Here is a 114484-nt window from a genome sequence, read left to right on the forward strand (position 1 = left end):
GCGGGCGCCCGACAATGCCCGGTCTTTTTCCATCCCTGGAGCTGTCATGCAGGAAACCCTTCGCCCACGCCCGATCAATCCGTGGCTCTACCTGGGCATCCCTTTCGTCACCATCGTCGCGCTGATCCTGCTGGAATGGACATCGGTGGACATGGACCTGGCCAACCTGTTCTTCGACCGGGCTGCCGGGGAGTTCATCGGTCGCCACAGCTACGTGCTGGAAACCATCCTGCACGACCGGGTCAAGCAGGTGGTGATCGCCTTGAGCCTGGTGGCGGTAGCGGCCTTCGTCGCCAGCTTCTTCTGGCAACGCCTGTTCGGCTGGCGTCGTGAACTGGGCTGCCTGGTGCTGGCTCTGAGCCTGTCCACGGCCTTCGTAACCCCGCTCAAGCAACTGACCCAGGTACAGTGCCCATGGAGCCTGAGCCAGTTCGGCGGCAGCGAAACCTACAGCAAGCTCCTCGAGCCACGCCCGGCCACCGACAAGGCCGGCCTGTGCTGGCCGGGTGGCCATGCGGCGACCGGGTTCTGCCTGTTCGCGCTGTTCTTCGTGCTGCGTGATCGCCGGCCGCGCCTGGCCAAGGCGGCGCTGGGGCTGGCATTCGTGGCGGGCTCGGTGCTGTCGGTAGGCAGGATGATGCAGGGTGCGCACTTTCTCTCGCACAACATCTGGACGGCGGTGTTCTGCTGGCTGATCGGGCTGGGGTGTTACTACCTGGTGCTGTATCGCCGGGGGATGGCACAGGCGCCTGTCGTCGAGCCCAGCGTCGCCTGATTCGCGGGTAAACCCGCGAGGAGGCCAGATACAGGCAACGAAAAAGCCCCGGTTCTCGCGAACCGGGGCTTTTTCATTACAGCTGGGGGTAAGGCTGGCTTACATCATGCCGCCCATGCCACCCATGCCGCCCATATCAGGCATGCCAGCAGCTGGCTTGTCTTCCGGCAGGTCGGCAACCATGGCTTCGGTGGTGATCATCAGACCACCGATCGAAGCTGCAGCTTGCAGAGCCGAACGGGTGACCTTGGCTGGGTCCAGGATGCCCATCTCGATCATGTCGCCGTATTCGCCGGTAGCGGCGTTGTAGCCGTAGTTGCCCGAACCTTGCTTGACCTTGTCGGCCACGACGCTTGGCTCGTCGCCGGCGTTGGCAGTGATCTGGCGCAGCGGGGCTTCGACAGCGCGACGCAGCAGGGCGATACCGACGTTCTGGTCTTCGTTGTCGCCTTTGAGGTCAGCGATGGCCGACAGGGCACGCACCAGGGCAACACCACCGCCAGGCACCACGCCTTCTTCGACGGCTGCACGGGTAGCGTGCAGGGCGTCTTCAACGCGGGCTTTCTTCTCTTTCATTTCAACTTCGGTGCCAGCACCGACCTTGATCACGGCAACACCGCCAGCCAGTTTGGCCAGACGCTCTTGCAGCTTCTCACGGTCGTAGTCCGAAGAGGTTTCTTCGATCTGGGCACGGATCTGTTTGACGCGGGCTTCGATCTCGGTGTCGGCGCCAGCACCATCGATGATGGTGGTGTTTTCCTTGGACAGGATGACGCGCTTGGCGTTACCCAGGTGCTCCAGGGTGGCGGTTTCCAGGGACAGGCCGATTTCTTCGGAGATGACCTGGCCGCCGGTCAGGACGGCGATGTCCTGCAGCATGGCCTTGCGGCGGTCGCCGAAGCCCGGAGCCTTGACCGCAGCAACCTTGACGATGCCGCGCATGTTGTTGACCACCAGGGTAGCCAGCGCTTCGCCTTCGACGTCTTCGGCAACGATCAGCAGCGGACGGCCGGATTTGGCAACGGCTTCCAGTACTGGCAGCAGCTCGCGGATGTTGGAGATCTTCTTGTCGACCAGCAGCAGCAGCGGGCCTTCCAGCTCGGCAACCATGGTGTCCGGCTTGTTGACGAAGTAAGGCGACAGGTAGCCACGGTCGAACTGCATGCCTTCTACGACGGACAGTTCGTTTTCCAGGCCCGAGCCTTCTTCAACGGTGATCACGCCTTCTTTACCGACTTTTTCCATGGCTTCGGCGATGATTTCACCGATGGAGTTGTCGGAGTTGGCGGAGATGGTGCCAACCTGGGCGATGGCCTTGGAATCGGCGCATGGCTTGGACAGGTTCTTCAGCTCGGCGACAACGGCGGCGGTGGCCTTGTCGATGCCGCGCTTGAGGTCCATCGGGTTCATGCCGGCAGCGACGGCTTTCAGGCCTTCGTTGACGATGGCCTGAGCCAGGACGGTAGCGGTGGTGGTGCCATCACCGGCAGCGTCGTTGGCCTTGGAAGCAACTTCCTTGACCAGCTGGGCGCCCATGTTTTCGAAGGCGTCTTTGAGCTCGATTTCTTTGGCGACGGAAACGCCGTCCTTGGTGATGGTCGGCGCGCCGAAGCTCTTGGCCAGGACCACGTTGCGGCCTTTCGGGCCCAGGGTCGCTTTTACCGCGTCAGCCAGAACGTTGACACCAACCAGCATTTTCTTACGGGCGGAATCGCCGAATTTTACGTCTTTAGCAGCCATGATCGTTTAATCCTTGGAATTCTTTGGAGTAACGGGAAGTCGGAGAAATCAGCCTTCGACAACGGCCAGGATTTCGTTCTCGGCCATGACCAGCAGGTCTTCGCCATCGACTTTCACGGTGTTGCTGCCCGAGTAAGGGCCGAAAACCACTTTGTCACCCACTTTCACGGCCAGCGCGCGAACTTCGCCGTTGTCCAGGATGCGACCGGTGCCGACAGCGACGACTTCGCCGCGGTTCGGTTTTTCGGCGGCCGAACCCGGCAGGACGATACCGCCAGCGGTTTTCGATTCTTCTTCGCTGCGACGGATAACGACGCGGTCATGCAGAGGACGAAGCTTCATTGTCGATCTCTCCCAAATAGTGGTTTTCATCGGCCGGTGCCAGCACCGGCGGGTTGATGCGGTCCGGCGTTGCCGGGGGTGGCCCGCGAAGGGCGAACCACCTGAGTCATGTCTGGTGTCGCCACCAGAAACCTTGCGGTGACCACATACATGAGGCCGCCTTATTCGATTACAAGGCTTGATACGGAAAAATTTTCATTAGGCGCTCAAAACGATTCGTGGGGGTACCGGAGTGCCGCTCCCACGATCACTTGCCTAATTATTTGTCGCGGCGCTCGTACTCGCCTTCGATCACGTTGGGGCGGTGGCCGGGATCGCGTGGCTGGGCCTGGAACGGGTCGTCCTGGAACGCGCGCTGGCGCAGGGCCTGCTCTTCGGCACGGCGGCGCAGCTTGCCGGCCACCAGGCGACGGGTGAACGGCAGCAGGCACAGCAGGCCCAGCACGTCACTGATGAAGCCCGGCAGCAGCAACAGGCCACCACCCACCGCCATCATCAGCCCCTGGAACATTTCTTCGGCAGGCAGCTCGCCGCGTTGCAGGCTCTCGCGGGCACGCAGGGCAGTCGCCAGGCCGGCGACGCGCATTACCAGCACACCCAGTGCGGAGCCTGCGATGATCAGCAGCAGCGCCGGGAAGAAACCGATGGCGGCGCTGACCTTGACGAAGACGAACAGCTCCAGCACAGGGAAAAGGAGAAACAGCAGTAAAAAGGCACGCATCACGAATTCCTCGACGGAAGAACATCTTCCTGTAGGAGCATCAGATGGATGCGTGCAGGCGTTTTTTCAACCCTCTGCGCGCGCCACCGTCGGCCACTGTTCGGCGCGAGCCAGCAGCACCAGGGCTTCGCGGACTTGTGTCGGGGTATTACAAGTTGTCGGGAAGGCCAGCCAGTACACCGCCTGGCCGATGCGCAGGTGCATGCCTTCGCTGTCGATGCCGACCATTTCAGCCGCGGTCGCGCTCGGCAGGCCGGTTAGCGCGACATAGTGGGCAATCGCATTGGCATGATCGCTGTTCATGTGCTCGATCATGCTCGCTTCGGCAGCGCCAGCAAACGGGTTGGCCAGGGTGACCTGGTCGAGCCAGTGAATCGCACCGAAGCCGCCAATATAGCGGTGGCGCACCGGTAGCAGTACCCAAAAGTCGAAATCGTGGGCTTTGTGGTAGTTCGCCGACTCCGGGAAGTAGCGGTAGTAGCGCGCGGCGGCAGCTTCGATGGCCGCCTCGTCGCTGAGCTTGTGGGCCTCGGCCATCACCGTCAGGCGCCCTACTGCCTGCACGTCCTCGGCCTCACGCTCGCCCACCAGCAGCGAACACTTGGGGTCCTTCTGCAGGTTGTGGGTGTGCTGGGCGATACGGCTGATAAGAATGACGGGGTGCCCTTCGGCATCGAGGCAGTAGGGAACCACCGAACCGAACGGGAAACCCGGCATCGACTTGGAATGGGTGGAGAGCACGCCACGGTACTCCTTGAGCAGCAGTTCCCGGGCTGGGCGCAGGGCATTCGAACTCACAGCGAGATCCTCGGCGAATAATAATCAGCTGCAAGTTATAAGCTACATGCGCCAAGAAAAAGCAAGGACCACATTACGTTCGGACAGTGCGCCCATGCTTGAAGCTTGCCGCTTGAGACTTGCCGCTGCCCCTACCAGGTGACGCCGAAACCGGCGGTGTAGCGGGTCTTGTCCAGGTCACGATCATCAGTGCCCTTGATCAGGTCTTTTTCCGCCTTGAGGTTGAGCGAAGCCCATTCGGTGACCTTGTAGCGCAGCCCCATTTCCGCATCGAGGGCGTAGTCGGCGACACCACCAAACGGCTTGCCGACCTCGCCATTGGTGAAGAACTGCACTTTCTTGCCGATCAGGTAACGGGTGTAGTCCCACTTCACGGCCGCGGCGTAGAAGTTGTCCTTGCCGCCGTCACGGTACTGGTAATCGGTGCGGTTGATCAGCGAGCCCAACGAGAACGCCCCCAACTCGTCATCCCAGAACTGGTAGCCCGGGCCAGTACCGACGGTGCGCTGGCGCGCCAGTTCTTCGATCTGGTCGCGCTTGTATTCCAGGCGCCCCTGCCAGAACCATTTGTCGGTGATGAAACGGTCGAGCGCATATTCCGCGCTCCAGTTGTTGGCGGTGGTGACCTCGTCCTTGCTCTCGCGGTTGTATTCGCCTTCGGCGTTATGCCGCCAGCGACCGTGGCGCGCGGTGGTCTTGAAGCTGACGTCGTAGTCATCGGTGTCGTTCTCGGCGCGCTTGTAGTCCAGCGCCACGTCGACATTGCCTTTCCACAGGAAGTCCTCGACCAGCGGGCGGGGCTTCATGATCTGCTCGATGCTGGCCAGCTCCACGGTCTTGGGCTCATCACCGTTGGCCAAGGTCACCTTGCCCGGCTCGGCAGCCTTGAGTGACTTGGCCTTCTCGCCGCTGTAGGCGTCCTGCTTGACCAGCAACTCCTGGTCGCTCTCAAGGGTCTTTACCTGTTTCCAGTCCAGGGCGATGGAACCACCGTATGAGGTCTCCAGCAGCAACTTGCCGCCATCGAAAACGGTGATCTTGCCACTGAGTCGATCGCCGTTCTTCATCCACACGGTATCGGCCAACGCCGGGGCGCAAAGGGAAACAGCGAAGAAGCAGAGCAGGATTCTTGAGAGCATAAGTGGACTACGGATTCGATTTGCCGAAAAAAGCCGGGCATTATCCAGATGCCCACGCCATGAGCAAGGACAGACCCAGACCATGCCGATGAGTTCCACTCTTATTTGCCGTTGCCATCCGTCCGGTTTCATCCACAGGCCAAGGGGGCTCTGATGTCTGCCGCCTCTGCTGCCCCACCGGAAGATGCCGAAGCCCGACGAATGGCACTGTATTCGGTGCTCGGCCAGGTACCGCCAGGCAAGGTGGTCAGCTACGGCCAGCTCGCCGAGCTTGCTGGCCTTGGCCGCGCAGCCCGCTGGGTGGGCCGCACCCTCGGGCAGCTGCCCACGGACACCCGCCTGCCGTGGCACCGGGTGCTCGGTGCGGGCGGGCGCCTGAGCCTGGCGCTGGGCACCCCTTCTGGCGACGAACAGCGCGCCCGTCTGCGCGCAGAAGGCGTGAATGTAGCCAATAATCGTGTGGATATGGCGCGCCATGGCTGGCGCCCGATGGAGCACAGCGGTTAGAGTGCGCGCTTTGTTTTCGCAAACTTGAGGCAGATGTTGGCCCATGCCCCGTAAAACCTGGCGCGCTGCGCTCGCTGCCTATGCCAGCCCGTCAACCCTGGTACTTTTGCTGCTCGGATTCGCCGCCGGCCTGCCGTACATGCTGGTCTTCTCGACCCTTTCGGTGTGGCTGCGCGAAGCCGGCGTGGCGCGCGAAACCATCGGTTACGCCAGCCTGATCGGCTTGGCGTATGCCTTCAAGTGGGTGTGGTCTCCCCTGCTCGACCAATGGCGCTTGCCGCTGCTCGGCGGCATGGGCCGCCGTCGTTCGTGGTTGCTGCTGTCGCAAGTGCTGGTTGTGGTAGGCCTGGTCGGCATGGGCTTCTGCGACCCACAGAAGCACCTGTCGTGGCTGATCGCGCTGGCAGTGCTGGTGGCCTTTGCCTCGGCCACCCAGGACATCGCCGTCGACGCCTACCGCCTGGAAATCGCCGACGACCAGCGCCAGGCCGCACTGGCCGCCAGCTACATGGCCGGCTACCGGGTCGCGGCCCTGCTGGCCACGGCCGGCGCGCTGTTCTTCGCCGAGTGGTTCGGCTCTACCGGCTTCAGCTACCTGCATCAAGCCTGGACCGGCACCTACGTGCTGTTCGGTGTGCTGATGCTGCCGGCGGTGTTCACCACACTGATCATGCGTGAACCCCCGGTGCCGCTGCGCACCCAACTGTCGGCGGCACGCTACGGGCTGATGCACCAACTGGCGTCGGTGTTCGTGCTGATCATCCTGCTGGTTTCGGTACCCGCCAGTTTCACCCAGATGTTCAACACCGACTGGGCCAGCGTGCTGTTCGGCGATGCAACCCCGCTCGACCTGCTGCTCGAAGACCGCGCCTTCCTGCGCCTGCTGCTCTATGCACTGCTGAGCTGGGCGTGCCTGTCGTCCCTCGGCCGTCGTGGCCTGGCCCCGGTGCTCACCCCGGTCAACGACTTCATCGCCCGCTACCGCTGGCAGGCCCTGCTGCTGCTCGGGCTGATCGCCACCTACCGGATGTCCGACACGGTGATGGGCGTGATGGCCAACGTGTTCTACATCGACATGGGCTTCACCAAGGACCAGATCGCCAGCGTCAGCAAGATCTTCGGCCTGATCATGACCTTGGTCGGCGCCGGTGCCGGCGGCCTGCTGATCGTGCGTTTCGGCATCCTGCCGATCCTGTTCATCGGCGGCGCGGCCTCGGCGGCGACCAACATCCTGTTCCTGATGCTGGCCGACATGGGGCCGAACCTGGAAATGCTGGTGGTGACCATCTCGCTGGACAACTTCAGCTCGGGCCTGGCCACCTCGGCGTTCGTCGCCTACCTGTCGAGCCTGACCAACCTGAAGTTCTCGGCCACGCAATACGCGCTGCTCAGCTCGATCATGCTGCTGCTGCCGCGCTTGATCGGCGGCTATTCGGGGGTGATGGTGGAGAAGTTCGGCTACCACGACTTCTTCCTGATCACTGCCCTGCTGGGCGTGCCGACGTTGATCCTGATCGCCCTGCACTGGCGCCAGGAGGTCGGACGGGGAAAGCCGGTGCCGGTTCAGAGCCCGGCGGCTGAGCAGCAGCCCTGATCACCGAGGGGCGCTATGCGCCCCTTTTCGCGGCACAAGGCCGCTCCTACAGGGAATCCACGGTCTCCTGTAGGAGCGGCCTTGTGCCGCGAAAAGGGCTGCAAAGCAGCCCCAAGGATCTAAAGGTAACGCACACCAGCAAGGCTGGTAGCAATCACTGCGCCACAGCCCCTTCCCCCGGCCGCCGGCCCACCACGAACCACAACGGCCACAGCGCCAGCGCCCCTGCCATGCCAGCCGCCAGGGCAAAGTGCATCAGGCTCGCCCCTGCCCCCAGCATCGCCAGCAACGCGCCACCCAGCCCCAACAGGGCAATGGTGATCATCCCCAACATGGCCGATACCAGGCCCTTGCTCTGCTCGCTGGCGAACAAGGTCATGCGGTACAGCACCGCATTGGCCACGCCCAAGCCAAGGGCGTACAGGGACATGCCGGCGACCACGCTGGTCACCGTCGGCCAGTACCAGGTGGCCAGCACCATCAGGCTCAGGCCGGCCAGGTAGGGCCACAGCGCACCACGTACCAGTGCAGGCAGCGGGTAGCGGTCGGCGATGCGGTTGATGATCAGGTTGCCGAGGATCAACCCGGCGAACACCGGCAACTGCCACAGGGCGTATTCCATGGTGCTCAAGCCTTCGTCGTGGATCAGCAGCACCGGCGACAGGCCAATCCAGCCGATCAGCGGCAAACCGACCAGGCCCAGCGCCGCGCTGCCCGCGACAAACCGGCGGTTGGCCAGCAGCTGGCCATAGCCGGCCAACAGCGGCAGCAGGTGGATCGGCGTGAACGGCAGGCGCGAGCCGTCGCGGCGCTCCACCCCCAGGGTTTCCGGCATCAAGCGGTACAGCAGCCCCCAGCACAGCACCGCCCCGAGGGCGAACGCCACGAACAGCCAGCGCCAGTCCAGCCACTGCAGCATCAGGGTACCCACCAGCGGCCCGAGCAGCGGCGACAGTAATGCAATGTTGGCCAGCAAGGCCATCATGCGCACCGCGTCGGCCTCGCTGAACGCCTCGTTGAGGGCCGGGTAACTGACCGTGACCACGAAGCCCAGGCCGATGCCCTGCAGCAGGCGCAGCAGGTTGAACAAGCCGATGTCATGTACCCAGAACGTCGCCAGGCACGCCACGCCGAAGAACAGGCAACCCGTCAGCAGCAACGGGCGTCGGCCGTAACGGTCGGCCAACGGGCCGATCAGCCATTGCAGCACCACCCCACCCAGCAGGTACAGGTTGAGGGCGTGAGGGATGAATTCCGGGCTGGCGTCCAGATCGCCAACCACGACCGGCATGGCGGGCATGACGGCGTCGCTGGCCAGGTAGGTCAGCAGCTCGAACAGCGCCAGGGTCAGGCCGAACAGCAAGGCGCGCACGGGGGTGATGTACAGCAGTGGTTTCATGATCAGTATCAGGTGGGAACGGGTGGGGTCAGGCTATATGCCAGAAATGACGGCGGATTGCTGTGAGCAAGTGTAAGGGGCAGAAATAGCCGGGGCCGCTGTGCGCCCCTTCGCGGGTAAACCCGCTCCCACAGGGTTCACGCCTAACCTGTGGGAGCGGGTTTACCCGCGAAGGGGCGCGCAGCGGCCCCGGCTGTCGAAGCAGGTTTATTGCAGGGCAGTCTCCTGCACCACACGGATCACTCGCTGCGGAAAGGGAATGTCGATCCCTTCGGCCTTGAGTCGGTCACGGGCATGCTCGTTGAGCATGAACATCACGTCCCAGTAGTCGGCGGTCTTGGTCCAGATGCGCAGCGACACAGTGATCGAACTGTCACCGAGGGTCGACACCACCGCCTGCGGCGCCGGATCCTGCAGCACCCGCGGGTCCTGGGCCAGCTCCAGCAACACATTGCGCGCCTTCTGCAGGTCGGCCTCATAGTCGACACCCACGTCGAACACCACCTTGCGGGTGGGCTGACGGTTGGTGTTGGTGATGATGCCGTTGGACAGGCTGCCGTTGGGCATGATCACCGTCTTGTTGTCACCGGTGCGCAGCACGGTGTGGAAGATCTGGATGCTGTCCACGGTGCCCGCGACGCCCTGGGCTTCGATCCAGTCGCCGATGCGGAACGGGCGGAACATCAGGATCAGCACGCCGCCGGCGAAGTTCGCCAGGCTGCCCTGCAAGGCCAGACCGATGGCCAGGCCCGCGGCACCGATGGCGGCGACGAACGAGGTGGTCTCGATGCCGATCATCGACGCCACGCTGACCATCAACAGTACTTTCAGCACGATGTTGGCCAGGGTGCTGATGAAGCCCTGCAACGCCGCGTCGGCTTTCAGGCCAACCAGTTTGCCCAGCCGCTCGCTGACTCGGCTGATGATCCACCAGCCAATCGCCAGCGTCAGCAAGGCCAGCAGCAGGCGGCTGCCATATTCCATGATCAGCGGTACCCAAGTCTGCGACTGGCGGACCAGCTGGTCGACCTCTGCATTCAAATCCATCGTCTTGCTCTCCTGATGCCAAGCGGCAAAAAATCATTGAAACGGGCCGCACAGCATTCAGCGACCGCAGGAACCGATGGACATCATTGAGCCATCAAGGTTCCTGCCCTGCCCCGATCAGTCGCGGAAGTTGTTGAACTGCAGCGGCATGTCGAACTCTTTGGCGCGCAGTGCAGCGATCGCCTCTTGCAGGTCGTCACGCTTCTTGCCGGTGACACGTACCTGCTCGCCCTGGATCGAGGCCTGGACCTTGAGCTTGGCGTCCTTGATGTGGGCAACGATCTTTTTCGCCAGGTCCTTGTCGATGCCTTCGCGGAACTTGGCTTCCTGCTTCATCTCCTTGCCGGACGGATAGGCGTCCTTCACTTCCAGGCACTTGACGTCGATCTTGCGCTTGACCAGAGCCAGACGCAGGATTTCGACCATCGCCTCGAGCTGGAACTCGGCCTCGGCGGTCAGCAGCACGGTCTGCTCCTTGTCCTTGAACTCGATAGTGCCCTTGCCCTTGAGGTCATAGCGGCGGTCCAGTTCCTTCACCGCGTTGTCCACGGCGTTGGTGACTTCGTGCTTGTCCAGTTCCGATACCACGTCGAACGAAGGCATGGGGGTTCTCCATAAAAAAACAGCGCGCTCAGCTTGAAGATGGAGCGCGTCAGGGTTAGGGGGTTAAAATGCGGGCTCATTATAACGGGTTGCGAAACGCAGATGAGCAGCACCTGGCATATTCTCGGCGCCGGTAGCCTCGGCAGCCTCTGGGCCTGCCGCCTGGCCCGCGCCGGCAAGGCGGTCCGCATGATCCTGCGCGACGAGCAGCGCCTGGCGGCCTACCAGGCCGTCGGCGGGCTGACCCTGCACGAGCAGGACCACAGCAGCCTGTTCGCGATCCCCGGCGAAACCCACGATGCCCCCGGCCCGATCCACCGTTTGTTGGTGGCCTGCAAGGCCTATGACGCGGCCCCCGCCGTGGCACGCCTGGCCCCCCGGCTGGCCGAGGGTGCCGAGCTGGTGCTGCTGCAGAACGGCCTGGGTAGCCAGGATGAGGTGGCCGACCAGGTGCCCCATGCCCGTTGCATCTTCGCCTCCAGCACCGAGGGCGCGTTCCGTGAGGCAGACTGGCAGGTGCGCTTCGCCGGCCATGGCTTCAACTGGCTGGGCAACCCGCTCAACCCCGCCGTGCCGGAGTGGTTCGACGACCTGCACGATGCCGGCATCCCTGCCCAATGGAGCCTCGACATCCTTTCGCGGCTGTGGCGCAAACTGGCGCTCAACTGCGCCATCAACCCGTTGACCGTATTGCACGACTGCCAGAACGGCGGCCTGCTCGGCCACCTGGCCGAAGTCGATCAGCTGTGCGACGAGCTGGCCAACCTGCTGCTGCGCTGCGGCCAGCCCGAGGCCGCCAACGACCTGACCGAAGAAGTGCAACGGGTGATCCTCGCCACCGCCGCCAACTACTCTTCCATGTACCAGGACGTCCGTCACGGCCGGCGCACCGAGGTCCATTACCTGCTCGGCCACGCCTGCCGCGCCGCCGCCCGGCATGGGGCAAGCGTGCCGCAGCTGGAACACCTGCAACAGCGCCTGGTCGATAGCCTGAAGGCTCGCGGCCTGCCCAGCGACTGACTGACCCATCCACCGGACATGGATACCCCCTGACTCATGAGCCTGCGCCAACGCCTGGAAAACCTCCCGGTCGGGCAGAAACTGCTGGCGGCCCTGCTGGTGTTGCTGGTGACCATTCTGCTGGTCGCCAACCTGGCGTTCATCAGCGCCGCCTACTGGATCACCCAGGAAAGCATGGCGCCCCAGGCGCTGCAGACCATCGGCAAGCTGGTGTCCAACCCACAGCTGTCTTCCCGGGCCGGCGACTCCCCGGAAACCGCCAGCGCCCTGCTCAAGGAGCTCGACAGCTACTCCCCGTTGCGCGCGGCGGCCATCTACGGTGGCGACGGGCAGATGCTCGCCCAGCTGCAGCATGGCGATGCCCTTACCCTGCCCAAACGCTACCGCAACATCGATGGCTGGCGCCTGATGGAGTTTCGCAGCACCCAGCTGATCCGCCTGCCACGCAACGCCAACCCGCCTGCGCACCTGCTGCTGGTGGCCAGCAGCGAGCTGCCGATGGCGTTCTACACCGGTACCCTCTCCGCCAGCCTGGCGATCCTGGTGTTCAGCATCCTGCTGTGGCTGGTCATCGCCCGGCAGATCAAGCGCTTGATCACCCTGCCGATTAACAACCTCGAAGAGCTGTCGCGCCAGGTCACCCGGGAAGAGAGCTACGCCCTGCGGGCCCAGCGCGGCAACGATGACGAAATCGGCAGCCTGGCCGAGGCCTTCAACACCATGCTGACGCGCATCGAAGCCCGCGAGCAGCAGCTCAAGGGCGCCCGCGACGAGTTCCAGCAGGCCTACGACCAGGCCCAGGGGTTGGCGGAAGAAACCCGCCACACCAACCGCAAGCTGGAGCTGGAAGTCCAGGTGCGCAGCAAGATCGAAAAAAAGCTCACGGGCTTCCAGAACTACCTGAACAGCATCATCGACTCCATGCCCTCGGCACTCATCGCCCTCGACGAGCAGCTCTACGTCACCCAATGGAACCATGAAGCCACGGTACTTTCCGGCACGCCGCTGGACGAGGCGCTGAACCAGCCGATCTTCCTCGCCTTCGAACCGCTCAAGCCGTTCTTGCCGCAGCTCAAGGAGAGCGTCGAGAAGCACCGGGTGGCGAAGATCGAGCGGGTCACCTGGCCCAAGGGCGATGACCTGCGCCACTACGCCCTGACCTTCTACCCGCTGACCGGCGGCGGTGGCCGTGGCGTGGTGATCCGTATCGACGACATCACCCAGCGCCTGTCGCTGGAGGAGATGATGGTGCAGTCGGAGAAGATGCTCTCGGTCGGTGGCCTGGCTGCGGGCATGGCCCATGAGATCAACAACCCGCTGGGGGCGATCCTGCACAACGTGCAGAACATCCGCCGGCGCTTGTCGCCGGAGCTGCCACGCAACCAGGAACAGGCCAGCGAGCTGGGCCTGGACCTGCCGGCCGTAAACCGCTACCTGGACAGCCGCGAAGTGCCACAACTGCTCGATGGCATCCAGCAGGCCGGTGCCCGGGCGGCGAAGATCGTCACCCACATGCTCAGCTTCAGCCGCCTCAGCAATCGCCAACTGGCGCCCTGCGACCTGCCGGCGCTGATCGACCAGGCGGTGGAAATCGCCGGCAACGACTTCGACCTGGCCATCGGTTTCGACTTCAAGGGCCAGGCCATCGTCCGCCAGTTCGACCCGCAGCTCGGGGCAGTGCCCGGCACCGCCAACGAGCTGGAACAGGTACTGCTCAACCTGCTGAAAAACGCCGCCCAGGCCATCCACCAGCGCCCGCAGCCCAGTGAGCCTGGGCGCATTACCTTGCGCACCCGGCTCAACCCGCCCTGGGCGGAAATCCAGGTCGAGGACAACGGCGTGGGCATGCCCGAAACCGTGCGCAAACGCACCTTCGAGCCATTTTTCACCACCAAGGAGATCGGCCAGGGCACCGGCCTTGGGCTGTCGGTCTCGTACTTCATCATCACCAACAACCACAAAGGGCAGATGGAGGTGCACTCCACGCCCGGCCAGGGCACCTGCTTCACCCTGCGCCTGCCCCTCGGCCTGCCGGCCACCACCACAACGGAGACGTGACATGGGCTATCGCCTGTCGAAGATCTACACCCGCACCGGCGACAAGGGTGAAACCGGCCTGGGCGATGGCCGCCGGGTGCCCAAGGACCATCCGCGCATCGAGGCCATTGGTGAGGTGGACAGCCTCAACAGCCAGCTTGGGGTGCTGTTGGCCGGGCTGGCCGAGGCCGGGCTGCAAGAGCTGGTCGAGGTCTTGGCGCCGTGCCAGCACCGCTTGTTCGACCTGGGTGGGGAGCTGGCGATGCCCAGCTACCAGGCATTGAACGTGGCCGAGGTCGAGCGCCTCGAAGCGGCCATCGACCGCTGGAACGACGAGCTGGGGCCGTTGAAGAACTTCATCCTGCCGGGTGGTTCGGCGCTGGTGGCCCAGGCCCATGTGTGCCGTAGCCAGGCGCGGGCGGCGGAGCGGCGGTGTCAGCAGCTGAATGCCGTTGAGCCGCTGGAAGGGGTGGGGTTGGCGTATATCAACCGGTTGTCGGATCTGTTGTTCGTGGCGGCGCGGATTATCGGCCGGCGGCAGGGGGTAGACGAAGTGCTGTGGCAGCCTGCGGACAAGCCGTTGGGCTGAAATCGCGGGGGCGCTGTGCCGCGATAGGGCTGCAAAGCAGCCCCTCTAACAGGCGACTCAGGCCTCGGGCCAGAACGCCCGAATCCCCGCCACGCCCTGGGCACCGGCTTCCCACGCCTGCTCCCGCTCACCCGGCCCGACGCCACCCAACAGGAACACCGGGTGGTTGATCGTGCCGATCAAGCGTTGCGCATCATTCCAACCGAGCGGTGTGGCATCCGGGTGCGTCTGGGTCGCCTGCACCGGCGACAGGGTGACGAAGTCCACGCCCATCTGCTCGGCCAGCGCCAGCTCTTCGGCGCTGTGGCAGGAGGCCGCCAGCCAACGGTTCTCCGGGAACGGGCGGCCTTTGGCGGCATACTTGCGCAGCTGCGCCGCCGTCAGGTGCCAACCGGCCGACGGGAAGTCGCCCAGCCACTCCAACGGCCCCTTGAGCATCAATTGGGCCTTGCCGGCACACAGCCCGACCGCATCCACGGCAACGTCGCGGTACTTGGGGTCGTACATGTCCGGGGCGCGCAGCTGGATCAGCTTGATCCCACTGGCCACGGCTTTCTGGATGCCCTTGAGCAGCGCCGGCACCTCCAGCCCGTCCGGCGTGATCAGGTACTGATCCGGCAGGCGCGCAGCGGCGACGATCGGCTTGTTGGCCTCAGGGAAGTCGTACTGGCCCAGATCACGCGGCGCCACCCAGGCCAACGGCTGGCCTTCGGCGCCATGGGGTTCGCCGGTGAAGGCATCCACTTCGCGCACGTCCAGCAGCACCTGCTTGTCCGGGTAGTCGTGGCTGACCTTGATCAGCGGCCGCGAACGGCTGACCTCGATGCCCAGCTCTTCGCGCAGCTCACGGGCCAGCGCTGCCTCGACGCCCTCGCCCTCCTCCACCTTGCCGCCGGGGAACTCCCACAGGCCACCCTGGTGCTGGGTGTCGGCACGCCGGGCAATCAGGATGCGCCCGTCGGCGCCTCGGATAACGGCGGCAACCACATGAATCCGCTTCACCCTGCACGCTCCGCCAGGCCAGCCTGCTGCCAGGCCTGGAAGGCCGGCCACTGGTAAATGGTTTCAATGTAGGCCGCGGCTTCGGCGGGCACTTCGACGCGGTAGGTGCGCAGGCGCACGGCCACCGGGGCGAAGAAGGCATCAGCCAGGGTCGGCCGCCCGAACAGGAACGGGCCCTGATCCTTGGCCACCAGGCGGCATTCGGACCACAGGGCGACGATGCGGTCGATATCGACTTGCACGTCCAGCGGCACGTTCTCCAGCGCCTGGTCGCGGGACAGGTCGAACGGCATGGCACCGCGCAGGGCGAAGAAGCCGCTGTGCATCTGGGCGCAGGCCGAACGCGCCTGGGCGCGGGCGGCGACGTCTTCGGGCCAGAGCCCGGCGTCAGGATGCTGTTCGTTGAGGTATTCGGCGATGGCCAGGGAGTCGGCGATCACGCCGTGCTCGGTCTTGAGCAGCGGTACCTTGCCGGTGGCCGAGAACGCCAGCAGGCGTTGGCGGGTGTCGGGCTGGTTGAGTTTGACCAGGGTTTCTTCGTAGGGCGCGCCGGCCAGTTCGAGGGCCAGGGCGCCGCGCAGCGACCAGGAGGAATACAGCTTGTCGCCGATGATCAGGTGATAGCTCATGGGGCGGCTCCATCGATTCGGGATTTTTGGGGCTGCTACGCAGCCCTTTCGCGGCACAAGGCCGCTCCTACAGGAGAATCGCTATCCCTGTAGGAGCGGCCTTGTGCCGCGAAAGGGCCGCACAGCGGCCCCGACTTACATCAAGTACGGTATTCGGCGTTGATCTTCACGTACTCGTGGGACAGGTCGGTGGTCCAGATGGTTTCGCTGCACTGGCCACGGCCCAGTTCGATGCGGATGGTGATCTCTTCCTGGGCCATCACTGCCGAGCCCTGCGCCTCGGTGTAGCTCGGGCTGCGGCCGCCCTGGCTGGCGATGCACACGTTGTCGAGGTACACGTCGATCAGGCTGACATCCAGTGCTGGCACACCGGCACGGCCTACCGCGGCGAGGATGCGGCCCCAGTTCGGGTCGGAGGCGAACAGTGCGGTCTTGATCAGCGGCGAGTGGGCCACAGCGTAGCCGACGTCCAGGCACTCCTGGTGGTTGCCGCCGCCGTTGACCTGCACGGTGACGAACTTGGTGGCGCCTTCGCCATCACGCACGATGGCCTGGGCCACGTCCATGCACACTTCGAACACGGCCTTTTTCAGCGCCTCGAACAGCTCGCCGCGGGCTTCGGTCACTTCAGGCACGTCGGCCTTGCCGGTGGCGATCAGCATGCAGCAGTCGTTGGTCGAGGTGTCGCCGTCGATGGTGATGCGGTTGAACGACTTGTTGGCGCCGTCGAGCATCAGGTCCTTGAGTACCTGCGGTGCAACCTTGGCGTCGGTGGCAATGTAGCCGAGCATGGTGGCCATGTTCGGGCGGATCATGCCGGCGCCTTTGCTGATGCCGGTGACGGTGATGGTCTTGCCGTCGAACTGGAACTGGCGGCTGGCACCCTTGGGCAGGGTGTCGGTGGTCATGATGCCGGTGGCGGCTTCGGCCCAGTGGTTCTCGGACAGGTTGTCGAGGGCGGCTTGCAGCGCACCTTCGATCTTCTCGACCGGCAGCGGCTCACCGATCACGCCGGTGGAGAACGGCAGGACCGACTCGGCAGGCACGCCGGTCAGTTCGGCCAGCTTGGCGCAGGTGCGCTCGGCGGCGGCCAGGCCTGGGGCGCCGGTGCCAGCGTTGGCATTGCCGGTGTTGGTCAGCAGGTAGCGCACGGTGCCCTGCACGCGCTGCTTGGAGAGGATCACCGGTGCTGCGCAGAACGCGTTGAGGGTGAACACGCCGGCAACGCTGGAGCCTTCGGCACAGCGCATCACCACCACGTCCTTGCGCCCGGGGCGCTTGATGCCCGCCGAGGCGATGCCAAGTTCGAAACCGGGAACCGGGTGCAGGGTGGGCAAAGGACCAAGACCAACAGCCATTAGAGCGCTCCTAGAAAATACGTGGGGAATTGGGGCCGCTGTGCGGCCCTTTCGCGACACAAGGCCGCTCCTACAGGGTGATGCGATTCCTGTAGGAGCGGCCTTGTGTCGCGATGGGCTGCGAAGCAGCCCCGGGATCTCAAGCCAGTGGTGAATTCAGATCACTCGATCTGACCATGGCAGTGCTTGAACTTCTTGCCCGAACCACACCAGCACGGCTCGTTGCGGCCCAGCTTCAGGTCGTTGCGCACAGGCGCGGCGGCCACCGCGACTTCGGCGCCTTCTTCAGCCAGTTGCTCGCTTTCCAGGCCAGGGGCGGCAGCGTGCTGGAACTGCATGCGGCTGGCCAGCTCCTCGGCTTCGCGGCGCAGGCGGGCTTCTTCTTCGACCGGGTCTTCGCGGCGTACCTGAACGTGCGACAGCACGCGGATGGTGTCGCGCTTGATCGAATCCAGCAGTTCCTGGAACAGGGTGAACGACTCGCGCTTGTACTCCTGCTTCGGGTTCTTCTGGGCGTAGCCGCGCAGGTGGATACCGTGACGCAGGTGGTCCATGGTCGACAGGTGGTCTTTCCACAGGTCGTCCAGCACACGCAGCAGGATCTGTTTCTCGAAGGTACGCAGTGCGTCTTCGCCCGCCTGGTCTTCTTTCTCGTTGTAGGCGCTGGTGATCTCGGTGATCAGCTTCTCGCGAAGGGTTTCTTCGTAGAGGTGATCGTCCTCGTCGAGCCACTGCTGGATCGGCAGCTTGATGGCGAAATCGCTGGCCAGCGAAGCCTCGAGGCCGGCCACGTCCCACTGCTCAGGCAGCGACTGCGGCGGGATGTGCTGGCTGATGGTCGCATCGAGCACTTCCTGGCGGAACTCGGCGATGGTGTCGCCGATGTTCTCGGCGGCCAGCAGGCTGTTGCGCATGTGGTAGATCACCTTGCGCTGTTCGTTGGCCACGTCGTCGTATTCGAGCAGCTGCTTACGAATGTCGAAGTTGCGGCCTTCGACCTTGCGCTGGGCTTTTTCGATGGCGTTGGTGACCATGCGATGTTCGATGGCTTCACCGGACTGCATGCCCAGGGCCTTCATGAAGTTCTTCACCCGGTCGGAGGCGAAGATGCGCATCAGGCTGTCTTCCAGCGACAGGTAGAAGCGGCTGGAGCCGGCGTCACCCTGGCGGCCGGCACGGCCACGCAGCTGGTTGTCGATACGGCGCGACTCGTGGCGCTCGGAGGCGATCACGTGCAGGCCACCGGCTTCGAGGACCTGCTGGTGACGCTTCTGCCAGTCGGCCTTGATCTTGGCGATCTGCTCGGCGCTCGGGTTTTCCAGGGCGGCGACTTCGGCCTCCCAGTTACCGCCCAGCAGGATGTCGGTACCACGGCCAGCCATGTTGGTGGCGATGGTCAGCGCACCCGGGGCACCGGCCTGGGCAATGATCTCGGCTTCTTTTTCGTGGTACTTGGCGTTCAGGACCTTGTGATCGATGCCTTCCTTCTTGAGCAGGTTGGACATGTGCTCGGAGGTTTCGATGGTCGCGGTACCGACCAGAACAGGACGGCCCTGGGCCATGCTTTCCTTGATGTCGGCGATGATCGCGGCGTACTTCTCATCGGCGGTCAGGTACACCAGGTCGTTGAAGTCCTTACGGGCCAACGGCTTGTTCGGTGGGATGACCATCACGTTGAGGTTGTAGATCTGGGCGAACTCGAACGCTTCGGTGTCGGCGGTACCGGTCATGCCGGACAGCTTGGTGTAGAGGCGGAAGTAGTTCTGGAAGGTGGTCGACGCCAGGGTCTGGCTTTCGGCCTGGATGTTCAGGTTTTCCTTCGCCTCGATGGCCTGGTGCAGGCCTTCGGACAGGCGACGGCCCGGCATGGTACGGCCGGTGTGCTCGTCGATCAGGAGGATCTGGCCTTCCTGGACGATGTACTCGACGTTGCGGTGGAACAGCTTGTGCGCACGCAGGCCGGCGTAGACGTGGGTCAGCAGGCCCAGGTTGTGCGCGGAGTACAGGCTCTCGCCCTCGGCCAGCAGGCCGGACTGGGTGAGCATGTCCTCGATGAACTGGTGGCCAGCTTCGTTGAGTTCGACCTGGCGGCTCTTCTCGTCGATGCTGTAGTGGCCTTCTTGAGTGACCTGGCCTTCGACTTCCTCGATGTGCTGGGTGAGGCGCGGGATCAGGCGGTTGATCTCGATGTACAGCTTGGAGCTGTCTTCGGCCTGGCCGGAGATGATCAGCGGGGTACGCGCTTCGTCGATGAGGATGGAGTCGACTTCGTCGATCACGGCGAAGTTCAGCTCACGCTGGAACTTCTCGTCGACGCTGAACGCCATGTTGTCGCGCAGGTAGTCGAAGCCGAATTCGTTGTTGGTGCCGTAGGTGATGTCGGCGGCGTAGGCGGCGCGCTTTTCTTCCGGCGGCTGGAATGCCGAGACGATCCCCACGGTCAGGCCGAGGAATTCGTACAGCGGGCGCATCCAGTTGGCGTCACGGCGGGCCAGGTAGTCGTTGACCGTGACCACGTGCACGCCCTTGCCGGACAGTGCGTTGAGGTACACGGCCAGGGTACCGACCAAGGTCTTGCCTTCACCGGTACGCATTTCTGCGATCATGCCTTCGTGCAGGGTCATGCCGCCGATCAGCTGAACGTCGAAGTGACGCATGCCCATCACGCGCTTGCCGGCCTCACGGGCCACGGCGAAGGCTTCAGGCAACAACTGGTCGAGGGTTTCGCCTTTGGCCAGGCGCTCTTTGAACTCTGCGGTCTTGCCCCGCAGCTGTTCGTCGGAGAGGGCCACCATCTTCTCTTCGAAGGCATTGACGGTGCTCACCGTCTTGAGCAGGCGTTTGATCTCGCGCTCGTTCTTGCTTCCAAAAAGTTTCTTTAACAAAGGCGCAAACATATCGGCAGGATCTTCCACACGTAGGGATGGAGGGCGGCCCCATGAGTCGCCCGTGCAGCCCAGAGGCCGCATGCGAACGAGCATTCTACCCGGAAACGATGGTGAGGAAAGTGGTGGATTTCCACGATACTGGCACAGCGTATGTATGGGGCCTGCCTAACATAAGGGCTTTTTCGCCAAGTTCAAGGTGGCGGAAGATGAAACGTATCGAGAATGACTTGCATCAATAACAGGCGGTCACTGCCTGATCGAACGCTGTCGCGTGGGAGCGGGCTTGCCCCGCGATGAGGCGGCAACTGTTAGACTGGCAATCTTGTAACCCTTTGCGTAACTCCATGGCCTACAAACCCTCCCCCGCCCGCCCGCCTGCCGACCTGCTGCGCAAGGCCCGGCCGCTGCGCCTGTTGCTCAACCAGGCCGAGCGCCTGGAGCATCTGCAGCGCCTGCTGGAAAGCCAGCTGCAACCGGCTGCACGCGAGCATTGCCATGTGGCGTCGTGGAAGGAAGGCACCTTGCTGCTGGTGGTCACCGACGGCCACTGGGCCACCCGCCTGCGCTACCAGCAGAAGCGCCTGCAACGCCAGCTCCTGGCGCTGGAAGCCTTTGCCAACCTGACGCGGATCCTGTTCAAGGTGCAGCCGCCGCTGGTGTCGGCCAAACGCGAAGGACAGGGGCCGGAGTTGTCCGAACTGGCCGCCGAAAGTATCCGCGGCTCAGCCGAAGGTATCAGCGACCCTAAGCTCAAGGCCGCGCTGGAACGGTTGGCCGCGCACGCTCAAGGAAAGGACTTGAGCTGAAAGTGCTCGCCATGACTCTTGCAGTGGCGCTTAAATCGAGCGCCGCCCGCGCGGCGCATCGCTGGCAAGCCAGCTCCCACATCTGTTTCGGGCCAGTCACTCCTGGATGTTTATCACTGTCCGCCTTGTTGGCTCGACTCGATATTGAGGTGTGCACCTTTGGCGCCTCGCCCGACTCGAGACATGCGCCAAGGCGGGTAGCGGTACTTCCACAGACATAACTGGCCCGAAACAAATGTGGGAGCTGGCTTGCCAGCGATGCGCCGCGCGGGCGGCGCTCGATCTACGCACCACCTCGAATCCCCGGCCAGGCACCTGTGAGCCCTGACTCTGACCGCCCACAAGCACATCGCAACCATGCTCTCCCAGCATGCTGTTAAGCACCATAAAAAAGGCCACCCGAAGGTGGCCTTGATCAACAACTAGAGAGTGTTCGAACTTACACAGCTGCAACAGGGCGCATGTACGAGATCGGTGCCGTGCTGGCATCTTCGAAGAACACCACTTCCCAGGCGTCGGTTTCAGCAATCAGCTTGCGCAGCAGCTGGTTGTTCAACGAGTGGCCGGACTTGTAGCCCTTGAACTCGCCGATCAGGCTGTTGCCCAGCAGGTAAAGGTCGCCGATGGCATCGAGGATCTTGTGCTTGACGAATTCGTCTTCGGAGCGAAGGCCGTCTTCGTTGAGTACGCCGGTCTCATCGACCACGATGGCGTTCTCGACACTGCCGCCCAGCGCAAGGTTGTGCTTGCGCAGGTACTCGATGTCACGCATGAACCCGAAGGTCCGTGCGCGGCTGACTTCCTTCACGAACGAGGTGCTGGAGAAGTCTACAGAGGCGCTCTGGGTCTGGCCCTTGAGGACCGGGTGATCGAAGTCGATCTCGAAGCTCACCTTGAACCCGTCGAACGGCAGGAAAGTGGCGCGCTTGTCGCCCTCTTCCACTGTCACTTCGCGCAGGATGCGAATGAACTTCTTCGGTGCGTCCTGTTCTTCCAGGCCGGCCGATTGGATCAGGAATACGAAAGGTCCGGCGCTGCCATCCATGATCGGCACTTCCGAGGCGGAGAGCTCGACGTAGGCGTTATCGATGCCCAGGCCCGCCATGGCGGAGAGCAGGTGCTCGACCGTATCGACTTTGACGTCACCGTTGACCAGCGTCGTCGACATGGTGGTCTCGCCGACGTTGGCCGCGCGCGCCGGAATTTCGACCACAGGGTCGAGGTCGGCGCGGCGGAAGACGATGCCGGTGTCGACAGGCGCAGGCTTGAGGGTCAGGTAGACCTTCTCCCCGGAGTGCAGGCCGACGCCCGTGGCACGGATGGTATTCTTCAGGGTGCGTTGTCTAATCATGGCATTGGCCGCTTCAGCGCAAATAATGCGAACAGGTATCAACAAAGGCTGGGGATGATAACAGACCCGGCCTTTGCTGAACACCAATCACCCTTATACCCCTGATAAATTCCATCAATCGGCCTGACGACGCAGGAACGCCGGGATATCGAGGTAGTCCAGGTCATCCTGTGGGTTGAGTTTAGCGGCCGCCGCAGCACCTGCATGGGCCTGGTTGCGCATCACGGTCGGACGCTCCAGGTCGCGGTAGTTCACCGCTGGCTGCTCCTGGCGAACCGGGGCCGGGTTGGAGGACTCGTACACCTGCTGAGCGGTCTGCAGGGTGTTGTCGACCACCTTGACCGGCTTCTCGATGCGCGCGCCCAGGCCGGTGGCAACCACGGTCACGTGCAGTTCGTCGCGCATGTCCGGATCGATCACGGTACCGACCTTGACCATGGCGTGGTCGGAGGCGAAGGCTTCGATGATGCTACCCACGTCGGAGTATTCACCCAGCGACAGGTCCGGGCCTGCGGTGATGTTCACCAGGATGCCGCGGGCGCCCTGCAGGTTGACGTCTTCGAGCAGCGGGTTGCGGATCGCCGCCTCGGTGGCTTCGCGAGCGCGGTTCGGGCCGCTGGCGCAACCGGTACCCATCATGGCCATGCCCATTTCGCTCATCACGGTGCGCACGTCGGCAAAGTCGACGTTGATCATGCCAGGGCGCTTGATGATGTCGGAGATACCGCGCACGGCGCCGGCCAGCACGTCGTCGGCCTTGGCGAAGGCGGACAGCAGGCTGGCATCCTTGCCCAGGATGGTCAGCAGCTTCTCGTTGGGGATGGTGATCAGCGAGTCGACGCTGTCAGCCAGCATACGGATGCCTTCGTCGGCGATCTGCATGCGCTTGCGGCCTTCGAACGGGAACGGACGGGTCACCACGGCAACGGTGAGGATGCCCATTTCCTTGGCCACTTCGGCGATGATCGGCGCGGCACCGGTACCGGTACCACCGCCCATGCCGGTGGTGATGAACACCATGTTGGTGCCCTGCAGCACCTCGGCGATGCGCTCACGGTCTTCCAGCGCGGCCTGACGGCCGACTTCCGGGTTGGCACCCGCGCCCAGGCCCTTGGTCACACCGGTACCCAGTTGCAAAATGGTGCGCGCGCCGATGTTCTTCAGCGCCTGGGCATCGGTGTTGGCGCAGATGAACTCGACGCCTTCGATGTTGCTTTTGACCATGTGGTTGACAGCGTTGCCGCCGCCACCGCCGACACCGATCACCTTGATGACCGGGCTTTGCGGGACGTTGTCTACGAGCTCGAACATTTTCCCTCTCCTTACAGTTCTCTAGTTGTTGCGCCTACCACTACTGCTTTGAAACTTAGAAGTTGCCCTGGACCCAACGCTTGAGTCGTTCAAGCACCGGAGCCTTCGGTTCATCGCCATAGCTGTTGTTGCTGCTGTTGCTGATACCGGTCAGGGACAGGTCCTCGGACTGCTTCTGCAGGCCGTAGGTGAGCAGGCCCACGCCGGTGGAATAGATCGGGTTGCGCACCACGTCGCTCAGCCCCCGAACGCTGTGCGGCACGCCCAGGCGTACCGGCATGTGGAAGATTTCCTCGGCCAGTTCCACGGCGCCTTCCATCTTCGCGGTACCGCCGGTAAGGACGATGCCGGCGGGCACCAGGTCCTCGTAGCCGCTGCGACGCAGCTCGGCCTGGATCAGGGTGAAGAGCTCGTCGTAACGGGGCTCGACGACCTCGGCTAGGGCTTGGCGCGACAGCTCGCGCGGTGGGCGGTCGCCCACGCTCGGCACCTTGATGGTCTCGCCGGCGCCGGCCAGTTTGGCCAGGGCGCAGGCGTAGCGGATCTTGATTTCCTCGGCGTACTGCGTGGGTGTGCGCAGGGCCATGGCGATGTCGTTGGTGACCTGGTCGCCGGCGATCGGGATCACCGCGGTGTGGCGGATCGCGCCTTCGGTGAAGATGGCGATGTCGGTGGTGCCGCCGCCGATGTCCACCAGGCACACGCCCAGCTCTTTCTCGTCGTCGGTCAACACCGAGTAGGCCGAGGCCAGCTGCTCGAGGATGATGTCGTCGATTTCCAGGCCGCAGCGGCGTACGCACTTCTCGATGTTCTGTGCGGCATTGACCGCGCAGGTGACCACGTGGACCTTGGCCTCCAGGCGCACGCCAGACATGCCCAGTGGCTCGCGAACGCCTTCCTGGTTGTCGATCACGTAGTCCTGCGGCAGGGTGTGCAGCACGCGCTGGTCGGCCGGAATCGCCACGGCCTGGGCCGCGTCGAGGACGCGCTCGAGGTCGGCGGTGCTGACTTCACGATCGCGGATGGCGACGATGCCATGGGAGTTCAGGCTGCGAATGTGGTTGCCGGCCACGCCGACGAACGCCGAGTGGATGCGGCAACCGGCCATCAGCTGGGCCTCTTCCACGGCGCGCTGAATCGACTGCACGGTGGACTCGATGTTCACCACCACGCCCTTCTTCAGGCCGCGGGACGGGTGAGTACCGATACCGACGATTTCCAGGGTACCGTCTTCGCCGACTTCACCCACCAGCGCCACCACCTTGGAGGTGCCGATGTCCAGCCCGACGATCATTTTGCCGCTATGCGCGTTTGCCATGGTCCTGCCTCTCTCTAATTCTTCGCAACGGCGGGTTGGGCCGTCGTCGGTGCAATCGGTTCCCGCCAACCAACGGCCAGACCGTTGGCGTAACGCAGATCGATGCGGGCGATAGTGGTGATCTGGTCTTTAAGCGTTTTGTCGTAAATGGCAATGAAACGGCGCATCTTCTCCACCAGATGGTCGCGCCCCAACAGCAGTTCGATGCCTGGGCCGGCGCTGCCTGCACCGGTGGTCAGGAACCAGCTGCCTCGCTCGCGCAGCTCCAGGCGAGCGATGGAAAAGCCCATGGGGCGCAGCATCTGGCTCAATACCTGATACTGCTGCATGACTTGTTGCTGAGCCCGCTGCGGCCCGAACAGCTGCGGCAGGTGCTCGTAGTTGGCCAGCTCGCGCGGGGTGAAGGCCTGGCCCTGGTTGTTGAGCAGGGCCTCGTCGCCCCAGCGCGCCACCGGCAACTGCTCTTCCAGGCGGATCACCACTTCGTCCGGCCAGACCCTGCGCACTTCGGCGTGGGCGATCCACGGCATCTGTTCCAGCTCGACGCGCATGGCCGTCAAGTCGACGGTGAAGAAGCTCGCCGCCACGTAGGGCGCGATACGCTGCTGCACCGCCTGCTGGCTGATGTAGCTGAGGTCGCCCTGCACGGCGATCTTGGTGATCGGCCGGTCGGCATACGGCATCAGGCGGATGGCGCCTTCATAGGCGCCAAAGCCTGCGGCCACCAGCAGCACCGGCCACAGCAGGCGCTTGAGGCCGCCGAAGTTGGGACGGGGCAGGCGCGCCGATACGGGCTCGTCGGCCACCAGTCGGCTGGCACCGCGCGGCACCGGCTTGCTGCGGCCGGGGACGGGTTGCTGCTGACGTATCATCGCGCCTTGCATGGCTGCTTACCCTCGCGTCGCTACGCTGTCGGCCAGGATCGCCAGCACCAGTTGCTGGAAGTCCAGGCCGGCCGCGCGGGCCGCCATGGGCACCAGGCTATGATCGGTCATGCCAGGTGCGGTGTTGACTTCGAGCAGCCAGAACCGGCCCTGCTCGTCCTGCATCACGTCCAGCCGGCCCCAGCCTTCGATGCCGATGGCTTCGCAGGCACGCGCGGTCAGGTCGATCAGCTCTTGCTCTTTGGCACTGTCCAGGCCGCACGGGATGCGGTACTGGGTGTCATTGGCGATGTACTTGGCGTCGTAGTCGTAGAACACGTGCGGAGTGCCCAGCGCGATCGGCGGCAGCACCTGGCCACGCAGCACGGCGATGGTGAACTCCGGGCCGTGAATCCATTGCTCGACCAGAACTTGCGAATCGTAGTTGGCGGCGTCTTGCCAGGCAGCGACCAGTTCCTGCTCGCTGTTCACCTTGGCCATGCCAATGCTCGAACCTTCATGGGCAGGTTTGACGATCAGCGGGAAGCCCAGTTCCGCACTGGCGGCCACGCAATCCTGCTCGCTGGCCAGCACTGCGTGACGCGGGGTAGGAATCCCCAGGCTCTGCCACACCTGCTTGGTGCGCAGCTTGTCCATGGCCAGGGCCGAGGCGAGGATGCCGCTGCCGGTGTAGGGAATCCCCAGGCACTCCAGCAGGCCTTGCATGCTGCCGTCTTCACCGCCACGGCCGTGGAGAATGATGAAGGCGCGGTCGATCTTCTCGCTCTGCAGGCGCGCCAGCAGGTCATCGCCCACATCGATGCCGACCACGTCGACACCGGCGCTGGTCAGCGCTTCGATCACGGCGGCGCCGGACTTGAGCGACACCTCGCGCTCGGCGCTCTTGCCGCCGTACAGCACGGCGACGCGGCCGAAGGCCTTGACGTCGAGGGTGGAATGCAGCGTGTCGTAGGCGCTGGTCATTTCGACTTCTCCTGCTTGGCGCCAGCGAACAGCGGGCTTTTCATCAGTTGCGGGGCCAGGCCGCCGACATCACCGGCACCCTGGCAGATCAGGATGTCGCCGGCGCGCAGCAACGGTTGGACCAGCGGCGCCAGCTCGGCACCACGTTCGATGTAGATCGGGTCCAGCTTGCCGCGCTGGCGGATGCTGTGGCACAGCTGACGGCTGTCAGCGCCCGGGATCGGCTCTTCGCCGGCCGGGTAGACCTCCATCAGCAGCAGCACGTTGGCATCGCCCAGCACCTGTACGAAATCGTCGTACAGGTCACGGGTGCGGCTGTAGCGGTGCGGCTGATAGACAATCACCAGGCGGCGGCTTGGCCAGCCGCCGCGCACGGCCTTGATCACCGCGGCGACTTCAGTCGGGTGGTGGCCGTAGTCGTCGACCAGCATCACGCTGCCGCCTTCGACCGGCAGCTCGCCGTACACCTGGAAGCGTCGGCCGACGCCCTGGAAGCCGGACAGGCCCTGGACGATGGCCTCGTCGCTGATGCCTTCGTCAGTGGCGATGGCGATGGTGGCCAGGGCATTGAGCACGTTGTGGTTGCCCGGCATGTTCACCGACACCTCGAGCGGCTCGCAGTCGCGGCGCAGCACGGTGAAGTGGGTCTGCATGCCCTGCTGGCGCACGTTGATGGCGCGGATGTCGGCCTCTTCGCTGAAGCCATAGGTGACCGTCGGGCGCTTGACCTGCGGCAGGATCTCGCGCACCACCGGGTCGTCCAGGCACATCACGGCCAGGCCGTAGAACGGCAGGTTGTGCAGGAACTCGACGAAGGTTTTCTTCAGCTTGTTGAAGTCGCCTTCATAGGTCGCCATGTGGTCGGCGTCGATGTTGGTGACCACCGCAACCATCGGCTGCAGGTGCAGGAAGCTGGCATCGCTTTCGTCGGCTTCGGCGATCAGGTAGCGGCTGGTGCCCAGCTGGGCATTGGTGCCGGCGGCGGTCAGGCGGCCACCGATGACGAAGGTCGGGTCCAGGCCACCTGCGGCGAATACCGAGGCCAGCAGGCTGGTGGTGGTGGTCTTGCCGTGGGTGCCGGCCACGGCGATGCCGTGGCGATAACGCATCAGTTCGGCAAGCATCTCGGCACGCGGCACCACCGGGATGCGGCGTTCCAACGCCGTGGCGACTTCCGGGTTGGCCGGGTTGATGGCGCTGGACACCACCAGCACATCGGCGTTGGCGGCGTTCTCGGCGCGGTGGCCAACGAAGATCTCGGCGCCAAACGATTCCAGGCGTTCGGTAACCGGCGAAGTCTTGAGGTCGGAACCGGACACTTCATAGCCCAGGTTCAGCAGCACTTCGGCGATACCGCACATGCCCACGCCGCCGATACCGACGAAGTGGATACGGCGGATACGGCCCATCTTGGGTTGCGGCATGGCTTTCTGGCTTTCAACCATGGGCCACCTCCAGGCAGATATCGACCACGGTGCTGGTTGCGGCGGGTTTGGCCAGGCGACGCGCGGTGCCGGCCATGGTGTTGAGTTTCTCGGGTTGCATCAGCACCTCATTCAGGCGTTCAGCGAGCTGCGCTGCGCCAGTTGTCGCTTGCGGCATCAGGAAGGCGGCGCCTTCACGAGCCAGATAGTGGGCGTTGTGGGTCTGGTGGTCGTCGATGGCGTGCGGCAGAGGCACCAGCATCGACGGCAGGCCAGCCGCCGCGAGTTCGCTGACGGTCAGGGCGCCGGCCCGGCAGACCACCATGTCGGCCCAGCCGTAGGCCTGGGCCATGTCCTTGATGAACGGTTCTACCTGCGCCTCGACCCCCGCCTGCTGATAACGCTCGGCGGTGGCGGGTGCATGGTGCTTGCCGGCCTGGTGGAACACCTCGGGCCGCAGGTTCGCGGGCACCTCGGACAGGGCCTTAGGCAACAATTTGTTCAATGGTTCCGCACCCAGGCTGCCGCCCATGACCAAAAGGCGCGCACGGCGCTCGGCCAGGGGCGCGCGCTGGGCGTCCATGAACAGCTCGGCTCGCACCGGGTTGCCGGTGGTACGCAGCTTGTCGCTGGCAGCGAAGGTGCCCGGGAACGCCTCGCACACCCGCGCCGACAGTGGCACCAGCAGGCGGTTGGCGGTGCCGGCACGGGCATTCTGCTCGTGGATCACCAGCGGCACGCCGCACAGCCGCGCAGCCACGCCACCGGGGCCGGTCACGTAGCCACCGAAGCCGATCACGCAGACCGGCTTGAGCTCGCGGACGATACGCCGTGCCTGCAGCACGGCCTTGACCAGGGTGAACGGTGCCTTGAGCAGCGACAGCTTGCCCTTGCCGCGCAGGCCGCTGACCTGGATCAGGTGCAGCGGCAGGCCGGCCTGGGGCACCAGCTCGTTCTCGATACCGCGCGGGGTGCCCAGCCAGTGCACGTTGTAGCCACGGGCCTGGAATTCGCGGGCACAGGCCAGAGCCGGGAACACATGGCCCCCGGTGCCGCCCGCCATGATCAATACGTTCTTGCCGTCAGCGGCCATGATTGGTCTCCTCGGCAAAGTCGTGTTCGTTGAACTCGTGTTCCTCGCTGCCCAGGTGCGTTCGGCTTTCCCACTCGATGCGTAACAACAACCCTACGCAGGCGCAGCAGATCACCAGCGAACTGCCCCCGTAGCTGAGGAACGGCAAGGTCAGGCCCTTGGTCGGCAGCAGGCCGACGTTCACGCCGATGTTGATCAGGAACTGGCCGATCCACAGGAAGGCCAGGCCGAACGCCATGTAGGCGGCAAAGAACTGCTTGGCCTTCTCGGCCCACAGGCCGATGTACAGGGCACGTACGGTGACGAAGACGAACAGCGCGACAGTCAGCAGCGAGCCGACCACGCCCAGCTCTTCAGCCAGCACCGAGAACACGAAGTCGGTGTGCGCCTCGGGCAGGTAGAACTGTTTCTGCACGCTGTTGCCCAGGCCCACGCCCAGCCACTCGCCGCGACCGAAGGCGATCAGTGCCTGGGTGAGCTGGTAGCCGGAGCCGAACTGGTCGGACCACGGGTCGGTGAAGGTGATCAGACGCGCCATACGGTAGGGCTGGGCCTGGACCAGGACGACCACCGACACCACCGCCAGCACCACCATCAGCGAGAAGCGGAACAACCCCACCCCGCCCAGGAACAACATGGCCGCGGCGGCGCCCATCATCACCACGGTGGCGCCGAAGTCCGGCTCCATCAGCAGCAGGCCGGCCATCGGCAGCAGCACGATGAACGGCTTGAAGAAGCCCATCCAGCTCTCGCGCACCTCGGTCTGGCGGCGCACCAGGTAGCCGGCCAGGTAGATGACCACGAAGACCTTGGCGATCTCCGACGGCTGGACGTTGAAGAAGCTGAAGCCGATCCAGCGCATCGAACCGTTCACCTCACGGCCGATGCCGGGTACCAGCACCATCACCAGCAAGCCGAAGGCGCCGATCAGCATCATGAAGCCCATGCGCTGCCAGGTGGCGATCGGCACCATCATGGTCATTGCCCCGGCGCCCAGGCCAAGTGCGACGTACACCAGGTGGCGGAACATGTGGTACAGCGGGTTGCCCGACTGCACCGCAGCCACTTCCGAGGACGCCGAGGTGATCATCACCAGGCCCAGGCCAAGCAGCGCCAGGCAGCCGGCCAGCAGCGGGAAGTCGAGGTCGATGCCACGGCCGCTGATCAGCGGCGACGGGTACGGCTTGAGGATGCCGAAGATCATGCCAGCCCCTCCGCCGCCTGGGCGAACAGGCGCCCGCGTTCTTCGAAGTTCTTGAACATGTCGAGGCTGGCGCAGGCCGGCGACAGCAGCACGGCATCGCCGGGCTGGGCCAGCTCGGCGCAGCGCTGCACGGCCTCGTCCAGCGTCTGCACGCGTACCAGTTGCACACCCTCATTGAGGGTTTCGGCCAGGCGATCGGCGTCGCGGCCCAGCAGCACCACGGCGCGGCAATGTTGTGCCACCGGCGTGCGCAGGGCAGCGAAATCAGCGCCCTTGCCGTCACCGCCGGCAATCAGTACCAGCTTGCCTTCGATATCGGCACCCAGGCCTTCGATGGCAGCCAGGGCCGCACCGACGTTGGTGGCCTTGGAATCGTCGTACCAGTTCACCCCGTTGCGCTCGCGGATCCACTGGCAACGATGGGCCAGGCCCTTGAACTCGCGCAGCGCTTCGAGCATGGGCGCGAACGGCAGGCCGGCGGCATGGCCGAGGGCCAGGGCCGCCAGGGCGTTGCTCTGGTTGTGGGCACCGCGAATCTTCAGCTCGCGCACCGGCATCAGCGTCTGGAATTCGAAGGCCAGGTGTTTTTCGCCGTTGACTTCGCGCAGGCCAAAGGCCTTGAAGTCCGGCGCATTGAGGCCGAAGGTCCAGCACGGCAGGCCTTCCACCGGCAACGGGCGGCTCAGTGCGTCCTGGCGGTTGACCACCACCTGCCTGGCGCCGCGGAAGATGCGGTGCTTGGCCAGGTGATAGGCCGGCAGGCCGCTGTAGCGGTCCATGTGGTCTTCACTGATGTTCAGCACCGTGGCCACTTCGGCGTTGAGCTGGTCGGTGGTCTCCAGTTGGAAGCTCGACAGCTCCATCACGTAGAGCTCCACGCTGTCATCGAGCAGGTCCAGCGCCGGCGTGCCAAGGTTGCCGCCGACTGCCACACGTTTGCCCGCCTTGGCGGCCATTTCACCCACCAGGGTGGTCACCGTGCTCTTGGCGTTGGAACCGCTGATGGCCACGATCGGCGCCTTGGCGTAACGGGCGAACAGCTCGATGTCACCGGACAGCGTCACGCCGCGTGCCGCGGCCTGCTGCAGCGCCGGGGTGGCCAGGGCCAGGCCGGGGCTCACGTACAGCGTGCTGGCGCGGCACAGGAAGTCCACGTCCAGCTCGCCACAGCGCACTTCCACCTGCGGGTAATCACGGCGCAGGGTGTCCAGTTCCGGCGGTTGCTCGCGGGTGTCGGCGACCGCAAAGGCAATGCCCCGGCTCGCCAGGAAGCGAACCAGGGACATGCCGCTCTTGCCGAGGCCGACAACGATGCGGAATTGGTCGGAAGCGATCAGTGACACGCTCGTTTACCTCAGTTTCAGGGTGGCAAGGCCGATCAGCACCAGAATCACGGTGATGATCCAGAAACGGACGATCACCCGCGGCTCGGGCCAGCCCTTGAGTTCAAAGTGGTGGTGGATCGGCGCCATGCGGAACACGCGCTTGCCGGTCAACTTGAAGGACGCAACCTGGATCACCACCGACAGGGTTTCCATCACGAACACACCGCCCATGATGAACAGCACGATTTCCTGGCGCACGATCACGGCGATGGTGCCCAATGCGGCGCCCAGCGCCAGCGCCCCGACGTCGCCCATGAACACCTGGGCCGGGTAAGTGTTGAACCACAAAAAGCCCAGCCCGGCGCCGATCAGTGCGCCGCAGAACACGATCAGCTCGCCCGAGCCCGGTACGTAAGGGATCAGCAGGTATTCGGCGAACTTCACGTTGCCCGACAGGTAGCAGAAGATGCCCAGGGCGCCGCCGACCATCACCGTCGGCATGATCGCCAGGCCATCCAGGCCGTCGGTGAGGTTGACCGCGTTGCTGGAACCTACGATGACGAAGTAGGTGAGCACGATGAAGCCGGCCCCCAGCGGAATGGTCAGGTCCTTGAGCATCGGGATGATCAGCGTGGTCTCGACGCTGGTCGGCGCGGTCTTGTAGAGGAAGATCGCCGCGGCCAGGCCGAACACCGACTGCCAGAAATACTTCCAGCGGCTGGGCAGGCCGCGCGAGTTCTTCTCGATCACCTTGCGGTAGTCGTCGACCCAGCCGATGGCGCCGAACGCCAGGGTGACGATCAGTACCACCCACACGTAGCGGTTGGTCAGGTCGGCCCACAGCAGGGTACTGATGGCGATGGCGGAAAGAATCAGCGCGCCGCCCATGGTCGGGGTGCCCGACTTGGACAGGTGCGATTGCGGGCCGTCGTTACGCACGGCCTGACCGATCTGGCGGATCTGCAGGGTACGGATCATCCACGGGCCCAGCCACAGGGCCAGGGACAGCGCAGTCAGTACACCCAGGATGCCGCGCAGCGACAGGTACTGGAAGACCGCGAAGCCCTTGTGGAACTGTTGCAGATACTCAGCCAACAGCAGCAGCATTAATGTTTCTCCCCGCTGGCACCGCACAGTGCAGCCACGACGTTTTCCATCGCAGCGCTGCGCGAGCCCTTGATCAAGATAGTGGTGTCGCTGGCGGTCTCGAGGCGAACGGCATCGATCAGCTCAGCTTGTGAAGCGAAATGGCGACCATTGGTGCCGAAAGCCTTGACCGCATGGGCCATGTTGGCACCCACCGCGTAAAGCGCATCGACCTTGCCGCGGGCGTAATCGCCCACCTGGCGGTGGCCTTCCTCGGCCCATTGTCCCAGCTCGCCGATATCCCCGAGCACCAGAACGGTGCGCCCGGAAAAGCCGGCGAGTATATCAATGGCCGCACACATCGAGGTGGGATTTGCGTTGTAGCTGTCATCGATCACCCGCACACCGTTCGGCGCAATCTGCGCCACGGTGCGGCCCTTGACCGGTTGCACGGCTTCGAGGCCGGCCTGGATGCCGCTCAGGCTCAGACCAACGGCATGGGCGGCGGCGGCGGCAGCCAGGGCATTGCTGACGTTATGGGTGCCGAGCAGGTTCAGCTGCACGGGCACAGTGCCATCCGGGCCGTGCAGGGTGAATGACGGGCAGCCACGGGCGTCGCGGCCGATAGTGCTTGCGTAGAAGTCGGCCTGCGGATTGTCCAGGGCAAAGCTCAGGATGCGATGGGCGCCAGCGCGCTTGCGCCAGATATCGAAGGCTTTGTCGGCCAGGTTGAGAATGGCGGTACCGCCCTCGCCCAGGCCTTCAAGGATTTCGCCCTTGGCCTCGACGATTTTCTCCGGGCCGCCGAACTCGCCCACATGGGCGGTGCCAGCATTGTTGATGATCACCACCTGCGGCTGGGTGAGGCCGACGGTGTAGCGGATCTCGCCAATGCGCGAAGCACCCAGCTCGATGACCGCGGCACTGTGCTCGGGGGCGATTTCCAGGAGTGTCAGCGGGGCGCCGAGGTCGTTGTTCAGGTTGCCCCGGGTGGCATGGACCGCCCCTCGGGTACGCAGGATCGCGGCCAGCATTTCCTTGACCGTGGTCTTGCCGCTGGAACCGGTAATGGCGACCACCGGCTTGTCGTAGCCGGCACGGTTCAGCGCACCGAGCTGGCCCAGGGCGACACGGCAATCGGCGACCAGCAATTGCGGCAGGTCGACATCGGTGATTTCCCGCTCGACCAGGGCCGCGACCGCCCCCTTGGCCTTCACGTCGGCCAGGTAATCATGGCCATCGAAACGCGGCCCGGTGAGGGCGACGAACAATTGGCCGGCACCCACGGTGCGGCTATCGATGCTCACACCGGTAAAACTGGCGTCGGCACCGACTACCCGAGCGCTCAGTGCCGAGGTCAGCTGGCTGAGGTTCATGGGCTTAAGCATGTGGCGCCTCCCAGGCAGTCAGTGCCTTTTCGGCTTCGACCAGGTCGGAGAAGTCATGGCGTTCGCCGTTGATCTCCTGGTAGTCCTCGTGCCCCTTGCCGGCCAGGACGATCACGTCGTCGGCGCTGGCGGTAGCGATCAGGTGAGCGATGGCCTCACCGCGGCCGGCGACGAACTCGACGTCGGCAGGCCTGGAGAAACCAGGGCGGATATCGTCGAAGATCCGCTGTGGGTTTTCAGTGCGTGGGTTGTCGTCGGTCACCAGCACGCGGTCGGCCAGGCGCTCGGCCACTTCGGCCATCAGCGGGCGCTTGCCGCGATCGCGGTCGCCGCCGCAGCCGAACAGGCACAGCAATTTGCCGTGGGCATGCGGGCGCAGGGCTTCGAGGACTTTTTCCAGGGCATCGGGTGTGTGCGCGTAATCGACCACCACCAAGGGTTTGTCACCGCCCCCCAGGCGCTGCATGCGGCCCACCGGGCCCTGCAGTTGCGGGGTGACCTTGAGGATCTCGTCCAGCGAGTAGTCCAGCGCCAACAGCGCTGCCACGGCGGCGAGCATGTTGCTCAGGTTGAAGCGCCCCAGCAGTTGGCTGCGCAGGGTGCGTTCGCCCTGGGCGGTGACCAGGGTGGCGCGCACGCCATCGTCATTGAAGCTGGCTTCGCGACAGAACAGCGAGGCGTCCGGGTTTTCCAGGCTGTAGCTGAGCAGCCGGGTCTCGCTGTGATCGCTGCTGGGGCGACGGGCAAAATCATCAGCCAGGCGGCGGCCAAACCCATCGTCCAGGTTGACCACCTGGCAACGCAGGCTCGGCCAGGCGAACAGCTTGGCCTTCGCGGCCTCGTAGGCCTCCATGCTGCCGTGGTAGTCGAGGTGGTCGCGGGACAGGTTGGTCATCACCGCAATGTCGAATTCCAGCGCGGCAACACGGCCCTGCTCCAGAGCATGGGAGGAAACTTCCATGGCCACGGCCTTGGCGCCGCCCTTCTTCAGGTCGTTGAGCGTCGCCTGCACGGCGATCGGGTCCGGCGTGGTCAGGCGACCACTCTGCAGCTCGCCATAGAAGCCGGTACCCAGGGTGCCGATCAGGCCACAACGCTGACCGAGGGCATCGAGGGCCTGGGCCAGCAGCTGGGTGACACTGGTCTTGCCGTTGGTACCGGTCACACCGACCAGGTTCAGTTGGCGGCTCGGCTCACCATAGAAGCGCCCGGCAATCTGCGACAGTTGGCCGATCAGGCCCTTGACCGGGATCAACGGCGCGTCGGTGATCGGCAGTACGCTGACACCTTGCTCTTCATAGGCCACCGCGGCGGCGCCACGGGCCAGGGCATCGGCGATATGGTCACGGCCGTCGACCTTGGCGCCGGGCACGGCGAGGAACAGGTCGCCCGGGCGCACGGCGCGGCTGTCCAGGGTCAGTTCCCGGATCAACGGGTCACGGCTGGCGTTGGCGAATAGCTTGCTCAATGGCATCGTCATCATCCACGCCCTCCCTTGGCGGGTACTGCACTGACTTGCTGTTGTTGGGTGGGCGGCGGCAGGTTGTCTGGCGGCACGTTCATCAGGCGCAGGGTGCCGGACATGACTTTGCTGAATACCGGCGCCGATACCAGGCCACCGAAGTAGCCGCCTTTGCTCGGCTCGTCGATGACCACGACGATGGCGTAGCGCGGGTCGCTCATCGGGCCGAAGCCGGCGAACAGCGAGCGGTAGGCGTTCTCGGTGTAGCCCTTGGAGCCGACCGTGGCTTTACGGGCGGTACCCGACTTGCCACCCACGTGATAGAACGGCACCTGGGCACGGAACACCCCGCGCGGCGCCTCGATCACCTGCTGCAACATGGCCTGCACGGTCTCGGCGGTTTCCTTGGGGATTGCCTGCACGGCTTCCGGCGCCTTGTCGACCTTGAGAATCGACAGCGGCACCATCTTGCCGTCGTTGGCCAGCGCAGCGTAGGCATGCACCAGCTGCAGCGCGGTCACCGATACACCGTAGCCATACGACAGGGTCGCGGTCTCGGCCTTGCGCCACTCGCGGTGGTTGGGCAGGTTGCCAACGCGCTCACCCGGGAAGCCCAGGCCGGTGTACTGGCCAAGGCCAACCTGGGACATCACCCGGTAGATGGCCTCGCCACCGATATCGAAGGCGATCTTGCTCATGCCCACGTTACTGGAGTTGATCAGGATGCCGGTGAGGTCGAGGATCGGGCCTTCGCTCTTGGACACGTCCTTGATGGTATAGCGGCCGATCTGCAGGCTGCCCGGGTACACCTCGACCTTGTCGGTTGGCTTCCAGCGGCCGCTCTGCAACGCGGCGCTCATCGAGATCGGCTTGACCGTCGAGCCCGGCTCGAACACGTCGATGATCGCCCGGTTGCGCATGGCGGCCGGGAACATGCTGCGGCGGTTGTTCGGGTTGTAGGTGGGCTGGTTGACCATGGCCAGCACTTCGCCGGTCTTGACGTCCATGATCACCAGGCTGCCGGCCTTGGCTTCCTGCTCGGCGATGGCGTTGCGCAGCTCACGGGTGGCCAGGTACTGCAGGCGCAGGTCAATCGACAACGCCAAGGTCTTCCCGGCCTTGGCGTTCTTGGTTACCTGGATATCCTTGATCAGCCGGCCGCGTCGATCCTTGATCACCTGCCGTTTGCCGGGCACCCCGGCGAGCCATTCGTCGTAGGCCAGCTCCACCCCTTCACGACCGTGATCGTCAAGGTCGGTGAAGCCGACCATGTGGGCGGTGACATCGCCCGCCGGGTAGAAGCGGCGGAATTCTTCAAGGCCGTAGACACCCGGCACTTTCAGGTCGAGCACATGCTGCCCCTGCTCCGGGGTCAGGCCACGGACCAGGTAGATGAATTCCTTGCTGGCCTGCTGGGTGAGGCGCTCGGTCAACTGCTGAGCGTTCTGCCCCAGCGCTGCGGCCAGCTGCGGCCAACGGTCCTTGGCAACCTGCATTTCCTTGGGGTTGGCCCACAAGGTGGTGACCGGCGTACTGACCGCCAGGGGCTCGCCATTGCGGTCGGTGATCAGGCCGCGGTGCGCAGGGATAGGGATATGACGCAGGCTGCGGGCATCGCCCTGGCCCTTGAGGAAGTCGCGGTCGACCACCTGCAGGTCGATGATGCGCCAGCAAATGGCCCCGGCCATCAACGCCAACAGGCCGATGACCACACGGAAGCGCCAGGGATAGAGTGCACCTTCGAGTTTCATCATGGCGCCACCATCCGCACTTCGTCAGCGGCCGGCACGCGCATCTTCAGCTGTTCGCTGGCGAGGCTCTCGATACGGCTGTGGGCGGTCCAGGTGCTTTGTTCCAGGATCAGGCGCCCCCATTCGGCCTGAGCCTTGTCCCGCTCGTTCAACTCGCCGTACAGGGTGTTGAGCAGCTGGCGGTTCCAGTGGGCGCTGTACGACACGGCGATGGCCGAAACCAGCACAGCCACGAACAGCAGCAGCATCAGGAAGCTTCCGCCTGGCAAAGGTTTGGCAAACAGCCGGCTCACCGAAGCTTCTCCGCCACCCGCATCACGGCACTGCGCGACCGCGGGTTGGCCTTGAGCTCCTCATCGGAGGCGAACTGCGCCTTGCCGATAAGCTTGATCTTCGGCTCGAACACTTTGTGCTGTACCGGCAGGTTGCGTGGCAGGTTGTCGGCCTCGCCCTTGACCAGCTTGCGCATGAACAGCTTGACGATACGGTCTTCCAGCGAGTGGAAGCTGATCACCGCCAGACGGCCGCCAATCTCCAGCGACTCGAGGGCAGCCTCAAGACCGGCCTCCAGGTCGCCCAGCTCATTGTTGACGTGGATACGCAGCCCCTGGAACGCGCGGGTGGCGGGGTTCTTGCCCTTCTCCCAGGCGGGGTTGGCGACCTTGAGCACTTCTGCCAGATCACCGGTGCGGGTGAAGGGTTGCTTTTCGCGACGCTCGACCACGGCACGCGCCATGCGCCCGGCGAAACGCTCTTCACCGTACTCTTTGAACACACGTGCGATTTCTTCCACTGGCGCAGTGGCGATGAATTCGGCGGCGCTGATGCCCTGGTCCGGGTTCATGCGCATGTCCAGCGGGCCGTCATTGAGGAAGCTGAAGCCGCGCTCGGGATCGTCCAGCTGCGGCGAGGACACGCCCAGGTCGAGCAACACACCACTGACCTTGCCGTCCAGGCCGCGCGCGCGCACCTCATCGCCCAACTCGGCAAAGCTGCGCTGCACAATGACAAAGCGGCCGTCTTCGGCCGCCAGCGCTTGCCCGGTGGCAATCGCTTGAGGATCCTTGTCGAACCCAAGCAGCCGCCCTTGCGGGCCAAGCTTGCTGAGGATCAGGCGGCTGTGACCGCCACGCCCGAAGGTGCCGTCCAGATAGCAACCGTCGGCGCGCAGGGCCAATGCCTCGACAGCTTCGTCGAGCAGGACGGTGATGTGGTTGAAGCCGCTATCTATGGTCACAGGATCAGGTCACGCAGTTCATCGGGCATGGCGCCCGGTTGTTGAATAGCTGCAAGGTCGGCTGCCGAAACCACGTTCCAGGCATCCTCATCCCACAACTGGAATTTGTTCAGTTGCCCCACCAGCATCGCCTTCTTGTCGAGCCTGGCGTATTCGCGCAAACGGGGCGGTACCAGGAAACGCCCACTGCCATCGAGCTCCAGGTCAACCGCGTTACCAATCAGCAAACGCTGCAGGCGGCGGTTTTCCTCACGCAACGACGGCAAGGCGCGCAACTTGGCTTCAATCTGCTCCCACTCATCGAGGGGATAAACACACAAGCAGGGATCCACCGCGTCGATGGTCACGATCAATTGACCATTGCAACGCGAATCGAGCTCGTCACGGTACCGGCTCGGCATAGCGAGACGGCCCTTGGCATCGAGGCTGACGGCGTTGGCTCCGCGGAACACGGCTGCGATTCCCCACAATGTTAGCTTTTTTGTGCCAGAAAACCCACTTCATCCCACTTTCTGCCACTTGCGCACACTATAGGAATCCGCCCGCCACACCGTCAAGGCACGTTCATAAGGAAAACCCTTACAGGACGTGGATTTAGCGCAACAAAGGAAGGAGAGAGGATTACACACGAAGAAAAATGACGGGAAAAATCAAGTGAACTCAGGCGGATAGAGTTCGAAGTTAAAGTGATTTATTAAGAGTAAGATCTTTTTGGTATTACCAGAGGCATCTGCTATCGAAACAAGCAGAGGAAGGAGGAGTGGAGAGTCGATCTGTAAGCCGGGTTTTGTCGAGGACAGTCATTCCTCTACGACGGCCATCACTGGACGCCTCTAGCAACCTACCCGGTTCCGACGCGGGCCACGCCGTATGGAACCCTATTTGGTCTTGCTCCGAGTGGGGTTTACCTAGCCACGAACTGTTGCCAGCCGTGCGGTGCGCTCTTACCGCACCTTTTCACCCTTACCGGCACCGAAGTGCTTAGGCGGTTATTTTCTGTGGCACTTTCCGTAGGCTCGCGCCTCCCAGGCGTTACCTGGCACTCTGCCCTGCGGAGCCCGGACTTTCCTCCCCCGCCTTTTGTGGAACAAAAGACGGCAGCGACTGTCCGATCGACTCTCCGCCGACAAGGTTACCGTCAGCGGCGCTCAAGAACAAGCAAGACGACAAACTATGTCAGTTTGCCATTAGTCGCGCTGCTGTTTTTCCAGCGCCAATTGATAGAGCAGGTTCTTGCGCACCCCGGTGATCTCCGCCGCCAGCGCCGCCGCACGCTTGAGCGGCAGTTCAGCCAGCAGCAGGTCGAGCACGCGCTGCGCTTCGGTGCTGACTGCCTGCTCGTCGTCGGGCGCAGCCCAACCGGCCACCAGTACCACGCACTCGCCACGCTGCTGATTGCTGTCGCCCTGCACGAACGCACGCAGCTCGGCCAGCGGCAGGCCCTTGAGCGTTTCGAAGGTCTTGGTGATTTCACGCGCGAGCAATGCCGGGCGCTCACCGCCGAACACCGCCTCCATGTCTTCCAGGCACTCCAGGATACGATGGGGCGCCTCATAGAAGATCAAGGTTCGCGGTTCTTCCCGGACCTGCTCCAGGCGCGCGCGCCGCCCTGCCGTCTTGGCCGGCAGGAAACCTTCGAAAATGAAACGATCGGACGGCAAACCAGCAGCCGACAATGCCGCAATCAGCGCGCAGGCCCCCGGCACCGGCACCACCTGCACACCCGCGGCACGCGCCTGGCGCACCAGGTGGTAGCCCGGATCGGAAATCAACGGCGTACCGGCGTCGGAAACCAAGGCCACGTCGTCCCCCGCCAGCAACCGCGTGATGAAGCGCCCACCCTCGTCGCGCTCGTTGTGCTCATGGCAGGCCGCCAGCGGCGTGTCGATGCCGAAGTGCTGAAGCAGGCGCACCGAATGACGGGTGTCTTCCGCCGCGATCAGGCTCACGCTCGCGAGTACCTTCAGCGCCCGGGCGCTCATGTCGTCCAGGTTGCCGATGGGCGTGGCCACCACATAAAGCGTACCCATCGTCGATTTCGAAGCCCCTGCAACCTCAGTCACTGCGCACACCTGCATTCCGGATCAAAGCCGCCATTGTAGCCCGAGCACCGGCAACAGGGCGCAAAGAACTTCGCCGCCCTCGCGCTCGCAGCCACCTATAGTGAAGGATCATCATCGGCGATGATCGCGCCATGCCCGTTGCTTGGGTACAATCGCCGGCCAACTTGATCGAGTAACAGGACCTTTACATGATCGCTTGCCTGCGGCTGTTCACAGCCCTCTGCCTCGCTGCCCTGCTGGCAGCCTGCGCCAGCTCGCCCTCATCCAGCCTGGGCGAACTGCCACGCACCCCGGATGCCAGCATCGAACAGCTGCTCGACAAGGCAGCCACCAGCAAGTCTGCCGAGGATGCGGCCCTGCTGCGACTGAGCGCCGCCGACCTGGCCTACAAGCAGAAGGACTACCCGCGCTCGGCACGCATCCTCGAGCAGGTGCCGCTGGACTCGCTCAAGCCGGCCCAGCAGGTCTTCGCCAGCACGCTGGCGGCGGAGCTGGCCATGACCCGCAACCAGCCCAAGGCGGCCCTGGCGGCACTTGCCCACCCCAGCCTGCAACGTGTCGGCGAACTGCCGGAACAACAGCAGGCGCGCACCTACAGCGTCCACGCTGCCGCCCTCGAGGCCGACGGCCAGGCCCTGGCCGCCGCCCAGCAGCGCGTACTGCTGACGCCACTGCTCAGCGGCCAGGCCGCCGGTGCCAACAATGACGCCATCTGGGCCCTGGTCGCCTCGCTGCCGGCCGAACAACTGCAGCAGCCGGCCGGCAACGAAACCCTGGCAGGCTGGACCAGCCTGGCCCTGGCCGTGAAACGCGCAGGCACCCTGGAGCAGCAGCAGGCCGCCATCGACACCTGGAAAACCCAACACCCCGACCATCCGGCTGCCAAGCAATTGCCGGTCGCCCTGGTCAAGCTCAAGGAACTGGCCAGCCAGCCGCTGACCAAGATCGCCCTGCTGCTGCCCCAGGAAGGCCCTCTGGCAGGCGTCGCCCGCGCCCTGCGCGACGGTTTCATGGCCGCACACTTCCAGGCCCAGCAAGGCGGCCAACCGGCCCCAGCAGTGCAAGTGTTCGACAGCTCGCGCATCACCTCGCTCGATGACTTCTACCGCCAGGCCCAGGCCGCTGGCGTACAGCTGGTCGTCGGCCCGCTGGAAAAACCACTGGTGAAGAAGCTCGCGGCCTACCCGCAACTGCCCATCACCACCCTGGCGCTGAACTACGCCGATGCTGGCCAATCAGCGCCGCCTCAACTGTTCCAGTTCGGCCTTGCGGCCGAGGACGAAGCCCGCGAAGTGGCCCGCCGCGCCCGTGCCGACGGCAAGGTCCGCGCAGTCGCATTGGTACCGAGCGGCGAATGGGGCGACCGCGTACTCGCAGCCTTCCGCAAGGACTGGGAAAGCAATGGCGGCACCCTGCTGGCCGCCGAGCGCATCGCCCAGCCGGTCGCCCTGGCCCAACAGATCGCCGACCTGTTCCAGCTGCGCCAAAGCGAAGGCCGCGCCAAGAGCCTGCAAAGCACGGTCGGCAGCGACATCGCCGCCCAGCCGTCGCGCCGCCAGGACATCGACTTCATCTTCCTGGCCGCCACCCCCCAGCAGGCCCAGCAGATCAAGCCGACACTGAACTTCCAGTACGCCGGTGACGTGCCGGTGTATGCCACCTCCAACCTGTACAGCGCCAGTGGCGACATCAACCAGTACAACGACATGAACGGCATCCGCTTCTGCGAAACGCCGTGGCTGCTCGACACCACCAACAGCCTGCGCCAGCAGGTGGTACAGCAGTGGCCGCAAGCTGCCGGCAGCCTCGGCCGCCTGTACGCCATGGGTGTCGACGCCTACAGCCTGGCACCCCGCCTGAGCCAGCTCAAGGCACTGCCGGACAACCGTGTCGAAGGCCTCTCCGGCAGCCTGAGCATGAACCCCGCGCAGCGCATCGAACGCCAGCTGCCATGGGCCGAGTTCTCCGGCGGCCAGGTAAAACGCCTGCCGGACACGCCGCGCTGATGCCCGGCGCATCGCCCAGCCGCGCAGGCCAGGCTGCCGAAGACCATGCCCTCGTGTTTCTCCAAGGGCAGGGTTTGCAGCTGCTGACGCGCAACTGGCGATGCAAGGGCGGCGAGCTCGATCTGGTCATGCTCGATGCCGATACAGTAGTATTCGTCGAAGTCCGCTACCGGCTACACGCGGACTTCGGCGGCGCGCTCGGCAGTATCGACGGGCGCAAGCAGAAGCGACTGGCGCTGGCCGCCAACCTATTCCTGCACGATGAACCCCGCTGGGCCGCTCAACCCTGCCGCTTTGACGTTATCGCCCTGCAGGGCCAAGGCCACGCTGGGCAACCGCTTCTTTGGCTGAAAAACGCCTTCGAGTGCTGAACCTGTACCGAATTTTTCGCTCTATGTTTCGCGGGCGGAACCCTGGCGCGCGCCGCGCCGGCCACCGCCCCATTTAAGGTCACCAGATGGACATGCAATCCCGAATTCGCCGGCTGTTCCAAGCCAGCATCGACACCAAGCAACAGGCAATGGACATCCTGGCACCTCACATCGAGCAGGCCAGCCTGGTCATGGTCAACGCCCTGCTCAGCGACGGCAAGATGCTCGCCTGCGGCAACGGCGGCTCGGCCGGCGACGCCCAGCGCTTCTCGTCTGAGCTGCTCAACCGCTTCGAGCGCGAGCGCCCGAGCCTGCCAGCCATTGCCCTGACCACCGACAGCTCGACAATCACCTCGATTGCCAACGACTACAGCTACAACGAAGTTTTTTCCAAGCAGATCCGCGCCCTGGGCCAACCTGGCGACGTGCTGCTAGCGATCTCCACCAGCGGCAACTCGGCCAACGTCATTCAGGCGATCCAGGCCGCACATGATCGCGAAATGATTGTCGTAGCCTTGACCGGCCGTGATGGCGGCGGCATGGCCTCGCTGCTGCTGCCCGAGGACGTGGAGATCCGCGTACCCTCGGCCGTCACTGCACGCATCCAGGAAGTCCACCTGCTGGCGATCCACTGTCTGTGCGACCTGATCGACAGCCAACTGTTCGGGAGTGAAGAATGATCCCCAAGCACCTCGGCCTGATGGCCCTTACCCTGTGCCTGAGCGTCACAGGCTGCAGTTCGGTACTGACCTCGGCGCGCAACTCGCCCATCGAGGATGACCGCGGCACCCGCACCATCGGCAGCAAGATCGACGATTCGTTGATCGAAACCAAGGTTGCGGTGAACATCGCCAAGGCCAACCCGGACCTGGACCAGGGCTCGCATATCGTCGTCAGCAGCTACAACGGCGTTGTCCTGCTTGCCGGCCAGACGCCACGCGCCGACCTCAAGTCGCTGGCCGAGCAGACCGCCGGCCAGGTGCAGCGGGTGAAAAAGGTCCATAACGAGCTGCAGGTGATCCAGCCCTCCTCGATTCTGGCACGCAACAACGACGCCTGGCTGACCACCAAGATCAAGACCCAGATGCTGGGGGATGCCAACGTTCCCGGCTCGCGCATCAAGGTGATCACCGAGAACGGCATCGTCTACCTGCTCGGCCTGGTTACCCAGAAAGAGGCCAACGCTGCCACCAACGTGGTACAGGGCGTCTCGGGCGTGCAGAAGATCGTCAAACTGTTCGAATACATCGACTGACCCCCTTCCGCGAGGACGAACCTGCGCCCTCGCCTTTCAACCCCGATCCAGGAAGTACCCCATGAACAAGTACCTGCTGCCCGCCCTGCTGATTGGCACCTTCGCCACCCTGGCCGGCTGCTCCTCGCCGAGCGTGATCACCCTCAACGACGGCCGCGAACTGCAAACCCTCGACACACCGCACTTCGACCGCGATGCCGGCTTCTACGAGTTCAAACAACTCGACGGCAAGCAGAACCGCGTCAACAAGGACCAGGTGCAGAGCATCAAGGACCTGTAAGCGCAGGCGACAGACACAAAAAAGGCGATCCACCCGGATCGCCTTTTTTGTTACTTGACCACCTTGAGACTGGGGCGGCCGCTCGGGCGCGGCGGCTGGCTGCCACCCTCCGGCGGGCCATCGTCATCCGGCTCGACAGCGTCATCCTGCAGGTCATCTTCATCATCGAGCGGGGGCTCCAGCTCGAAGACCATGCCCTGGCCATTCTCCTGGGCATAGATACCCAGAATCGCGCCAATCGGCATATAGAGCGTGTGAGATACGCCACCAAAGCGCCCATCGAAGCTGACGGCCTCATTATCCATGTGCAGATTGCGCACAGCCTCAGGGGAGATATCCAGAACGATCTGGCCATCCCTGTCGAAGCCCTTGGGCACCTGGACCCCAGTGAAATCGACATTGACCAGCAAATGGGGTGTGCATTCGTTGTCAACGATCCACTCGTACAGCGCGCGAACCAGATAGGGGCGACTGGAGTTCATCAACGGCTCCTCAATTAAACCTTGCGCATTTCACGTTCGGCAGCAGACAGGCTCGCCTGGAAAGGCTCGCGGGCGAACTGTCGCTCCATGTAATCCAGCAGCGGCTTGGCCTGCCGTGGCAATTCGATACCCATCACCGGCAAACGCCAGAGCATGGGCAATAGACAACAGTCGACGAGGCTTTGCTCCTCGCTCATGAAACAGGGCGCCTCGCCAAACAGCGGCGCTACGCCGGTCAGGCTTTCGCGCAGCTCCTTGCGTGCCTGGGTGCGCGCCGCTTCAGTGCTGCGCGGGTCGAGCACGGTATCGGCCAGGGCGCACCAGTCGCGCTGGATGCGATGCATCAGCAACCGGCTGTTGCCACGCGCCACCGGATAAACCGGCATCAGCGGCGGGTGCGGATAACGCTCATCGAGATACTCCATCACCACGGTCGACTCATACAGCGCCAAGTCGCGGTCGACCAGGGTCGGCACGCTGCCGTAGGGGTTCACTTCGACCAGCTTGGGCGGCAGACGATTGGTGTCGACGTCGATGATCTGCACGGTGATGCCTTTCTCGGCGAGCACCAGGCGTACCCGATGAGAGTAATGATCAGCGGGGTCGGAATAGCAGGCTAACCTGTTGGTTGCGCCCATGTAGCGCCTCCTCGCACGGGATGCTTGTAAAACTGCAAATGAAAACGCGCCCGGGGCGCCCCAGCATTGCTGCCAAGGCGCCCCGGGCGCGTTCAACAACCAGAAACTACTGCGTGATCAGTGCACGTCCTTCCAGTATTCGCGCTTGAGCAAGTAGGCGAACACGAAGAAGAAAGCCAGGTACAGCAACACGTAGGTACCGATGCGCTGGCTTTCCAGTTTGACCGGGTTGGCCGAATAGGCCAGGAAGGTCACCAGGTTCTTGACCTTCTCGTCGAACTGCTCGGGCGTCAGGGTACCGGATTTCTCCTCGACGGTCAGCTGGTCGCACGCTTCATGGGTCAGCGGGCTGCCGGTCAGCGGGTCGAACTGCTTCTTGCCGTCGACCACGCTCTGCACCTGCTTGCAGCCGATCACCTGGTTGCCCTGCAGGCCGACCAACACGTTGGGCATGCCCACATTGGGGAAGACCTTGTTGTTCACCCGGTAAGGGCGCGTCGGGTCCTCGTAGAAGCTGCGCAGATAGGTGTACAGCCAGTCATTGCCACGCACCCGGGCCACCAGGGTGAGGTCGGGGGGCGCTGCGCCGAACCAGGTCTTGGCATCGTTTGGCTGCATGCCGATCTTCATGTGGTCACCGATCTTGGCACCGGTGAACACCAGGTTCTCGAGCATCACCTCGTGGGGAATCCCCAGGTCGTCGGCCACCCGCTCATAGCGCTGGAACTTGGCGCTGTGGCAACCCATGCAATAGTTGGCGAAGGTCCGCGCACCGTCCTGCAGGGCGGCTTTGTCAGTGAGGTCGACGTCGACCTTGTCCAGTTCCAGGCTGTGCTCGGCGGCGAACGAAAGGCCAGGCATCAGTGCCAGCAAACATACTGCAATCAACTTTTTCATCAGCCAGTCACCCTTTCCGGAACCGGTTTGGTCTTCTCGAGCCTTGTGTAGAACGGCATCAGCAGGAAGTAGGCGAAGTACAGCACCGTACACACCTGCGACAGCAAGGTACGCCCCGGAGTCGGCGCCAGCACGCCCAGCACGCCGAGGATGACAAAGGCCACGCAGAACACCAGCAGCCAGACCTTGCTCAGCCAACCCTTGTAGCGCATGGAGCGCACCGGGCTGCGGTCAAGCCAGGGCAACACGAACAGCACGGCGATCGCGGCGCCCATGGCGATCACCCCGAACAGCTTGTCGGGCACCGCACGCAAGATCGCGTAGAACGGCGTGAAGTACCACACCGGGGCGATATGCTCAGGGGTCTTGAAGGCGTTGGCCTGCTCGAAGTTCGGTTTTTCCAGGAAGTAGCCACCCATTTCCGGGAAGAAGAACACGACGGCGCAGAACACGAAGAGGAACACCACTACGCCCGCAATGTCTTTGACGGTGTAGTACGGGTGGAAGGGAATGCCGTCCAGCGGGACGCCGTTCTCGTCCTTTTTCTTCTTGATGTCGACGCCATCAGGGTTGTTCGAACCCACTTCGTGCAAGGCCAGAATGTGCAGCACGACCAGGCCGAGAATCACGATCGGCAAGGCCACCACATGCAAGGCGAAGAAGCGGTTCAAGGTGATGCCCGAGATCAGGTAGTCACCACGGATCCACTGGGTGAGGTCACCACCGATTACCGGGATCGCACCGAACAACGAAATGATCACCTGAGCACCCCAGTACGACATCTGGCCCCACGGCAGCAGGTAGCCCATGAAGGCCTCGGCCATCAGCGCCAGGTAGATCAGCATGCCGAACAGCCAGACCAACTCGCGAGGCTTCTGGTAGGAGCCGTAAAGCAGGCCGCGGAACATGTGCAGGTAAACCACGATGAAGAACGCCGAGGCGCCGGTGGAGTGCAGATAGCGCAGGATCCAGCCGTACTCGACATCACGCATGATGTATTCGACCGAGGCGAAAGCCTCTTCCGCCGAGGGGGTGAAACTCATGGTCAGCCATACGCCGGTAACGATCTGGTTGACCAGCACCAACAGCGCCAGCGAGCCGAAGAAATACAGGAAGTTGAAGTTCTTGGGCGCGTAATACTTGCTCAGATGGTCTTCCCACATCTTCGTGGCGGGGAAGCGCGCATCGATCCACTCCATGAACTTGCTCATCATGCTTTCTCCTGATCGACGCCGATGACGACAAGGTCGTCCGACTCGTACGAGTGCGGTGGCACTGGCAGGTTCAGAGGCGCCGGCTGGGATTTGTAGACACGACCAGCCAGGTCATAGTGCGAACCGTGGCAAGGGCAGAAATAGCCACCCACCCACTTCGGCCCCAGGTCGGCCGGGGCAACTTCGGGACGGAACGTCGGCGAGCAGCCCAGGTGGGTACACAAGCCAACCAGAATGAGGATTTCGGGCTTGATCGCGCGGTTCTGCGGATCGACGTAGGCGGGTTGCACCGACGCCTTGGATTCAGGGTCGGAGAGCTCGGCGGTGAGCTTTTTAAGGTTGCCGAGGATCTCGTCCGTGCGGCGCACGATGAAGACCGGCTGACCACGCCATTCAGCCACCATTTGCTGGCCTGGCTCGACCTTGGCGATATTGACCTTCACCGGTGCCCCTGCGGCTTTCGCCTTGGCACTGGGAAACCATGACCCCACGAACGGTACCGCTGCCCCCACTGCCCCCGCTGCCCCGACCACGGATGTCGCGGCTACGAGGAAGCGGCGCCGGCCTGCGTTGACGCCGTCATTGCTCATTCAGTCCTCTCCCATCAGCTTGCTTGGCCTGTTTGAACAGGCATCTACTTAGGTACGTCTGTGGCACTAAAAATTGGCCGTCATGGTAAGAAACAAATCCACACACTGACAAGGTGATTACCCGCTCGTCGGGCTACAACCCTCGCTTTGCTTGATCTGCGTCTATACGACAAGTGCCCACCGACTGCTGACAGGTTAGTTCAAGCCATAAAAAAAGCCCGGTTCCAAAGGAACCGGGCTTCTTCGACTGCCGAAGCGAAATTAACGCTTGGAGTACTGAGGACGCTTACGCGCTTTACGCAGACCCACTTTCTTACGCTCGACTTCACGAGCGTCGCGGGTGACGTAGCCAGCACGACGCAGAGCGCCACGCAGGGTTTCGTCGTATTCCATCAGGGCGCGGGTGATACCGTGGCGGATCGCACCGGCCTGACCGCTGACACCACCACCGGAAACGGTGACGTAGATGTCGAACTTCTCAACGGTCTCGGTCAGTTCCAGCGGCTGGCGAACAACCATGCGAGCGGTTTCGCGGCCGAAGAACACGTCCAGGGAACGGTTGTTGATGGAGATGTTACCGGTACCAGGACGCAGGAAAACGCGAGCGGTTGCGGTCTTGCGACGGCCAGTGCCGTAGTTTTGAGTCGCCGACATAATGAACTATCCCGTTAGATCTTCAGTTCTTGAGGCTGCTGAGCAGTGTGAGGGTGAGCAGCACCCGCGTACACTTTCAGCTTGCGGTACATGTCGCGACCCAGCGGGTTCTTCGGCAGCATGCCTTTGACCGCGGTTTCGATGACACGCTCAGGGGCCTTGGCGATCAACTTCTCGAAGTTGATTTCCTTGATACCGCCCGGGAAGCCGGAGTGGGAGTAGTACATCTTGTCGGAAGACTTGGCACCAGTCACACGAACCTGCTCGGCGTTGATGACGACGATGTAGTCGCCGGTGTCAACGTGAGGGGTGTATTCTGGCTTGTGCTTGCCACGCAGGCGGCTAGCGATTTCGGTAGCCAGACGACCCAGGGTCTGACCAGCGGCGTCGACTACGAACCACTCGCGCTTTACTGTTTCCGGTTTAGCAGTAAAAGTTTTCATTCTCTAAAGCCTCAGAGGCCGCCCAGCGAAAAATAGACGGCGAATCTTACTGGATAGTGCACAGCTTGCCAAGGGCAAACGCGCAGCCGAACGCTGACGCTTTTGGGGGCTCGGGTCGGGCACGCCAATGTTCGACAAAGGTTCTTCATTCGTGGTGGTGCATCACTTCCGCCACGCGAAGAGCTGCAGAATTATCCAGATTGCGCGAAAAATTTCAACCTGCTTTTATGGGCTTCTTTGCCTGGAGCGTCCTTTCGATGGAATACCGCAAGCTCGGTCGTAGCGACCTCAACGTCAGCGCCCTTTGCCTGGGCACCATGACCTGGGGCGAGCAGAACACCCAGGATGACGCCTTCGCCCAGATCAGGCTGGCCAAGGCCGCCGGCATCAACTTCATCGACACCGCCGAGATGTACCCGGTGCCGCCGCGCCCGGAAACCTACGCCGCCACCGAACGCATCATCGGCAACTGGTTCGCCAAGCATGGCGACCGCGACGACTGGCTGCTGGCCAGCAAGGTTGCCGGCCCCGGCAACGGCATCAGCCACATCCGCGACGGCCAGCTCAAGCACAACCGCCAGCACATCGTTGCCGCGCTCGATGCAAGCCTTGCGCGCCTGCAGACCGACCGCATCGACCTGTACCAACTGCACTGGCCCGAACGCAGCACCAACTTCTTCGGCAAGCTGGGTTACCAGCACCTGCCCAACGACATGTTCACGCCACTCGAAGAAACCCTCGAAGTGCTCGACGAGCAGGTGAGCGCTGGCAAGATCCGCCATATCGGCCTGTCCAACGAAACCCCGTGGGGCACCATGAAGTTCCTGCAACTGGCCGAGGCCCGTGGCTGGCCGCGGGCGGTGTCGATCCAGAATCCCTACAACCTGCTCAACCGCAGCTTCGAAGTGGGCCTGGCGGAAGTGGCGATCCGCGAACAGTGCGGCCTGCTGGCCTATTCGCCGCTGGCGTTTGGCATGCTCTCGGGCAAGTACGAAAATGGCGCCCTTCCGGATAACGCCCGCCTGACCCTGTTCAGCCGCTTCGCCCGCTACTCCAACCCGCAGACCGTGGCGGCCTGCAGCCGCTATGTGCAGCTGGCCCGCGACCACGGCCTGGACCCGGCGCAGATGGCCCTGGCGTTCGTCACCCGGCAGCCGTTCGTGACCAGCAACATCATCGGCGCCACCTCGGTGGAGCAACTGCAGAGCAACATCGACAGCCAGGGCCTCAACCTGAGTGATGAACTGCTGGCGGCAATCGAGGCAATTCATCAGGAGCAGCCGAATCCGGCGCCTTGAGCCGAAACGAGTGCTGGCTTCTTCGCGGCTGAAGCCGCACCCACAGGGTTCTGCACTCTCCCTGTGGGAGCGGCTTTAGCCGCGAAACAGGCGCCACGATGCATCGGGGTAGACACAATCGCCAAAAAATAAGACGATCCAGCCGGTGATTGACCACTCTACCCTATAAGAACAATGACAATGATGTTTACCCAACCCCCCGCGTCGCTGCGGCGCGTCAGCATCCTGGCCATTGATAAAGTGTTCGCTTCGACACTGATGCAGGCCAAGGACTTCTTCCACCTGGCCAGCCTGCGCTACAGCAAGCAACTGGGCCTCGGCCTGCAGCCGATGTTCGAGATCGCCCTGGTGAGCCCGGACGGCCTGCCCGTGGACAGTTTCAGCAATGTGCAGCTGCCGGTCGACAGCGGCCTGAACGATGCCGATGTGATCATCCTCCCGGCCTTCTGGGACGACTTCGACAACCTGCTGCAACGCTACCCCCAGGTCCTGCCCTGGCTGCGCGCGCAACACGCCCGCGGCGCAGTGCTGTGTGCCGAGGCCAGCGGTGTGTTCTGGCTGGCCGAGTCCGGGCTGCTGGACGGCAAGGAAGCGACCACCTACTGGCGGTTCTTCGGCAGCTTCGAGGAGCGCTTCCCCAAGGTACGGCTGAACCAGGACAAGCACCTGACCGACGCCGACAACCTCTACTGCGCCGGCGGCACCACCTCGGCCTGCGACCTGTACATCTACCTGATCGAACGCTTCTGCGGCGCCAACGTGGCCCGTGCAGTGGCCCGCGACATCCTCTACGAAGTGCAGCGCAGCTATACGCCCGGGCGCATGGGCTTTGGCGGGCAGAAACTGCACCAGGACCTGATCATCCTGCAGATCCAGCACTGGCTCGAAGAGCACTTCGCCGACAAGTTCCGTTTCGAGGACGTGGCCCGCAACCACGGCATGAGCATTCGCAACTTCATGCGCCGCTTCCAGAGCGCCACCGGTGACAAGCCGCTGCACTACCTGCAGCGCCTGCGCATCGAGACGGCCAAGGGCCTGCTGTCGAGCTCGCGCAAGAGCATCAAGACCATCAGCTACGAGGTGGGGTACGACGACGCGAGCTTCTTCGCACGGCTGTTCCGCCAGCACACCGAACTGTCGCCGAACCAGTATCGCCAGCAGTTCATGCAGGAGGCCTGAAAGGCCTCCCAGCTACAAGCCTCAAGCTACAAGCCACAAGAAAAAGCCAGAGCAGTACACGAACTGCTCTGGCTTTTTCTTGTGGCTTGCAGCTAGAAGCTCGCAGCTGCCGTCAAGGCTTGTGCGCGCGCGCCAGGAACTCGTGGGACTGCATCTCCAGCAAGCGGCTCAGGGTGCGCTGGAACTCGAAGCTCAAGCGCCCGCCGGTGTACAGGTCCTTCAGCTCCACCTCGGCCGAGATGATCAGCTTCACGTTGCGGTCGTAGAACTCGTCGACCATGTTGATGAAGCGCCGGGCGATGTCATCGGTGGCCACGCCCATCTGCTCGACATTGCTCAGCAGCACGGCATGGAAGATCTTGCCCAGCTCGATGTAGTCGTTCTGGCTGCGCGGGCCGTCGCACAGGGCGCGGAAGTCGAACCAGGCCACATCGTCGCAGGTACGCAGGGCAGTGATCGGGCGGTTCTCGATCATCAACACGTCGTTTTCGACCGCCTGGGTGCACTCCGGCGTCAGCGCCTTGAAGCTGGCGCGCAGGCTTTGGTGGGCGGCATCGTTGAGCGGGTAGTGGAACAGCTCGGCCTGTTCCAGGTGGCGCAGGCGATAATCCACACCGCTGTCGACGTTCACCACATCGGTGTACTGCTTGATCATGGCGATGGCCGGCAGGAAGCGCGCACGCTGCAAGCCGTCCTTGTACAGGCCGTCCGGCACGATGTTGGAAGTGGCCACCAGCGACACGCCGTTCTTGAACAGCTCTTCCATCAGCGTGCCGAGGATCATCGCATCGGTGATGTCGGAGACGAAGAATTCGTCGAAGCAGATCACCCGGGCTTCATCGCTGAAGCGCTTGGCGATGATGGTCAGCGGGTTCTTCTCGCCCTTGAGGGTCTTCATTTCCTCATGCACACGCTTCATGAAGCGGTGGAAGTGCGTGCGCATCTTCTGCTTGAACGGCAGCGCCTCGTAGAAGGTGTCGACCAGGTAGGTCTTGCCTCGCCCTACCCCGCCCCAGAAATACAGGCCCTTGACCGGGGTCTGCTCCTTCTTGCCGAACAGCTTGCCGAACATGCCCGGCTTGTTGTTCTGCGCCTGTACCAGGTCGTCGTACAGACGCTGCAGGTGACGCACCGCAGTTTCCTGCGCCGCGTCATGGAAGAAGTCGGGGCGTTTCAGATCGGCTTGATAGCGTTCTAAGGGAGTCATAATTCGTTAGCGAGGCAACAAAAAACGGGCCGTCACTGTAGCGACCGGCCCGCTTAATGGCAATGATACATACGGCCATTGTCCGCCTGCATGCATTCGCTGTGGGAGCGGGCTTGCCCGCGAACACTGGCGAAGCCGGTGCCAAGCACCGCGCCACATGCTTCGCGGGCACGCCCGCTCCCACAGTCTATGTGCCTCAGTCCTGTTGCGGCGCAAGGGCCTCACGCAGGCTCTGGACCGCCGCATCACGGGCCTCGGCGCTGTCGAACTGCGGCCCCTCGGCCACTTGCTCGCCTTCCAGCCACAGCGCAAAGCCCAGGCCTTCAACCCGCACATCCGCCTCGCCGCCCTGCTGCAGTTGCTTGCTCACCGCACCGGCGCTCTTGCCATCGGCAAAGCTGCGCGACAGCAGCAGTTGCTCGCCGTCGGCGGCCAGCAGGCGGAAGCGGAAGCTGCCGTCTTCGTCGCGGAAGCTGACGAAACGCGCGCTCTTGGCGGCTTTTTTCTTCACTTCGGCGTTGGCCTGCACGCTGGTGCGGAACGAACGCAGGCCCACCGCCTCGCGCAGCTGCTCGAGGAACGGCGTGGCGCTCTTGCGTGCCTTGGCGGCACCGGCCAGCAGGATGTCTTCCAGGTCGGACGGGCGCGAGATCAACTGGTGATAGTGATCGCGTTTCTCGGCCAGCTGGCCGTCAAGCAGCTGGAACAGGCGCTGCTTGGCCTCGCCCCAGCCCAGCCCCTGCAGCAGCTCTTCGCGGAACTCGGCGCATTGCGCCGGCGTCGAGAAGGCCTGGAACAGGGTGAACAGGTGCGAATTGTCCGGGTCCTTGGCTTCGCCCGGGGCGCGCGAGTCGGTAACGATGCGCGAGATCGCGTCCTTCATGTCCTTGGCGCTGGTGAACAGCGGGATGGTGTTGTCGTAGCTCTTGGACATCTTGCGCCCGTCCAGGCCCGGCAACGTGGCCACGCTTTCCTCGATCACCGCTTCCGGCAGGGTGAAGAAGTCCTTGCCCTGGCCGAACAGGTGGTTGAAGCGCTGGCCGATGTCGCGGGCCATCTCCACGTGCTGGATCTGGTCGCGCCCCACCGGCACCTTGTGCGCGTTGAACATCAGGATGTCAGCGGCCATCAGCACCGGGTAGCTGAACAGGCCCATGGTCACGCCGGCGTCCGGGTCTTCACCGTTTTCGACGTTCTTGTCCACCGACGCCTTGTAGGCGTGGGCGCGGTTGAGCAGGCCCTTGGCGGCAACGCAGGTCAGCAGCCAGGTCAGCTCGGGGATCTCGGGGATGTCGGACTGACGGTAGAAGGTCACTTTGTCCGGGTCCAGGCCGCCCGCCAGCCAGGTGGCGGCAATCTCCAGGCGCGAACGCTGGATGCGCAGCGGATCGTCGCACTTGATCAGGGCGTGGTAGTCGGCCAGGAAGTAGAACGAGTCGGCACCTGGCTGCTGGCTGGCGAGGATCGCCGGGCGGATGGCGCCGGCGTAGTTGCCCAGGTGCGGGGTGCCGGTGGTGGTGATACCGGTGAGGATGCGCGTAGTCATGGGTGTTCGCTTGTTCAGGCTTGCTCAGTTCGAAAGGCGCGGCAGCAGCAGATCCTTCAGATCGGTCAGCTTGCCATGGAAGAAGTGTCCGCATTCTGCCACTTTCAGCAGCTCATGGGGGCGCGACAGGGCGGCGGACCAGTCGTAGACCAGCTGCGGCTCGACCACTTCGTCGGTGTCCGGTTGCACGACCGTCAGCGCAACCTGCTGTGCCAGCGGGAATTGCTCGGTAAGGCGCATCACCGCCGGGGCGATCATGAACAGTTGCTGCAACGCCACCCCTTCGGCCTCCAGGCGCCCGGCCAGGCTGGCGGCAACAAAGCCACCGAAGGAGAAGCCCATCAGCACCAGCGGCAGCTCGGGATGTTGCGCCCGCAGCCAGGCCGCCACCGCTTCGGCGTCGGCCACTTCACCGGCGCCCATGTCATGGCTGCCGGCGCTCTGGCCAACGCCACGGTAGTTGAAACGCAGGGTGACGTAGCCGGCGTCGCGGGCGGTGCGTTGCAGGGTCGAGACCACCTTGTTGAGCATGGTGCCGCCCTGGACCGGGTTGGGGTGGCAGATCAGCACCGCGCCACGGGCATCGGCCACGTCCAGGTACAAGGCTTCCAGCTGGCCGCACGGGCCATCGATGAACAAGGGTGTTTCGCGGATAAGCAAGGCACTACTCCGTGACCTCAGGGAGGGTCGACTCGTCTAGCAAAGGAATTCTGTTCTGATTTGCGATCGCTCGCGGTATACAGCGCAGGTCTGAGCCGTTAACGTAAAGCAAAGCCGTTTATAGAGGAAGGACTCGTGGAACACTCGCTCCTTGTTTGGTTGCTGCCGACCCTGGCCCTGGTCATCGGTGTCGTTGCAGGTTTCGCGCTGGCCCGCCTGCTGCCCAATGCGGCGCCCAGCAATACACAACGCCAGCTGGATGACATCCAGCAGCGTTTCGACACCTACCAGAACGAAGTGGTCACCCACTTCAACAGCACCGCCTCGCTGGTGCAGAAGCTCACGCAAAGCTACCAGGACGTGCAGGATCACCTGGCCGACGGCGCCAACCGCCTGGCCCTCGACGAGCTGACCCGCCAGCGCCTGCTGGCTGCCCTGCATTCGGAAGCGGCGCAAGCACCACGCGACCGCCTGACCCCGCCGAAAGACACCGCCGAAGTGCCGCGTGACTATGCGCCCAAGGCACCGAACTCGCCCGGTATGCTGGATGAGAGCTACGGCTTGAAGCGTTGATCGAATGACATGAAGAAGGCCTCGAGAGAGGCCTTTTTTGTGGGCGTGGTTTACTGGCCTCATCGCCGGCAAGTCGCAGCGGCGAACCGCGGCTCCCACAGGGGAAAGGAGATCTCTGTGGGAGCCGGCTTGCCGGCGATGAGGCCAATACAGGCAAAGGCAATTCAAAGCCAGTCATCGATACCAGGCTGCACCTTCATCCTCGATGCCATACCTTGCCCTGGCCTGTGCCAACACTTCTTTCGGCAACCGCCCCTGCCGCACCAGCCCATACAACGCCGCCATCACCACCGCAAACCGGTCCACCTCGAAGAACCGCCGCAGCTGCTGACGGGTATCGCTGCGGCCGAAGCCATCGGTGCCCAGGGTGATGTAAGGCGCATCGACGTACTCAGCGATCAGTTGCGGCCAGGCGCGCACATAGTCACTGGCGGCGATCACCGGCGCATCGCCTTCGAGGCAGCGCCGCACATGGCTGTCCTCTACCCCTCCGTCTATCGCGGCCCGGCGCTGATCCCTGGCCTCCCGCGCCAACTCACTGAAGCTGGTGACACTGAACACCTCGCTGTCGACCTGCCATTCGGTCGCCAGCAGTTCACTGGCGGCGATCACTTCGCGCAGGATCGTCCCCGAACCCAGCAGCCGCACCTGGGCACGCGGCTTCAATGACTGCTGCCGCGCGTGCAGGTACATGCCACGCAACACATCGGCGTGTACACCTGGCGGTAGCGACGGCTGTGGATAGTTTTCGTTCATCACCGCCACGTAATGGAACTCGTCGCACTGCTCCACCAGCATGCGCCGCGCGGCATGGTCGAGGATCACCGCCAGCTCCCCGGCGAAGCACGGGTCCCAGGCCCGGCAGTTGGGCACCATCGAAGCCATGACCAGGCTCGAGCCATCCTGGTGCTGCAACCCTTCCCCGCCGAGCGTGGTGCGCCCGGCAGTAGCGCCCAGCAACAGGCCACGGGCGCGCTGGTCGGCGGCAGCCCAGATCAGGTCGCCGACACGCTGGAAACCGAACATCGAGTAATAGATGTACACCGGCAGCATCGGCTCGCCGTGTACCGCATAGGAAGTGGCGGCCGCGACCCATGACGAGATCGCCCCGGCCTCGGTGATGCCCTCTTCCAGCAACTGGCCGTCGCGCGCCTCCTTGTACGTCAGCAGCGAGCCGGCATCCTCGGGCTCGTAGCGCTGCCCCGCCGGTGAGTAGATACCGATCTGGCGGAACAGGCTGGCCATGCCGAAGGTTCGCGCCTCATCGGCGACGATCGGCACCACCCGCGGCCCCAGCCCCGGCGCCTTGAGCCAGTGGCCGAGCAGGCGCACGGCGGCCATGGTGGTGGACATTTCCTTGCCGTCGGCGTGCAAGGCGAAACCTGCGAAGGCATCGAGCGCCGGCAGTGGCAACGTGGCGCAGTCGCTGCGCCGCACCGGCAAAGGGCCGCCAAGGGCCTCACGGCGCTGACGCAGATAAACCATCTCCGCGCTGTCCTCGGCCGGGCGATAGAAGCGCAGTTGCTCCACCGCCTCGTCCGACAGCGGCAAGTGGAAACGATCGCGAAAGGCCAACAGCGCCTGTACATCGAGTTTCTTGGCCTGGTGTGCGGTCATCCGCGACTCACCGGCGCTGCTCATGCCATAGCCTTTCTTGGTCTTGGCCAGGATCACCGTCGGCCGGCCCTTGCACGCCTTGGCGGCGGCATAGGCCGCGTGCAGCTTGCGAAAATCATGGCCACCGCGCTTGAGGGCGTTGATCTCCTCACTGCTCATATGCGCCACCAGGCGCTGCAGGGCCGGCTCCTGGTTGAAGAAATGCTCCAGGTTATAGCTGCCATCCTTGGCGCCCAGGGTCTGGAACTGGCCATCGGGTGTCGCTGCCAGCTGGCGCAGCAACGCGTGCTCGTGGTCGCGGGCGAACAGTGCGTCCCACTCCGAGCCCCACAGCACCTTGATCACATTCCAGCCGGCACCGCTGAACAGCGCTTCCAGCTCCTGGACGATCTGGCCGTTGCCACGCACCGGCCCATCCAGCCGTTGCAGGTTGCAGTTGACGATGAAGGTCAGGTTGTCCAGCCCTTCGCGGGCGGCCAGGGTCAGGCCGGCGATGGACTCCGGCTCGTCCATCTCGCCATCGCCGAACACGCCCCACACATGCCGGGCCGAGGTGTCCAGCAGGCCGCGATGCTGCAGGTAGCGCATGAAGCGCGCCTGGTAGATCGCACTGAGCGGGCCGATGCCCATGGAGCCGGTGGGGAACTGCCAGAAGTCGGGCATCAGCCAGGGGTGTGGATAAGAACACAGGCCATTGCCCGCGACTTCCTGGCGGTAGTTGGCCAGTTGCTGTTCGCTCAAACGCCCTTCGAGAAACGCCCGGGCATAAATGCCCGGCGCCGAATGCGGCTGGAAGAACACCAGGTCGCCCGTGCGCCCCTCGCCGCCGCTTTCGCCACGAAAGAAGTACTGAAAGCCGACCTCGAAGATCTCTGCCGCCGAGGCGTAGCTGGCGATATGCCCGCCCAGCTCGCCATAGGCATGGTTGGCCCGCACCACCATCGCCAGGGCGTTCCAACGCAGGATACCGGTGATCCGCTCGTCCAGCTCCAGGTCGCCGGGGTAGGCCCCCTGCTGCTCCACCGGCAAGGTATTGCGGTAGGCGGAAAACGCCTGGGCCTCGCGCTCCAGGCCCAGCTCCAAGGCATGGGCCTGCAGGCGCTGCAGCAGGTAGCGCGCCCGCGCCGGGCCGCAATGGGCCAGGCTGGACTCAAGGGCCTGGCACCATTCGGCGGTTTCCGCCGGGTCACTGTCCAACGCGGCATCCTGGGCCGTAAACGGCGCGTTCGGGTTCATCATCGCTACCATCGCGCAAGCCTCTTGCGTGGCAATTCAGGCACAGGCCTTCAGGGCCTGGTCGATATCGGCCAGCAGGTCGTCGATGTCTTCGAGCCCCACCGACAACCGCACCAGCCCCTCGGAAATACCATGGTGCGCCCGCTCCTGCGGCGTATAGCTGGAATGGGTCATGCTCGCCGGATGCTGGGCCAGCGACTCGGCATCGCCCAGGCTCACCGCCCGGCTGAACAGCTGCAAGGCGTTCATGAAACGCCGCCCGGCCTCGATGCCACCCTTGAGCTCGAAGGCGATCATCCCACCCGGCAGGCGCATCTGCCGTTGCGCCAGTGCGTACTGCGGGAACGACGGCAGCCCTGGGTAATGGATCAGCTCGACCTGCGGCTGGCGGGCCAGGTGCTCGGCCAGGCGCTGGGCATTGGCGCAATGGCGGTCCAGGCGCAGGGCCAGGGTCTTCATGCCACGCATCAACAGCGAGGCATCGTGGGGCGACAGCACCGCGCCGGTCATGTCCTTGAGCCCCTGCAGGCGGATGCGGTCGACCAACGCCTTGCGCCCGACCACCAGGCCGGCGGTGATGTCGCCATGGCCGGACAGATACTTGGTCGCCGAGTGCACCACCAGGTCGGCACCCAATTCCAGCGGGCGCTGCAGGTAAGGGGTGCAGTAAGTATTGTCGACCACGATGCTGATGTCGTGGCCACGCACCGCCTCGGCCACCGCGGCGATATCCACCAGTTGCATGTTGGGGTTGGCCGGGGTCTCGAAATAGATCATCCGTGTTTTCGCGGTGATCGCGGCTTTGAGCGCCTGCGGGTCGTTGAGGTCGACGTGCTGGATCTTCACCCCGAACTCACCGATGCCATGGTGCAGGTAGGCGAAGGTGCAGCCATACAGGGTGCGGCCGACGATCAGTTCATCCCCCGGGCGTAGCAAGGTCCATAGGGTGGAGGTGATGGCGCCCATGCCCGACGCCAGCGCCAGCCCGGCCTCGCCGCCTTCGAGCGATGCCATGCGCTGTTCCAGCAGGGCCAGGGTGGGGTTGGAGATGCGGCTGTAGAAGTGCCCGCCCTCCTCGCCAGCGAAGCAGGCGGCACCGTATTCGACGGTCGGGAAAGCGAAGGTGGCGGTCTGGTAGACCGGCGGCACCAGGGCGCCGCCATGGGACAACGGGTCATAGCCGTAGTGGATGGCCCGCGTGGAAAAACCGGTGTTGTTATTGGAGTCGCGCATGGCAACAGCCTCGTGTGGTTTGTTATAAGCTTATGCCACCGAGCTGCTGCAATTTTTCCAAAGTTGCCCACGCATTCGCGCCAGTATTGGAATAAAAACAATAAATGGTTAACAAGGAGGGCAAATCATGCCTTCGACCCTCGACCGCACCGACCGCGCCCTGCTCGCCGCCCTGCAGGACAATGCGCGCCTGACCGTCTCCGAACTCGCCGACCAGGTCGCCCTGACCACCTCACCGTGCTGGCGGCGGGTCAAGTTGCTGGAAGACAACGGCTACATCACCGGCTACCAGGCCATCCTCTCGCCCAAATCGCTGGGTTTTGGCGTCACTGCCTTCGTCAGCATCATGATGGACTCGCACACCAAGGAGATCGCCCTGGCGTTCGAGCGGCGGCTGATGGAAATCCCCGAGATCGTCGCCTGCCACAACATTTCCGGGCGCTATGACTTTTTGCTGGAGATCCTGGCGCGGGACCTGGAGTCCTTTGGCGAATTCACCCGCGAGGTGCTGCAGCGCCTGCCGGGGGTGAAGGAGATTTATTCGAGCTTTTCGTACAAGGCGGTGAAGGAGCGACGGGTGATCCCGGTGTCCGAGAAGCACATCTAGCAAGCCATGTGTGGAGCCGGCTTGCCGGCGATGGGCTGCACAGCAGCCGCGAAATCCTGCCAAAAGACACCATGCAAATGAAAAACCCCGCCGAAGCGGGGTTTTTCACATCAGGCAATCAATCAGATCGCCCCACGCTGACGCAACACATCCAGCACAAGCTTCACGCCTTCATCGACGCTGACCGACTGGGTGTCGATCACCAGGTCCGCATCCAGCGGCACGTCGTACGGGAAGCTCTCGCCCGGGATGTTGTCGCCACCGGCGGCATACAGGCCCTGCGGGTCACGCTCGCGGCAGGCCAGCGGCGATGCCTGGACGTAGACCGTCACCAGGCGCTCCTTGCCGATCAGCGCCTTGGCCTGTTCGCGGCCTTCGGCGTCCGGGGCCACGAAGGCGGCCAGGGTCAGCAGGCCGGCTTCGTTGAACTGGCGCGCCACATGGGCGGCGCGGCGCCAGTTCTCGGTGCGGCCGGCACGGTCCTGCGGCAGGCCCTTGTTCAGGTCGTGGCGCAGGTTCTGACCATCGAGTACATAGACCGCACGGCCCATGTCGAACAGCTTGCGCTCGACCGCATAGGCCAGGGTGCTCTTGCCAGCGCCGGAGAGGCCGCTGAACAGCACGGTGGCCGGCTGCTGGCCGAAGCGCAGGGCGCGCTCTTCGGTGGCCACGTGGGCCAGCTTGCCATGCTGGCCAGCGCTGCCGTGTGGCAGTACCGGCGGCGCGATGATCATGCCGGCGCCGACGGTGCCGTTGGTCAGGCGGTCGATGACGATGAACGCGCCAGTAGTGCGGTTGCTGTCGTAACCGTCCAGGGCGATGGCGCTGTCCAGGGCGACCTTGACGCGGCCGATCTCGTTCAGCTGCAGCGCACTGGCGGCGCCCTGCTCGAGGGTGTTCACATCGACCTTGTGGGTGATGCTGGCAATCGAACCCGGCACGTAGCTGGTGGCGCGCTTGATGTCGTATTTCTTGCCCGGGAGCATCGGCTCCTCGGCCATCCACACCAGCATGGCGTCGAACTGGTCGGTCACCTGCGGCACGTTGTCGGCATGCACCAGCAGGTCGCCACGGGAGATGTCGATCTCGTCTTCCATGGTCAGGGTCACGGCCTGGCCGGGGCCGGCGTTCTCCAGCTCACCTTCGAAGGTGACAATGGACTTGACCCGGCTGCTCTTGCCCGACGGCAGCACGACGATCTCGTCGCCCTTGTGCACCACGCCACCGGCGATGGTGCCGGCAAAGCCGCGGAAGTTCAGGTTCGGGCGGTTGACGTACTGCACCGGGAAGCGCAGGTCGGTGACATTGCGGTCGGCGGCGATCTCGACGGACTCGAGGATCTCCATCAGCACCGGGCCGGTGTACCACGGCGACTGCTCGCTGCGGTTGACCACGTTGTCGCCCTTGAGCGCCGACATCGGCACGAAGTGCAGGCTCGAAGGCGTCAGGTTGATGCTCTCGGCGAACTTCAGGTAGTCGGCCTTGATCGACTCGAAGACCTGCTCGTCGAAGCCCTTGAGGTCCATCTTGTTGACCGCGACGACGATGTGCTTGATGCCCAGCAGCGAGGCGATGTAGCTGTGCCGGCGGGTCTGGGTCTGCACGCCGTAGCGGGCATCGACCAGGATGATCGCCAGGTCGCAGGTGGACGCGCCGGTGGCCATGTTGCGGGTGTACTGCTCGTGGCCCGGGGTGTCGGCGATGATGAACTTGCGCTTGGCGGTGGAGAAGTAGCGGTAGGCGACATCGATGGTGATGCCCTGCTCGCGCTCGGCCTGCAAGCCATCCACCAGCAGCGCCAGGTCGACTTCCTCGCCAGTGGTGCCGGATTTCTTCGAGTCACGGGTGATGGCCTCGAGGTGGTCCTCGTAGATCATCTTGGAGTCGTGCAGCAGGCGCCCGATCAGGGTGCTCTTGCCGTCGTCCACGTTGCCGCAGGTGAGGAAGCGCAGCAGCTCTTTACGCTCATGCTGGGCCAGGTAGGCGAGGATGTCCTCGCTGATCAGATCAGATTGGTGCGACATGACGAAACCCTGAAATTAGAAGTAGCCTTGGCGTTTTTTGTCTTCCATCGAGCCTGCACCATCGTGGTCGATGACGCGGCCCTGGCGCTCGGACGTCCGGGTCAGGAGCATTTCCTGAATGATGTCGGTCAGGGTCTCGGCTTCGGACTCGACCGCACCCGTCAACGGGTAGCAGCCCAGGGTACGGAAACGCACTTTCTTCTTGACGATGCGCGCCTTCTCTTCCTCGGAGAGGTGCTCGAGGATGCGTTCGTCATCGATCATGATCAGGGTGCCGTTCTTTTCGATCACTTCACGCTCGGCGGCGAAGTACAGCGGCACGATCGGGATGCCTTCGAGGTAGATGTACTGCCAGATGTCCAGCTCGGTCCAGTTGGAGAGCGGGAACACGCGGATCGACTCGCCCTTGTTGACCTTGCCGTTGTAGATGTTCCACAGCTCCGGGCGCTGGTTCTTCGGGTCCCAGCGGTGCTTGCTGTCGCGGAACGAGTACACGCGCTCTTTTGCGCGGGACTTCTCTTCGTCGCGGCGAGCGCCACCGAAAGCGGCGTCGAAGCCATGCTTGTCCAGCGCCTGTTTCAGGCCCTGGGTCTTCATGATGTCGGTGTGCTTGGAGCTGCCATGGGTGAACGGGTTGATGCCCTGCGCCACACCCTCGGGGTTGACGTGGGTGATCAGCTCCAGGCCCATCTCCTCGACCATCTTGTCGCGGAAGCTGTACATCTCCTGGAACTTCCACTGGGTGTCGACGTGCATCACCGGGAACGGCAGCTTGCCCGGGAAGAAGGCCTTGCGCGCCAGGTGCAGCATGACCGCGGAATCCTTGCCGATCGAGTACAGCATCACCGGGTTGTCGAACTCGGCGGCCACCTCGCGGATGATATGGATGCTCTCCGCCTCCAGCTGTTTCAAGTGCGTCAGATTGTCGACCATGGCTACTCACGAAAAACGATCTTATGGACGGCCTGCGGGCCGTGTTCGAGCGAGCCACTTTATCACAGCGCCTGATTCTATTTAGGAGGCTGCCTAGATCGAAACAATCTAACGATATGACTGGGGGTTTGGGGCATCTTCACGGCCCAATCGCCGGCAAGCCGGCTCCCACAATGACAGCACTGCCCCTGAGAATGGCGCTATCCCTGTGGGAGCCGGCTTGCCGGCGATTGGCCATCTACGCTAGATAGGGTTCGGGCAATCGATGAACAGGTGCTCCAGGGCAAACCGCCGCGCCAGGTAATCGCCCAAGGCCTGCACGCCATAGCGCTCGGTGGCGTGGTGCCCGGCGGCGATGAAGCTGATGCCGTTCTCCCGGGCACTGTGGTAGGTCTGCTCGGACGCTTCGCCGCTGAGGAACAGGTCCACCCCCGCTGCGATGGCGGTGTCGATGTAGCCCTGCCCACCGCCGGTGCACCAACCCACCCGGCGGATCATCTGCTCGCCCTCGATCACCAGCGGCTCACGACCCATGACCTCCTGCACCCGACGGGCGAAATCACGCGCCGACAGAGGCTCGGCCAACGAGCCGACCAGGCCCACTACCTTGGGGTTGTTCGGGTCCAGCGGGCCTTCGACGGTGATGTCCAGCTGGCGTGCCAACTGCACGTTGTTGCCCACTTCCGGGTGCAGGTCCAGCGGCAGGTGGTAGGCCAGCAGGCTGATGTCATGCTTGAGCAAGGTCTTCAGGCGGCGCTGCTTCATGCCGGTGATGCACGGGTTTTCGCCCTTCCAGAAGTAACCGTGGTGGACCAGCACCAGGTCGGCCTCGGCCTCGACGGCGGCATCGAGCAGTGCCTGGCTGGCGGTGACCCCCGTGACGATGCGGCTGACTTGCGGGCGGCCCTCGACCTGCAGGCCGTTGGGGCAGTAATCCTGGATTTTTGCACTGGCCAGGTAGCGCTCGGCTTCCTCGACCAGGGTATTGAGGGCGACGGCCATGAAAAATCTCCTCGAAATCGGCGTTGCACCAGGGCACGAAGCCCTATAATGGCCGCCATTATGGGCCGTCGCCGGCGCAGGGGAAACCGGCGGCAAGTGCTTGGGGGAAGCCTGCGGTGCTGCCCTTCGCGGGTAAGCCCGCTCCCACAGGGTTGGTGTGATCTCTGTGGGAGCGGGTTTACCCGCGAAGCAGCCACCACAGTTTCAACCGTGCCGATCGACTTTTTCACGTGTATGATCGCGCGCGCTCGCACCCCGGGCCGCACCGATGTGGCCCCCGCCCTACTCCCAGGATCGATTCATGCTCAAGGCTCTGCGTTATTTCGGCTGGCCCCTGCTCACCGGCGTATTGATCGCCATGCTGGTCATCCAGCGCTTTCCGCAATGGGTCGGCCTGCCCAGCCAGGACGTCAACCTGCAGCAGGCTCCGCAGACCAACCGGATCATGCAGGGCCCGGTCTCCTATGCCGATGCCGTGACCCTGGCCGCCCCGGCGGTGGTCAACCTGTACACCACCAAGGTGGTGAACAAGAGCGCCCACCCGCTGTTCGAAGACCCGCAGTTCCGCCGTTTCTTCGGTGACAACCTGCCCAAGCAGCGGCGCTGGGAGTCGAGCCTGGGCTCGGCGGTGATCATGAGCCCCGAGGGCTACCTGCTGACCAACAACCACGTCACCAGCGGCGCCGACCAGATCGTCGTGGCGCTCAAGGATGGCCGTGAAACCCTGGCCCGGGTCATCGGCAGCGACCCGGAAACCGACCTGGCCGTGCTGAAGATCGACCTCAAGAACCTGCCAGCGATCACCATCGGCCGCTCCGACAACATCCACATCGGTGACGTCACCCTGGCCATCGGCAACCCCTTCGGCGTCGGCCAGACCGTGACCATGGGCATCATCAGTGCTACCGGCCGTAACCAGCTGGGCCTGAACAACTACGAAGACTTCATCCAGACTGACGCTGCGATCAACCCGGGCAACTCCGGTGGCGCGCTGGTGGATGCCAACGGCAACCTGGTGGGCATCAACACGGCAATCTTCTCCAAGTCTGGCGGCTCGCAAGGCATCGGCTTCGCCATCCCGGTCAAGCTGGCACTGGAAGTGATGAAATCGATCGTCGAGCACGGCCAGGTGATCCGTGGCTGGCTGGGCATCGAAGTGCAACCCCTGAGCCAGGAGCTGGCCGAGTCGTTCGGCATGCAGGGGCGCCCGGGCATCGTCGTGGCAGGGATCTTCCGCGATGGCCCGGCGGCACGTGCAGGGCTGCAGTTGGGGGATGTGATCCTCAGCATCAACGGCGAGCCGGCCGGCGATGGCCGCAAGTCGATGAACCAGGTGGCGCGGATCAAGCCTACCGAAAAGATCACCATCGAAGTGGTGCGCAATGGTCAGCAACTGAAGCTGATCGCCGAGGTGGGGCTGCGGCCACCACCGGCGCCGGTGGCGGCAAAAGAAGAGAATTAAACTTGCTTGATTGGGGCTGCTGCGCAGTCCTTTCGCGGCACGAGGCCGCGCCTACAGGAGATCGCGTCTCTCTGTAGGAGCGGCCTCGTGCCGCGAAGGGCCGCACAAGCGGCCCTAATTGCATCAATGCAGGATCTGGCTCAGGAACAACTTGGTCCGGTCACTGCGCGGCCGGTCGAAGAACTCATCCGGCGCCGCCTGCTCGACGATCTCTCCCTTGTCCATGAAGATCACCCGGTTCGCCACGGTGCGGGCAAAGCCCATCTCGTGGGTCACGCAGAGCATGGTCATGCCGTCCTCGGCCAGGCTGACCATGGTATCGAGCACTTCCTTCACCATCTCAGGGTCGAGCGCCGAGGTCGGTTCGTCGAACAGCATGATCTTCGGCTTCATGCACAGCGCCCGGGCAATCGCCACGCGCTGTTGCTGGCCACCGGACAACTGCCCCGGATACTTGTGCGCCTGCTCCGGAATACGCACGCGCTCCAGGAAGTGCATGGCGATTTCCTCGGCCTTGCGCCGCGGCATCTTGCGTACCCACATGGGCGCCAGGGTGCAGTTCTCGAGGATGGTGAGATGGGGGAACAGGTTGAAGTGCTGGAACACCATGCCCACCTCGCGGCGGATCGCCTCGATCTGCTTGAGGTCGTTGGTCAGCTCCACGCCATCGACGACGATGCGGCCCTGCTGGTGCTCTTCCAGGCGGTTGAGGCAGCGGATGGTGGTCGACTTGCCCGAGCCGGACGGCCCGCACAGCACGATACGCTCACCCTGGCGCACATTCAGGTTGATGTCCTTGAGCACATGGAACTGGCCGTACCACTTGTTCACGCCCTGCATCTGGATGATGCCTTCGGGGCCGGCAGGCTGCTTGATCGCTTCACTCATTTAGAAACTCCTAACGCTTGTGGCCAGTGTCCAGCTTGCGCTCCAGGTGCATGGAGTAGCGGGACATACCGAAACAGAAAATCCAGAAGACCAGGGCGGCGAACACGTAGCCCTCGGTCGCCATGCCCAGCCAGGCAGGGTCGGCAGCCGCCTGCTTGACGCTGTTGAGCAGGTCGAACAGGCCAATGATGATCACCAGGCTGGTGTCCTTGAACAGGGCAATGAACGTGTTGACGATGCCGGGGATCACCAGCTTGAGTGCCTGGGGCAGGATCACCAGGCCCATCGCCCGCCAGTAGCCCAGGCCCATGGCCGCGGCAGCTTCGTACTGGCCCTTGGGGATGGCCTGCAGGCCGCCGCGCACCACCTCGGCGATGTACGCCGACTGGAACAGGATCACGCCGATCATCGCCCGCAGCAGCTTGTCGAAGCTCATGCCCTCGGGCAGGAACAGCGGCAGCATCACCGAGGACATGAACAGCACGGTGATCAGCGGCACGCCGCGCCAGAACTCGATGAAGGTGACACAGACCACCTTCACCGCCGGCATGTTCGAGCGGCGCCCCAGGGCCAGCAGGATGCCCAGCGGCAGCGCCCCGACGATGCCGACCGTGGCAATCACCAGGGTGAGCATCAGGCCGCCCCACTGGTTGGTGGGTACGTTGGCCAGGCCCAGGTAGCCGCCATGCAGCAGGGTGTAGGCCAGCACCGGGTACAGCACCAAAAAGCCCAGCCCGTACACGGCCTTGCGCGGGAAGCGCTTGATGAACAGCGGTGCGGCGCCGAGTACCGCGAGCCAGACGGTCAGGTCGACGCGCCAGCGCAGCTCGCTGGGGTAGTAGCCATACATGAACTGGCCGAAACGCTGCTGGATGAACACCCAGCAGGCGCCGTCCTTGGTGCAGTCGGCCCGGGTGGTGCCGACCCAGTTGGCATCGATGAACGCCCATTGCAGCAGGGGCGGCACGATCAGCCACACCAGGTACAGGGCGAACAGCGTCAGCAAGGTGTTGAGCCAGCTGGAGAACAGGTTGGCCCGCATCCAGGCCAGCACGCCGATGGTCTTCACCGGTGGCGGCATGTCGGGTTTGAAAACATGAGCTGTCACGGAAGTACCCTCACCGTTCGATCAGCGCAATGCGCTTGTTGTACCAGTTCATCAGCAGCGAAATGCTGATGCTGATGGCCAGATAGACGCTCATGGTGATGGCGATCACCTCGATGGCCTGGCCGGTCTGGTTGAGCACGGTACCGGCGAACAGCGAGACCATCTCCGGGTAGCCAATGCCGGCGGCCAGCGACGAGTTCTTCGCCAGGTTCAGGTACTGGCTGGTCAGCGGCGGAATGATCACCCGCAGCGCCTGGGGGATGATCACCTTGCGCAGCGTCGGGCCTTCGCGCAGGCCGAGGGAGCGGGCCGCTTCGGTCTGGCCATGGCTGACCGAGCGAATGCCCGAGCGCACGATCTCGGCAATGAACGCCGCGGTATAGATGGTCAGCGCCAGGGTCAATGCCAGCAGTTCGGGAATCAGCACCCAGCCACCGACGAAGTTGAAGCCCTTGAGCTGCGGCACTTCCCAGTGCACCGGGCTGCCGAACAGCAGCGCGCAGACACCGGGGATACCGACCAACAGCAGCAGGCCGACCCAGAACTTGTGGAACGGCTGGCCGGTTTCGTCGAAGCGCTTGTTGGCATGGCGCACCATCAGCACGATGGCGACGATCGCCAGCACCAATGCTGCCACGAACGGCCAGAACCCTTCGGCCATCGAGGCGCCGGGCATGTTCAGGCCACGGTTGCTGATAAAGAAGGTGTCGTCGATATTGATGCTGCCCCGCGGCCCCGGCAGGGTGAGGAACACCGCGAAGTACCAGAACAGGATCTGCAGCAGCGGCGGGATGTTGCGGAAAGTCTCCACGTACACCGTCGCCAGCTTGTTGATCATCCAGTTCTGCGACAGCCGTGCCACGCCGATGATGAAGCCCAGGAGCGTCGCCAGGATGATGCCGATGAAGGTCACCAGCAGGGTGTTGAGCAGGCCGATGACGAACACCCGGGCATAGCTGTCCGATTCCACATAGGGGATCAGGTGCTGGGCAATGCCGAAGCCGGCACTGCGCTCGAGGAAGTCGAAGCCCGAGGTGATGCCCCGGTGCTGCAGGTTGGCCTGGGTGTTGTGGAACAGGTACCAGCCCAGGCCGACCACGAAGACCACCGTGATGATCTGGAACAGCCACGCGCGCACACGTGGATCGCTAAGGGAAAACCCTTTCCGTGCGCCGATTTGATTTTGCATGAAGTGCCCCGAAAAGAAGGGAGTCGAACGACCCGCGGCGGCTGGATGCCGCCGCGGGGTGCAGGCATCAGCGCACGGGCGGTGCGTACTGGATGCCGCCGTTGTTCCACAGGGCGTTCAGGCCACGGTCGATCTGCAGCGGGGTTTCCTTGCCCAGGTTCTTCTCGAACACTTCACCGTAGTTACCGACCTGCTTGACGATCTGCACCACCCAGTCCTTCGGCAGTTTCAGGTCCTTGCCGTACTCACCGTCGGCGCCGAGCATACGGGCGACGTCGGGGTTCTTGGTGGCCTTGGCTTCGGCCTCGACGTTCTTCGAGGTGATGCCCATCTCTTCGGCATTGAGCATGGCGAACAGGGTCCACTTGACGATGCTGAACCACTCTTCGTCGCCTTTACGCACCACCGGGCCCAGCGGCTCCTTGGAGATGGTTTCCGGCAGTACCACGTAGTCGGTCGGCGCGGCCAGCTTGGAGCGCTGTGCGTAGAGCTGCGACTTGTCGGAGGTCAGCACGTCGCAACGGCCCGACTCCAGCGACTTGGCGCTCTCGTCGGAGGTGTCGAAGGTGATCGGGGTGTACTTCAGGCCGTTGGCGCGGAAGTAGTCGGAGACGTTCAGCTCGGTGGTGGTACCGGCCTGGATGCAGATGGTGGCGCCGTCGAGCTCCTTGGCGCTGGAAACGCCGAGCTTCTTGTTCACCAGGAAGCCGATGCCGTCGTAGTAGGTGACGCCGGCGAACACCAGGCCCATGCCGGCATCGCGCGAGCTGGTCCAGGTGGTGTTGCGCGACAGCACGTCGACTTCGCCGGACTGCAGCGCGGTGAAGCGCTCCTTGGCGTTGAGCTGGCTGAACTTGACCTTCTTGGCGTCGCCGAACACGGCGGCGGCCACGGCGCGGCAGACATCGGCATCGATGCCGACGATGTTGCCTTTGGCGTCAGGGACCGAGAAGCCTGGGAGGCCATCGCTCACGCCACACTGGACGAAGCCCTTCTTCTGCACCGCGTCGAGGGTGGCGCCTGCGTGCGCGGTACCCAGGGTACCCAGTGCAGCAGCGGCGGTCAGGACTGCCAGGGTGGATTTCAACATCTTCATCAACAACCTCCAAATCGCTCTTGTTGTACGAGCCGGAATTGCACCGCACCCTTATGAGGCGCATCCGACCCCGTGTTGGCTTGTTTTTGGGTCAATTGGCGCAATGAGCTGTTCTATGACAGCCTTTATATCCACACGAGGGGTGTTACCGTGACTGGCCCACTCCTTCGCATGACAAGGTCATAGCAAAGGGCGTACCACAGTTGCAGGCTTAAGCGATTAAGCGGGCGTCAAGTAGGAAAAGTTGTAGAGTTGCGACATCTTTTTCTGGCATTAACCTCCATCGCCTTCTTTTCACGCACTCATTACGTACGCACGCACTTTTTCGGAGCAGTCATGACCAACCCGCTGATTCTCGAACCCCAAAAGACCGCCGACGCCTGTGTGATCTGGTTGCACGGCCTGGGGGCCAACCGTTACGACTTCCTACCGGTGGCCGAGTTTCTCCAGGAACGCCTGCTGAGCACCCGTTTCGTCATGCCCCAGGCCCCTACCCGCCCGGTGACCATCAACGGCGGCTATAAAATGCCCAGCTGGTACGACATCAAGGCCATGACCCCGGCACGGGCCATCGACGAAGCCCAGCTGGAGGAGTCGGCCGAGCAAATCATCGCCCTGATCAAGGACGAACAGGCCAAGGGCATCAACCTGTCGCGGATCATCCTGGCGGGCTTCTCCCAGGGTGGCGCCGTGGTGCTGCACACCGCCTATATAAAGTGGCAGGAGGCACTGGGCGGGGTGATTGCCCTGTCCACCTACGCCCCGACCTTCACCGACACCGTGCAACTGAGCGCCTGTCAGCAGCGCACGCCCGCGCTGTGCCTGCACGGCGTGCATGACCCGGTGGTGATCCCGTCGATGGGCCGCACGGCGTTCGAACACCTCAATACCTGGGGCGTCGCTGCCCGGTGGCACGAATACCCGATGGAACACGAAGTGGTGGTCGAGGAGCTGAGCGATATCCACGACTGGCTGAGCCGCCAGCTACAGTGAGCCTGTAGCCGCCCGAGCATTGCACTACGCCGCGCCCGATTCTTGCATTACACTGCCCGGCGTACATTCCTTAACCAGTTGACGAGACGATCGTGCTCAAGGCACTCAAGAAAATATTCGCCAAGGGAGACGCCGCGCCGCCAGCCGCCGAGCCCGTCGCCGTGACCCCGCCCGCGCCGGCACCGCAACCGGCCCCCAAACCAACTGCGCCGCGCACCAGCGCCAAGCCCAAAGCCGCGCCGGCCGCCGCCGACAAGCCGGCCACCGAGCCCGTCCGCGCCGAACAGCCCGCCACACCAAAACCACGCCGCGAGCGCAAACCCAAACCCCAGGCCAGCCTGTGGAAGCCCGAAGACTTCGTGGTCGAGCCGCAGGAAGGCAAGACCCGCTTCCACGACTTCAAGCTCTCCAACGAGCTGATGCACGCCATCCACGACCTCGGTTTCCCGTATTGCACGCCGATCCAGGCCGGCGTATTGGGCTACACCCTGCGCGGCCAGGACGCCATTGGTCGGGCCCAGACCGGCACCGGCAAGACCGCCGCGTTCCTGATCTCGATCATCTCGCAGCTGCAGCAGACCCCACCGCCCAAGGAACGCTACATGGGCGAGCCGCGCGCGCTGATCATCGCCCCGACCCGCGAGCTGGTGGTGCAGATCGCCAAGGACGCCGTGGCCCTGACCAAGTACAGCGGCCTGAACGTGATGAGCTTCGTCGGCGGCATGGACTTCGACAAGCAGCTCAAGGCCCTGGAAGCCCGCCACTGCGACATCCTGGTGGCCACCCCGGGCCGCCTGCTGGACTTCCAGCAGCGTGGCGAAGTGCACCTGGACATGGTCGAGGTGATGGTGCTGGACGAGGCCGACCGCATGCTCGACATGGGTTTCATCCCCCAGGTGCGGCAGATCATCCGCCAGACCCCGCCCAAGAGCGAACGCCAGACCCTGCTGTTCTCCGCCACCTTCACCGACGATGTGATGAACCTGGCCAAGCAGTGGACCACCAACCCGGCCATCGTCGAGATCGAGCCGGAGAACGTCGCCAGCGAAACCGTCGAGCAGCATGTCTACGCAGTGGCCGGCAGCGACAAGTACAAGCTGCTCTACAACCTGGTCACCCAACACAAGTGGGAACGGGTGATGGTGTTTGCCAACCGCAAGGACGAAGTGCGGCGCATCGAGGAAAAGCTGGTGCGCGACGGCATCAACGCCGCCCAGCTGTCGGGCGATGTGCCGCAGCACAAGCGCATCCGCACCCTGGAAAACTTCCGCGAAGGGCGCATCACCGTGCTGGTGGCCACCGATGTGGCCGGCCGTGGCATCCACATCGACGGCATCAGCCATGTGATCAACTTCACCCTGCCGGAAGACCCGGACGACTACGTGCACCGTATTGGCCGTACCGGCCGCGCGGGTGCCGAGGGTGTGTCGATCAGCTTCGCCGGTGAAGACGACTCGTACCAGCTGCCGGCGATCGAGGAACTGCTGGGGCGCAAGATCAAATGCGAGATGCCCCCGGACGAACTGCTCAAGCCGGTGCCGCGCAAAGGGCACTGAGGCAGAGCGCAACTCGCTGTACTGTCACAATTGATTGGGGCTGCTTTGCAGCCCTTCGCGGGCAAGCCCGCTCCCACAGGATTAGCGCTGTTCTTGAAATATGCGCCGTACCTGTGGGAGCGGGCTTGCCCGCGAAGGGCCGCAAAGCGGCCCCAGTTGCTTTGATTGACCGCGCTGTCCATCCCCGCGATACTGCCCATCAAAACAAAAAGTCCATAATGGACAAAATGTTTATATGGAGCCGCCCATGCCCACGCCCCTCGTCATCGATCAACCCCACGCCCGCCACCTGCTAACCCAGCTGGACGTGCCGCAGATCCTGCGCAAGCTGTTCCGTGACCTGGCCGCCGGCGAAGCGGTGCAGCCCCCCCAGCAACTGGTGGAGTTCCCCGCCGGGCGCGGTGATTTCATCAACTATGGCGGAGTACTGGCCGAGGATCGCGTCTACGGGATCAAGACCTCACCCTACATCGTCCGCGAGCAGGGCCCGCTGGTGACGGCCTGGACCCTGTTGATGTCGATGGACAGCGGCCAGCCGCTGCTGCTGTGCGACGCCGGCGAGCTGACCACCGCGCGCACCGCTGCCACCACCGCCGTGGCCGTCGACGCCCTGGCCCCGCCCCAGGCCCGACGCCTGGCCGTGATCGGCAGCGGCGCCATCGCCCGCGCCCACCTGCACTATGTGCGCGGCCTGCGCCCATGGCAGGACATCCGCCTGTTCTCGCCAAGCCTCGCCCAGCAAAGCGCCGCGCAACGCCAGCAACTGACCGACCTCGATAGTCGCCTGCAACTGGCCGACACCCTGGAGCAGGCGCTGGTCGATGCCGACGTGATCATGCTGTGCACCTCCTCGGCAGGCCCGGTAATCGACCCCGCCCAGTTGAGCAAGCCGGCATTGATCACCTCGATCAGCACCAATGCCGTGCGTGCCCATGAAGTACCGCCGGCCAGCCTGCAACATATGGATGTGTACTGCGATTACCGGGTGACCACCCCAGGCAGCGCTGGCGAAATGCTGATCGCCGCCGAACAGACCGCATGGCAGCCCGAGGCGATCATCGGCGACCTGCCGCAACTGCTCAGCGGCCAGGCGCCCGTACCCAGCTACCAGCGCCATGCTTTCTTCCGCTCCATCGGCCTGGGCCTGGAAGACATCGCCCTGGCCAATGCCCTGTATCGCCTGCAACAAACCCGCTAAGCCCCGCCCGGATGACGCGCCGCCGCGATTGCGGCACACTCCCAGCGCCCTTGGCACAAGGGCGCTGATACCGCATGGAGCCTGCCACGATGCCCTCACCCTGCCCCGACCCGGCCCTGGACAACTACCGGGCCATCGCCGACGCGATCGCCACCCTGTTCTTCCCCCATGCCGAGGTGGTGCTGCACGACCTGCGTAGCCAGAAGATCGACTACATCGCCAACAACCTGTCCAAACGCGAGATCGGCGACGATGCCGCCCTGGAAGACCTGCTCGAACCCGGCACCGACGACATCAACATCGGCCCCTACGAGAAGCTCAACTGGGACGGGCAGAAGATCCGTTCGCTGAGCACCGTGCTGCGCGACAGCGCAGGCAAGCCCCTGGCGGTGCTGTGCATCAACCTGAATATCTCGCTGTTCGAAAACGCCCGGGCAGCGCTGGACCTGTTCCTCTCGCCGAGCCGGCTGATCCCCCAGCCCGATGCGCTGTTCCGCGACGACTGGCAGGAACGCATCAACACCTTCCTCAATGGCTGGCTGCGCGAGCACCAGCTGAGCCTGAGCGTGCTCAACCGCGACCACAAGCGCGAGCTGGTGCTGGCCCTGCATGCCGAGGGCGCGTTCAAAGGCAAGAGTGCGGCCAACTATGTGGCCAATGTGCTGGGGATGGGGCGGGCGACGGTGTACAAGCACCTGAAGGAGCTCAAGGCCTGAGACAGCTCAGGCCTCGAGCGCGGGGCGGCTCAGTCGCCGTAGATGTCCGACTTGAAGTACTTGCCCTGGATCTTCTGGTACTCGCCACTGGCGCGCAGGGCGTCGATGGCGCCGTTGAGCTGGCTGACCAGCTCGGCGTTACCCTTGCGCACGGCAATGCCGGCACCTTCGCCGACGTATTTCGGGTCCTTCAGCTCCGGGCCGACGAAGGCGTAGTCGGCGCCGCGCGGCATCGACAGGAAATCGTCCAGCGGGATGGTGTCGGCAAAGATCGCATCCACACGCCCCGATGCCAGGTCCATGTAGATCTCTTCGTTGTTGCTGTAGCGCTTGACCTTGACGCCCTTGGGCTCGAGCACTTCGGTGGCGTAGCGGTCGGTGGTGGTGGCGCGCTGCACACCGATGGTCTTGCCGACCAGGCTCTGGTACTGGTCATCGACCGCCGCACCCTTCTTCATCACCAGCCGTGACGAGGTGAAGTAGTACTTGTGGGTGAAATCCACGGACTTCTTGCGCTCGTCGGTGATGGTCATCGACGACAGCGCGGCATCGATCTTCTTCACCTTCAGCGACGGGATCAGCCCGTCGAACTCGACCTCGGTCCACACGCACTTGACCTTCAGCTGCGCGCACAGGGCATTGCCGATGTCATAGTCGAAACCGACGATTTCGCCCTTGTCGTTCTTCGAGGCAAACGGCGGGTAGGCCGCTTCGATGCCAATTCGCAGCTCAGAACTGGCGGCAAACAGGTTGCTACTGGCCAACAGGCCCAGGGCCAGACCACTGATCAGGGTGATTTTCTTCATCGCAAATCTCGCTCGCTCATTATTGGAGGTTGTGGTGCAAGACAGAGGTAAAGACAAAGGCCGCAAGGCCGTATGGAATCATTTTGTACTTATGATTCCATACTGGACTTTTTTGTATTTAAACTCAACCACCTCTGGGGGCGCTACGCGCCCCGGCGATCTTGAGTTGAATTCAGATGCAAATCACCGTGAAACAAGTTGGGCCATCACACCTCACCAGCGCCGGGCAGCATCCTCATCACTCTGCTTGCCCTCGACCCAGCGCGGGCCATCGCCGGTCTGTTCTTTCTTCCAGAACGGCGCCCGGGTCTTGAGGTAATCCATGATGAAGTTGCAGGCGTCGAATGCCGCCTGGCGGTGTGCGCTGGCCACGCCGACGAACACGATCGGCTCGCCCGGCTCCAGGGCGCCGATGCGGTGCAGCACTTCGACCTTGAGCAGCGGCCAGCGCTGCTCGGCCTCGACCACGATCTTGGCCAGGGCCTTCTCGGTCATGCCCGGGTAGTGCTCGAGGAACATCCCCGCCACGTCCTGGCCATCGTTGAAATCGCGCACGTAGCCGACAAAGCCGACCACCGCGCCCACGCCGACGTTGGCGGCGTGCATGGCGTTGACCTCGAAGCCTGGGTCGAACGCCGCGTCCTGTACACGTACGGCCATGGTCAGCCTCCGGTCACCGGCGGGAAGAACGCGACTTCGTCACCCTCCTCCAGCGGCTCATCGAGCCTGCACAGCTCTTCGTTGCGCGCGCACATCAGGTTCTGCTCGGCCAGCACGGCGTACTGCCCGCCCTTGGCCACCAACGCCTGGCGCACATCTTCGAGCACGGCGAAATCACCCTCGAGGCGTTCGTCATCGCGCCCGAGCCATTCGCGATAGCGGGCGAAATACATGACCTTGACCTTCATCACCCCTCCACCTTGTAGTGGCCGCTCTTGCCGCCGACCTTCTCCAGCAGGCGCACCTGCTCGATGACCATGCCTTTGTCCACCGCCTTGCACATGTCGTAGATGGTCAGCGCGGCGACACTGGCCGCGGTCAGCGCTTCCATCTCGACCCCGGTCTGCCCGGCCAGCTTGCAGCGCGCGACGATATGCACCACGTCCTCGCCCTCGGCGGCCAGCTCGACCTTGACGCTGGTGAGCATCAGCGGGTGGCACAACGGGATCAGGTCACTGGTTTTCTTCGCCGCCTGGATGCCAGCGATACGCGCCACGGCGAACACGTCACCCTTGGGGTGCTCGCCATCGACGATCATGCGCAAGGTGGCCGGCAGCATGCGCACCCGCGCCTCGGCCAGCGCCTCGCGTGCAGTCACGGCTTTTTCAGTGACGTCGACCATGTTGGCGCGCCCCTGGGAATCAAGATGAGTCAGCACAGCTCTGCTCCTGTGAAGGGAGAGCAGAGTGTAAACCTGTGGGTCAGGTTTGAGCAGTAGGCAGCAGACAGGTAGAAAAAGCCGGGCGCTGGGCGCCCGGCGAAAGGAGCGTTACAGATGGGTCTCGGCGTACTCGGCCAGCACCGAGCGCGGCACACCCTGCAGGGTGATGTGCACGCCGTGGGGGAAGTCCTTGAAGCGTTCGGTCAGGTAGGTCAGCCCGGAACTGGTGGCCGACAGGTAGGGGGTGTCGATCTGCGCCAGGTTGCCCAGGCAGACCACCTTCGAACCTGCGCCGGCACGGGTGATGATGGTTTTCATCTGGTGCGGGGTGAGGTTCTGGCATTCGTCGATCAGGATCAGGCTCTGCTGGAAGCTGCGCCCGCGGATGTAGTTCATCGACTTGAACTGCAGCGGGACCCTCTCGAGGATGTACTCGACGCTACCGTGGGTGCTCTCGTCATCCATGTGCAAGGCTTCGAGGTTGTCGGTGATGGCGCCCAGCCAAGGCTCCATTTTCTCCGCCTCGGTGCCTGGCAGGAAGCCGATCTCCTGGTCCAGCCCCTGCACGCTGCGGGTGGCGATGATGCGCCGGTAACGCTTGCTGACCATGGTCTGCTCGATGGCCGCGGCCAGCGCCAGGATGGTCTTGCCGGAACCGGCAGCACCGGTCAGGTTGACCAGGTGGATATCCGGGTCGAGCAGGGCGAACAGCGCCAGGCTCTGATGGATGTCGCGCGGCTTCAGGCCCCAGGCCTCCTGGTGCAGCAACGGCTCCTGGTGCAGGTCGAGCAGCAGCAGTTCGCTGTCGCGTATGCCCTTGACCCAACCGACGAAGCCCTGCTCATCGATGATGAACTCATTGATGTGCACGGCCGGCAGGTTGTCGATCATCTGTACCCGGTGCCAGGTGCGGCCGCGCTCCTGGCGGGTGTCGACCTTGCTGACCCGGTCCCAGAAGGAACCGGTGACCGAGTGGTAGCCCTTGGACAGCAAGGACACGTCGTCGACCAGCTGGTCGGTGCTGTAGTCCTCGGCGGCAATCCCGCAGGCGCGCGCCTTCAGGCGCATGTTGATGTCTTTGGTGACCAGCACCACGTCCAGGTCCGGGCGCTTGGCGCGCAGGTCCAGCAACTGGTTGATGATGATGTTGTCGGCAAGGTTTTCGGGGAGCAGGCGGTTCGGTTCGTTGCGCGTGCTCATGAGGATGGACAGGAAGCCCTTGGGCCCGCTCTTGCCGCGCTGGATCGGCACACCCCTCTCGACATCGCTGGGCGAGGCGTCACCCAGGGTCTGGTCGATCAGGCGGATGGCCTGGCGACATTCGGCGGCGATGGTGTGTTTACCGGTCTTGAGCTTGTCGAGTTCCTCCAGCACCGTCATCGGCAGGGCGACGTGGTGCTCCTCGAAGTTGAGCAGGGCGTTAGGGTCGTGAATCAGGACGTTGGTATCGAGCACATACAGGATTGGCTGGTTGGAGGAAGGGTTGCGTCCTTGGTCATCCATACTCGGTCACCTTATGTGAAAGCCACACGGCGCAAACGGCTGCGCCGCAAAGTGACTGCCGTTTCCCCCGTATCCGCGTTGTTACGGGCGGGGGCTTCACCTGGCAAGGCTGGCGTGGATGACGCCACCTGTGCTGCAGGTTTCGGCTGTCTGGTTCCTTGATACCGCAAAAACCATGACGGTAAAAAGTCTTTTTACGCACAGATGAAGTTTATTTTTCCGATTGACGAACTGGGCTTGGCGGGGGCGTCCGGCGGGACTAAAGTCAGAGATCACGCATGCCTGTTCTGGCCTGATCGCCAGCAAGCCCAGTACCCATTCCGATGGTTTTGCAGGGCCCTGTGGGAGCGGCTTCAGCCGCGAACACCGGCTAAGCCGGTGCCATCCACCGCGTCGTCTGCTTCGCGGCTAAAGCCGCTCCCACAAAAAACCCAAGCTATTCCCTCAAGCCATATTCCCGGCAGCTCTCCCAGCCAATCCCACTCTGCGCCGTATGCTGCAACAGCCACTCCAGCGCCGGCTGCGCCTTGGGCAAGTGGTCACGGAACTGAATCACCCCCTTGCGCCACAGCAGCATCAGGGTCATTACCCGCTGCGCCGAGGCCTCGGCAGTCAGCGGCCCGTCATCCTGGGCATCGATATCCCACAACGACACCCGCAACTGCTGGCTGGCCATGAACGCCTCGCCATCCCCGCGCCGCTGCCCGTAGGGCGGGCGGAACAACGGCACATACTGCTCCGGCAGGTCCGCCTGAACCCGCGCCTGGCTACGCCGCAGCGAGTCCTGCCAGCCCTGCCACTGGGCATGGGAGCGGTACTCCCAGCCCTGGATGCCCACGCACTGGCCTGCATACAGCCCGGCCAGCGGCCCACTGTCACGGCGCTGCTGCAGCCGATTGCCCAGCACGAAGAAGATGCCGTCGAGCTTCTGTCGGCGCAGATAGTCGGCCAGGCCATCGGTGTTGCCGCCCGCAGGGCCGGGGCCGCCGACGAAGCTCAGCAGGAACATGCGGTCGTTGAGCTCATCGCCGTTTCGCTCGCGCGCGGACAGCTTTTCCACCTCGCTGGAGGTCTGCGGGAACAGCGCCGCCTTGCGCAGTTGCTCGTCCAGGTAGCGGGTATGGAACAGATGGCTGGGTTCGATCCAACCGACATAGAACTTGCCGACTTCTGCTTCGAACGTGGCGGACTTGGTGCGCAGGTCAGCCATGGACTCCAGCGGATAGCAAAACGATGCATCCTGCTCGCAACTCTGCTGCGCCTGCTGGTAGTTGGTCCACAGCCGCTGCCACATCCGCGCCCGCAGGGCACGAATCACCGGCAGGTTGACCTGGCGCAGGCCCAGGCGCGCCGCCAGCGCCTGCTCATCGAGCATCTCGCTCTCGTGCAGCACCCGGGCAAACGAGAGAATCTCGGCACGCGACGCCACATCGAACAGCGCCGGGCTGTCCAGTTTTTCCGGCCACAACTCGCGCTCGAAACTGACGAAATCCGCAGGCGCGGCCTGCGCGCCCAGGCTCAACAGCCCGGCCAGCAGGGCAAAAGCGATACGCACGATGAACGGTCTCCATGAAGGCATGCCGCGCACTATAGCGCGACGCCCGGCGAAACTCCGTGGCCATGTGCCCAGGCTATCGTCGCCATAGTTTGGCGTTGCCCCATCAGCCCCGTAGAATCCGCCCATTGACTCCAGGAGCCGACCCGATGCTGACGGTGATTTCCCCCGCCAAGACCCTCGACTACGACACCCCGCCGGTAACCCAACGCCACACCTTGCCCCAGTACCTGGACGACTCCCAGGAATTGATCGTGCAACTGCGCGAACTGTCGCCGGCGCAGATCAGCGAACTGATGCACCTCTCCGACAAGCTCGCCGGCCTCAATGCCGCGCGCTTCGGCAGCTGGACCCCGGCCTTCACCCCAGCCAACGCCAAGCAGGCGCTGCTGGCGTTCAAGGGTGACGTGTATACCGGCCTCGACGCCGAAAGCCTCGGCGAAGACGACTTCAGCTATGCCCAGGACCACCTGCGCATGCTCTCCGGCCTCTACGGCCTGCTGCGCCCGCTGGACCTGATGCAGCCCTACCGCCTGGAAATGGGCACCAAGCTGGCCAACGCCCGCGGCAAGGACCTGTATGCCTTCTGGGGCACACGCATCAGCGAGTGGCTGAACCAGGCCCTGGCCGAGCAGGGCGACGACGTGCTGCTCAACCTGGCCAGCAACGAGTATTTCAGCGCGGTGAAGAAAAGCGCCTTGAAGGCGCGGGTGATCAACGTCGACTTCAAGGACCTGAAGAATGGCCAGTACAAGATCATCAGCTTCTACGCCAAAAAAGCTCGCGGGATGATGAGCCGCTTCGTGATCGAGCAGCGCATCAACGACCCCGAGCAGCTCAAGCGCTTCGATGTGCAGGGCTACTACTACAGCGCCGAGCAGTCCAAGCCCGATCACCTGGTGTTCCTGCGCGATCACGCTGAAGGCTGATGGCCCCCACCGCGTTACAGCGCCCGACGTAAAGACGCTGGATGTGTGAGAGCAAACGTCTTGTGCTGCCTATGCTGGCCTCATCGCTGGCAAGCCAGCTCCCACAGGATCACGCTACCTCTTGGGGTAACGCGGTACCTGTGGGAGCCGGCTTGCCGGCGATAGCACCAGTAGCCCTGTCGCAACACCCAAGCCCTGCAACGGGGCACGCCTTGAAAAGTCATTTTTCGGACGCCAAAAAACCACCACTCATACCTTTATCGCAAAACGCCATAAGACCGTTCGTAGTTTTTTGACGAATTTTGCAAAAATTTTTTCAATGCTGGCATATAACCATCTCGCTTCGTTTTCGCCCTTTACAGCCGGGGGTGAAACTAACGCGTGCTATCAAATTGAAAGTATTTGCCACTGAAAAAATATTTAGAAATCTTTCATCCGCGCTGAACCCAGCCAGGAACTTCTACTGCGCCCCATGGCTCATAGCACCCGTAACAAGTTTCAAGCGCCGCAGCGTGAGAGATGACTTACAGATGACAAAAGGCCGCTACCCAACGCAGCCAAACAAACTTCAACGGCGGTACAGGAAGTGCCACAAGCCATTATCCATGCAGGAGACAAGCGCCCCTAACATACGTCCTAGTGGTTGATTTCAAAGGATTTATCCACTTGAAAAAACAAGCACAGCAGTGCGCTAACGGTGCATTGCAATAAAGACGGCTGCATATCAGGGCACGCCTTATTATTACTGGCCTTAGCTTGCCAATAGTGAGTGCATAACTTTCTGCGCTCCGGATTTATTCATGCCTGCGCACGGTGAAGTGTCAATTCGCCAGGGCACCGTGCGCCCAAAAACTGCTGGTCAATCAACCCGGCTGGCTCTTGCATACAAGGGCTGGCGTGATAAACACACGAGGTGAATACGATGCGTATCAGCATCTTTGGTTTGGGTTATGTGGGTGCAGTCTGTGCCGGTTGCCTGTCGGCACGCGGCCATGAAGTGATTGGTGTGGACGTGTCCAGCACCAAGATCGACCTGATCAACCGGGGCAAGTCGCCCATCGTCGAGCCGGGCCTGGAAGCACTGCTGCAACAAGGCGTGGCCAACGGCCGCCTGCGCGGCACCACCGACTTCGCCGAAGCCATCCGCGCCAGCGACGTGTCGATGATCTGCGTCGGCACCCCAAGCAAGAAAAACGGCGACCTGGGCCTGGAATACATCGAGTCGGTATGCCGCGAAATCGGCTACGTACTGCGTGACACCAGCCGCCGCCACACCATCGTGGTACGCAGCACCGTGCTGCCGGGCACCGTCAAGAACGTGGTGATCCCGATCCTCGAAGACTGCTCGGGCAAGAAGGCCGGCGTCGACTTCGGCGTCGCGGTCAACCCCGAGTTCCTGCGTGAAAGCACCGCGATCAAGGACTACGACCAGCCACCGATGACCGTCATCGGCGAACTGGACAGCGCCAGCGGCGACGTGCTGCAAGCGCTGTACGAAGAACTCGATGCCCCGGTGATCCGCAAGCCGATCGAAGTGGCCGAGATGATCAAGTACACCTGCAACGTGTGGCACGCCACCAAGGTCACCTTCGCCAACGAGATCGGCAACATCGCCAAGGCGGTGGGCGTCGATGGCCGCGACGTGATGGACGTGGTCTGCCAGGACAAGGTGCTCAACCTGTCCCAGTACTACATGCGCCCGGGCTTCGCTTTCGGCGGCTCGTGCCTGCCCAAGGACGTGCGCGCCCTCACCTACCGCGCGTCCAGCCTGGATGTGCAGGCGCCGCTGCTCGACTCGCTGATGCGCAGCAACGAATCCCAGGTGCAGAACGCCTTCGACATCATCGAAAGCCACGACAAGCGCAAGGTCGCCCTGCTCGGCCTGAGCTTCAAGGCCGGCACCGACGACCTGCGCGAAAGCCCCCTGGTCGAACTGGCCGAGCGCCTGATCGGCAAGGGCTACCAGCTCGACATCTACGACCAGAACGTCGAGTACGCCCGTGTCCACGGTGCCAACAAGGACTACATCGAGTCGAAGATCCCCCACGTTTCCTCGCTGCTCAACGCCAACTTCGAGCAGGTGGTCAACGACGCCGAGATCATCGTCCTGGGCAACCGTGACGAGCAGTTCCGCGCCCTCGCCCAGCATGCGCCGGAAGGCAAGCAAGTGATCGACCTGGTCGGTTTCATGAGCAAGCCAACCTGCACCACCAGCCGTACCGAAGGTATCTGCTGGTAACCCCCGGCCGGGCGGCGCGTCCCTCCCCAGCGCGCCGCCCGTCCACCCCCGAATTCTCCACGGATGCCGAACATGCAAAGGTTCCAGACAGTGCTGTTGCAGTGCGCCGGCTGGCTGCTCTACATGAGCCTGCTCATGCTGATTGCCCTGGCCCTGCCCAGCGACATCTTCGATTCGCAGTCGAAGCACTTCATCTTCCTGGTCGGCGCAGTCGGCATCTGGCGCTACTCCATGGGCGCCACCCACTTCATCCGCGGCATGATCTTCCTGTACATCGTCTACCCCTACCTGCGCCGCAAGGTGCACAAGCTGGGGACGGCGGCCGACCCGTCGCACGTGTACCTGATGGTCACCAGCTTTCGCATCGAGGCACTGACCACCGCCCAGGTGTACAGCTCGGTCATCCGCGAGGCCATCGACTGCGGCTTCCCCACCACCGTGGTCTGCTCGCTGGTGGAGAAGTCCGACGAGCTGCTGGTCAAGAGCCTGTGGGCCAAGTACAACCCACCCGCCCACGTCACCCTCGACATCGTGCGCATCGCCGGCACCGGCAAACGCGACGGCCTGGCCTATGGTTTTCGCGCCATCTCGCGGATGCTCCCGGACGCGAACGCCGTGGTGGCGGTGATCGACGGCGACACCGTGCTGGCTGAAGGCGTGGTACGCAAGACCGTGCCGTGGTTCAAGCTCTACCCCAACGTCGGTGGCCTGACCACCAACGAGTTCTGCGAAGTGCGCGGCGGCTACATCATGAGCGAGTGGCACAAGCTGCGCTTCGCCCAGCGCCACATCAACATGTGCTCGATGGCCCTGAGCAAACGCGTGCTGACCATGACCGGGCGCATGTCCATGTTCCGCGCCAGCGTCGTAACCAACCCCGAGTTCATCGCCGATGTGGAAAGCGACTCGCTGATGCATTGGCGCCTGGGCCGCTTCAAGTTCCTCACCGGCGACGACAAGTCGAGCTGGTTCAGCCTGATGCGCCTGGGCTACGACACCTTCTACGTGCCGGACGCGGCGATCAACACGGTCGAGCACCCGCCGGAGAAAAGCTTCGTCAAGGCCAGCCGCAAGCTGATGTACCGCTGGTACGGCAACAACCTGCGGCAGAACTCCCGCGCCCTGGGCCTGGGCCTCAAGCGCCTGGGGCTGTTCACCAGCATCGTGTTGTTCGACCAGCGCGTGTCGATGTGGACCAGCCTGCTGGGCCTGACCGTGGCGGTGATCGCCAGCTTCAAGTTCGGCCTGCAGTTCCTGCTGGTGTACCTGCTGTGGATCGGCATCACCCGCCTGATCCTCACCGTCATGCTGCTGTGCTCGGGCCACAGTGTCGGCCCCGCCTACCCGCTGATTCTCTATTACAACCAGATCGTCGGCGCGGTGATGAAGATCTACGTGTTCTTCCGCCTCGACAGGCAGTCCTGGACCCGCCAGCCCACTGCCCTCAAGCGCGACCTCGCCAGCTTTCAACAATGGTTCAACACCTGGTCCTCGCGGACCATGACCTTCTCGGCCGCGAGCCTCTTCGTCGCCGTGCTGTTCATGGTCGTGTGAGCCCAACCCGGATCGGATAACAGGAACGAAATCGCCATGAATACCGCCGTGAACGTCAATGTCGTGCATGAGTCCGAAGCGCAGCGCCAGCACGCCCGGGTGCGCATCCCCGCCAAGCTGCGCTACCTGGACGGCAACCGCGAGCCGCACGATGTGAAGGTGGACGATCTTTCCGCCGGGGGCCTGTCCTTCCACGCGAAAAAACCGCTCGCCGAAGGCGAAGTGCTGCGCGGGCGCCTGCAGTTCGTGGTCGACAACCTGGGGCTGTCGATGGACGTCGAGCTGCTGGTGCGCACCAGCAGCCGCGACACTGGCCGCACCGGTACCGAGTTCCAGAACCTGGAACCGCGCGACATCGCCACCCTGCGCCACATCATCACCAGCCACTTGTCCGGTGAGCTGATCAGCGTCGGTGACGTGCTCAGTACCCTGCAGCGCGAAAACTTCACCAAGGCGCGCAAGCAGAACAACACCGGCTCCGGCCTGTCGGCGTTCGGCCGCCTGCGGGCGGTCACCGTCACCGCCGGGGTGTTCGTGGTCGGCCTGGTGGCCTTCGGCTTCGTCGCCAAGTCGCTGTACGGCCTGTACTTCGTCAGCCATGCCGAGGCCGGCGTGGTCGCGGTGCCCACCACCACCGTCACCATGCCCCGTGACGGCAGCGTGCAGAGCCTGGTCGAGAACGGCACCCCAGTGGCCAAGGGCGCGCCGCTGGCGACCTTCAACACCAGCATGCTCGACCTGCTCAAGGGCCACCTGGACGATTCGCAACTCGAGCCGGCCAAGGTCGAGGAACTGTTCGGCAAGCAGCTGTCCGGCACCCTCACCAGCCCCTGCGACTGCGTGGTCTCGCGCCAACTGGTGGATGACGGCCAATACGCCAGCAAAGGCCAGCCGGTGTTCGCGTTGATCCCGCGCACCAGCAACCCGATGGTCGAGGCGCGCTTCAGCTACCGCCAGTTCGACGAAGTGAAGCCGGGCACCCGGGTCAACTTCCAGATCGCCGGCGAAGACGACATGCGCAGCGGCCGCATCGTCGGCAGCAGCAGCCTGGACACCGACAACCTGGCCTCCGACATCCGCGTGCAGATCAAGCCCGACGACGGCCTGCCGGCCGAACTCGCCGGCCGCCCGGCCGCGGTCAACAGCGACCGTGGCCCGTCGCTCAACTGGCTGATCGACAAGGCCGTGGCCCGCGGGCTGTAAGAGGAACGGATAATGACCAGCGGACACCGCCCAATGTGTGGGAGCCGGCTTGCCGGCGATCGAGTGCGCAGCACTCGCCCAACGGATGTAGCGCCTGCACTGGCCAATCGCCGGCAAGCCGGCTCCCACAGTGATTTCATCAGCCTCGGGCTATGCGGCCTGGCCCTGGCCATCACCCTGTCCGGCTGCGCCGGCCTGCCTGACCAGCGCCTGGCCAACGAAGCGCTCAAGCGCGGCGACACCGCCACCGCCGAGCGCAACTACAAGGCCCTGGCCGACTTGGGCTACAGCGACGCGCAAGTGGGCCTGGCCGACATCCAGGTGGCCACCCGCGAGCCGGCCAAGCTCAAGCAGGCCGAAGCCACCTACCGCGCCGCCGCCGCCACCTCGCCCCGCGCCCAGGCCCGCCTTGGCCGCCTGCTGGTGGCCAAGCCCGACAGCACCCAGGCCGAGCGCGAAGAGGCCGAGCGCCTGCTCAAGCAGGCCGCGCAGCAAGGCGAAGGCAATACCCTGATCCCCCTGGCGATGCTCTACCTGCAGTACCCGCAGAGCTTCCCCAAGGTCAACGCCCAGCAGCAGATCGACCAGTGGCGCGCCGCCGGCAACCCCGAGGCGGGCCTGGCCCAGGTGCTGCTGTACCGCACCCAGGGCAGCTACGACCAGCACCTGGGCGACGTGGAAAAAATCTGCAAGGCCGCGCTTAGCACCACCGACATCTGCTACGTCGAACTGGCCACCGTCTACCAGAAGCGCGCCCAGCCCGACCAGCAGGCCGCCCTGCTGGAGCAGCTCAAGGCCGCCTACGCCCGCAGCGCGGTGCCAGCCACCCGGGTCGACAGCGTCGCCCGCGTGCTGGCCGACCGCAGCCTGGGCCAGACCGACGAGAAGACCGCCCAGGCCCTGCTCGAGCAAGTGGCCCCGGCCAACCCGGCGTCCTGGGTGAGCCTGGCGCAACTGCTCTACGACTTCCCCGAACTGGGCGACACCGACCAGTTGATGGGGTACATCGACAAGGGCCGCGAAGCCGAACAACCCCGCGCCGAACTGCTGCTGGGCCGCCTCTACTACGAAGGCAAGACCGTACCCGCCGATGCCGCCAAGGCCGAGCAGCACCTGCAGGCCGCCGCCGACGCCGGTGAAGTCAGCGCCGACTACTACCTCGGCCAGCTCTACCGCCGTGGCTACCTCGGCACCGTCGAGCCGCAGAAGGCCGTCGACCACCTGCTCGCCGCCGCCCGTGGCGGGCAGAACAGCGCCGACTACGCCCTCGCCCAGCTGTTCAGCGAAGGCCATGGCATCCGCCCCGCGCCCGGCAACGCCTGGGTGTTCGCCCAGCTGTCGCAGGCCAACCCCACGCCACAGTCGAGCGAGCTGTTGCAGCAGCTCGACCAGCAGCTCACGCCTGAACAACGCAGCCAGGCCCAGCAACTGCTGGCGCAGGAAAAACAGGCGCGCAGCAGCCTGTTCCAGGGCGGCAACAGCACCCTGGCCATCGAGGCCCTGCAAGACGACGAAACAGCCGTAGACGCCGAGGATTCGCTATGACGCTCAACCCCTTCGTGAAAGCCGGCATCGGCCTGAGTTTCGCCCTGTTGTGGTCGATGCCGACCCTGGCCGCCGAAACCGCACAGAAGAACTTCGGCCTGGACGTGAAGATCACCGGCCAGTCCGAGGACGACCGTGACCTGGGCACCCGCTCCGGCGGCGACGTCAACGGCCTGGGCCTGGACCTGCGCCCCTGGGTGTACGGCGAGCGCGGTAACTGGAGCGCCTTCGCCATGGGCCAGGCGGTCACTGCCACCGACATCATCGAAACCGACACCCTGCGCCAGAACGACGACGGCACCACCAGCGACGATGGCGACAACAGCCGCAAGCCGGACAAAAGCTACCTGGCCATGCGCGAGTTCTGGGTCGGCTACAGCGGCCTCACCGCCTACCCCGGCGAGCAACTGCGCCTGGGCCGCCAGCGCCTGCGCAGCGACGACGGCATGTGGCGCGACACCAACATCGAAGCCCTGAACTGGACCTTCGACACCACCCTGCTCAAGGCCGACCTGGGCGTGGCCCAGCGCTTCAGCGAATACCGCACCGACCTCACCGAGCTGGCCCCGGAAGACAAGGACCGCACCCATATTTTCGGCAACGTCGCCACCCAGTGGACGCCCGGCCACTGGGTCGGCGTGCGCGCCCACCACACCCACGACAGCGGCAGCCTGAAGAACCCCGGCGAAACCGTCGACGCCCTCGACAAGACCCGCACCGGTGACCTCACATGGCTGGGCCTGGAAGCCAACAGCGACGCCTACAACTGGCGTAACGACCACACCGTCAACTACTGGGGCAGCGTCACCTGGCTGACTGGCGATCGCGACACCCTCAGCAGCCAGGCGGTGGGCAACGACCAGGTTGCCACCGGCAAGCAGAGCGGCGACGTCAACGCCTGGGCCACCGACCTTGGCATCCGCCTGCGCCTGGACCCCAACTGGCAGGTCGGCGCGGCCTACGCCCGGGGCAGCGGCGGCGGTGGCAGCGACGGCTCGAACAACTTCGAGCAGACCGGCCTTGAAAGCAACCGCTCCAACTTCACCGGCACCCGCTCGCGCGTGCACCGCTTCGGCGAAGCCTTCCGCGGCGAGCTGGGCAACCTGCAGGCGGCCACCCTGTTCACCTCCTGGCAGCTGCGCGACGACTACGACGCCAGCCTGATCTACCACAAGTTCTGGCGTGTCGACGGCAAGCAGAACATCGGCTCCAGCGGCATCAACGCGGTGGTCGACGACGGCGGCGTGAACCGCCCGCTGGTCAACGGCGAGAAAGACCTCGGCCAGGAAATGGACGTGGTCGTCACCAAGTACTTCAAGCAAGGCCTGCTGCCGGCCTCGCTGAGCCAGTCGATCGACGAGCCTTCGGCGCTGGTGCGCCTGCGCGCCGGTGTGTTCAAGCCGGGCGACGCCTATGGCAAAGAGGCCGACTCGTACATGCACCGCGCCTTCGTCGACGTGATCTGGCGCTTCTGAGGCCGGGAGAGGATTTGACATGAACCTGCACCCGAACCTTCGCCACAGCCTGCTGGCCAGCGCCCTGCTGCTGGCCGCAGGCCTGGCCCAGGCCGCCGCGCCGGAAATGGCCAAGGGGCTGCAACAGGCCAAGACCTACACCGTCGCCAGCGCGCCCATCGAGCCGCTGCTGATGGACCCGCCCAAGCTGCCCGACCTGTCCGGCTACACCGCCGCCGCCGTGCAGAAAAAGATCGACCGTGCGCACAAGGGCAAGGTCAGCGTGCGCCGCATGCTCCAGGAGGACACCCTCAAGGAGTTCATCGGCGGCGATAACAAGGGCGCCGAATGGGTGCGCCGCCAGCACGGCATTCCCCAGGCGATCTTCGTCGACGACGGGCATGTCGACCTGGTGGAGCTGAGCAAGAAGGTACCCAGCCAGTACCTGCGCGAAACCGCGCCAGGCGTGTACCTGGCGCGCCTGCCAATCGTGGTCGGGCGCAAGGGCGTGCTGGAAATCGACGGCAAGGTGAAGGAGCTGCGCCTGTCCGAAGAGGGCGGCGCGTTCATCGTCAACGACGGCAAGCTGTTCGTCAGCGACACCCAGGTCACCGGCTGGCGCGAGCAGGCCAACGGCCCGGCAACCTTCCGCAAGCCCGATGAGTTTCGCCCGTTCCTGCTCAGCTGGGGCGGCACCGAGACCTACATCGTCAACAGCAAGATGGCCAGCTTCGGCTACGCCAAGTCCAAGTCGTACGGTGTGAGCATCTCGCAGTACACGCCGAACATGGCCAAGCAGATGGGCCGCCCGGAACCCACCGGCTGGATCCTGGGCTCGGAGTTCAGCGACATGTGGTACGGCTTCTACTGCTACGAGACCAGCGACTTCGTGGTCAAGGACAGCACCTACCGCGACAACATCGTCTACGGCATCGACCCGCATGACCGCTCGCACCGGCTGATCATCGCCGGCAACACGGTGTACGGCACCAAGAAGAAGCACGGGATCATCGTTTCGCGCGAGGTCAACGACAGCTGGATCATCAACAACAAGAGCTACGACAACAAGCTCTCGGGCGTGGTGATCGACCGTAACAGCGTCAACAACCTGATCGCCTACAACGAGATCTACCGCAACCACACCGACGGCATCACCTTGTACGAAAGCGGCGACAACCTGATCTGGGGCAACAAGCTGATCAACAACCGCCGCCACGGCATCCGCGTGCGCAACAGCGTGAACATCCGCCTGTACGAGAACGTCGCCATGGCCAACGGCCTGGTGGGGGTGTACGGGCACATCAAGGACCTCTCCGACACCGACCGCGACATCGCCCTCGACCCGTTCGACACCAAGGTGTCGCTGATCGTGGTCGGCGGTGAGCTGGCGGCCAACGGCTCCGGCCCCTTGTCGATCGACTCGCCGCTGTCGGTGGAGCTGTACAAGGTGTCGATGCTGATGCCGCGCAAGGCCAACGGCATCAGCTTCAACGGTGTGCTGGGCGAGCGCCAGGACGAAATCCTCGACCTGCTGGTGCGCCAGCAGAAGGCCGTGCTGATCGACCCGGTCGAACGCCAGACCGAAATGATCGATTAAGGAAGCCACAGACCATGACCCCACACCTGATCAAACTGCTCGGCCTGTCCGCCGCCCTGCTGGCCATCAGCCAGGGCGTGCGCGCCGAAGACGTCAAGGCGCCGACCTTCAGCGCCGAACCCTGCTGCCAGCTGTGCCCCGAGGCCCATGACGCCAGCCGCTACACCACGCGCTACCAGCAGAACTTCACCACCCTGGTGCAAGCCCAGGGCGACTGGCTGTTCCGTACCCGTGAAGACCTGCGCACCGAGTTCGACACCACCGCAGCCGGCTACAAGCGCCTGCAGCAGGTGCACGACGCGTTCAAGAAGCGCGGCGTCGAACTGGTGGTGGTGTACCAGCCCACCCGTGGCCTGGTGAACCGCAACATGCTCAAGCCCGAAGAGAAAGCCGCGTTCAATTATCAGAAGGCCCTGCACAACTACCAGGCCATGCTCGCCCGCTTCAGCAAGATGGGCTACAACGTGCCCGACCTGTCGCCGCTGACCAACGAGCAGCTGGCCGCGGCCGACCAGGGCAAGGACTTCTACTTCCGTGGCGACCAGCACTGGACGCCCTACGGTGCCGAGCGCGCAGCGAAGATCGTGGCCGACACCGTGCACCACATGCCGGCCTTCGAAGGCATCCCGCGCAAGGAATTCGAAACCAGGAAGTCCGGGCGCATGGGCAAGACCGGCACCCTGCACAACGTCGCCGGCCAGCTCTGCGGCAGCAGCTACGCGGTGCAGTACATGGACCAGTTCGCCACCGAGCCCAAGGGCGGCGCCAGCGGCGGCGACGACCTGTTCGGTGATTCGGGCAACGCGCAGATCACCCTGGTGGGCACCAGCCACAGCGGCAAGAACTACAACTTCTCGGGCTTTTTGGAACAGTACATCGGCGCCGACGTGCTCAACGTCGCCTTCCCCGGCGGTGGCCTGGAAGGCTCGATGATCCAGTACCTGGGCAGCGAGGAATTCCAGAAGAACCCGCCGAAGATCCTGATCTGGGAGTTCTCCCCGCTGTACCGCCTGGACCAGGAAACCATCTGGCGGCAGATCCTCGGCCTGCTCGACGACGGCTGCGACGACCGCCCTGCGCAGATGAGCGCCAGCGCCACCCTCAAGCCCGGCAAGAACGAGCTGATGGTCAATGGCAAGAATGGCGTGATCAAGGACCTGGTCAACCGCAACCACCAGCTCGACATCAAGTTCGAGGACAGCTCGGTGAAAGTGCTGCAGGCCACCCTGTGGTACCTCAACGGCCGCCACGAGGACATCAAGATCGAGAAGCCCGAGACCTCCGACACCGACGGGCGCTTCGTCTTCCAGATGCGCGAGGACGAAGACTGGGCAGGCCAGAACCTGCTCGCTTTGGAGGTACAAGGGCCAGAAAGCGGTACGCAGAAAGTCGAAGCCAAACTCTGCAAACGCAACAACTTCGCCAGCAACGCGCAGCACACCGCGCAAGCTGGCCAGTGAGGCGACCATGACATCCATCAGCCACAAGACTGCACCCGCCCTGCTCGCCCTCGCCCTGTTCGGCGGTGCGGCGCAGGCCGCGCTGGTACCGCCCCAGGGGTACTACGAGGGCATCGAGAAGCTCAAGACCGGCGACGGTAACTTCCGCTGCGAGGCGGCGCCCAGGCCCTACACCGGCTCGCTGCAGTTTCGCAGCAAGTACGAGGGCTCCGACAAGGCCCGGGCGACGCTCAATGTCGCCTCGGAGAAAGCCTTCCGTGACTCGACCAAGGACATCACCACCCTCGAGAAGGGCGTGAGCAAGATGATCGGCCAGTACATGCGCGACGGCCGCCCGGCCCAGCTCGACTGCGCTTTGGACTGGCTCGGCACCTGGGCCCGCGCCGACGCGCTGATGTCCACCGACTACAACCACACCGGCAAGTCCATGCGCAAATGGGCGCTGGGCAGCATGAGCGGTTCGTGGCTGCGCCTGAAGTTCTCCAACTCGCAGCCGTTGGCCGCGCACCAGGCCGAGGCCGAAGCCATCGAAAAATGGCTGGGCCGCCTGGCCTCGCAAACCGTGCGCGACTGGAGCGACCTGCCGCTGGAAAAGATCAACAACCACAGCTACTGGGCGGCCTGGTCGGTGATGGCCACCGCCGTGGCCACCGACCGCCGCGACCTGTTCGACTGGGCGGTGAAGGAATACCGGGTCGGCGCCAACCAGGTCGATGCCCAGGGCTTCTTGCCCAACGAGCTCAAGCGCAAGCAGCGTGCCCTGGCCTACCACAACTACGCCCTGCCACCGCTGGCGATGATCGCCAGCTTCGCCCAGGCCAATGGCGTGGATGTGCGCGGCGAGAACAACAACGCCCTGCGCCGCCTGGGCGAGAAGGTGCTGAACGGCTCGAAAGACCCCAGCGCGTTCAAGACCCGCAACGGCGAGAAGCAGGACATGGGCGACCTGAAGATCGACAGCAAGTACGCCTGGCTCGAACCCTGGTGCCAGCTGTACCGCTGCGACGCCGACACCCTCAAGCGCAAGCACGGCATGCAGCCGTTCAACAGCTTCAGGCTGGGGGGGGATGTAACGCGGGTCTACGACCCGAGTGCGGAACAGAAAAAGAAGTAACGCAAGACCCGATGACCCGAGAACCCTGTGGGAGCGGGCTTGCCCGCGAATGTGATCGATCTGGCAACGCTGCTGCTGCGGCTGACGCCTTAGCGGGCAAGCCCGCTCCCACAGGGATCGCATGGCCGTCGATAACTAGGTGACCTTCCACATGCGTGTGGGGGGTTTGGGGGGCGCTGTGCCCCAGGTGCTGTGCATAACTAGGAGAACCGGGATGGTCTTCTCGTCCAACGTGTTCCTGTTCCTGTTCCTGCCGGTCTTCCTCGGCTTGTACTACGTGAGCGGGAACCGCTATCGCAACCTGCTGCTGCTGGTTGCCAGCTACATCTTCTACGCCTGGTGGCGGGTGGACTTCCTCGCCCTGTTCGCCGGCGTCACCCTGTGGAACTACTGGATCGGCCTGAAGGTGGGCGCCGCCGGCGTGCGCACCAAGCCCGCCCAGCGCTGGCTGCTGCTGGGCGTTGGAGTCGACCTGTGCATCCTCGGCTACTTCAAGTACGCCAACTTCGGGGTGGACAGCCTCAACGCGATCATGACCTCGATGGGCCTGGAGCCGTTCATCCTCACCCACGTGCTGCTGCCGATCGGTATCTCGTTCTACATCTTCGAGTCGATCAGCTACATCATCGACGTGTACCGCGGCGACACTCCGGCCACCCGCAACCTGATCGACTTCGCAGCGTTCGTGGCGATCTTCCCGCACCTGATCGCCGGCCCCGTGCTGCGCTTCAAGGACCTGGTCGACCAGTTCAACAACCGCACCCACACCCTGGACAAGTTCTCCGAAGGCTGCACCCGCTTCATGCAGGGCTTCATCAAGAAGGTGTTCATCGCCGACACCCTGGCGGTGGTCGCCGACCACTGCTTCGCCCTGCAGAACCCCACCACCGGTGATGCCTGGCTCGGCGCCCTGGCCTACACCGCGCAGCTGTACTTCGACTTCAGCGGCTACAGCGACATGGCCATCGGCCTGGGCCTGATGATGGGCTTCCGTTTCATGGAGAACTTCAAGCAGCCCTACATCAGCCAGTCGATCACCGAGTTCTGGCGCCGTTGGCACATCAGCCTGTCCACCTGGCTGCGCGACTACCTGTACATCACCCTGGGCGGCAACCGCAAAGGCACCTTCAACACCTACCGCAACCTGTTCCTGACCATGCTGCTGGGCGGGCTGTGGCACGGCGCCAACTTCACCTACATCATCTGGGGCGCCTGGCACGGCCTGTGGCTGGCCATCGAACGCGCACTGGGGCTGGACACCAACCCGCAGCGCTTCAACCCGGTGAAATGGGCCTTCACCTTCCTGCTGGTGGTGGTCGGCTGGGTGATCTTCCGCGCCGAGAACCTGCATGTGGCCGCCCGCATGTACGGCGCCATGTTCAGCTTCGGCGACTGGCAACTGTCGGAACTCAACAGCGCCCAACTCACCGGCCTGCAGGTGGCAACCCTGATCGTGGCCTACCTGAGCCTGGCGTTCTTCGGCCTGCGCGACTTCTACCGCAATGCCAAGCCCACCCCCATCACCACCCCGGTGCAGATCAACGCCGACGGTTCGGTGGGCCTGGACTGGACGCGGATCATGACCCGCGCCCTGGTGCTGCTGCTGTTCATCGCCTCGGTGCTCAAGCTCTCGGCGCAGAGCTACTCACCGTTCCTGTACTTCCAGTTCTGAGGCCCGACACATGAACCGGACACTTCGCATCACTTATTCCCTGTCATTCATGGGCCTGCTGGTCGGGCTGGGCGCCTGGTCGGTCGGCGGGCTGGACAGCTTCACCCGCACCGGGCAGATGACCCTGCTCGACGGCAAGCTGGCCAAGGCCGCCGAAACCCATTACGACGAGCAGTTCCCGATCAAGCGCCTGGGCACCAACCTGTGGGCCGCGCTGGACTACAAGTTGTTCAACGAAGGCCGCCCCGGCGTGGTGCTGGGCCGCGACCAGTGGTTGTTCAGCGACGAGGAATTCAAACCCACCGTCGCCGCGCAGCAGCAGATGCAGGACAACCTGGCGCTGGTGCGCGGCATCCGCGACACCTTGCAGCGCCAGGGCGTGCAACTGGTGCTGGCGATCGTCCCGGCCAAGGCCCGGCTGTATTCCGAGTACCTCGGCAAACAGGCGCCGGCCAGCCTGCACGACGAGCTGTTCAACCAGTTCCACGCCCAGGCACGCCAGGCCAATGTGTTCGCCCCCGACCTGCTGGCGCCGCTGGAGCAAGCCAAGGCCCGTGGCCAGGTGTTCCTGCGCACCGACACCCATTGGACGCCGATGGGCGCCGAGGTGGTCGCCCAGTCCCTGGCCGAAGCCGTCAACCGCCAAGGCCTGCTCACTGGCGAGCCGCAGGCCTACATCACCGAGGCCGGCGCCAGCGCGCCGTACAAGGGCGATCTGACCAACTTCCTGCCGCTGGACCCGCTGTTCAGCAACCTGCTGCCCACCCCGGACACCCTGCAGCAACGCAAGACCCACCCGGTGCAGGCCGAAGGTGAAAGCGGCGACGACGCGCTGTTCGACGACAGCCGCATCCCGGTGGCGCTGGTGGGCACCAGCTACAGCGCCAACCCGCACTGGAACTTCCTCGGCGCGCTGCAGCAGGCCCTGCGCAGCGACGTCGCCAACTACGCCGAAGACGGCCACGGCCCGCTGCTGCCGATGCTCAAGTACCTGCAAAGCGACGCCTTCAAGAACGCCCCGCCACAGGTGGTGGTGTGGGAATTCCCCGAACGCTATCTGCCAATGAAGAACGACCTCAGCAGCTTCGACCCACAGTGGATCGCGCAGCTGAAGAACTCCCGCAAATCCGAAGAAAACCTGGCCTTGTCGTCCAACCGGACGGACCACTGAAAGAGAGGAACACGCACATGACTAGCAAAACCAAAATTGCCAAAGCCCTCACCCTCGCAGCCGGCCTGACCCTGGCTTCGATGCACGCCTTCGCCGGCGCCGACGCCGCCCTCTACGGCCCGAGCGCGCCCAAGGGCTCGACCTTCGTGCGCCTGTACAACGCCGCAAGCAGCCCCACCGCCGCGAGCGTGGGCAACACCCAGATCAAGCAGGTCGGCGCCCAGGCCAGCAGCGACTTCAGCTTCCTGCCCGGCGGCGACTACACCGCCCAGGTCGGCGGCAAGAGCGTCCCGGTGAAACTGGCCTCGGACAAGTACTACACCCTGGTCAATAACGCAGGCGGCAACCCACAGCTGATCGAAGAACCACCGTTCAAGAACAAGCAGAAAGCCCTGGTGCGCGTGCAAAACCTCAGCGACCAGCAACTGACCCTGAAAACCGCCGACGGCAAGACCGAAGTGGTCAAGCCGGTGGCCGCCAAGGGCCGTGGCGAGCGCGAGATCAACCCGGTCAAGGTCAACCTCGCGCTGTATGCAGGCGACAAGAAAGTCGGCGATGTCAAACCCGTCGCCCTGGAGCGCGGCGAAGCCGCCGTGCTGTACGTCACCGGCTCCGGCAGCAGCCTGTCGCCGGTCTGGGTCACCCGCCCAGTGTCCACCAACTGATCCCTGCCTCTTAACGACCTTATTGGAGAAACAACATGATCCCGGTAATTCTTTCTGGTGGTAGCGGTTCGCGTCTGTGGCCTCTGTCGCGCAAGCAGTTCCCCAAGCAGTTCCTGGCCCTGACCGGCGAGCACACGCTGTTCCAGCAGACCATCCAGCGCCTGGTGTTCGACGGCATGGACAGCCCCATCGTGGTCTGCAACAAGGACCACAAGTTCATCGTCCAGGAGCAGCTGGCTGCACTGAAACTGGAAACCCAGGCCATCCTCATGGAGCCCTTCGGCCGCAACACCGCCCCCGCGGTGGCGATGACCGCCATGAAGCTGGTCAACGAAGGCCGTGACGAGTTGATGCTGGTGCTGCCGGCCGACCACGTGATCGAGGACCAGAAGGCCCTGCAACGCGCCCTGGCCCTGGCCACCGTGGCCGCCGAGCGCGGCGAGATGGTGCTGTTCGGCGTGCCGGCGACCAAGCCCGAGACCGGCTACGGCTACATCCGCTCCAGCCAGGACGCGCTGCTGCCCGAAGGCGTGGCGCGGGTGGCGCAGTTCGTCGAGAAGCCCGACGAGAAACGCGCCGGCGAATTCGTCCGTGCCGGTGGCTACTTCTGGAACAGCGGCATGTTCCTGTTCCGCGCCAGCCGCTTCCTCGAAGAGCTGAAGAAACACGACCCGGACATCTACGACACCTGCCTGCTGGCCCTGGAACGCAGCGACGAAGAGGCCGATGTGCTGAGCATCGACGAAGCCACCTTCGCCTGCTGCCCGGACAACTCCATCGACTACGCGGTGATGGAGAAGACCCAGCGCGCCTGCGTGGTGCCACTGTCGGCCGGCTGGAGCGACGTGGGCTGCTGGTCGTCGCTGTGGGATGTGCACGAGAAAGACGACAACGGCAACGTCACCAAGGGCGATGTGGTGGTGCAGGACAGCCATAACTGCATGATCCACGGCAACGGCAAGCTGGTGTCGGTGATCGGCCTTGAGAACATCGTGGTGGTGGAAACCAAGGACGCCATGATGATTGCCCACAAGGACAAGGTCCAAGGCGTCAAGCAGCTGGTCAACACCCTCGACGCGCAAGGCCGGACCGAGACCCAGAACCACCTCGAGGTGTACCGCCCGTGGGGCTCGTACGACTCGGTGGACATGGGCGGGCGCTTCCAGGTCAAGCACATCACCGTCAAGCCGGGCGCCGCCCTGTCGCTGCAGATGCACCACCACCGTGCCGAGCACTGGATCGTGGTGTCCGGCACCGCCGAGGTGACCTGTGACGAGAACGTGTTCCTGCTGACCGAGAACCAGTCCACCTACATCCCGATCGCCTCGGTGCACCGCCTGCGCAACCCGGGCAAGATCCCGCTGGAGATCATCGAAGTGCAGTCCGGGAGCTACCTGGGCGAGGATGATATCGAGCGCTTCGAGGATGTGTATGGGCGTACTTCCACGCCGGTCGAACGCGGGGTTTCGGTGAAGACCATCGCGCAGTAACAACTGCGAGCTTCAAGCAATAAGCGGCAAGAAGAAGCGAAACGGTGATGAGTCGAGCATTCTGACTCACCACCGTTTCGCTTTTTTCTTGTGGCTTGCAGCTTGAAGCTTGCAGCTCCAAGATGTTGGAACCCTCGAACGGAATCTGGACACCATGATCATCGGCGCCCTGCTCGTCCTCACCTGGCTGGTCCTGCTGCTGCGCTACCCGGCCAAGGCGTTGCCGATCTCCCTGGCGGCCGTGTGCGGCCTGGGGCTGGTGGCGCTGGGCGTCGCCTGGCAGGACAGCCGCGAAGCGTCGCAACTGGCGCGCCTGGACCTGCGCCTGAGCTACGCCCCCGATCAATGCCCGGCCGACCGCGCCCTGCAGGTGCGCATGAAGAACGGCAACGAAGTCCCCTTGTCAGAACTGCGCTGGCGCGTCGGTGCCTATGCGCCGGGCGATACCGTGAACCTGGCTGAGAACACCTATGCCGCCCCGCGCTATCGTGGCCCGGGCGAATTGCAGCCCGGTGCCGAGTGGAGCGATTGCCTGCCGTTGCCGCCGCTGCGCTCGGGGTATCGGCCACAGACCCTGGAGTTTCGTGCCGAGCATCTGCAAGGTACATTCGCCAATTGATTCTGCTTCCTGCACCGGCCTCTTCGCGGGCAGCCCGCTCCCACAGGATCTGCGCGCTCCGCAAAATCAGCGCGGTACCTGGGGGAGCGGGCTTGCCCGCGAAGAGGCCGGTGCAGATAACATCAAACCCTTCAGCTAACAGGCCCGCCCCATGCCCACCGTCCTCATCACCGGTTGTTCCAGCGGCATCGGCCGCGCCCTGGCCGACGCCTTCCGCGATGCCGGCCACGAAGTCTGGGCCACCGCCCGCAAGCTCGACGATGTCGACACCCTGCTCGCCGCCGGCTTTGCCGCACGGCAACTGGATGTGAATGACAGCGAGGCATTGACCCGCCTGGCCGACGAACTCGAAGACCGCCACGGCGGCCTCGACATCCTCATCAACAACGCCGGCTACGGCGCCATGGGCCCACTGCTCGACGGCGGCGTCGAGGCCATGCGCCAACAGTTCGAAACCAATGTATTCGCCCTGGTGGGCGTGACCCGCGCGCTGTTCCCGCTGCTGCGGCGCTCGCGTGGGCTGGTGGTGAATATCGGCAGTGTCTCGGGCGTGCTGGTCACCCCGTTCGCCGGCGCCTACTGCGCCTCGAAGGCCGCCGTGCACGGGCTGACCGACGCCCTGCGCCTGGAGCTGGCGCCGTTCGGTATCCGGGTGATGGAAGTGCAGCCGGGGGCGATTGCCTCGCAGTTCGCCAGCAACGCCCAGCAACAGGCCGAACAGGTGCTGGCGAGCGATTCGCCGTGGTGGCCATTGCGCGAACAGGTGCAGGCCCGGGCGCGGGCTTCGCAGGACCGGCCGACTTCGGCGGCGGTGTTTGCCCAGCGGTTGCTGGCCGCCACGCGCAAGTCGCCAGTGCCGGCGCTGGTGCGTATCGGCAATGGCAGCACGGCGTTGCCGTTGATGGCGCGGGTGTTGCCGCAGCGGCTGCTGGATTGGGTGTTGCGCAAGCGGTTCGGGTTGCTGCGGCCGCTCTGAGCTGACGCCTACACAGTTCAAACCTTGTCAAACGCCTGCCAGCCCCCACCCAGGGCCTTGTACAACCCCACCAACGCCTGGGACACCGCCGCCGAGCTGTCGATCCACTGCTCCTCGCTGGCCAGCAGCGCACCCTGCACGGTCAGCACATTGAGAAAGTCCACCGCCCCTTCCACATACTGGCGCTGCGCAGTCTCCAAAGCGATGCGGTTCTGCCGCACCGCCTCGGCCAGGTGGTCGCGGCGCAGCTGGCTGGCGTTGTACAGGCGCAGCACGTCGTCGATCTCATGCCAGGCGCCAAGCACCACCTTGCGGTAGTTAAGCGCCGCTTCCTGCTGCTGGGCTTCGCGCAGTTCCAGCGTGCCCTTGAGCCGCCCACCCTCGAAAATCGGCAGCGACAGTTGCGGCCCGAAGGCGAAGCGTCGTGAATCCCAGGCACCGAAATCGGACAACTGCATGGCCTGGAAGCCGACACTGCCCGACAGGCGAATGCTCGGGTAGAAGTCGGCCTTGGCCACGCCAATGCTGGCGGTGGCCGCATGCAGTCGTGCTTCGGCCTGGCGGATGTCCGGGCGGCGCTCGGCCAGCTCCGACGGCACGCCGATGGCAAAGCGTTGCTGTGGTTCGGGCAGCTCGCCACCTTGCAACAGCTCGCTTTGCAGGCTGCGCGGTGGTTCGGCGGCAAGCAGGCTGAGGGCGTTGATCAGGTCGTCGCGGCGGGCCTCCAGGGTCGGCAGGCGGGCTTCGATCGACGCCACCTGGGCGCTGGCCTGGGCCACGTCGAGCCGGGTGGCGACACCTTGGGCCTGGCGGTCCTCGGACAGTTTCAGGCTGTGGCGGGCAACCTTGAGGTTGTCCTGGGTCACGTCCAGGGTGTGCTGTACGGCACGCAGCTGGATGTAGTTGCCGGCGGTTTCCGAGAGCAGCGCCAGCAGCACGCCACGGCGGTCGTTCTCGGCCACTTCGACCGTGGCGTCGGCCGCCTCGACCTGGCGCCGCACACGGCCCCACAGGTCAAGCTCCCAACCGGCGACCAGGTCGCCCTGCCACAGGTTGAAAGCCGACTTGCCCGCCTTGCCCGACGGATCGCTCAAACCTTCGGCGCTGTTGCGCGCACGGCTGTAGCCGGCATTCACATCCACCGACGGTGCTTCGTCCGCCGCCACGGTGCTGCGCAGGGCGCGGCTTTGCAGCAAACGCGCGCTGGCCATCTGCAGGTCGAGGTTGCGCTCGGCGACCTTCTGGATCAGGGCGCTCAGGCGCGGGTCGTGGAAGCTGTCCCACCAGCGCAGTTCCAACGGTTCGGCCACCGGCTGGCTGGTGGCGGCCTGGGCTTGCAGCGCGGCCCAGTCTTTTGGCGCTTCGCTGGCAGGGCGCTGGAAGTCGGGCCCGAGGGTACAGCCGGCGAGGAGCATGGCCAGCAGGACGGGGGCCGCTGCGCGCCCCTTTCGCGGCACAAGGCCGCTCCTACCAGCGACCGCGATCCCCTGTAGGAGCGGCCTTGTGTCGCGAAAGGGGCGCGCAGCGGCCCCGGCAATCTCGAAGCTTTCAAGCGCATCGTTCATCGCGCAGTCACCTCTTTGCCGCCCAGCTTGTCGCCCTGTGTATCGATGGTCGCTTCCACCGACATGCCCACCCGCAGGCGTGCCAGCAACGGCTGACCGTCATCGAAGACGATCTTCACCGGGATGCGCTGCACCACCTTGGTGAAGTTGCCGGTGGCGTTGTCGGGTTTTACCGCAGCGAAGGTCACCCCGGTGGCCGGGGCAATGCTTTCGACATGGCCGTGCAGCTTTTCACCGGAGAAGGTATCGACGCTGATGCTCACCGGCTGGCCCGGCTGCACGTGGGTCAGCTGGGTTTCCTGGAAGTTGCCGACGATATAGGCGCGCTCCAGCGGTACCACCGACAGCAGCCGCGCCCCTGGATTCACGTAGGCACCCACGCGCAGGGCGCGCTCGCCGACCATGCCGTCCACCGGCGCAGTAATGCGGGTGTAGGACAGGTCCAGCTGCGCTTTCTCCAGGCCCGCTTCGGCACGTTTGAGCTGGCCATCGGCACTGGCCACCTGGGCGCTGAGGATGTCCACCTGCTTGCGCGTGGCCACCAGGGCCGCCTGGGTATTGGCCAGCCGTGCACGTGCCTGGTCAACCCGGCTTTGTGCCTGCTGGGCATTCTGCACGGTGCCGGCGCCCTGCTCGGCCAGGCGGCTGTAGCGGGTGACTTCGTGGTCGGCGAAGGCGGCCTCGGCCTGGGCCGCTTTTACCGCCGCTTCAGCCTGGGCAATCAGGGCCGCCTGGCGCTCCAGGGTGGCGCGGGCATCCAGGCTCTGGGCCTTGGCCACCAGCAGTTGGGCCTGGGCCGCATCGAGGGCGGCCTGGTAGTCACGCGGGTCGATGGTCGCCAGCAACTGGCCGGCCGTGACCTGCTGGTTGTCTTCCACCAGCACCTCCTTGATGAAGCCCGCCACCTTGGGCGCGACCACGGTGTAGTCGGCGGTGATGTAGGCATCGTTGGTGCTCTGGCGATGCTCGCTGCCGAGCATCCAGGGCCCGACGATAGCGGCCAGCACGGCGACGGCGAGTGCCGAACCGATGAAAAGCGTTTTACGGTTGTTGGTCATTTGCGGTTTCTCGAATTCATCCACAGGCTCAGGCCACCGCACGCGGTGGGTAGATCCGGGTAGGCACGAAGGGGATCAGGCAGATCAGGGCGACGGCGAAGCCCGCCATCACCAGGTAAAGGTCGGCCGAGGTCAGCACCAGGGCCTGCTCATGAATGCGCCTGGCCAGGCCGGCTGTGTTGTCGTCGATCAGCGGCGCATTGCCCAGGCTGTCGACCAGGTGGTTGGAATGGAAATGCCGGCGCACGGTGCCCAGGGCATCGAGCAGGCCACCGGCGATCACCGCCGACAGGCCCTTGACCGTGTTGAACCAGCTGGAGGCGAACGGGCCTTCCTGCGGGGTCATGCCGTTGGTGGAGAGCATCAGCAGCGGCAGCACCGCCATCGGCTGGCCGAACACCTGCAGCAGGTAGAAAGGGTAGAAGTCGCCGCGGATCCACTGCGAGGTGAGCAGGCTGCTGCCGACGCACGACGCCGCCAGCATGGCCAGCCCGAGCGCCAGCACCCAACGGCAGTCCACCGCGCGGATGTTGCACAGCGCCGCCGTCAACGGCAGGGCGATCAGCTGGGGCATGGCCACCAGCATCATCAACGGGCTGGTCTGCGCCGGGCGATAGCCCTGGATCTGCGCGAGGTACGCAGACGGAATGCTGCCCACCCCCGAGAGCACGATCAGCACCCCGGCCAGGGTCACCAGGGCGAAACTCAGGTTGCGCCGCGACAGCATGCGCAGCTGGAAGAACGGCAGCGGCTCGGACCATTCGTTGTACATGAACAGCACCAGCAACAGCAGGCCACCGCCGAGCAGCCAGCAGATCAGCGGCGAGTCGAACCAGCCCCAGCGGTCACCCAGCGACAGGCCAAGCACGATGCTGCTGATCGCCGGCAGGCCGAGCAGCACGCCGCGCCAGTCGAACTGCTTGAAGCGCTCCAGGCGCAGCGGGTCCTGGGGCAGGCCCCAGCCCACGCAGGCGATGGCCAGCAGGGAGGGCAGGATGATCTGCCAGAACGCCCACTGCCAGCCGACGTATTCGGTCCACAGGCCCGCCAGCGGCGTGCCCAGGTTGGGCCCGAAGGTGGCGGTCAGGGCGTAGCAGGCCAGGCCGTAGACCTTGATGCCCGGCGGCAGGAAACGCAGCGCCACGCTCATCAGCATCGGTGGCAAGGCGCCGGAGGCGAAGCCTTGCACAATGCGCAGCAACATCAGGCTGTGCAGGTTGGGGGCGAAGGGTTGGATCAGGCCGAGCACGGCGAACAGGCCGACGGCGGTCATGGTGAAACGGCGCAGCGAAAAGGTAGTGGCCAGCCACGGGGCGAAGGCCATGGCCGACACCGAGGCGGCGCTGTACACCGCCAGCAGCCAGGCGCCTTCGTCGGCGCCGATGGCCATGGCGCCACGGATATCGCTCAGGGAAATCTTGGTCACCGCCTCGTTGAGCCCGGCGCACAACACCGCCAGCAACACGCCGAACAACCCCACCACCACCCGCAGGCCGAACGCCGTTTGCGCAGGGGCGGCCGGCGCGGGGGCGGCGGCCAGCGCGGCGGAAGGCGCGGTCAGGGAACTCATGGAATGACATCTCCAGCAACAAATTCAGGGCTGGGAGAAGTCTAAGAAGGTCGAATGCTGACGAAAACTGACTTGTTTACAGGTTTATGTTGCGTCATACGCAATCGGAGATCATTCGGGGGCGCACCTCACATCAGCCAGACTCAGGGATCCAGGCTGCCACAGGCCTTCAACGTCTGTCGCAACCAGCGATGCGCCGGGTCATTGTCGAACCGCGGGTGCCAGGCCTGCTTCACATTCACCGGCTCCAACGGCACCGGGATCTCGAACGAGCGCAGCGGCAGCTTCAGCCGCTGCACGCTGTTGAGGATATTGGCCGGCATCGGCAGGATCAGGTCGGAATCGGGCAGCGAGAACATCGCCGAATGGAAGCTGGTGGTGATCAGCGCCACCCGCCGCTCCACCTTGTGTTCGGCCAGCGACACATCGATCGGCCCATTGGCCCGCCCGCGCCGCGACACGCTGATCTGCGGGTAGGCGGCGAAACGCTCGGGGGTGATCGGGCCATCGAAGATCGGGTGATCCTCGCGGGCCATCCCCACGAAGTAGGTATTGAACAGGCTCTGCACCTTGATCTCCGGCCCCAGCTCGACGGCCGAGCTGATGATCAGGTCGATCTGCCCGTTGCGCAGCACCGCATCGTCGTCGCCGCTGCCCTCGGGCACGAAGCGCAGCACCGTGCGCGGCGCCTGGGCCAGCATCATGCGCAGCAGCTGGGCGCCGTACAGGGCGATGAACAGGTCGTTGGTGCGGATGTTGAAGGCCCGCTCGAGGTTGGCCAGGTCAACGTCTTCGCGGCTGCGGAACACCAGCCCGGCCTGCTCCACCAGCCCGTGCACCTGGTCGCGCAGGGCCAGCGCCCGCGGCGTCGGTACCAGGCCACGGCCGGCGCGCACCAGGATCGGGTCGCCAAGGGCCTCGCGAATGCGCCCCAGGGTGCGGCTCATGGCCGCCGGGCTCAGGTTCATGCGCTGCGCGGCGCCGACCACGCTGCCCTCGTCGAGCAGCACATCGAGGGCGACGAGCAGGTTCATGTCCGGGAGTTGCATGGCTGTTGTCCGTGACAGCTGTGGGAAACGCGATGGTATCAGGTTGCCGATTGCGTCAGACGCAACGGCGCCGTGCGTGGGGGGCCATTTATTTGCCGGGGTGAATGACTCGACAATGGCGTGAGCTTCTTCGCGGGCAAGCCCGCTCCCACGGCGTGCGCATCACCTGTGGGAGCGGGCTTGCCCGCGAAGAGGCCAGCACTGCCACCCCTTCTTCAAAGGATTGCACATGCCTCACCCAGTCCTGATCGCCATCGACGCCTCCCCCGCCGTCGCCAGCCTGCTCACCCTCGCCCGCCGCTACTGCCGCCCCGGCGAGCACACCCTGCACGTGCTGCTGGCCATCGACGCGACCTTCGCCGTGCACGAGCAGCGCACGGCCTACACCGAGCAAGAGCTGGAGGAATACCCCGCCGCCTGCGACGAGCAGCAGTTGGCTGAACAGGCCGTGAGCAGCGCCGTGAAGACTTTGCGCGAAGCCGGCTTCGACAGCCTGGGCTGCATGGTCGCCGGCCAGCCGGAGGACGTCATCGTCGCCAAGGCCCAGGAGTTGGAGTGCGAGCTGATCATCATGGGGCACCGCCATCTGTCGCGGCTTGGACGACTGCTGGATCCGTCGATCAGCGCCAAAGTGATCGACCGGGTACAGGTGCCGGTGCTGGTTGGTGCGGCCAATCATCCCTGAACCCGTACAAATACCCCAAGTAATCAAGTGAGCGCGGCAGCCAGTAAGCCAGGCCTTATACGCTCGGCCAACAGGGCAATGTCCTCGTCATCTTTGCCTAGATTCTCAAAGGCAAACGGGTTAAGCATCTGACGGGTAGCGAGTACGTTCTGGTCGACGATGCTGATCGCCGATTGCCGGCAGACTGCCTGCCAATGCGCACCGATAGCTTCAAGTTGGCCGATGACGATCGCCCGGGCCTCGCCTCGATCAAGCAGGAACAGGTGTGCGGCATCCAGGCAGAGGGCTACCTGGCTCTGATTGGCCTGCCCCATGATCAACATGCCTTGGCTAGCCACGTTGCCCGAGCGGCTTTGCGGGCATATGTCGTAGGCCGGTGTCAGCGAATAGACCCGACCGTCGAAAAACGCAGCATGGTTGCGCGCATGGTCATCGGTGTTGCCACACAGCACATTGAACACCAGTCTTGCGAAAAGCTCATGAAGATCGGCCCGTGGGTCCTGGAAGTCCTTGCGGATCACATGGGTCAGGGCTTCATAGCTGGTGTAGCGGGCCATCATTTCATCCAGCCCCTGCAGCGTAAGCGCAGACACCATGATCTTGCGTGCCCAGCCATCGGCAAGCCTGACGCGGTCGAAGCGCTCGATGAGCAAGACATCCTTGCCCAGCACCTTTTCCAGTTTCACGGGCGCTGCATTCAAGCCCAGCAAGCTGGCCAGGCGCATCATGATGAACTCAGACTTCACCACACTGATGGTGTCGTTGGAGGCCGAAAACTTGGCGACATATTTGCGCAGGTCTTCCTGGATCAACGCCTTGGGCCTTGCTCCGCCAATGGACGATCCATGGCGCAGTGCCTGATCCAGCTCAGGCGTCAGGGGTATCCCCTGTTCAACCAGCGCCGCAGCGTCGAGCAGCTCTGCCAATGTCGCGTTGTCGTTGCTTCGCGCAACGTAATGGCTTGGCGAAACCTGAAAGTCGAGCGCACCGATGCGGTCCGACCCCGACTCGAGCATGTAAGTCTGCTCGTCCAGGTCCTGGTTATAGGCGGCCGAACCTGCCTTGCCGTATAGCCTGTTGATGATGACTCGCCGGCCCCAGGCATCGGGCGATGCATCTCGGACACCACTGGCCAGTTTCATGCCCTCAGGCGGCGCGATGATTTCGCTGCCCAGTGGTAGCTCAAGTGAGTTCAGGGGGATCGCTTGAGGATTTTCCAGGTAACTGCGGCCATAGAGAAAGGCAAACCGATCATCGCCCTGGCGCACCAGCCGCCCGGCAACGACAGGCTGGCAGGCACCAGGTAGCCAGGTCCAGACGAAGCAAGGCGTTGACGCTGTCGAACTAGAAGTCATTGCTCACCTCCTGCCGTGGTTTCTGGACACGTGCCGGCAGCAGGGCCAACTTGTCCTGCAGCGAGGTTGCAAGGTTGTTGTAATGCGCAGGGGCATCGAACAGATGGATACCTAACAGATAGGCCACTTCGAACACCAAGCCGATTTCACATTTCGGATCACCCGCTTCAATGCGACGCAGTGTACCTCTGGTCACACCCACCCGGTCGGCAAGGTCCTGCTGGGTCAGGCCCCGCTCCTTGCGCTTGAGCGCAATGAGCTGACTAAAGAGGTGTAGAGCGCCCTGGGTGGTGGGCGAATAGGTGCGTTGTGACATGGGATGCACTCCACAGGCTGTATGCGGATTATCCTCTTTGCACGAGCATTGGCAACAAATTGTACTTTATAAAGATCTTTAAATGACTTAATGATCTTTTTGTAGACCAATGAATGACAGAATAGCTCCGTTGGAATCACCTGCGCATTCGCCGCTGCGATTTACCCGCGAATGCGTCAGTCATGCCAGCTCAACGTCCGAATCAACCCTCGCTCGGCTTAACCACCACCGTACAAGTCGTCCCCGCCGCCAACAGGTACCCCTGCGGCATTTCATCGATATGGATCCGCACCGGCACCCGCTGCGCCAGCCTTACCCAGTTGAAGGTCGGGTTCACATCGGCGATCAACTCGCGGCTTTGCGGGTTGTCGCGGTCGTAGATACCCCGGGCAATGCTCTCCACATGCCCGCTGAGGCGCTCGCCGCTCATCATCTGCAGCTCGGCCACATCGCCCACCTTCACATGGGGCAGCTTGGTCTCCTCGAAGAAGCCGTACACCCAGAACGAGTTTTCATCCACCACCGCCATCACCGCCTCGCCGGTGCGGGCGTAGTCGCCCTTGTGGATGTTCAGGTTGGTCACGTAGCCATCGACGGTAGCGACGATCTGCGTACGTTTGAGGTTCAACTCGGCCGCCGCCAGTTGGGCCTGGGCCTGCTGGTAGTCGGCCAGGGCGGAGCTTGCGATGTTGCTGGCGTCGTCACGGTTCTCTTTCGAGATCACCAGGTTGTCCATGTCGGCGCGGCGCTTGGCGTTGACCTTGCGCATCTCCCAGGTGGCCTTGCGCGATGCCACCAGCGCCTTGGCCTGGTCCACCGCCAGCTGGTAGTGCTCGGGGTCGATGCGGATCAGCACATCGCCCTTCTTCACCCGCTGGTTGTCCTTGACCGGTACGTCCACCACATAGCCCGGCGCGTCGGCGGCGACGTTGATGATGTCGGCGCGCACGCGGCCGTCGCGGGTCCAGGGCGTGGTCATGTAGTGCAGCCACAACTGGCGGCCGATCACCACGGCAGCGGTCAGCACCAGCAGGGTGGCGATCAGGCTGAAGAACTTTTTCATCGAAGGTTTCTCACCAGTAGAGCGACAGCGCCAGGGCGCCGAACAGGCAGACGAACAGGGAAAGGCGCAACAGCGCCGGGTGCCAGAAGAAGCGGTAGCCGTCATGGCTGGCAATGAAGCGGTCCAGCCCCCAGGCCAGGCCCAGGGCGAACAGGAACATCAAGGTCATGGTGGGCATGTACACGCCATGGAAGGCGATCTCACGGGGCATGGTGCAGTCCTTTCGCCGGTGCCAGTGGCGATTGTGGGTCGAGCAGGGAGGTTCGGATGAAGTGCAGGTAGCTCTGCGCCCGGCGCAGTACCGAGGTGTCGAAGTGCCGGGCGAAGGGTTCGTCGGTGGCCTGCACCCGGCTGATGGCATGGTCCACCGCCACCAGGGCGCGTTCGTGGTTGCTGGCGCTGGGTTGCAGGAACAGCCGCGCCAACGCCCGGCCCATCACGCGGATGGCCTGGCGCCACGGCTGCGATTCGGCATAGGCCGGGTGCACCGGCGCGCGGGCCTGCTCCTTGCGCAGTTCGATGACGGCGTGGCCGATCTCAAGCACCGTGAACATCCAGCCCATCAGCTCGCTTTGCACCTGGGGCTTGCCGGCGGCCAGGCCATAGGCCTGGTGCAGCAGGTCGCGGGTGCGGCTTTCGAAGGCCGAGCCCAGGCCGCGCAGGCGCCCGCTGATGGCGAACAGCACCTGCTCGCGCAACTCCTGCTCCAGGCGGCTCCACAACCAGCGGCTGTTGGGCGGCAGGATGATCGCCCCGGCGGCGGCGCAGACGAACATGCCGATGACCATGCCGATGTAGTCGTTGATGAAGGTGTAGGGGTTGTAGACGGTGAGGTTGTTGGGCACCGAACCGATGGCGAAGAACACCAGCAAGCCCAGGCCATAGCCGGCATAGGCTGGGCGTGAGGCGAGGAACGCGCCGAGCACGAACACCGGCGCCAGTACCATGCACAACAACGGGAAGCCGTCGATCCAGGGGAACACGAAAAAGGTTTCGAAGAAGCCGATGAAGGCGCCGATGGCGGTGCCGCAGGCCATCTGGAACGACATGCGCTTGGGGTTCGGCGAGGCCGCCGACAGGCCCACGGTGACGGTGGCGATCAGGGTCATCATGGCGCCGCTGGGCCAGTCGCTGAGCAGCCAGTAGCTGCCCAGTAGCAACAGTACCGCCGAGGCGCGCACGCCAGCGGCCAGCGACACCAGCCAACTGGTCTGGGCCACGTAGGGCTCGTCCCACTGCTCGCGCTCGTGGGTATGGGCGGCCAGCGAGGCGTGGGTCTCGGCGTAGCTGTACATCTCGTCGACGAAACGGTAGAGCAGCTCGAAGGCGGTGTGGAAATCGAGCAGGTCGGACTCGCTGGGATTGGTTTCCAGGTAGTCCGCCCGCAAGCCACGCACTTGAGCCTGCAGGCCTTCCTTGTAGGTGCCCAGTTCCAGCGCCAGGCGCAAAGCGTCGGCATCGGTCAGGGCTCGGCCTACGTAAGGCTGCAGCAGCTCGGCCAGCGTCTCCAGGCCCGGCTCGATGGCGCCGACGATCTGCAGCGGGCCACGGGCGCGCAGGCGCTCCAGCAGCCGGTGCAGGGCGTTGAAGCGGGTGGTGATGGCCATGAACTCACTGTTCATGCGCACCAGCCGGCCAGAGCGGCGGCGCATGTGCGGGTCTTCGAAGGCGGTGACGTTGCGCAGGCTCTCAAGCCCCACCGCCTCGGCGACGAAGCGTACGTTGCTGGTCTCGTAGCGGTCGCGCTGGCTGTCGCCGCGCAGCGCTTCGACCACCACCCCGGCGAAGGTGCCGAAGCGCTGGTACAAGGCGTTGCGCATGGCGGCGCTGGCCGACTGCGGCAGGATCGCGGCGCTGACGAAGGTCGACACCAGGATGCCCAGGGCGATTTCCAGCACCCGCCACACCGCCGCCATGAACGCCTGGTCGGGGTGCTCCAGCACCGGCAGGCCGATCATCGCCGCGGTGTAGCCGGCCAGCACGAAACCGTAGGCGCGGAAGGTGCGGTAGCGCATGGCCCCGGCCGAGCACAGGCCCACCCACAGGGCCAGGCTGGGCAGGAACAGCTCGGTGTTCTGCGGGAAGATCGCGATCAGCGCGACCATCATCGCCGAACCGGCCAGGGTGCCGAGCACCCGGTAGAAACTCTTGGCGAACACATGGCCGCTTTGCGGCTGCATGACGATGAACACGGTGATCATCGCCGTGCGCGGCTGCGGCAGCTCCAGGCGCATGGCCAGCCACAGGGTGATGAAGGCGGCGGCCAGGACCTTGAAGATGTACACCCAGGTAACGCCGTCGGTGCGCGCCCAGGCGAAGAACCCCCGGCGCCATTCCAGGCTTTGCAGCCAGCGCAGGGGCAAACTCAGTGCGCTCATTGGGCGTGGTCCGCGTGGTCGAGGAGTTTGTCGACTACCGTCAGGGCGGCCGGGGTCTTCGGTGCGGCCTGGCGCTGCTCATCCGGTACGTCCTTGCCGGCTTCAAGCCCACCGCCCAGGGCGGTGACCAACTCGGCATGGGCGATCAGGCGCGCGGCCTGCACTTGCTGTTGCACCTGTTGCTGGCGGAACAGCAGGGTCTGGGCGTTGAGCACGTTGAGGTAGTCGGTGAGGCCGCGCTGGAAGGCCACGGTGGCGATGTCGTAGGTCTTCTGCGCGGCGGCCACGGATTCGGCGGCGAAGTGTGATTGCTCTTTCATCGACTCGCGGCGGATCAACTGGTCGGAGATGTTCTTCAGCGCGCCGATCACCGTCTGGTTGTAGCGCGCCACGGCCACGTCATAGCCGGCCGAAGCCACGCCCAGCTGCGAACGCAGGCGTCCGCCATCGAAGATCGGCAAGGTGATGGCCGGCCCGACGTTGTAGTTGAACTTGCGCCCGGTGAGGAATTCCAGCGGGCCGCCGCCGGTGGCCATGAAGCCGAGGCTGCCCACCAGGTCGACGTTGGGGAAGAAGCCGGCATGGGCCACATCGATGCCGCGCGCCTGGGCGGCGACCTGCCAGCGGCTGGCGACCACGTCGGGGCGCTGGCCGACCAGTTCGGCGGGCAGGTTCGACGGCAGCGTGAGCGGCGCGCCGAGGGTCAGGCTTGGGCGCTGCAATTTGCCGCCCTCCCCCGGGCCCTTGCCGGCCAGGGCCGCCAGCTGGTTGCGGGTCAGGGCGATTGCTTCGTTGAGGCTGTCGATCTGGCGGTGGGTCTCGGGCAGCGGCGCTTCGGCCTGGCTGACCTCGAAATGGGTGCCGATGCCACCGTCGAGGCGGCGCTTGGCCAGGGCGACAATCTGCTCCTGCTGGGCCAGCTCGGCCTGGACGATGTCACGCCGGGCGAACTGCAGGCTGAGCTGGATGTAGCTGCGCACCACGTTGCTTTCCAGCTCCAGCTGGGCCTGGCGCGCTTCGGCGACGCTCATGTGGGCCTGATCCACGGCCTGCTCGGTGGCATTGCGTTCACGGCCCCACAGGTCCAGCGCGTAGCTGAAGCCGATAGCGGCGTTGTTGTCCCAGGTGTTGGCACCGGACAGTGCGCCGGGGCCGTAGAACTGATCCTCGGGCCAGTTGTGCCGTTTGAGCGTGGCCTGGCCGTTGGCCTGGAGCTGCTCGGCCGACTCGACCACGCCGGCCATGGCCTTGGCTTCACGCACCCGCGCGGCGGCCATGGCCATGCTCGGGCTGCCCTGCAGGGCCAGCGCTACCCAGCCGTCCAATTGTGGGTCGCCATAGGCGCGCCACCACTGCTGGGCCGGCCAATGGGCATCACGCGCCGCCTCGCGAATGGCGGCGTCGGTGGTCAATTGGTTGGCTTGGATTGTCTTGCTTTGCGGGGCAATGCCCCAGGTTCCGATACAGCCGCTCAAGGACAAGCTAAGGGCACAGGCACTGAGCGCTCGGAGCGCTCCGATGTGGCGACGCGGCACAGCTGCGATTTCCCGAGGAAGAGGTGGAGGGGCTGGGCCATTCTAGGGGTGGGTTTCATTGGCGATAAGCGCATATTCCTGCGAATCTTTGTTACCAAAACAGCGATAATCCGGCTTTGGTCGAACGTGCATTCACGTTACTTCATGTCACAATTTTGTCCTCTAACCCGAGAGTGACCCATGGACACCCTGCAAAACATGCGTGCTTTCAGTTGTGTGGCCCAGCTCGGCAGTTTCACTGCCGCCGCCGTGCAACTGGATACGACCACCGCGAACGTCTCGCGCGCGGTCTCCAACCTGGAAGCCCATCTGCAAACCCGCCTGCTCAACCGCACCACCCGGCGCATCGCGCTGACCGAGGCAGGCAAGCGCTACCTGATGCGCTGCGAACAGATCTTGAGTTACGTCGAGGAGGCCGAAGCCGAGGCCAGCGATGCCCACGCCCGCCCTGCCGGGCAACTGAAGGTGCATTCGATGACCGGCGTGGGCCAGCATTTCGTGGTCGATGCCATCGCCCGTTACCGCGAATCGCACCCGGACGTGACCTTCGACCTGACCATGGCCAACCGCGTGCCCGACCTGCTCGACGAGGGCTACGACGTGTCCATCGTGCTGGCCACCGAGTTGCCGGACTCGGGCTTCGTCTCGCAGCGCCTGGGCATCACCTACAGCATCGTCTGCGCCTCGCCCGAGTACGTGGCGCGCCACGGCACCGCGCACAAGCCGGCCGACCTGCTCAAGCATTCGTGCCTGCGCATGGTCAGCCCGGTGATCCCGCTGGAAAAGTGGCTGTTCGACGGGCCGGAGGGCCAGGAGCTGGTCAACATCACCACCTCGCCGTTCCAGGTGAACTCGGCCGATGCGATGAAGACCGCGATCCGCAGCAGCATGGGCGTGGGGGTGCTGCCGATCTATTCGGCCATCGATGCCCTGCGCGATGGCAGCATCGTGCGGATCATGCCCGACTACCGCCTGCAGGAGCTCAACCTGTACGCGATCTACCCGTCGCGCCAGTACCTGGATGCCAAGATCAAGACCTGGGTCGAGTACCTGCGCAACTCGCTGCCGGAGATTCTGGCGGCCCATGAGGCGGACCTGAAGACCCACCAGGTGCTAATCGCCAACTGAAAAAGCTGCTGCATTGGGGCGCGGGACAATGGTAGGTTGCTAACCATTGATTTCAGCGTCTGGCAGAAAGGGCCATGGGAGGGCGTTGCCCTCCTTTCGCGGCACAAGGCCGCTCCTACAGGAGGCACGCGTTCCCTTTGTAGGAGCGGCCTTGCGCCGCGAAAGGGCCGCAACGCGGCCCCGCTTTTCTACCCGACTCCACTCCCCCGCCTTGCAGAGAAGCCCGATGAAAAAGACCGTCCTGGCCTTCAGCCGCATCACCCCGGCAATGGCCGAACGCCTGCAGCAAGACTTCAACGTGATCCTGCCCAACCCGAAACTGGGCGACATCGCCGCCCAGTTCAACGAAGCCCTGCCCGAGGCCCATGGCCTGATCGGCGTGGGCCGCAAGCTCGGCCGCGCGCAGCTCGAAGGCGCGGGCAAGCTTGAGGTGGTCTCGAGCGTTTCGGTCGGCTACGACAACTACGACCTGGCCTACTTCAACGAACGCGGCATCGCCCTGACCAACACGCCCGACGTGCTCACCGAAAGCACCGCCGACCTGGGCTTCGCCCTGGTCATGGGCTGCGCCCGCCGCACCGCCGAGCTCGATGCCTGGACCAAGGCCGGCCAGTGGCAGGCCACCGTGGGCCCGGCGCACTTCGGCACCGACGTGCACGGCAAGACCCTGGGGATCGTCGGCATGGGCAATATCGGCGCGGCCATCGCCCGCCGTGGCCGCTTCGGGTTCAACATGAACGTCCTGTACGCCGGCAACAGCCGCAAGGCAGCGCTGGAACAGGAACTGGGCGCACAGTTCCGTAGCCTGGATGAGCTGTTGGCCGAGGCCGATTTCGTCTGCATC

Annotated in this window: 103 protein-coding genes and 1 other RNA gene (1 of these 104 running past the window's edge); 39 read left to right on the top strand and 65 right to left on the bottom strand. The window is 64.1% G+C overall.

Translation table 11 applies throughout. From position 1 onward, the window contains the following. Positions 1–46: 46 nt before the first annotated feature. Positions 47–775: a phosphatase PAP2 family protein gene (locus L6D77_RS06125; RefSeq protein ID WP_232882230.1), complete on the top strand. Its 729-nt coding sequence runs from the start codon at positions 47–49 to the stop codon at positions 773–775. Positions 776–874: 99 nt separating this feature from the next. On the opposite strand, the gene groL is transcribed toward L6D77_RS06125, so the two are convergent. The 5 genes from groL to L6D77_RS06150 all read right to left on the bottom strand — a co-directional run bounded on the left by groL (position 875) and on the right by L6D77_RS06150 (position 5515). Further along, positions 875–2515, bottom strand: a complete 1641-nt coding sequence (gene groL / locus L6D77_RS06130) for a chaperonin GroEL (RefSeq protein ID WP_232882229.1) — start codon at positions 2513–2515, stop codon at positions 875–877. A 48-nt stretch (positions 2516–2563) separates the two neighbouring features. Next, a complete protein-coding gene (locus L6D77_RS06135; protein ID WP_016488938.1) occupies positions 2564–2857 on the bottom strand; it encodes a co-chaperone GroES in 294 nt (97 codons plus the stop codon). A 259-nt stretch (positions 2858–3116) separates the two neighbouring features. Next, positions 3117–3578 carry an FxsA family protein gene (locus L6D77_RS06140; RefSeq protein ID WP_110991597.1) on the bottom strand — a complete coding sequence of 154 codons (462 nt, stop codon included), beginning with the start codon at positions 3576–3578 and terminating at the stop codon, positions 3117–3119. A gap of 66 nt (positions 3579–3644) precedes the next feature. Continuing rightward, positions 3645–4376: a HugZ family pyridoxamine 5'-phosphate oxidase gene (locus tag L6D77_RS06145; RefSeq protein WP_232882228.1), complete on the bottom strand. Its 732-nt coding sequence runs from the start codon at positions 4374–4376 to the stop codon at positions 3645–3647. A 131-nt stretch (positions 4377–4507) separates the two neighbouring features. Continuing rightward, a complete protein-coding gene (locus tag L6D77_RS06150; protein WP_232882227.1) occupies positions 4508–5515 on the bottom strand; it encodes a DUF481 domain-containing protein in 1008 nt (335 codons plus the stop codon). Between the two features lie 153 nt (positions 5516–5668). Between L6D77_RS06150 and L6D77_RS06155 the strand changes: the two genes are divergently transcribed. Both L6D77_RS06155 and L6D77_RS06160 read left to right on the top strand, forming a co-directional pair. Then, positions 5669–6022: an MGMT family protein gene (locus L6D77_RS06155; RefSeq protein WP_232882226.1), complete on the top strand. Its 354-nt coding sequence runs from the start codon at positions 5669–5671 to the stop codon at positions 6020–6022. Between the two features lie 43 nt (positions 6023–6065). Beyond that, a complete protein-coding gene (locus L6D77_RS06160) occupies positions 6066–7616 on the top strand; it encodes an AmpG family muropeptide MFS transporter (protein WP_232882225.1) in 1551 nt (516 codons plus the stop codon). A 154-nt stretch (positions 7617–7770) separates the two neighbouring features. Here L6D77_RS06160 and L6D77_RS06165 read toward each other — a convergent pair whose 3' ends face one another. The 3 genes from L6D77_RS06165 to L6D77_RS06175 form a co-directional block, all read right to left on the bottom strand. Beyond that, positions 7771–9015, bottom strand: coding sequence for an MFS transporter (locus tag L6D77_RS06165; RefSeq protein ID WP_232882224.1), 1245 nt, complete (start codon positions 9013–9015; stop codon positions 7771–7773). Positions 9016–9222: 207 nt separating this feature from the next. After that, the gene (locus L6D77_RS06170) at positions 9223–10062 is read right to left on the bottom strand and encodes a mechanosensitive ion channel family protein (RefSeq protein ID WP_232882223.1); all 840 of its coding nucleotides are present in this window, start codon (positions 10060–10062) and stop codon (positions 9223–9225) included. 117 nt (positions 10063–10179) lie between these two features. Continuing rightward, positions 10180–10665 (bottom strand): YajQ family cyclic di-GMP-binding protein, encoded by a 486-nt coding sequence (locus tag L6D77_RS06175; RefSeq protein WP_153788200.1) that lies wholly within the window; start codon positions 10663–10665, stop codon positions 10180–10182. A 102-nt stretch (positions 10666–10767) separates the two neighbouring features. Here L6D77_RS06175 and L6D77_RS06180 point away from each other — a divergent pair, with 102 nt between their 5' ends. The 3 genes from L6D77_RS06180 to L6D77_RS06190 are packed head-to-tail and all read left to right on the top strand — an operon-like array spanning position 10768 to position 14311. Further along, positions 10768–11685 carry a putative 2-dehydropantoate 2-reductase gene (locus L6D77_RS06180; protein WP_232882222.1) on the top strand — a complete coding sequence of 306 codons (918 nt, stop codon included), beginning with the start codon at positions 10768–10770 and terminating at the stop codon, positions 11683–11685. Between the two features lie 36 nt (positions 11686–11721). Further along, positions 11722–13743, top strand: coding sequence for a sensor histidine kinase (locus L6D77_RS06185; RefSeq protein WP_232882221.1), 2022 nt, complete (start codon positions 11722–11724; stop codon positions 13741–13743). A gap of 1 nt (position 13744) precedes the next feature. Next, complete coding sequence (locus tag L6D77_RS06190; RefSeq protein ID WP_232882220.1) at positions 13745–14311, top strand: cob(I)yrinic acid a,c-diamide adenosyltransferase; 567 nt, start codon at positions 13745–13747, stop codon at positions 14309–14311. Positions 14312–14368: 57 nt separating this feature from the next. Here L6D77_RS06190 and L6D77_RS06195 read toward each other — a convergent pair whose 3' ends face one another. From L6D77_RS06195 to secA, 4 genes are all read right to left on the bottom strand, one after another. After that, positions 14369–15313, bottom strand: coding sequence for a Nudix family hydrolase (locus L6D77_RS06195; protein ID WP_232882219.1), 945 nt, complete (start codon positions 15311–15313; stop codon positions 14369–14371). Further along, positions 15310–15942: a glutathione S-transferase family protein gene (locus L6D77_RS06200; protein WP_232882218.1), complete on the bottom strand. Its 633-nt coding sequence runs from the start codon at positions 15940–15942 to the stop codon at positions 15310–15312. The genes L6D77_RS06195 and L6D77_RS06200 overlap by 4 nt, the downstream gene beginning before the upstream one ends. A 140-nt stretch (positions 15943–16082) precedes the next feature. After that, complete coding sequence (argJ, locus tag L6D77_RS06205; RefSeq protein WP_232882217.1) at positions 16083–17300, bottom strand: bifunctional glutamate N-acetyltransferase/amino-acid acetyltransferase ArgJ; 1218 nt, start codon at positions 17298–17300, stop codon at positions 16083–16085. A 161-nt stretch (positions 17301–17461) separates the two neighbouring features. Further along, positions 17462–20197, bottom strand: a complete 2736-nt coding sequence (secA, locus tag L6D77_RS06210) for a preprotein translocase subunit SecA (RefSeq protein ID WP_232882216.1) — start codon at positions 20195–20197, stop codon at positions 17462–17464. A 335-nt stretch (positions 20198–20532) separates the two neighbouring features. Here secA and L6D77_RS06215 point away from each other — a divergent pair, with 335 nt between their 5' ends. Continuing rightward, on the top strand, positions 20533–20994 hold the full coding sequence (locus L6D77_RS06215; protein WP_232882215.1) for a DUF721 domain-containing protein: 462 nt from the start codon (positions 20533–20535) through the stop codon (positions 20992–20994). Between the two features lie 439 nt (positions 20995–21433). Here L6D77_RS06215 and lpxC read toward each other — a convergent pair whose 3' ends face one another. The 18 genes from lpxC to rsmI all read right to left on the bottom strand — a co-directional run bounded on the left by lpxC (position 21434) and on the right by rsmI (position 40821). Further along, positions 21434–22345, bottom strand: coding sequence for a UDP-3-O-acyl-N-acetylglucosamine deacetylase (lpxC, locus tag L6D77_RS06220; RefSeq protein ID WP_110991614.1), 912 nt, complete (start codon positions 22343–22345; stop codon positions 21434–21436). Positions 22346–22459: 114 nt separating this feature from the next. Further along, complete coding sequence (gene ftsZ, locus L6D77_RS06225; protein WP_110991615.1) at positions 22460–23656, bottom strand: cell division protein FtsZ; 1197 nt, start codon at positions 23654–23656, stop codon at positions 22460–22462. 55 nt (positions 23657–23711) lie between these two features. Further along, positions 23712–24974, bottom strand: coding sequence for a cell division protein FtsA (gene ftsA, locus L6D77_RS06230; RefSeq protein ID WP_110991616.1), 1263 nt, complete (start codon positions 24972–24974; stop codon positions 23712–23714). A 14-nt stretch (positions 24975–24988) separates the two neighbouring features. Further along, positions 24989–25858 (bottom strand): cell division protein FtsQ/DivIB, encoded by an 870-nt coding sequence (locus L6D77_RS06235; protein WP_153788216.1) that lies wholly within the window; start codon positions 25856–25858, stop codon positions 24989–24991. Between the two features lie 6 nt (positions 25859–25864). After that, entirely contained in the window at positions 25865–26821 is a 957-nt protein-coding gene (locus tag L6D77_RS06240) for a D-alanine--D-alanine ligase (protein WP_232882214.1), read from the bottom strand. After that, positions 26818–28266, bottom strand: a complete 1449-nt coding sequence (gene murC / locus L6D77_RS06245) for a UDP-N-acetylmuramate--L-alanine ligase (protein ID WP_232882213.1) — start codon at positions 28264–28266, stop codon at positions 26818–26820. The genes L6D77_RS06240 and murC overlap by 4 nt, the downstream gene beginning before the upstream one ends. Beyond that, positions 28259–29338 carry an undecaprenyldiphospho-muramoylpentapeptide beta-N-acetylglucosaminyltransferase gene (gene murG / locus L6D77_RS06250; RefSeq protein ID WP_232882212.1) on the bottom strand — a complete coding sequence of 360 codons (1080 nt, stop codon included), beginning with the start codon at positions 29336–29338 and terminating at the stop codon, positions 28259–28261. The genes murC and murG overlap by 8 nt, the downstream gene beginning before the upstream one ends. Beyond that, positions 29328–30542: a putative lipid II flippase FtsW gene (ftsW, locus tag L6D77_RS06255; RefSeq protein ID WP_373870570.1), complete on the bottom strand. Its 1215-nt coding sequence runs from the start codon at positions 30540–30542 to the stop codon at positions 29328–29330. Before ftsW ends, murG begins: the two co-directional genes overlap by 11 nt. Then, a complete protein-coding gene (gene murD, locus L6D77_RS06260; RefSeq protein WP_232882211.1) occupies positions 30539–31885 on the bottom strand; it encodes a UDP-N-acetylmuramoyl-L-alanine--D-glutamate ligase in 1347 nt (448 codons plus the stop codon). The genes ftsW and murD overlap by 4 nt, the downstream gene beginning before the upstream one ends. Before the next feature lie 6 nt (positions 31886–31891). Next, positions 31892–32974, bottom strand: a complete 1083-nt coding sequence (mraY, locus tag L6D77_RS06265; RefSeq protein WP_232882210.1) for a phospho-N-acetylmuramoyl-pentapeptide-transferase — start codon at positions 32972–32974, stop codon at positions 31892–31894. Beyond that, the gene (locus L6D77_RS06270) at positions 32974–34341 is read right to left on the bottom strand and encodes a UDP-N-acetylmuramoyl-tripeptide--D-alanyl-D-alanine ligase (protein ID WP_232882209.1); all 1368 of its coding nucleotides are present in this window, start codon (positions 34339–34341) and stop codon (positions 32974–32976) included. Before L6D77_RS06270 ends, mraY begins: the two co-directional genes overlap by 1 nt. Then, on the bottom strand, positions 34334–35824 hold the full coding sequence (locus tag L6D77_RS06275; RefSeq protein WP_373870571.1) for a UDP-N-acetylmuramoyl-L-alanyl-D-glutamate--2,6-diaminopimelate ligase: 1491 nt from the start codon (positions 35822–35824) through the stop codon (positions 34334–34336). Before L6D77_RS06275 ends, L6D77_RS06270 begins: the two co-directional genes overlap by 8 nt. Further along, positions 35821–37554, bottom strand: coding sequence for a peptidoglycan D,D-transpeptidase FtsI family protein (locus L6D77_RS06280; protein ID WP_232882290.1), 1734 nt, complete (start codon positions 37552–37554; stop codon positions 35821–35823). Before L6D77_RS06280 ends, L6D77_RS06275 begins: the two co-directional genes overlap by 4 nt. Next, on the bottom strand, positions 37554–37847 hold the full coding sequence (gene ftsL, locus L6D77_RS06285; protein WP_232882208.1) for a cell division protein FtsL: 294 nt from the start codon (positions 37845–37847) through the stop codon (positions 37554–37556). The genes L6D77_RS06280 and ftsL overlap by 1 nt, the downstream gene beginning before the upstream one ends. After that, positions 37844–38791, bottom strand: coding sequence for a 16S rRNA (cytosine(1402)-N(4))-methyltransferase RsmH (gene rsmH, locus L6D77_RS06290; protein WP_373870572.1), 948 nt, complete (start codon positions 38789–38791; stop codon positions 37844–37846). Before rsmH ends, ftsL begins: the two co-directional genes overlap by 4 nt. Next, the gene (mraZ, locus tag L6D77_RS06295; protein ID WP_200138767.1) at positions 38788–39243 is read right to left on the bottom strand and encodes a division/cell wall cluster transcriptional repressor MraZ; all 456 of its coding nucleotides are present in this window, start codon (positions 39241–39243) and stop codon (positions 38788–38790) included. Before mraZ ends, rsmH begins: the two co-directional genes overlap by 4 nt. Before the next feature lie 308 nt (positions 39244–39551). Continuing rightward, positions 39552–39911: RNase P RNA component class A (gene rnpB / locus L6D77_RS06300), an RNA gene on the bottom strand. Between the two features lie 67 nt (positions 39912–39978). After that, on the bottom strand, positions 39979–40821 hold the full coding sequence (gene rsmI / locus L6D77_RS06305) for a 16S rRNA (cytidine(1402)-2'-O)-methyltransferase (protein ID WP_232882207.1): 843 nt from the start codon (positions 40819–40821) through the stop codon (positions 39979–39981). Between the two features lie 221 nt (positions 40822–41042). On the opposite strand from rsmI, the gene L6D77_RS06310 reads away from it, so the two are divergent. The 5 genes from L6D77_RS06310 (at position 41043) to L6D77_RS06330 (ending at position 44766) form a co-directional block, all read left to right on the top strand. After that, on the top strand, positions 41043–42860 hold the full coding sequence (locus L6D77_RS06310; protein ID WP_232882206.1) for a penicillin-binding protein activator: 1818 nt from the start codon (positions 41043–41045) through the stop codon (positions 42858–42860). After that, complete coding sequence (locus tag L6D77_RS06315; protein WP_232882205.1) at positions 42860–43231, top strand: YraN family protein; 372 nt, start codon at positions 42860–42862, stop codon at positions 43229–43231. The genes L6D77_RS06310 and L6D77_RS06315 overlap by 1 nt, the downstream gene beginning before the upstream one ends. 86 nt (positions 43232–43317) lie before the next feature. Further along, positions 43318–43911 (top strand): phosphoheptose isomerase, encoded by a 594-nt coding sequence (locus L6D77_RS06320; protein ID WP_232882204.1) that lies wholly within the window; start codon positions 43318–43320, stop codon positions 43909–43911. Next, positions 43908–44486 carry a BON domain-containing protein gene (locus L6D77_RS06325; RefSeq protein ID WP_232882203.1) on the top strand — a complete coding sequence of 193 codons (579 nt, stop codon included), beginning with the start codon at positions 43908–43910 and terminating at the stop codon, positions 44484–44486. Before L6D77_RS06320 ends, L6D77_RS06325 begins: the two co-directional genes overlap by 4 nt. Before the next feature lie 61 nt (positions 44487–44547). Then, the gene (locus L6D77_RS06330) at positions 44548–44766 is read left to right on the top strand and encodes a YgdI/YgdR family lipoprotein (RefSeq protein ID WP_232882202.1); all 219 of its coding nucleotides are present in this window, start codon (positions 44548–44550) and stop codon (positions 44764–44766) included. 50 nt (positions 44767–44816) lie between these two features. Here L6D77_RS06330 and L6D77_RS06335 read toward each other — a convergent pair whose 3' ends face one another. The 7 genes from L6D77_RS06335 to rplM all read right to left on the bottom strand — a co-directional run bounded on the left by L6D77_RS06335 (position 44817) and on the right by rplM (position 49684). After that, positions 44817–45248, bottom strand: coding sequence for a ClpXP protease specificity-enhancing factor (locus tag L6D77_RS06335; RefSeq protein ID WP_232882201.1), 432 nt, complete (start codon positions 45246–45248; stop codon positions 44817–44819). Between the two features lie 14 nt (positions 45249–45262). After that, the gene (locus tag L6D77_RS06340; protein ID WP_232882200.1) at positions 45263–45886 is read right to left on the bottom strand and encodes a glutathione S-transferase N-terminal domain-containing protein; all 624 of its coding nucleotides are present in this window, start codon (positions 45884–45886) and stop codon (positions 45263–45265) included. A gap of 117 nt (positions 45887–46003) precedes the next feature. Continuing rightward, a complete protein-coding gene (locus L6D77_RS06345; protein ID WP_232882199.1) occupies positions 46004–46783 on the bottom strand; it encodes a cytochrome c1 in 780 nt (259 codons plus the stop codon). Continuing rightward, on the bottom strand, positions 46783–47994 hold the full coding sequence (locus L6D77_RS06350; RefSeq protein WP_232882198.1) for a cytochrome b: 1212 nt from the start codon (positions 47992–47994) through the stop codon (positions 46783–46785). The genes L6D77_RS06345 and L6D77_RS06350 overlap by 1 nt, the downstream gene beginning before the upstream one ends. Continuing rightward, entirely contained in the window at positions 47994–48587 is a 594-nt protein-coding gene (gene petA, locus L6D77_RS06355) for a ubiquinol-cytochrome c reductase iron-sulfur subunit (RefSeq protein WP_232882197.1), read from the bottom strand. The genes L6D77_RS06350 and petA overlap by 1 nt, the downstream gene beginning before the upstream one ends. A 261-nt stretch (positions 48588–48848) precedes the next feature. Next, complete coding sequence (gene rpsI / locus L6D77_RS06360) at positions 48849–49241, bottom strand: 30S ribosomal protein S9 (protein WP_003260797.1); 393 nt, start codon at positions 49239–49241, stop codon at positions 48849–48851. A gap of 14 nt (positions 49242–49255) precedes the next feature. Beyond that, positions 49256–49684 (bottom strand): 50S ribosomal protein L13, encoded by a 429-nt coding sequence (gene rplM / locus L6D77_RS06365; protein WP_003260798.1) that lies wholly within the window; start codon positions 49682–49684, stop codon positions 49256–49258. Between the two features lie 257 nt (positions 49685–49941). Between rplM and L6D77_RS06370 the strand changes: the two genes are divergently transcribed. Beyond that, positions 49942–50982 carry an NADP(H)-dependent aldo-keto reductase gene (locus tag L6D77_RS06370; RefSeq protein WP_232882196.1) on the top strand — a complete coding sequence of 347 codons (1041 nt, stop codon included), beginning with the start codon at positions 49942–49944 and terminating at the stop codon, positions 50980–50982. A 282-nt stretch (positions 50983–51264) separates the two neighbouring features. Next, the gene (locus tag L6D77_RS06375; protein ID WP_178125866.1) at positions 51265–52161 is read left to right on the top strand and encodes a GlxA family transcriptional regulator; all 897 of its coding nucleotides are present in this window, start codon (positions 51265–51267) and stop codon (positions 52159–52161) included. Positions 52162–52273: 112 nt separating this feature from the next. Here the strand turns inward: L6D77_RS06375 and zapE are convergent, their stop codons facing one another. The 3 genes from zapE to L6D77_RS06390 form a co-directional block, all read right to left on the bottom strand. Then, positions 52274–53368: a cell division protein ZapE gene (gene zapE / locus L6D77_RS06380; protein WP_153788242.1), complete on the bottom strand. Its 1095-nt coding sequence runs from the start codon at positions 53366–53368 to the stop codon at positions 52274–52276. 196 nt (positions 53369–53564) lie between these two features. After that, on the bottom strand, positions 53565–54914 hold the full coding sequence (locus L6D77_RS06385) for a tryptophan--tRNA ligase (RefSeq protein WP_232882195.1): 1350 nt from the start codon (positions 54912–54914) through the stop codon (positions 53565–53567). Positions 54915–54938: 24 nt separating this feature from the next. Next, positions 54939–55574: an alpha/beta hydrolase gene (locus L6D77_RS06390; RefSeq protein ID WP_232882194.1), complete on the bottom strand. Its 636-nt coding sequence runs from the start codon at positions 55572–55574 to the stop codon at positions 54939–54941. Positions 55575–55709: 135 nt separating this feature from the next. On the opposite strand from L6D77_RS06390, the gene L6D77_RS06395 reads away from it, so the two are divergent. Beyond that, complete coding sequence (locus L6D77_RS06395; protein ID WP_110991640.1) at positions 55710–56147, top strand: Z-ring associated ZapG family protein; 438 nt, start codon at positions 55710–55712, stop codon at positions 56145–56147. A gap of 174 nt (positions 56148–56321) precedes the next feature. Here L6D77_RS06395 and mdeB read toward each other — a convergent pair whose 3' ends face one another. After that, a complete protein-coding gene (gene mdeB / locus L6D77_RS06400) occupies positions 56322–59012 on the bottom strand; it encodes an alpha-ketoglutarate dehydrogenase (RefSeq protein ID WP_373870573.1) in 2691 nt (896 codons plus the stop codon). 24 nt (positions 59013–59036) lie between these two features. Then, entirely contained in the window at positions 59037–60233 is a 1197-nt protein-coding gene (locus L6D77_RS06405; RefSeq protein ID WP_232882192.1) for a methionine gamma-lyase, read from the bottom strand. Positions 60234–60360: 127 nt separating this feature from the next. On the opposite strand from L6D77_RS06405, the gene L6D77_RS06410 reads away from it, so the two are divergent. Beyond that, entirely contained in the window at positions 60361–60840 is a 480-nt protein-coding gene (locus tag L6D77_RS06410; RefSeq protein WP_125462705.1) for an Lrp/AsnC family transcriptional regulator, read from the top strand. A gap of 122 nt (positions 60841–60962) precedes the next feature. Here L6D77_RS06410 and cysN read toward each other — a convergent pair whose 3' ends face one another. The 3 genes from cysN to L6D77_RS06425 all read right to left on the bottom strand — a co-directional run bounded on the left by cysN (position 60963) and on the right by L6D77_RS06425 (position 64799). After that, entirely contained in the window at positions 60963–62864 is a 1902-nt protein-coding gene (cysN, locus tag L6D77_RS06415; protein WP_232882191.1) for a sulfate adenylyltransferase subunit CysN, read from the bottom strand. Between the two features lie 15 nt (positions 62865–62879). After that, complete coding sequence (gene cysD / locus L6D77_RS06420; protein WP_110991645.1) at positions 62880–63797, bottom strand: sulfate adenylyltransferase subunit CysD; 918 nt, start codon at positions 63795–63797, stop codon at positions 62880–62882. A 243-nt stretch (positions 63798–64040) separates the two neighbouring features. Next, on the bottom strand, positions 64041–64799 hold the full coding sequence (locus tag L6D77_RS06425) for a Nif3-like dinuclear metal center hexameric protein (RefSeq protein ID WP_232882190.1): 759 nt from the start codon (positions 64797–64799) through the stop codon (positions 64041–64043). A gap of 301 nt (positions 64800–65100) precedes the next feature. On the opposite strand from L6D77_RS06425, the gene algW reads away from it, so the two are divergent. Beyond that, complete coding sequence (gene algW, locus L6D77_RS06430) at positions 65101–66261, top strand: Do family serine endopeptidase AlgW (RefSeq protein ID WP_232882189.1); 1161 nt, start codon at positions 65101–65103, stop codon at positions 66259–66261. A gap of 123 nt (positions 66262–66384) precedes the next feature. Here the strand turns inward: algW and L6D77_RS06435 are convergent, their stop codons facing one another. The 4 genes from L6D77_RS06435 to L6D77_RS06450 all read right to left on the bottom strand — a co-directional run bounded on the left by L6D77_RS06435 (position 66385) and on the right by L6D77_RS06450 (position 70542). After that, on the bottom strand, positions 66385–67149 hold the full coding sequence (locus tag L6D77_RS06435; RefSeq protein WP_232882188.1) for an amino acid ABC transporter ATP-binding protein: 765 nt from the start codon (positions 67147–67149) through the stop codon (positions 66385–66387). Positions 67150–67159: 10 nt separating this feature from the next. After that, positions 67160–68257, bottom strand: coding sequence for an amino acid ABC transporter permease (locus L6D77_RS06440; protein ID WP_125462686.1), 1098 nt, complete (start codon positions 68255–68257; stop codon positions 67160–67162). 10 nt (positions 68258–68267) lie between these two features. Then, a complete protein-coding gene (locus L6D77_RS06445) occupies positions 68268–69446 on the bottom strand; it encodes an amino acid ABC transporter permease (protein WP_232882187.1) in 1179 nt (392 codons plus the stop codon). 67 nt (positions 69447–69513) lie between these two features. Continuing rightward, positions 69514–70542 (bottom strand): amino acid ABC transporter substrate-binding protein, encoded by a 1029-nt coding sequence (locus L6D77_RS06450; protein ID WP_153788255.1) that lies wholly within the window; start codon positions 70540–70542, stop codon positions 69514–69516. Between the two features lie 336 nt (positions 70543–70878). On the opposite strand from L6D77_RS06450, the gene L6D77_RS06455 reads away from it, so the two are divergent. The 4 genes from L6D77_RS06455 to L6D77_RS06470 all read left to right on the top strand — a co-directional run bounded on the left by L6D77_RS06455 (position 70879) and on the right by L6D77_RS06470 (position 75005). Further along, positions 70879–71535, top strand: coding sequence for an alpha/beta hydrolase (locus L6D77_RS06455; RefSeq protein WP_232882186.1), 657 nt, complete (start codon positions 70879–70881; stop codon positions 71533–71535). 92 nt (positions 71536–71627) lie between these two features. Then, positions 71628–73091 (top strand): ATP-dependent RNA helicase RhlB, encoded by a 1464-nt coding sequence (rhlB, locus tag L6D77_RS06460; protein ID WP_232882185.1) that lies wholly within the window; start codon positions 71628–71630, stop codon positions 73089–73091. A gap of 247 nt (positions 73092–73338) precedes the next feature. Then, positions 73339–74289 (top strand): ornithine cyclodeaminase family protein, encoded by a 951-nt coding sequence (locus L6D77_RS06465; protein ID WP_232882184.1) that lies wholly within the window; start codon positions 73339–73341, stop codon positions 74287–74289. A gap of 89 nt (positions 74290–74378) precedes the next feature. After that, on the top strand, positions 74379–75005 hold the full coding sequence (locus L6D77_RS06470; RefSeq protein WP_232882183.1) for a helix-turn-helix transcriptional regulator: 627 nt from the start codon (positions 74379–74381) through the stop codon (positions 75003–75005). A 29-nt stretch (positions 75006–75034) separates the two neighbouring features. Here the strand turns inward: L6D77_RS06470 and L6D77_RS06475 are convergent, their stop codons facing one another. The 6 genes from L6D77_RS06475 to L6D77_RS06500 all read right to left on the bottom strand — a co-directional run bounded on the left by L6D77_RS06475 (position 75035) and on the right by L6D77_RS06500 (position 80250). Next, positions 75035–75811: an ABC transporter substrate-binding protein gene (locus tag L6D77_RS06475; protein WP_236170030.1), complete on the bottom strand. Its 777-nt coding sequence runs from the start codon at positions 75809–75811 to the stop codon at positions 75035–75037. A gap of 213 nt (positions 75812–76024) precedes the next feature. Then, positions 76025–76471, bottom strand: coding sequence for a molybdopterin synthase catalytic subunit MoaE (moaE, locus tag L6D77_RS06480; RefSeq protein ID WP_232882181.1), 447 nt, complete (start codon positions 76469–76471; stop codon positions 76025–76027). A 2-nt stretch (positions 76472–76473) separates the two neighbouring features. Continuing rightward, positions 76474–76719 (bottom strand): MoaD/ThiS family protein, encoded by a 246-nt coding sequence (locus L6D77_RS06485; protein ID WP_232882180.1) that lies wholly within the window; start codon positions 76717–76719, stop codon positions 76474–76476. Next, complete coding sequence (moaC, locus tag L6D77_RS06490) at positions 76719–77189, bottom strand: cyclic pyranopterin monophosphate synthase MoaC (protein WP_125462676.1); 471 nt, start codon at positions 77187–77189, stop codon at positions 76719–76721. The genes L6D77_RS06485 and moaC overlap by 1 nt, the downstream gene beginning before the upstream one ends. A gap of 111 nt (positions 77190–77300) precedes the next feature. Next, positions 77301–78695: a PhoH family protein gene (locus L6D77_RS06495; RefSeq protein ID WP_232882179.1), complete on the bottom strand. Its 1395-nt coding sequence runs from the start codon at positions 78693–78695 to the stop codon at positions 77301–77303. A gap of 436 nt (positions 78696–79131) precedes the next feature. After that, positions 79132–80250 (bottom strand): polysaccharide deacetylase family protein, encoded by a 1119-nt coding sequence (locus L6D77_RS06500; protein ID WP_232882288.1) that lies wholly within the window; start codon positions 80248–80250, stop codon positions 79132–79134. 149 nt (positions 80251–80399) lie between these two features. On the opposite strand from L6D77_RS06500, the gene yaaA reads away from it, so the two are divergent. The 15 genes from yaaA (at position 80400) to L6D77_RS06575 (ending at position 99938) form a co-directional block, all read left to right on the top strand. After that, the gene (gene yaaA, locus L6D77_RS06505) at positions 80400–81179 is read left to right on the top strand and encodes a peroxide stress protein YaaA (RefSeq protein WP_232882178.1); all 780 of its coding nucleotides are present in this window, start codon (positions 80400–80402) and stop codon (positions 81177–81179) included. Between the two features lie 922 nt (positions 81180–82101). Next, entirely contained in the window at positions 82102–83418 is a 1317-nt protein-coding gene (locus L6D77_RS06510) for a nucleotide sugar dehydrogenase (RefSeq protein ID WP_232882177.1), read from the top strand. A gap of 72 nt (positions 83419–83490) precedes the next feature. Then, positions 83491–84972, top strand: coding sequence for a glycosyltransferase family 2 protein (locus L6D77_RS06515; RefSeq protein ID WP_232882176.1), 1482 nt, complete (start codon positions 83491–83493; stop codon positions 84970–84972). A 36-nt stretch (positions 84973–85008) separates the two neighbouring features. After that, positions 85009–86175, top strand: coding sequence for an alginate biosynthesis protein Alg44 (locus L6D77_RS06520; protein WP_232882175.1), 1167 nt, complete (start codon positions 85009–85011; stop codon positions 86173–86175). Between the two features lie 12 nt (positions 86176–86187). Continuing rightward, entirely contained in the window at positions 86188–87720 is a 1533-nt protein-coding gene (algK, locus tag L6D77_RS06525) for an alginate biosynthesis TPR repeat lipoprotein AlgK (protein ID WP_232882174.1), read from the top strand. Next, positions 87717–89195 carry an alginate export family protein gene (locus tag L6D77_RS06530; protein WP_232882173.1) on the top strand — a complete coding sequence of 493 codons (1479 nt, stop codon included), beginning with the start codon at positions 87717–87719 and terminating at the stop codon, positions 89193–89195. The genes algK and L6D77_RS06530 overlap by 4 nt, the downstream gene beginning before the upstream one ends. A 19-nt stretch (positions 89196–89214) precedes the next feature. Then, positions 89215–90771 carry a mannuronan 5-epimerase AlgG gene (algG, locus tag L6D77_RS06535; protein WP_232882172.1) on the top strand — a complete coding sequence of 519 codons (1557 nt, stop codon included), beginning with the start codon at positions 89215–89217 and terminating at the stop codon, positions 90769–90771. A gap of 14 nt (positions 90772–90785) precedes the next feature. Next, entirely contained in the window at positions 90786–92231 is a 1446-nt protein-coding gene (locus L6D77_RS06540) for an alginate O-acetyltransferase (RefSeq protein WP_232882171.1), read from the top strand. 7 nt (positions 92232–92238) lie between these two features. Beyond that, the gene (locus L6D77_RS06545; protein ID WP_232882170.1) at positions 92239–93345 is read left to right on the top strand and encodes a mannuronate-specific alginate lyase; all 1107 of its coding nucleotides are present in this window, start codon (positions 92239–92241) and stop codon (positions 93343–93345) included. 214 nt (positions 93346–93559) lie between these two features. Beyond that, positions 93560–95017, top strand: coding sequence for an MBOAT family O-acyltransferase (locus L6D77_RS06550; protein ID WP_232882169.1), 1458 nt, complete (start codon positions 93560–93562; stop codon positions 95015–95017). A 10-nt stretch (positions 95018–95027) separates the two neighbouring features. Then, positions 95028–96188: an alginate O-acetyltransferase gene (locus tag L6D77_RS06555; RefSeq protein WP_232882168.1), complete on the top strand. Its 1161-nt coding sequence runs from the start codon at positions 95028–95030 to the stop codon at positions 96186–96188. A 17-nt stretch (positions 96189–96205) separates the two neighbouring features. Next, on the top strand, positions 96206–96853 hold the full coding sequence (locus L6D77_RS06560; protein WP_232882167.1) for an alginate O-acetyltransferase AlgF: 648 nt from the start codon (positions 96206–96208) through the stop codon (positions 96851–96853). 35 nt (positions 96854–96888) lie between these two features. Next, entirely contained in the window at positions 96889–98343 is a 1455-nt protein-coding gene (locus L6D77_RS06565) for a mannose-1-phosphate guanylyltransferase/mannose-6-phosphate isomerase (protein WP_232882166.1), read from the top strand. A gap of 154 nt (positions 98344–98497) precedes the next feature. Beyond that, on the top strand, positions 98498–98962 hold the full coding sequence (locus L6D77_RS06570; protein ID WP_232882165.1) for a multidrug transporter: 465 nt from the start codon (positions 98498–98500) through the stop codon (positions 98960–98962). 151 nt (positions 98963–99113) lie between these two features. Then, entirely contained in the window at positions 99114–99938 is an 825-nt protein-coding gene (locus L6D77_RS06575) for an SDR family oxidoreductase (protein WP_232882164.1), read from the top strand. Between the two features lie 17 nt (positions 99939–99955). Here L6D77_RS06575 and L6D77_RS06580 read toward each other — a convergent pair whose 3' ends face one another. The 4 genes from L6D77_RS06580 to L6D77_RS06595 form a co-directional block, all read right to left on the bottom strand. Next, on the bottom strand, positions 99956–101353 hold the full coding sequence (locus tag L6D77_RS06580; protein ID WP_232882287.1) for an efflux transporter outer membrane subunit: 1398 nt from the start codon (positions 101351–101353) through the stop codon (positions 99956–99958). Between the two features lie 146 nt (positions 101354–101499). Next, positions 101500–102561: an HlyD family secretion protein gene (locus tag L6D77_RS06585; RefSeq protein ID WP_232882163.1), complete on the bottom strand. Its 1062-nt coding sequence runs from the start codon at positions 102559–102561 to the stop codon at positions 101500–101502. A 28-nt stretch (positions 102562–102589) separates the two neighbouring features. After that, positions 102590–104131 (bottom strand): MFS transporter, encoded by a 1542-nt coding sequence (locus tag L6D77_RS06590; protein ID WP_232882162.1) that lies wholly within the window; start codon positions 104129–104131, stop codon positions 102590–102592. 143 nt (positions 104132–104274) lie between these two features. Next, positions 104275–105180, bottom strand: a complete 906-nt coding sequence (locus tag L6D77_RS06595; protein ID WP_232882161.1) for a LysR family transcriptional regulator — start codon at positions 105178–105180, stop codon at positions 104275–104277. Between the two features lie 229 nt (positions 105181–105409). Here L6D77_RS06595 and L6D77_RS06600 point away from each other — a divergent pair, with 229 nt between their 5' ends. Next, positions 105410–105865 (top strand): universal stress protein, encoded by a 456-nt coding sequence (locus tag L6D77_RS06600; RefSeq protein ID WP_232882160.1) that lies wholly within the window; start codon positions 105410–105412, stop codon positions 105863–105865. 23 nt (positions 105866–105888) lie between these two features. On the opposite strand, the gene L6D77_RS06605 is transcribed toward L6D77_RS06600, so the two are convergent. From L6D77_RS06605 to L6D77_RS06630, 6 genes are all read right to left on the bottom strand, one after another. Beyond that, a complete protein-coding gene (locus L6D77_RS06605; RefSeq protein ID WP_232882159.1) occupies positions 105889–107220 on the bottom strand; it encodes a type II toxin-antitoxin system HipA family toxin in 1332 nt (443 codons plus the stop codon). Further along, on the bottom strand, positions 107210–107536 hold the full coding sequence (locus L6D77_RS06610) for a helix-turn-helix transcriptional regulator (RefSeq protein WP_232882158.1): 327 nt from the start codon (positions 107534–107536) through the stop codon (positions 107210–107212). The genes L6D77_RS06605 and L6D77_RS06610 overlap by 11 nt, the downstream gene beginning before the upstream one ends. A 202-nt stretch (positions 107537–107738) precedes the next feature. Further along, entirely contained in the window at positions 107739–108599 is an 861-nt protein-coding gene (locus L6D77_RS06615; protein ID WP_232882157.1) for an efflux RND transporter periplasmic adaptor subunit, read from the bottom strand. A 10-nt stretch (positions 108600–108609) separates the two neighbouring features. Then, complete coding sequence (locus tag L6D77_RS06620) at positions 108610–108810, bottom strand: DUF1656 domain-containing protein (protein ID WP_008097766.1); 201 nt, start codon at positions 108808–108810, stop codon at positions 108610–108612. After that, the gene (locus tag L6D77_RS06625) at positions 108800–110977 is read right to left on the bottom strand and encodes an FUSC family protein (RefSeq protein ID WP_232882156.1); all 2178 of its coding nucleotides are present in this window, start codon (positions 110975–110977) and stop codon (positions 108800–108802) included. Before L6D77_RS06625 ends, L6D77_RS06620 begins: the two co-directional genes overlap by 11 nt. Continuing rightward, the gene (locus tag L6D77_RS06630) at positions 110974–112512 is read right to left on the bottom strand and encodes an efflux transporter outer membrane subunit (RefSeq protein WP_232882155.1); all 1539 of its coding nucleotides are present in this window, start codon (positions 112510–112512) and stop codon (positions 110974–110976) included. Before L6D77_RS06630 ends, L6D77_RS06625 begins: the two co-directional genes overlap by 4 nt. A 180-nt stretch (positions 112513–112692) precedes the next feature. On the opposite strand from L6D77_RS06630, the gene L6D77_RS06635 reads away from it, so the two are divergent. Both L6D77_RS06635 and L6D77_RS06640 read left to right on the top strand, forming a co-directional pair. Continuing rightward, positions 112693–113640 carry a LysR family transcriptional regulator gene (locus L6D77_RS06635; protein ID WP_125462652.1) on the top strand — a complete coding sequence of 316 codons (948 nt, stop codon included), beginning with the start codon at positions 112693–112695 and terminating at the stop codon, positions 113638–113640. 226 nt (positions 113641–113866) lie between these two features. Further along, positions 113867–114484, top strand: the 5' portion of a protein-coding gene (locus tag L6D77_RS06640) for a 2-hydroxyacid dehydrogenase (protein WP_232882154.1). It continues 357 nt past the right edge of the window; the window shows 618 of its 975 coding nt (coding positions 1–618); the start codon lies at positions 113867–113869; its stop codon lies beyond the right edge, outside the window.

This window comes from Pseudomonas parasichuanensis (assembly GCF_021601385.1).
GTDB classification, from domain to species: Bacteria; Pseudomonadota; Gammaproteobacteria; order Pseudomonadales; family Pseudomonadaceae; genus Aquipseudomonas; species Aquipseudomonas parasichuanensis.

Coding starts and splice junctions, on each gene's coding strand:
- L6D77_RS06610 (WP_232882158.1), bottom strand. CDS start 107,536: ATGTCACAACGCACCTATTCGCCCACCACCCAGGGCGCTCTACACCTC.
- L6D77_RS06585 (WP_232882163.1), bottom strand. CDS start 102,561: ATGACCAACAACCGTAAAACGCTTTTCATCGGTTCGGCACTCGCCGTC.
- mraY (WP_232882210.1), bottom strand. CDS start 32,974: ATGCTGCTGCTGTTGGCTGAGTATCTGCAACAGTTCCACAAGGGCTTC.
- L6D77_RS06450 (WP_153788255.1), bottom strand. CDS start 70,542: ATGAAGATGTTGAAATCCACCCTGGCAGTCCTGACCGCCGCTGCTGCA.
- L6D77_RS06515 (WP_232882176.1), top strand. CDS start 83,491: ATGCAAAGGTTCCAGACAGTGCTGTTGCAGTGCGCCGGCTGGCTGCTC.
- L6D77_RS06170 (WP_232882223.1), bottom strand. CDS start 10,062: ATGGATTTGAATGCAGAGGTCGACCAGCTGGTCCGCCAGTCGCAGACT.
- L6D77_RS06335 (WP_232882201.1), bottom strand. CDS start 45,248: ATGAACTCCAGTCGCCCCTATCTGGTTCGCGCGCTGTACGAGTGGATC.
- L6D77_RS06470 (WP_232882183.1), top strand. CDS start 74,379: ATGCCCTCACCCTGCCCCGACCCGGCCCTGGACAACTACCGGGCCATC.
- L6D77_RS06560 (WP_232882167.1), top strand. CDS start 96,206: ATGACTAGCAAAACCAAAATTGCCAAAGCCCTCACCCTCGCAGCCGGC.
- petA (WP_232882197.1), bottom strand. CDS start 48,587: ATGAGCAATGACGGCGTCAACGCAGGCCGGCGCCGCTTCCTCGTAGCC.
- ftsA (WP_110991616.1), bottom strand. CDS start 24,974: ATGGCAAACGCGCATAGCGGCAAAATGATCGTCGGGCTGGACATCGGC.
- cysN (WP_232882191.1), bottom strand. CDS start 62,864: ATGTCGCACCAATCTGATCTGATCAGCGAGGACATCCTCGCCTACCTG.
- L6D77_RS06425 (WP_232882190.1), bottom strand. CDS start 64,799: ATGGCCGTCGCCCTCAATACCCTGGTCGAGGAAGCCGAGCGCTACCTG.
- L6D77_RS06580 (WP_232882287.1), bottom strand. CDS start 101,353: ATGCTCCTCGCCGGCTGTACCCTCGGGCCCGACTTCCAGCGCCCTGCC.
- L6D77_RS06125 (WP_232882230.1), top strand. CDS start 47: ATGCAGGAAACCCTTCGCCCACGCCCGATCAATCCGTGGCTCTACCTG.
- mdeB (WP_373870573.1), bottom strand. CDS start 59,012: ATGGTAGCGATGATGAACCCGAACGCGCCGTTTACGGCCCAGGATGCC.
- L6D77_RS06495 (WP_232882179.1), bottom strand. CDS start 78,695: ATGGATGACCAAGGACGCAACCCTTCCTCCAACCAGCCAATCCTGTAT.
- L6D77_RS06155 (WP_232882226.1), top strand. CDS start 5,669: ATGTCTGCCGCCTCTGCTGCCCCACCGGAAGATGCCGAAGCCCGACGA.
- L6D77_RS06340 (WP_232882200.1), bottom strand. CDS start 45,886: ATGGGCGCAACCAACAGGTTAGCCTGCTATTCCGACCCCGCTGATCAT.
- L6D77_RS06185 (WP_232882221.1), top strand. CDS start 11,722: ATGAGCCTGCGCCAACGCCTGGAAAACCTCCCGGTCGGGCAGAAACTG.
- argJ (WP_232882217.1), bottom strand. CDS start 17,300: ATGGCTGTTGGTCTTGGTCCTTTGCCCACCCTGCACCCGGTTCCCGGT.
- L6D77_RS06575 (WP_232882164.1), top strand. CDS start 99,114: ATGCCCACCGTCCTCATCACCGGTTGTTCCAGCGGCATCGGCCGCGCC.
- L6D77_RS06310 (WP_232882206.1), top strand. CDS start 41,043: ATGATCGCTTGCCTGCGGCTGTTCACAGCCCTCTGCCTCGCTGCCCTG.
- L6D77_RS06235 (WP_153788216.1), bottom strand. CDS start 25,858: ATGCAAGGCGCGATGATACGTCAGCAGCAACCCGTCCCCGGCCGCAGC.
- murC (WP_232882213.1), bottom strand. CDS start 28,266: ATGGTTGAAAGCCAGAAAGCCATGCCGCAACCCAAGATGGGCCGTATC.
- L6D77_RS06570 (WP_232882165.1), top strand. CDS start 98,498: ATGATCATCGGCGCCCTGCTCGTCCTCACCTGGCTGGTCCTGCTGCTG.
- ftsW (WP_373870570.1), bottom strand. CDS start 30,542: ATGATCTTCGGCATCCTCAAGCCGTACCCGTCGCCGCTGATCAGCGGC.
- L6D77_RS06550 (WP_232882169.1), top strand. CDS start 93,560: ATGGTCTTCTCGTCCAACGTGTTCCTGTTCCTGTTCCTGCCGGTCTTC.
- L6D77_RS06325 (WP_232882203.1), top strand. CDS start 43,908: ATGATCCCCAAGCACCTCGGCCTGATGGCCCTTACCCTGTGCCTGAGC.
- L6D77_RS06625 (WP_232882156.1), bottom strand. CDS start 110,977: ATGAGCGCACTGAGTTTGCCCCTGCGCTGGCTGCAAAGCCTGGAATGG.
- L6D77_RS06275 (WP_373870571.1), bottom strand. CDS start 35,824: ATGATGACGATGCCATTGAGCAAGCTATTCGCCAACGCCAGCCGTGAC.
- L6D77_RS06270 (WP_232882209.1), bottom strand. CDS start 34,341: ATGCTTAAGCCCATGAACCTCAGCCAGCTGACCTCGGCACTGAGCGCT.
- L6D77_RS06445 (WP_232882187.1), bottom strand. CDS start 69,446: ATGCAAAATCAAATCGGCGCACGGAAAGGGTTTTCCCTTAGCGATCCA.
- L6D77_RS06435 (WP_232882188.1), bottom strand. CDS start 67,149: ATGAGTGAAGCGATCAAGCAGCCTGCCGGCCCCGAAGGCATCATCCAG.
- L6D77_RS06595 (WP_232882161.1), bottom strand. CDS start 105,180: ATGCAACTCCCGGACATGAACCTGCTCGTCGCCCTCGATGTGCTGCTC.
- groL (WP_232882229.1), bottom strand. CDS start 2,515: ATGGCTGCTAAAGACGTAAAATTCGGCGATTCCGCCCGTAAGAAAATG.
- L6D77_RS06350 (WP_232882198.1), bottom strand. CDS start 47,994: ATGAGCAAGTTCATGGAGTGGATCGATGCGCGCTTCCCCGCCACGAAG.
- L6D77_RS06510 (WP_232882177.1), top strand. CDS start 82,102: ATGCGTATCAGCATCTTTGGTTTGGGTTATGTGGGTGCAGTCTGTGCC.
- L6D77_RS06555 (WP_232882168.1), top strand. CDS start 95,028: ATGAACCGGACACTTCGCATCACTTATTCCCTGTCATTCATGGGCCTG.
- L6D77_RS06465 (WP_232882184.1), top strand. CDS start 73,339: ATGCCCACGCCCCTCGTCATCGATCAACCCCACGCCCGCCACCTGCTA.
- algG (WP_232882172.1), top strand. CDS start 89,215: ATGAACCTGCACCCGAACCTTCGCCACAGCCTGCTGGCCAGCGCCCTG.
- L6D77_RS06190 (WP_232882220.1), top strand. CDS start 13,745: ATGGGCTATCGCCTGTCGAAGATCTACACCCGCACCGGCGACAAGGGT.
- L6D77_RS06320 (WP_232882204.1), top strand. CDS start 43,318: ATGGACATGCAATCCCGAATTCGCCGGCTGTTCCAAGCCAGCATCGAC.
- rpsI (WP_003260797.1), bottom strand. CDS start 49,241: ATGTCGGCGACTCAAAACTACGGCACTGGCCGTCGCAAGACCGCAACC.
- L6D77_RS06315 (WP_232882205.1), top strand. CDS start 42,860: ATGCCCGGCGCATCGCCCAGCCGCGCAGGCCAGGCTGCCGAAGACCAT.
- secA (WP_232882216.1), bottom strand. CDS start 20,197: ATGTTTGCGCCTTTGTTAAAGAAACTTTTTGGAAGCAAGAACGAGCGC.
- L6D77_RS06565 (WP_232882166.1), top strand. CDS start 96,889: ATGATCCCGGTAATTCTTTCTGGTGGTAGCGGTTCGCGTCTGTGGCCT.
- L6D77_RS06175 (WP_153788200.1), bottom strand. CDS start 10,665: ATGCCTTCGTTCGACGTGGTATCGGAACTGGACAAGCACGAAGTCACC.
- L6D77_RS06385 (WP_232882195.1), bottom strand. CDS start 54,914: ATGACTACGCGCATCCTCACCGGTATCACCACCACCGGCACCCCGCAC.
- L6D77_RS06330 (WP_232882202.1), top strand. CDS start 44,548: ATGAACAAGTACCTGCTGCCCGCCCTGCTGATTGGCACCTTCGCCACC.
- L6D77_RS06135 (WP_016488938.1), bottom strand. CDS start 2,857: ATGAAGCTTCGTCCTCTGCATGACCGCGTCGTTATCCGTCGCAGCGAA.
- L6D77_RS06410 (WP_125462705.1), top strand. CDS start 60,361: ATGCCTTCGACCCTCGACCGCACCGACCGCGCCCTGCTCGCCGCCCTG.
- L6D77_RS06200 (WP_232882218.1), bottom strand. CDS start 15,942: ATGAGCTATCACCTGATCATCGGCGACAAGCTGTATTCCTCCTGGTCG.
- L6D77_RS06635 (WP_125462652.1), top strand. CDS start 112,693: ATGGACACCCTGCAAAACATGCGTGCTTTCAGTTGTGTGGCCCAGCTC.
- L6D77_RS06600 (WP_232882160.1), top strand. CDS start 105,410: ATGCCTCACCCAGTCCTGATCGCCATCGACGCCTCCCCCGCCGTCGCC.
- L6D77_RS06605 (WP_232882159.1), bottom strand. CDS start 107,220: ATGACTTCTAGTTCGACAGCGTCAACGCCTTGCTTCGTCTGGACCTGG.
- L6D77_RS06455 (WP_232882186.1), top strand. CDS start 70,879: ATGACCAACCCGCTGATTCTCGAACCCCAAAAGACCGCCGACGCCTGT.
- L6D77_RS06615 (WP_232882157.1), bottom strand. CDS start 108,599: ATGAAAAAGTTCTTCAGCCTGATCGCCACCCTGCTGGTGCTGACCGCT.
- rplM (WP_003260798.1), bottom strand. CDS start 49,684: ATGAAAACTTTTACTGCTAAACCGGAAACAGTAAAGCGCGAGTGGTTC.
- L6D77_RS06475 (WP_236170030.1), bottom strand. CDS start 75,811: ATGAAGAAAATCACCCTGATCAGTGGTCTGGCCCTGGGCCTGTTGGCC.
- lpxC (WP_110991614.1), bottom strand. CDS start 22,345: ATGATTAGACAACGCACCCTGAAGAATACCATCCGTGCCACGGGCGTC.
- L6D77_RS06620 (WP_008097766.1), bottom strand. CDS start 108,810: ATGCCCCGTGAGATCGCCTTCCATGGCGTGTACATGCCCACCATGACC.
- L6D77_RS06345 (WP_232882199.1), bottom strand. CDS start 46,783: ATGAAAAAGTTGATTGCAGTATGTTTGCTGGCACTGATGCCTGGCCTT.
- ftsZ (WP_110991615.1), bottom strand. CDS start 23,656: ATGTTCGAGCTCGTAGACAACGTCCCGCAAAGCCCGGTCATCAAGGTG.
- L6D77_RS06280 (WP_232882290.1), bottom strand. CDS start 37,554: ATGAAACTCGAAGGTGCACTCTATCCCTGGCGCTTCCGTGTGGTCATC.
- yaaA (WP_232882178.1), top strand. CDS start 80,400: ATGCTGACGGTGATTTCCCCCGCCAAGACCCTCGACTACGACACCCCG.
- murG (WP_232882212.1), bottom strand. CDS start 29,338: ATGGCCGCTGACGGCAAGAACGTATTGATCATGGCGGGCGGCACCGGG.
- L6D77_RS06140 (WP_110991597.1), bottom strand. CDS start 3,578: ATGCGTGCCTTTTTACTGCTGTTTCTCCTTTTCCCTGTGCTGGAGCTG.
- L6D77_RS06590 (WP_232882162.1), bottom strand. CDS start 104,131: ATGAGTTCCCTGACCGCGCCTTCCGCCGCGCTGGCCGCCGCCCCCGCG.
- L6D77_RS06180 (WP_232882222.1), top strand. CDS start 10,768: ATGAGCAGCACCTGGCATATTCTCGGCGCCGGTAGCCTCGGCAGCCTC.
- L6D77_RS06165 (WP_232882224.1), bottom strand. CDS start 9,015: ATGAAACCACTGCTGTACATCACCCCCGTGCGCGCCTTGCTGTTCGGC.
- L6D77_RS06405 (WP_232882192.1), bottom strand. CDS start 60,233: ATGCGCGACTCCAATAACAACACCGGTTTTTCCACGCGGGCCATCCAC.
- L6D77_RS06370 (WP_232882196.1), top strand. CDS start 49,942: ATGGAATACCGCAAGCTCGGTCGTAGCGACCTCAACGTCAGCGCCCTT.
- moaE (WP_232882181.1), bottom strand. CDS start 76,471: ATGGCCGTACGTGTACAGGACGCGGCGTTCGACCCAGGCTTCGAGGTC.
- algW (WP_232882189.1), top strand. CDS start 65,101: ATGCTCAAGGCTCTGCGTTATTTCGGCTGGCCCCTGCTCACCGGCGTA.
- cysD (WP_110991645.1), bottom strand. CDS start 63,797: ATGGTCGACAATCTGACGCACTTGAAACAGCTGGAGGCGGAGAGCATC.
- L6D77_RS06150 (WP_232882227.1), bottom strand. CDS start 5,515: ATGCTCTCAAGAATCCTGCTCTGCTTCTTCGCTGTTTCCCTTTGCGCC.
- L6D77_RS06545 (WP_232882170.1), top strand. CDS start 92,239: ATGACATCCATCAGCCACAAGACTGCACCCGCCCTGCTCGCCCTCGCC.
- algK (WP_232882174.1), top strand. CDS start 86,188: ATGACCAGCGGACACCGCCCAATGTGTGGGAGCCGGCTTGCCGGCGAT.
- L6D77_RS06485 (WP_232882180.1), bottom strand. CDS start 76,719: ATGAAGGTCAAGGTCATGTATTTCGCCCGCTATCGCGAATGGCTCGGG.
- L6D77_RS06520 (WP_232882175.1), top strand. CDS start 85,009: ATGAATACCGCCGTGAACGTCAATGTCGTGCATGAGTCCGAAGCGCAG.
- L6D77_RS06530 (WP_232882173.1), top strand. CDS start 87,717: ATGACGCTCAACCCCTTCGTGAAAGCCGGCATCGGCCTGAGTTTCGCC.
- L6D77_RS06540 (WP_232882171.1), top strand. CDS start 90,786: ATGACCCCACACCTGATCAAACTGCTCGGCCTGTCCGCCGCCCTGCTG.
- rsmI (WP_232882207.1), bottom strand. CDS start 40,821: ATGGGTACGCTTTATGTGGTGGCCACGCCCATCGGCAACCTGGACGAC.
- L6D77_RS06160 (WP_232882225.1), top strand. CDS start 6,066: ATGCCCCGTAAAACCTGGCGCGCTGCGCTCGCTGCCTATGCCAGCCCG.
- L6D77_RS06215 (WP_232882215.1), top strand. CDS start 20,533: ATGGCCTACAAACCCTCCCCCGCCCGCCCGCCTGCCGACCTGCTGCGC.
- L6D77_RS06240 (WP_232882214.1), bottom strand. CDS start 26,821: ATGACCAGCGCCTACGACACGCTGCATTCCACCCTCGACGTCAAGGCC.
- zapE (WP_153788242.1), bottom strand. CDS start 53,368: ATGACTCCCTTAGAACGCTATCAAGCCGATCTGAAACGCCCCGACTTC.